Origin of the sequence: Ancylobacter crimeensis (assembly GCF_023016805.1) — a bacterium.
GTDB lineage: Bacteria > Pseudomonadota > Alphaproteobacteria > Rhizobiales > Xanthobacteraceae > Ancylobacter > Ancylobacter crimeensis.
Genome location: NZ_JALKCH010000007.1, coordinates 110,387 through 220,364 on the forward strand (window position 1 = coordinate 110,387; position 109,978 = coordinate 220,364).

The window sequence follows — 109,978 nt, forward strand, 5'->3', positions numbered from 1 at the left end:
CGGTACCAGGGTGAAGGGGCCGGTTTCGGTGTGGAACTCGGTCGAGATGTTGCCGTGCGGACGCTCATGGGCGAGTGTCGCGGTGACGGCGACCTGCGGATAGGCGCGGCTGCGCATCTCGATGCCGGCGATCTGCCGGGCGCGCGACTGCCGCCCGTCGGCCGCCACCAGCAGGGCGGCCTCGAGGCGCGCGCCGTCCTCGGTTTCGACATGCAGACCCTCTGGCGCGACCTCGAAATCCGCCAGCGTGCCGGTGATACGGCTTATGCCGGGCGTCGCCGCGACGGTAGCGTCGAGCGCGGCGTTGAGGTCGGCGTTCTCCACATTCCAGGCGAAGGCCTCCAGACTGGCTTCGGAGGCGCGGAAGGCGACCTCGGGGGCCCGCACCAGCCGGCGCGTGCCGTCGATGATGCGCATGACGCGCAGCGGCGCCGCGCGCGGCCGCAGTCGCTCCCACACGCCGAGCGCTTCCAGCACGCGCACCGAGCCATCCATCAGCGCCGTGGTGCGTGTATCCGCGGGGCGATCCGGGGCGAGCAGCGCCACCTGCGCCCCTGCCGCCGCAAGACCCAGCGCGGCGACGGCTCCGGCGGGACCGGCGCCGGCGACGATCGCACGGGGCCGGACGTGAGAAGGGACGGGGGAGGCGGCTTGCGAAACGGCTTCCATTGGCACGGCACCACCCTTCCTGTCCTTCTTGCGCGCCGGGATTGTGCGGCGGCTCCCGAGTGTGGGATAAGCAGTCTGCGCGCGCGAGGCAAATGACCAGGTCAAGGCGGAGCCGATCGTGCGTGTCGCGCGTTTGACGAGCAGCGTGCGCCCGTGGGGAGAGAAACAGTGCCGGTGTCCTCCAAGCTCAGCGAAGCCGCTCCGCCGGTCCGGCAGACGCTGGCCTTTGCCGTGCACGTCTTCACCGCGACGGGCGCGGTCTTCGGGCTGCTGGCCCTGATGTCCGCCGTGCGTGGCGACTGGGCGACCATGTTCGCCTGGCTCGGCGCCGCCCTGTTCGTGGACGGGATCGACGGCTCCATCGCCCGGCGGGTGAAGGTGGTGGAGGTGCTGCCGCGCTGGTCGGGCGAGATTCTCGACCTCGTGGTCGACTATCTCACCTATGTGCTCGTGCCGGCCTTTGCCGTGGTCAGCGCCGGGCTGATGCCGTTCTGGATGGCGATCATCGGCAGCGCGGCGATCCTGCTCACAAGCGCGCTCTATTTCGCCGACACGAGGATGAAGACCGACGACAAGTATTTCCAGGGCTTTCCGTCGGTCTGGAACCTCGTCGTGTTCTATTTCTTCCTCGTGCCGCTGCCGGGCTGGGCGATCTTCGCCATCATCCTGGCACTGTCGGCCGCGACCTTCCTGCCGATCAAGTTCGTGCACCCCTTCCGGGTGGTGCGCCTGCGCTGGCTGACGCTTTTGCTGATGAGCGTGTGGGGCGTGCTCGCGCTGATCGCGGTGCTGACGGATTTCGAGGCCCCCCGCTGGGCCAGCATCGGCCTGTGCGCCATCGCGCTCTATTTCCTGCTGTTCGGCCTGGTTCCTTCCCGCCGCAAGACGCTCTGACGGCGCTACGCTCTGACGGTGATCGCGCGGCGCGGTTTCGCCGTGCTGCGATGGACCGGCCCGGCACCTTCAGCATCACGGAGCACATCTGCCCGCCATGCTCGATCTCCTGACCTCCACCGAAGCCTGGGCGGCGTTGCTGACGCTGACCGCGATGGAGATCGTGCTCGGCATCGACAACATCGTCTTCATCTCGCTGCTGGTCTCGCGTCTCGATCCCCAACGGGGCGAACAGGCCCGGCGCGTCGGCCTCGCGCTGGCGCTGGTGTTCCGCATCGGCCTGCTCACTTTGCTGAGCTGGGTCATCGGGCTCACCGAGCCGGTATTCAGCCTTGCCGGCCGCGATTTCTCCTGGCGCGACCTCGTCCTCATTGCCGGTGGCCTGTTCCTCATCGCGAAGTCGACGGGCGAGATCCATACCGCCATCGCCATCGGCGAGGAGGGAGAGGAGGAGGAGGAAACGGCGTCGGCCGGCACGTCCTTCTGGTGGATCGTCGCGCAGGTGGTGGGAATCGACCTCGTTTTCTCGGTCGATTCCATCATCACCGCCATCGGCATGGCGCAGGACCTGCCGGTGATGATCGCGGCGGTCGTGGTCGCGGTCGGCATCATGTATCTGGCGTCCGGCGCTGTCGCGCGCTTCATCGCCGCCTATCCGACCACCAAGATGCTGGCGCTCTCCTTCCTGCTGCTGATCGGCATGTCGCTGATCGCGGACGGCTTCGGCGTGCATGTGCCGCGTGCCTATATCTATTCCGCCATGGCCTTTTCGGCCGTGGTCGAGATCTTCAACGTCACCGCGCTGCGCCGGGCCCGGCGCCGGCGCGCCAGCAGGGTCAAGGAGTGAAGCATGGTCGCTGCCATCCGCGTTCATGAGACAGGTGGTCCGGACGTCCTGAAGCTCGAGGAGGTCGAGCTCGGCAAGCCGGGTCCGGGCGAGGTACGGGTGCGCCACACCGCCATCGGCCTCAATTTCATCGACACCTATTTCCGCTCCGGCCTCTACCCCGCGCCGAACGGACTGCCCTTTACCCCCGGCAACGAGGCGGCCGGCGTGATCGAGGAACTGGGGGAGGGCGTCACCGACCTCGCCGTGGGCGATCGCGTCGCCTATGGCTCGTCGCCGCTCGGTTCGTACAGCGCCGCGCGCATCATGCCGGCCGGCCCGCTGGTGAAGCTGCCGGACACGATTTCCGACGAGACCGCCGCGGCGATGATGCTGAAGGGCATGACCGCGCGCTATCTGCTGCGCCAGACCTTCAAGGTGGAGCCCGGCAACACCATTCTCGTGCAGGCGGCGGCCGGCGGCGTCGGGCTGCTTTTGTGTCAGTGGGCGGCGCATATCGGCGCCACCGTCATCGGCACGGTGGGTTCGCAGGAGAAGGCCGAACTCGCCCGCGCCAATGGCGCCCATCACACCATCCTCTACCGCCAGGAGGACTTCGTCGCGAAGGTGAAGGAGATCACGGGGGGCAAGCTGTGCGACGTGGTGTATGACGGCGTCGGCAAGGACACCTATCCCGGCTCGCTGGACTGCCTGCGCCCGCGCGGCCTGTTCGCCAGCTTCGGCAATGCGTCCGGCCCGGTGGAGAATTTCAGCCTTCTGGCGCTGTCGCAGAAGGGCTCGCTCTACGCCACGCGGCCGACGCTGTTCACCCACGTCGCGACCCGGCCCGCGCTGCTCGAAAATGCGGCGGACCTGTTCGACGCGGTGGCGAAGGGCGTGGTGAAGGTCCCGGTCAACCAGACCTATCCGCTGGCGCGCGCCGCCGACGCCCATCGCGATCTCGAAGCGCGCAGGACCACGGGCTCCACCGTTCTCATCCCCTGAGCGCGGGGCCTTCCCCGCGGGTGCTGTCGCCGCCCGCGGGCGTTGTGGCGACGTGTCGCCGCGATGTGCTACCGCCATGGCCTCGCGGCGCTGCTCAATTGGGCACATGATCCCGCGAATCTTGGAGTAAAGTCGCTCCAGTGTGCGGCCCTGCCGCCCTTCGCGTGACATCGATCGGGGGATCGAAAGCTGATGACCGCTAGCGACACCGGGCCGGCGCTGCTGGAAGCGGCGGGGCTGACCAAGCGGTTCGGCGCGCTGGTCGCCAACGACACGGTGAGCCTCGCCATCCGGGCCGGGGAGGCCCACGCGCTGCTGGGCGAGAACGGCGCCGGCAAGTCCACGCTGGTGAAGATGCTGTGTGGCCTTATCCAGCCGGACAGCGGCGAGCTGCGCTATCGCGGCGAGCCGGTCGTGTTCTCCGACCCCGCCACCTCGCGGGCACGGGGCATCGGTGTCGTGTTCCAGCATTTCGCGCTGTTCGACGCGCTGACCGTGGTGGAGAACGTCGCGCTCGGCCTGCCGAAGCCGGAGCCGCTCGGCGTGCTGGCGAAGCGCATCGAGGCCTGCGTCGGGCGCTACGGGCTCAGCGTCGAGCCGTGGCGCCGGGTCGGCGAGCTTTCGGTCGGCGAGCGCCAGCGGGTGGAGATCGTGCGCTGCCTCCTCGGCGATCCGCAGGTGCTCATCCTCGACGAGCCGACCTCGGTGCTGACGCCCGACGAATCCGAAGGCCTGTTCCGTACGGTTGACTTGCTCACCGCGGAGGGACGGGCGGTGCTGTTCATCTCGCACAAGCTGGACGAGGTGCGCCGGCTCTGCCAGCGCGCCACCGTGCTGCGCGGCGGGCGCTTCATCGCCGAGGTCGACCCGCGCCGCGAAACTTCCGCCAGCCTCGCCCGGCTGATGGTGGGCGCCGACGTTCCACGCACCGCGCCGCTCGTCGCCCATGAGCTTGGCGAGCCGCGCCTGCTGGTGAAGGCCCTCACGGTCGCTGGCGATGGCAGCCGCGGCTCGGCGCTGCACGACATCGACCTCGAAATCCGCGCCGGCGAGATTCTCGGCATCGCCGGCGTCGCCGGCAATGGCCAAACCACGCTGTTCGATGCGCTGTCCGGCGAGCGGACCTCCGATCCCGAATCCATCGTCATCGACAAGGTGGCTGCGGGCGGCCTGGGGCCCACCGAGAGGCGGGCGCTCAAGGCCGGCTTCGTGCCGGAGGAGCGGTTGGGACACGCCGCCGCGCCCGATATGCGGCTCTCCGACAATGTGCTGCTCACCACCCATGGCGATGGCGGCATCGTGAAGGGCGGCGTCATCCGCCGGGCGGCGCTGCAGGCCCGCTTCGCCGAGATCGTGAAGCGGTTCGACGTGCGCTTCGGCGGCAGGGACCCCAAGGCACGGCGGCTGTCCGGCGGCAACCTCCAGAAATTCGTCATCGGCCGCGAGGTGTTGCGCGAGCCGGTCCTGCTCGTGGTGGACCAGCCGACCTGGGGCGTCGATGCGGCGGCGGCGACCTTCATCCGCACCACGCTGCGGCAGAAGGCGGCCGAGGGCTGCGCGGTGCTCGTGATCAGCCAGGATCTCGACGAATTGCTGGAATTCGCCGACCGCATCGCGGTGATGTCGGAAGGCAGGCTCACCGCGCCGGTGCCGGTGGCCGAGACCTCGCGCGAGGCGATCGGCCTTGCCATGGGCGGGGCGGCGCAGGAGAGCGTGCATCAGGGGGAGGGTGCCCATGCGGTTCAAGCTTGAGCGGCGCGAGACCGTCTCCGGCCTCGGGCTCGTCGCCGCTCCGGTTATTGCGGTCCTCGCCACGCTGCTGATCGGGACCGCGATGTTCCTCGTGCTCGGGCTCGACCCGCTGGCGGCTTTCCGCATCTATTTCATCGACCCGCTCACAGATCCCTACACGCTGCAGGAACTTGTGGTGAAGGCCTGCCCGCTGCTGCTGATCGGGCTCGGCCTCGTCTTCTGCTACCGCGCCAATCGCTGGAACATCGGCGCGGAGGGGCAGTATGTCGCCGGGGCCGTGCTGGGCTCCATCGTTGCCATCGCCACCAATGGCGGGGAGGGCGGCTGGTGGATCCTGCCCGCCATGCTGGCGATGGGAGCGATCGGCGGGGCGCTGTGGGGGCTGGTGCCGGCCTTCCTGCGGGTACGCTTCGGCGCCAGCGAGATCCTCACCTCGCTGATGCTGGTCTATGTCGCCCAGCTCGGGCTGGACTATCTGGTGCGCGGCCCGTGGCGCGATCCCGCCGGCTTCAACTTCCCCAAGAGCGTCAGCTTCGACCCTGCCGCCACCGTGCCGCTGCTGATGGAGGACGGGCGCATGCATGCCGGCATCCTCATCGCTATCGTCGTGGTGATCGTGGCGGCCTTCGTGCTGGGGCGGACGCTGGTGGGCTTTTCCATCGAGCTCGGCGGCTCGGCGCCGCGCGCGGCCGCCTTTGCCGGTTTCGACGAGCGGCGGGTGACCTATGGCGTGTTCGCGGTCTCGGGCGCACTGGCGGGGCTGGCCGGCATCATCGAGGTGGCGGGGCCGATCGGGAACCTGCAACCCTCCATCTCGCCGGGCTATGGCTTCACCGCCATCATCGCCGCGGTGCTGGGGCGGCTGAACCCGTTCGGCGTGGTGCTGTCGAGCCTCGTGCTGGCGCTCACCTATATCGGCGGCGAGGCGGCCCAGATCAGCCTCAAGATGCCGTTCGACGTGACCCGCGTGTTCCAGGGCACCATGCTCATCGCCATCCTCGCCGCCGACGTTCTGGTGCGCTACCGCGTGCGCCGGGTGGAGGCGCCCGCCCGCGACGCCGCGAAGGTGACCGCCCATGCATGATCTCACTATCCTGTCCGCGGTGCTCGCCAGCGTCGTGGCGGCGGCGACGCCGCTGCTGATCGCGGCCCTGGGCGAACTGGTGGCGGAACGCGCCGGCACCCTCAATCTCGGCGTCGAGGGCATGATGATCATCGGCGCGGCAGTGGGCTATGCCACCGCCTACGGCTCGGGCAGCCTCGTGCTCGGCGCGCTGGCGGGCATCCTCGCGGGCACGGCGCTGTCGTTGGTCTTCGCCGGGCTCGCGGTGTGGCTGGCGGCGAACCAGGTGGCCTCCGGCCTCGCCACCACCATTCTCGGGCTCGGCCTTGCCGGGCTGATCGGCGCGCCCTTCGTCGGCACCAAGCTCACCGCCGTGCCGCAGCTCAACATTCCCGGCCTTACCGACCTGCCGGTGATCGGCGAGGTGCTGTTCGGACAGGACGCCTTCGCCTATCTCTCCATTCTGCTGCTGATCCTCGTGTGGATTGGCCTCGGCCGTACCCGGCTTGGACTTGTGGTGCGCGCGGTGGGCGAGAGCCACAGCGCCGCCCATGCGCTCGGCCATCCGGTGCGCAGGATCCGCACGCTGGCGGTGATGTTCGGCGGCGCCTGCGCGGGGCTCGCCGGGGCCCAGCTCTCGCTCGCCTACACGCCGTTCTGGGCCAGCGACATGACCGCCGGGCGCGGCTGGATCGCGCTGGCGCTGGTGGTGTTCTCGGCCTGGCGCCCGCTTTGGCTGCTGGCCGGGGCCTATCTGTTCGGCGCGGTGTCGATCCTGCAGCTTCACGTGCAGGGCTTCGGCCTCGGCATCCCGTCGCAGCTCCTCTCGGCGCTGCCCTATCTTGCGACGATCAGTGCCCTCGTGGTCATCTCGGCGCTCAAGAAAGGGCACGGCGCGCCGGCTTCGCTCGGCGTGCCCTTCGTGCCGGACCGCTGATCGAGCCTCATACGCCGGAGCCTCCTGCGGCCACGCTCCGGCACCAGACCTTCCGGCCGGCAATGGGAACAATCGGAGACATTGATGCGCAAGATCCTCTCGATGGCGGTCGGGCTGTCGGTCGGCCTCGCCGCCGGGCTCGGCCTGATGGGCGGAGCGCAGGCCGCCGAGAAGCTGAAGGCCGCCTGGGTCTATGTCGGCCCGGTGGGCGATTTCGGCTACAGCTACCAGCACGATCAGGGCCGCAAGGCGGTGGAGAAGGCGTTCGGCGACAAGGTGGAAACCACCTTCGTCGAGAACGTGCAGGAAGGCCCGGACGCCGAGCGCGTGATCGAGCAGCTCGCCCGCGCGGGTAACAAGCTGATCTTCACCACCTCCTTCGGCTTCATGGAGCCGACGCTGAAGGTCGCCAAGCGCAACCCCAGCGTGCTCTTCGAGCACGCCACCGGCTACAAGCGCGCAAAGAACGTGGCGACCTACAACGCCAAGTTCCATGAGGGTCGCTACATCATCGGCCAGATCGCCGCCAAGATGTCGAAGTCCGGCACGGTGGGCTACATCGCCTCCTTCCCGATCCCGGAGGTCATCGCCGGCATCAACTCCTTCATGCTCGGCGCGCAGTCGGTCAATCCGAACATGAAGGTGAAGATCGTCTGGGTGAACTCCTGGTTCGACCCGGCCAAGGAAGCCGACGCCGCCAAGGCGCTGATCGACCAGGGCGCCGACATCATCGCCCAGCACACCGACAGTCCGGCCGCCATGCAGGCCGCCGAGCAGCGCGGCGTGAAGGCGTTCGGCCAGTCGTCCGACATGATCAATTTCGGTCCGCACGCCCAGCTCACCGCCATCGTCGACGACTGGGCGCCTTATTACATCGACCGGGTGAAGCTTACGCTCGACGGCAAGTGGACCTCCACCGACACCTGGGACGGGCTGAAGGAAGGCGTCGTGCACATGGCGCCCTACACCAACATGCCCGACGACGTGAAGACGATGGCCGAAACCACCGAAGCCGCCATCAAGTCCGGCGCGCTGCATCCCTTCAAGGGCCCGATCTACAAGCAGGACGGCACGCTTATGGTGAAGGAGGGCGAGGTGATGTCCGACAAGGATATCCTCTCCCTCAACTGGTATGTGAAGGGCATCGACGACAAGGTGCCCGGCCAGTGAGATGCCCGGCCAGTGGGACGCCCGGCCTGAAGCCGCGCGGCCCCATTGCCGGCCATTAACCCCGCAGGCCTGGCGAATCCCCTTCGCCGGGCCTGCGCTCAGCCTCCCGCATGCGCCTGTCTTCGTCACGGGCCCCGAAACGGTCTGCCCCGGAACCGTGTGAGACGGCCCCACCCGCAGGTTGCTTCCGTCTTTCTGGCGCTTCCGTCTCTGCCTCGCGGCCGCCTTACCGCCGACGGCCCCGGCGAGGCTTGGGGTGCGGCGAGGTCGGCACCTTGCCAAAGCGGTTGCGTCCGTGCAGCTATCCCACCCGTGCCGGTATCCTCGTCCGGCCTGTGGCAGGGAGATGAGATGAGCTGGACCCGGCTGTTCGTTGGCGAGCTGTTCCCGTTTTTCGTGGTTCTGGCGGGCATGGTGCCGCTGTTCTCGGGCGCTCTCATCGGCTGGATCGCGCTGCGGTTTCACGTGGTGCGGATTTTTCCGCGGCAGGACCTGCAGGCCGCGTTTCTGGGCGCGATCACGCTGCCCTTCGCGCTGTTCCTCGCTTTCATGGTCAACGACATCTGGAGCCGCGAGACCCGCTACGCCCAGACCGTGCTTCAGGAGGTGCAGAAGCTCGACGCCATGCTCGACATGACGCGGGTTTGCGCCGAACCGTGCGACCGGGTGGACGAGGCGCTCGGCGCCTATGCGCGGGCTCTGTCGGTCTATGAATGGGACGAGGGCTGGGTTTCGCCGCAGCCGGAGGTCTCAAAGGTTTTCAGCGGACTGGTAAGCGCGATTGCCGCGGTCGGGGCGGACGACAAGGTGCCCACCTATCTGCGCAGCGGGTTGCTGACAGGACAGACCGAGCTGCGCAGGCTGCGCACCGATCGCTATTTCATCCTGCATGCCGATCTTGCGCCGCACCGCTGGATCGTGGTGCTGGTGCTCGGCTTTCTGGCACAGGTCGCGCTGGCGTCGCTTCATGTGGGCAAGAGGGGGCCGCTGCTGCTGGCGATGGCGACCTTCTCCCTCGCCTTCGCAGTGACGTTCGGCTACACGGTCGCCCTCGCATGGCCGACGGTGGACGAGAGCATCATTCCCTCGGAGGAGTTGCGCCGCGTGCTGGAATGAGCGGCGCCCCGTCGTTCAGAAACCGACCGCGGTGCCGTGCAGGTCGTAGGCGTCGGCACGCTCGATCTTGACGGTCGCGATCTCGCCGACCCGCAGCGGGCGGCGCGAGGCGACATGCACCACGCCGTCGATCTCGGGCGCATCCGCCTTGGAGCGGCCGATAGCGACGGTGGGGCCGACGGAATCGATGATCACCTGCTGGCGGGTGCCGACCTTGCGGCGCAGCCGCCGGGCCGAGACCTTCTGCTGGGTGGCCATGAAGCGATCCCAGCGCTCCTGCTTCACCTCGTCCGGCACGGCGAGGCCAAGATCATTGGCCGGGGCGCCGGCGACCGGCTCATATTTGAAGCAGCCGACGCGATCGAGCTCGGCTTCGTCGAGGAAGTCGATCAGCTCCTGGAACTCGGCCTCGGTCTCGCCGGGGAAGCCGACGATGAAGGTGGAGCGCAAGGTGAGGTCCGGACAGGCTTCGCGCCACGCCTTGACGCGGGCCAGCGTCTTCTCCTGCGCGGCGGGGCGCTTCATGCGCTTCAGCACGGTGGGCGAGGCGTGCTGGAACGGGATGTCGAGATAGGGAAGGATCACCCCGTCCGCCATCAGCGCGATCACCTCGTCGACATGGGGGTAGGGGTAGACATAGTGCATGCGCACCCACGCGCCGAGGCTGCCCAGCTCGCGGGCGAGGTCGAGGAAGCGTGCGCGCACCTCGCGGGTCTCGCCGTCGCGGCTCTTCCACGGGCTCGACGCATATTTCAGGTCGACGCCATAGGCCGAGGTGTCCTGCGAGATGACCAGCAGTTCCTTCACCCCGGCAGCGACCAGCCGCTCGGCCTCACGCAGCACATCGGAAGCGGGGCGGCTCACCAGATCGCCGCGCAGCTTCGGGATGATGCAGAAGGTGCAGCGGTTGGAGCAGCCTTCAGAGATCTTGAGATAGGCGTAGTGGCGCGGGGTCAGCTTCACGCCCTGCGGCGGCACCAGGTCGAGGAAGGGGTCGTGCTTCGGCGGCACCGCGCTGTGCACGGCTTCCAGCACGCTCTCATATTGCTGCGGGCCGGTGACCGCGAGCACGCCGGGATGCACGTCGCGGATCTGCTCGGGCTCGGCGCCCATGCAGCCGGTGACGATGACCTTGCCGTTCTCCTTCAGCGCGTCGCCGATGGCGGCGAGGCTTTCCGCCTTGGCGCTGTCGAGAAAGCCGCAGGTGTTGACGATGACGAGATCGGCGCCCTCATGCTGGCGGGACAGCTCGTAGCCTTCCGCGCGCAGCCGCGTGACGATGCGCTCCGAATCGACGAGCGCCTTGGGGCAGCCCAGCGAGACGAAGGAAATGCGCGGCGCGGAGCCCGAGAGCTCGGCGGCAGCCAGATGATCGGCCATGAGGAAACGGACCCGGCATTGTACAGGATCGCGAGGCGTTAATGGACGCCGGGCGCGCCGTCAACTCCGCCCCGCCGCCGCCCTGCCATGCAGAACGATGGGTGCCGCTTTTTCCGCCTGCGTCCCGGAACGGCCACGAGGCCGATCCGGGGATTCTGCGCGGGTAACTCAGGCCGCTTGCCCGGTGCTCTGCAGCTCGAGCACGGATTCGAACAGCTCGACTTCGGGATGACCGAGATAGAGCGGCTTGTTGCCGCCGGCGCTGCGATGGGCGTTGCGGAAGGCGTCCGAGCGGGTCCAGTTCTCGAAATCGTCCTTGCTGCGCCAGATGGTGTGCGAGGCGTAGAGGGTGTGGTCCTCCTTCGCCGGGCCGCGCATCAGGTTGAAGGCGACGAAGCCGGGCACCGTGTTGAGGTGGCTGTCGCGCTCCCGCCAGACGCGCTCGAAATCCTCTTCCGAGCCGGTACGGACCTTGAAACGGTTCATCGCGAGAAACATGCGCATTTCCTCCTCATCGCGGGTTCCGGCCAAGCTACGTAGCGGAAAACCGTCGCCCGGTCGATGTTTCGGGCGGAAAGCGGATGGGGACAGGAGGCGACAGGGCGAAAGGACAGCGGCAGGGTGCGAGACGGCGCCCCCTGCCGCCAGCCTCACGTCAGCTTGCTCACTTCAGCTTGCCGACATCGATGCCGACCGTGATGGCACCGATCGCCTTGCCATGATCGGTGATGGTGATGCTGGCCTGCGCGATCTTCTTGCCGTCGTCGTCTTCCACCTTGTCGACGAAGATGGTGTGCGGGCCGACGCCATAGGACTTCTGCCACTTGGCCTCGTCGGCCTGCCACATGTCCGAGGTCATGTCGGTCTGCCCGACATTGAGGCCCCGGTCATCCATCACGAAAGCCTCGGTCATGACACCGCCGGCAGCTTCCTTCTTCTTGGTGAGGAAGGCGGCGAGCTCGTTCTTGGTGGTGCTGTCGATGAGCTTGGCGTCCTTGGCTTTCCAGTCGGCGTCGAGCTGGTCGATGTCGCTCTGCATCAGCTTGGCGTGCAGCTTGTTGGACGCGAGCACGGCCTTAATGACGACCGGATCGCTCAGCCACGGAACGACTTTCGCCTTCACATACTCGGTGACGGGTTTGACGTGCGCCTCTTCCTGCGCAAGCGCAGGCATGACAAAGGCCGTGCAGGCCGCGAGGGTGAGCGCGGCCAGCCTGATTTTGGCGTTCATGGTTTCCTCCACGGACGATCATGACGTCGTCCTGCGTGTAACTCTGCCAAATTCGTGGCATTGCGCAATGTGAAACTTTGGATGCATTATGGTGCGAAGCAATATGGCTGCTTTCTATTGGTTCGCACACGCGAAATGATTGAGTTGCTTTTTGTCTATTTCTGGAATTTCTCAGGATTTATATGAGAAAATCTAAAATCTCACGCGATATCTCTGCGAGATTGTCCCGCGCATACGTAGAATGCGTACCATTACGCTAAGTAAAAATCCCTGAAATCGGGTACGGCCGGCTGGATGAACATTGTCGGCGTGAATTCCGCATCGCTGGAATACAGAATTTTTCGTATCATCGACCGAATGAAATATTACTGACGGCGTGAGCGGAACCCTTGAAGGCCTCCCGCGTTGAGAAGCGCTTTCACGCGCGTGCGTTCTTCTTCCGCGAAGCGTCGGTCGAAGACGGTGGGTTTCGCCAAAAGGTGATATCCAAACGTCGCATTGCCGTGTAACCCTAAGCTCAGCCCCGGCACGACGCTCCGACCTCGCGTGCACATAAAGGGGAGAAAGAACAGGTCGCACCCTGCAGGGAGAGGTTCACGCCAATGATCACCCAACGCGCTGCTTTCACGCCCGACCCGGTCGTCGTACGCATCGGCCACGAGGATATCGACGTGCGCGGCCTGAGCTGTGCCATCGACCTCATCCGGTCGCTGCGGCACGACCGGCTCGGGAATTTCGCCGAGTTGTTGCTCGCCCAGATGGAGGCCGCCCGCGAGCCCGCCCAGCAGGCGGAGGCCTGGCGCGCTTTCCGTACCTGGTCGACTGCCTGCGGGCTCGATCCCGACACCCGCCACGCGGCTTGACCCGCCACCGTTGGACTGACTACCCACCTCACTGGACTGATCGGCCGCCGCCGTCCCCGCCGGTACGGCGGCGTCATTGCGTCCGCTTCACCTCCGCGCAGCTTGCAACGGGCAATGCTGTAGGCTCTAGGATCGGGTGTGCGCCCGAATCGAAACGCCCTGAACGAGGAGCGGGTCGCGGCCATGCCGGAACCGGAAGGCGCCGGCGCTAGCAGCCGTTCCTGCACGGTGCTCCCGCCTTCGCGCCCCTGTCTTTGAAGCCTCTTTGCCGCGACCTCGACAATGTTCTTCGGCAGGATACGTGGCCTTAGGAGCACGTGGTGCCGGACGCGAGACGCGGGAAGAGCGACCTTGCCTGCAAGGTGCGGCCCGCCGATGAGAGGTGACGTGAACAGGAAACCAGCCCTTCCCAGCCTTTGTGCGCTCATCGCCACCGCTGGCTTTCTCGTTACGAGTCTGCCCGCTGTGGCACAGGACCGCCCGACCGTGTTGCTGCTTGATGGCCTTGGCGTCTATATGGAAAATCCGTATGTCGGCGTGTCCTCGCTCGCCGGTTCGCTACAAAGGCAGGGCTACCGGACGGTGCTCGATTCGCATTTCATGAACCGCTCGGCCGGCGAGGTGCCGGCGGTCATCATCGGTCATTCCATGGGCGGCGCTTCTGCGCTCACCTTCGCGCGCCGCATGGTGAGCGCAGGGCAGCCGGCACCCCTCGTCATCACCATTGATGCCGGTCCGGTGCCGCTCGCTTGCGTGAGCGAGTGCATCAACATCCACGGACCCGGCTTCCCGGACGTCGCCGGCGCGCGGAACATCGATGCCTGGAAATCGGGTGCCAACATGGTCGCCCATGCCATGCTGGCGACGAACCCCGTGGTGCAGCAGATCGTGCTCGATGCCACTGCCCGGTACATTGCCCGTCATGCTACACGACCCGACCGGGCGGCACAGCCTGCAGCACCGCCTTCTATTTCGCGACGTGGCTGATTCGCCACGTGGCGTGGCGCGCAAGGCGCCGTCCGCGGGTATGGCAGGGTCGGAATGGATGTGGCGCCTGAATCCTCCTCGCTGGCAACCTCGGACGACGGAATCGCATCCCCGGCGCGTTGGCGCATGTGGCTGCGTGGTGGAGAGGTCGCGCTCGTCGCCCTTGCGGCCATGGTGGGCGCCGGCGCGGGCGCGCTCGTCGCGCTCATGGCGATCGCGACGCAGAAGCTGCACGAACTGGTGTTCCATATCCCGATCGGTGTCCGGCTCTCGGCTCAGGCGGACATAGACCCGTGGCTCGGCCTGCTCGGCCCGACGGTCGGCGGCCTGCTCTTCGGCCTCGTTTCCTGGTTGGTCTTTCGCAATCGCAGCCAGCCGATTGATCCGATCGAGGCAAACGCCCTTCACGGCGGGCGTATGTCGCTGCGCGACAGTGCCATCGTCGCGGCGCAGACCGTGATGTCGAGCGGCGTGGGTGCGTCGGTTGGGCTCGAAGCCGGCTACAGTCAAGCCGCCGGCGGCCTTGCCTCCTGGCTCGGGGTGCGCTGCCGGCTGCGCCGTGCCGATCTGCGGTTGCTGGTCGGATGCGGAGCGGGCGCAGCGATCGGCGCTGCTTTCGGTGCACCGCTGGCGGGCGCATTCTACGCCTTTGAACTAATCCTCGGCAGTTACGCCATCGGCGCCTTCGCTCCCGTGATGGCGGCGACCTTTACGGCCTCGCTGACACGGTCGCTGCTGATGGGCCCGGTCAGCGGCGAAATCCTGCCGCATGTGGCGGTCGCAGGCGGCGACTTTCCGGCGCTATTGCTTCTCGGCTTGCTGTCAGCTTTTACCGGCATCGCCGTGATGCGGGGCGTGACGCTGGTCGAGAGCCTGTTCCGTCGCTCCGGCCTTTCTCTGGCGGTGCGTCCCGCAATCGGGGGCGCGGTCGTCGGGTTGCTAGGGCTGGTCTCGCCGGCGGTGTTCTCGGCAGGGCACGGCGCCGTCTATCATTTCCTCGTCAGCCCGGTGACGCTGGAGGCGCTGGCGATCCTGCTCCTTGCCAAGGTGCTGGCGTCGTCCGTTTCCATTGGAGCCGGCTTTCGCGGCGGCCTGTTCTTCGCCTCGCTGTTGATCGGCGTATTGTTCGGCCGTCTCTATGGCGCGGTGCTCGCTATTCTCTGGCCCGCCATGCCCATCGACCCGACACTCCTCGCCCTCACCGGCATGGCGGCGCTGGCGGTGTCGATCATCGGCGGGCCGATGACGATGACCCTGATGGCGCTGGAGATGACCGGACAGCTCGACCTGACGCTTGCCGTGCTCGGCGCGGCCGGTGTCGCATCGATGGCGACACGACGCCTCTTCGGCTTCTCCTTCGCGACGTGGCGTTTTCACCTGCGCGGAGAGACGATCCGTTCGGCTCATGACGTCGGATGGATGCGCGAGCTCACGGTCGAGCAACTCATGCGCCGCGAAGTGCCGATGGTGCGGGCCGATCTCAGCGTGGCCGATGTCCGCGCCGCCTATCCGCCGGGCGCGACCGGCAGCCTTGTCGCAACCGACGCGGAGGACCGTTATCGCGGCATGGTCCCGCTCGCCGCCCTCTATGCCTCGGATGCCGACCCGACGGCATCCATCGAACCGCTGCTGTGTGTCACGGATCGGGTCTTGAGGCCCGCCATGAGCATCCGCGATGCGCTGAATGCGTTCGAGGAAAGCGAGACGGAGGCACTGGCCGTCGTCGAAGGCGAGGCGCGCAGGGTCATCGGATTGCTGACCGAAGCTCATGCCATCAAGCGCTACAGCGCCGAGGTGAGCCGGCGGAACCGCGAGCTGACCGGGGAATAGTGCCCCGAGCTGCTGCGTTGCAACAAAGTTTGGTGAGGAGCGGAACCATAGACGCTCGCGCTGGCTTAAGCGTCCGCGGCCGACAGGGGACCGCGGGGACGAAGAGACGCATGCATCGTCGAGATCTGTTGCGCGGCGCCGCCCTGGTGCCGGGATTGCTGATGACCGGGCTGCCGCTTGCCAGCCTGTTTTCCGGCGAGGCCAGGGCGCAGGACAACGGAGGCCAGAGCTTCGACAGCGGGGTCGTGCGCAGCATGGCCCGCGACCTCGCGTCCAAGCCCTACAAGAAGGCCGACCAGACGCTTCCCGCGGAACTGCAGAAGCTCAGCTATGACGATTACCGCAACATCCGCTTCAATACGGACCGCTCGCTCTGGCGCGGGCAAGGGCTGACCTATGAGGTGCAGTTTCTGCACCGTGGCTTCATCTTTGGCGATCGCGTCGACCTGTTCGAGGTCGCGGAGGGCAAAGCACAGAAGATTCCCTACACGCAGGATCTGTTCAGCTTCGACCACGGCGTGCCCAGGCCCGATCCCAAGCTCGATCTGGGCTTCTCCGGTTTTCGCATTCACGGGCCGATCAACCGTCCCGACTATCTCGACGAGATTATCGTCTTCCAGGGCGCCAGCTACTTCCGCGCCGTCGCCAAGGGGCAGGGCTACGGCACCTCCGCGCGCGGTCTTTCGATCAAGACCGGCGCGTCCGACGGCGAGGAATTCCCGGTCTTCCGCGATTTCTGGATCGAGAGGCCGCGGGCAGGGGCGGATTCAGTTGTCGTTCATGCGCTGCTCGACAGCCCGAGCGCCACTGCCGTGCATCGTTTCACGATCCGTCCGGGCGAGACGACGATCACCACGGTCGAGATGACCGTCTTCCCGCGCAATGATGTCGACCAGATCGGCCTCGCCTCGCTGACGAGCATGTTCCTGTTCGGTCCCAATGATCGCGACGACATCGATGATTTCCGCCCCTCGGTCTGCGATGCGCAGGGGCTCGCAATGATCAACGGCAATGGCGAGCGGCTCTGGCGTCCGCTGACCAATCCGCACAGGTTGCAGATCAGCGTGTTCGCGGACACCAATATGCGCGGCTTCGGGCTGATGCAGCGGCAGCGGTCCTTCTTCGACTACCAGGACCTTGAGGCCCGTTACGAGCGCCGTCCGAGCGTATGGGTCGAGCCGATCGGCGACTGGGGCGAGGGAGCCGTGCATCTGGTCGAGATTCCGACCAAGGAGGAGGTGCACGACAACATCGTCGCGTTCTGGCGCCCGAAGGAGGTGCTGAAAAAGGGCGGCGAGTACAATTACACCTACCGCATTCACTGGACATGGGACACGCCGGACCGCGATCCTATCGCGCGGTTTGGCTCAACGCGCGCCGGCGGAACCGATGACCGGCGGCTCTTCGTGCTCGATCTGGTCGGTGAAAAGCTGAAAGGCATCTCGCTGGACGGGGTCGAGGCGCATGTCACGACGAATGCCGGCGCCATTTCCGACATCGTGCTGCAGCCCAATCCCGATATAGAAGGCCTGCGTCTGTCCTTCGCGTTCGATATCAAGGGTGCCGATATCGCTGAACTCCGCGCGCAGGTGGTGCGAGGCGAGGAGCGGCTCAGCGAGACGTGGATCTATCGATGGACAGCGTGAGCGCGATCCGGCGGGTGCCGCCTCATCTCGCGCTTGCCCCGGCGCTCCCACTTGATGCGCCGCTCGACATGCCGGTTCAGAACCTTGCCGTCGCGCCCCATGTCGAGCGCCTGAAGGTGCCCGGCGTGCTGTTCTGGCGGCGTCTCTTCGTCATCGGCGGGGCAGTCGCGCTCACGGTCATTGCCGCCTGGCAAATGTATGAGGTGCTTGAGGTCGGAGGGCTCACGGCGCTGGAGGGCATCGTGCTGGCGCTGTTTGTCGTGCTGTTCGGGTGGATCGGCTTTTCCTTCACCAATGCACTGGCGGGGGTCCTCGCCATCCTGTCGCGACGCCGTGACCTCGGCATCGATGCGGCACTTCCACTGCCGGAAGTCACCGCGCATACGGCGCTGCTGATGCCGACCTACAATGAGCAGCCGGTCCGCATCTTCTCCGGGTTGGAGGCGACGTGGGAATCGCTCTGCGCGACGGGTCGGCAGCAGGCTTTCGACCTGTTCATCCTGAGCGACACCACCGACCCGGATATCTGGGTGGCGGAGGAAGCGGCGTTCCTGGCCCTGCGGGAACGGCTTGAGCCGGGTACCCGGGTGTTCTACCGCCGCCGTGCGAAGAATACCGATCGCAAGGCCGGCAATATCGCCGACTGGGTCACGCGGTTCGGCGGTGCCTATGAGATGATGCTGGTGCTCGACGCCGACAGCCTCATGACCGGCGACTGCATCGTGCGGATCGCGGCAGCGATGGAGGCACATCCGCGCGTCGGCCTGATCCAGACGCTCCCGGTCATCGTGGGCGGCCGCAGCCTGTTCGGGCGGATGCAGCAATTCGCCGGACGGCTTTACGGGCCGCTGATCGCGCAGGGGCTGGGCTGGTGGCATGGGCCGGACAGCAATTACTGGGGCCACAATGCCGTTATCCGCACCCGCGCTTTCGCCGGCTACGCCGGCCTGCCGCATCTGAAAGGGCGAAAGCCGTTCGGCGGGCATATTCTCAGCCATGATTTCGTCGAAGCCGCGCTGATCCGGCGGGGCGGCTGGGCCGTGCATATGGTGCCTTGGCTGCATGGATCCTATGAAGAGGCGCCGCCTTCGCTGACCGACCTCGCCGTGCGCGACCGGCGCTGGTGCCAGGGCAATCTTCAGCACGCCGCGGTGGTGTCGACGCGTGGCCTGCGGAATCTCAGCCGCCTTCACCTGCTGACCGGCATCGGTTCCTACATCACGGCGCCGCTCTGGCTGCTGATGCTGATCGCCGGCTTGCTGACCTCGCTGCAGGCCCGCTTCGTGCCGCCGGATTATTTCACCTCGCAGTTCTCGCTCTTTCCGAATTGGCCGGCGCAGGATCCCGTGCGCGCTGCGTGGGTGTTCGTCGGCACGATGGCGGTTCTGCTGCTGCCGAAGCTGATGGCTTATGTGCTGATGCTGGGAAATGCGGAGGAGCGGCGCGGCTTTGGCGGCGGGTTTCGCGCGTTGCTCGGCGTGTTGGTCGAGACGCTGATCGCCGGCCTCGCTGCCCCGGTGATGATGATGGCCCAGTCGGCGGCCGTTGTGAGCATCCTTGCCGGTCGCGACGGCGGGTGGTCGCCGCAGCGGCGAGGCGATGGCAGCGTGCCGTTCGGGGAGACGGTGCGCCACTTCGCGCCGCACACTTTGTTCGGTATCTTGTTGGGAGGCGCGGCGCTCGCGATTTCGCTGCCGCTGTTTCTCTGGATGACCCCGGTCATTCTCGGGCTCATTCTTGCGGTGCCGCTGGTCCACGGCACCTCGCGGCAGGGGATTGGCAGCTGGTTCGGAAGGCGCGGAATTCTCGCCATCCCGGAGGAGCGTTCGCCGCCTCCCGTGGTGGAGCGGGCGGCAGCGTTCTATGACGAACGTGAAGGCGAGACGCAGGAATATGAGGCGGTAGAGCGCCTTGCCGGCGATTCTCTCCTGCTTGCGGCCCACCGCGATATGCTGGCTTCCGGTGGTGAACGACAAAAGGGCGACTATAGCCCCGAGCGGCTGGTCGCTGCCGCGAAGATTGAGGATGCGGCTGATCTGGCATCCGCGCTGTCCGCCCTCACGCCTCGCGAGAAGGCCGCCGCCCTGGCCGATCGCGCGTCGCTGGAGCGGCTGATCGCATTGGCGGGAGACGGGCGGAAGGCCTAGTGAAGCGGGGCGGGTCTCTTCTGGAGGGGCGTGAAGAGAATTGTCGGCGCCTCATCGACCGTTTCATCGTCGATCCGAGGATGGCCTCGCTCTTCATGACTGACGATCCGCGTCCCGGGCGACGTTGCTCACATCAAGCTCATCAATAGCTAGGTGGTGACCGGCGCGGCCCATCTGGTGCCGCAAGAAGGCCGCGGAACTGCTGGCGAGCCATGTTGCCGACGCCTGAGCGGCACGGCGACTTGTCCACCCGTTCGGCATAGCGAGCGGGGCTGGTATGCGTTGACGGGATATAATTAGTATCCTATCTATTTGCCTATGAACGATACCACCCATCTCCGCACCGAGTTCACCGCCGCGCTCATCCAGGCGAGCCGGCAATGGCGCCGTACGGTCGAACGCGAACTCGAGGAGTTCGGCGTGTCCGAAGCGTGCGCCGCTCCGCTGATCTGGATCGCCAGATTGGGCGGCGGCGTGCGGCAGGTAACGTTGGCATCCTATGTGGGTATCGAGGGCCCCTCCATGGTGAGGCTCCTCGACCAGCTCGGTGCCGCTGGCCTTATCGAGCGCCGCGACGACCCGACCGACCGTCGCGCAAAGACGGTGTGGCTCACCGAGGAGGGCGAGCATCTCGCCGCCCGGATCGAGGTGCTGCTGGTTGGTGTCAGGTCGCGTGTGCTGGCAGATGTCAGCCGGGATGATATTTTGACGGCGATGCGCGTTCTGCGGGCTTTTGAAGACGCTCCCCAACGCTCGCTGCAGGTGGATGAGGCGGCGTCGTGAACGTGTTCGATTCCTTTCCGAGCTGGCGGGACTGGCTCTTTTCGGGGAAGGCCTTCCTTGCCTCGATGCTGGCGCTTTACATCGCGCTGGCGTTCGACCTGCCGCGCCCCTACTGGGCGATGGCGGCGGTCTACATCGTCTCGAACCCTCTTGCCGGCGCCACCAGCTCGAAGGCCCTTTACCGTGCCCTCGGCACTGTGATCGGCGCGACGGCCGCGGTGATCCTCGTCCCGCTGCTCGTCAATGCGCCCGAGCTGCTCACGCTGGTCGTCGGCCTGTGGACCGGTACGCTGCTCTACATCTCCCTCCTGCACCGCACCCCGCGCAGCTATGTGTTCATGCTGGCCGGGTATTCCCTCCCGCTGATCGCGCTACCGGTCATCGGCTCGCCGGAAACCATTTTCGACACCGCCGTGGCGCGTAGCGAGGAGATCATCCTCGGCATCACCTGTGCTGCCGTCGTCGGAACCGTCGTGTTCCCGCAGAGCATCTCCAGCGCGTTGGCCGAGCGGTTGTCCGCCGTGCTGAACGACGCTGCGGCCTGGGCGGACGAGATTCTGCGCGGGGAGGGCGCCTTGCCGGCCACACCTCTGCGCCGCCAAAAGCTGGCATCCGACATTGCGAGCCTCGATCTCATCATCAGCCAGCTCTCCTACGATGCCGGCGCGCGTGATGCCGAACGCCATGCACGGGAGCTGCGCAGCCGGCTGCTGATGCTGCTGCCGCTCTTCTCCTCGCTTGCCGATCGCCTGCATGCGCTCAAGGACATGGATGGGGCGCTTTCTCCCGACCTGCACGGCACGCTGAACGATGTTGCGGACTGGCTGGCGCGGGGTGACAGATCCGATGTCGCGACCGCTTCGGCGCTTGTGGCGCGGGTCGAAGCGCTTCAACCTCACGATAGCAACGACTGGGATTCGATGATCCTGTCCAGCGCCCTTGAGCGGCTGCGCGAGATCGTCGAGCTGTGGCAGGACTGCGTTGAACTGCGCACCGCCGTGGCGGCGGGCCGGGCGGCCGCGAACTGGCGGCCGGCGTTCCGCAAGCGTCGCCTCGTCGCCAGCGCCCAGCACCACGACCATGCGCTGCTGGTGTTCTCGGCGGGCACGGTCGTGCTTGGCATCATCGTCGCGACGGCGTTCTGGATCGTCACCGGGTGGAGCGCGGGTTCCGGTTTCGTCATGATGGCCGCGGTCGGCGGTTCGTTCTTTGCCGGGCTCGACCAGCCGACACCGCGCATCCGCACCATGTTCCTGGTTACGACGGCCTCGGTCATCGTCTCCGGCATCTACCTCTTCGGTATCCTGCCCCGCGTGCATGATTTCGAGATGCTGGTGCTGGTCTTCGCACCCGCGTTCCTGCTGCTCGGCCTCGTGATGCTGAAGCCGCAGCTCAATATGCATGCGCTGCTGATCGCCGTGAACACGGCGTCCTTCGTCGCGCTGGAGAACCGCTATAGCGCGAGCTTCGCCGACTTCGTGAATGGCGGTCTTGCCGCCTCTGCCGGCGTTGGCTTTGCGTTGGCCTGGAGCATGGTTACGCGTCCTTTCGGCGCCGAGCTGGCCGCGCGGCGGCTGCTGCGGGCAGGCTGGGCGGACTTTGCCGAGATCGCCGCCGGCCGGAAGCTGCGTGACCCCGAGAAGCTCGCCGGGCGCGTGTTGGACCGTCTTGGCCAGCTCGTTCCGCGTCTCAGCGCGCTGCCGGATCGCGAGCTGGCGAAGGTCGACGGCTATGCCGAGGTGCGCATCGGCTTCAACATCATCGAGCTGCAGAAGGCGCGCGGGAAGCTGGCGCCGGGGGCGGCGGCGATGCTGGACGACGTGCTGGCCGCGGTCGCGGATTTCTATCGCGAGAGGCTTGCGCAAGGCCTCTCCGTTGAGCCGAAGGAAAGCCTGCGGGCCGAAATCGACCGCGCGCTCGCCCGGATTTCCGCAGAGGGCCCGCACGCACGGATTGCCGCCGATGCCCTTGTCGGGCTGCGGCGCGTGTTCTTCCCTGACAGTCCCGGTCCGTCGGGCACCTATGTGCCGCAGGACACGGGGCCGCTGCTGATGGCGGCGGAGTGAATGAAATGACCGCTGAGATCGATATTTACGGCGTCTATGTGCCGACGCTGCTCGCCCTGATGGTGCTCGCCTTGCCGCTGAGCGTCGTGGTTCGACGATTGCTCGCCTGGTGCGGCGTCTATTCCTTCGTGTGGCATCGCGGACTATTCGATGTCGCGCTCTACGTTATTCTTCTGGGGGTTCTGTCCTCCACATCCCACTGGTGGCTGCCATGACTGTCTCGTTTCGCTCCTTTGTCCGTGTCCTCGTCACGCTGATCGTCGTGGCCGGGGCCGTCGTGGCAGGCGTCGAGCTGTGGCGCCACTATATGGACGATCCGTGGACCCGCGATGCCAAGGTGCGGGCGGATGTCGTCGGCGTGGCACCCGACGTCTCCGGTTTCGTCAGCGAGGTGCTGGTTAAGGACAATCAGACCGTGAAGGCGGGCGACATCCTCTTCCGCATCGACAATGCGCGCTACAAGATCGCGCTCGAACAGGCCGAAGCAACCGTCGACCAGAAGCTGGCGACGCATGAGCAGGCCGTTCGCGACCGTGACCGCTACGATAAGCTCACGAATGTGGTGTCGCAGCAGCAGGCCGAGCAGGCCCGCGCGACCGAAGCGACGGCGGCTGCCGCCTATCGCGAGGCCGTCGCCAGCCGCGATCTTGCCAAGCTCAATCTCGAACGCACCGAGATTAAGGCGCCGGTCAACGGCGTCGTCACCAACCTCAATCTCCAGCCCGGTGACTACATCGCGCAGGGCTCTGCGAAGGTGGCGCTGGTCGATACGGATTCGCTTCGCATTGAAGGCTATTTCGAGGAAACCAAGCTCTCCCGCATCAATGTCGGCGATCCCGTGCGCATCCGGCTGATGGGACAATCCCATGACCTCAAGGGCCGGGTCGTCAGCATCGCCGCCGGCATCGTGGATCGCGAGCGCTCGGACGAGGCGGGACTGCTCGCCAATGTGACGCCCACTTTCAGCTGGGTGCGTCTGGCCCAGCGCGTTCCGGTCCGCATCGTCCTCGACGAGGTGCCGGCCGATGTGAAGCTGGTTGCCGGTCTGACCGCGACGGTGCAGGTGATGAACAGCGACGGTTCCGACAAGGGGGTGCGTTCGTTCCTCAGCTGGCGTTGAGCAGCCGGAGCGTGTGAAGTCCGATCATGCGCTCCTCGTCGGTTGCGATGACGAAGATGGCGGCGCGGCTCTCATCCGTCGAGATGAGGGGCGCGCCGTTTTCATTTGCCGGCGTGTCTATGGCGAGCCCCATCCAGCCGAGTTCGTCGACGACGCGCCGGCGGATCTCGGGATCGTTCTCGCCGATGCCAGCAGTGAAGACGAGGCCATCGAGCCCGCCCACCGAAACGGCCAGGGCCGCGATTGACTGCGCAACCTTGCGACAGAAGAAACGGATGGCGAGCGCCGCACGGGGGTCGGAGCTCTCATGCAGTTCGCGCATGTCGTTGCTGATGCCGGAAAGGCCGAGCAGCCCGCTTTCCTTGTAGAGCAATGAGCCCACATCATGGGCCGACATGCCCCGCTGCTCGATGAGGTGCAGGATCACGCCCGGATCGAGCGCGCCGCAGCGGGTTCCCATGGGCAGGCCATCTAGCGCGGTGAAGCTCATCGTGGTCTCGATGCTCTGGCCGTCCTTCAGCGCGCAACAGGAGGCGCCGGAGCCGAGATGGCAGATGACCAGCCGACCTGCCGCGATGTCCGGCACCAGGCCGGCGAGGGCGCCGCTGACATATTCATAGGACAGGCCGTGGAAACCGTAGCGGCGCACGCCTTCCTCATAGAGCGCCTCCGGCACGGCAAAGCGGTCCGAGATATCCGGGTGGCCGCGATGGAAGGCGGTGTCGAAGCACGCGACCTGGGGCAGATCGGGGCGACGCTCCATGAGGACGCGGATGGGGTCCAGATTGCCGAGCTGGTGCAACGGTGCGAGCGGGATGAAGCTCTCCAGCGTGCGCAGCACTTCGGCATCGACGCGCACCGGATGCGAATAGGCCAGGCCGCCATGCACCACACGGTGTCCGATGCCGATGATCCGCGCGCCGTGCAGGTTATCGCGTAGCCAGTCGGCAGCGAGGTTCTGGGCGTCGGAAGCGGTCCTCACCTCGTCGGCGCCATAGGCGCGATCGACCAACTGCGCGCCTTCGGGGTCCTTTGCGGAGAGATGTGGACGCGATCCGATGCCGCTGAAATGGCCGGAGAGCAGGACCGCGAGATCGGCGCCTTCGACCCGATAGAGCTTGAACTTGATGCTCGAACTGCCGGCATTGATGACGAGAATGCTTTCGCTCATGTCCGTGCTCCGCCCGCTGTCGCTCACGATCCGATCGGCCGTCCGGTGGCCCGGCTGTAGGCATAGAGTGCAGCCACGGCGCAGGAGGCGAGGCGGGTGTGCAGGTTATCCGCCCGGCTGGTGAGGATGATCGGAACCCGCGCGCCGAGCACGATGCCGGCGGCATCGGCATTGGCGAGGAAGGTGAGGTTCTTCGCCAGCATGTTCCCGGCTTCGAGGTCCGGCGCGACGAGGATCTGGGCACGGCCGGCCACCCGGGAGATGATGCCCTTGATGCGAGCGGCTTCCTCGCTGATGGCGTTGTCCATCGCGAGTGGGCCGTCGATGAGCCCGCCCGTTATCTGCCCGCGATCCGCCATCTTGCACAGGGCGGCGGCCTCGATGGTGCTCGGGATCTTCTGGGTGACGGTTTCGACAGCCGAAAGAATCGCGACCCGTGGTGCGCCGAGGCCGAGCCCGACATGAAGGTCGATGGCGTTCTGGATGATGTCCCGCTTGGCATCGAGGTCGGGAAAGATGTTCACCGCCGCGTCGGTGATGAACAGGGTCTCGTGATAGGACGGCACATCCATGATGAAGACATGGCTGAGGCGGCGGCCGGTCCGCAGGCCGGTGTCCTTCGCCAGCACCTGCGTCAGAAGCTCGTCCGTGTGGAGGCTGCCCTTCATCAGCAGCGCCGCCTGCCCCGAGCGTACCACTTCGACGGCCGCCGTCGCCGACGCCACGCTGTGGGGCGTGTCGATCTGCTCGAAGCCGGAGATATTCAGGCTGGCCTCCGCCGCGACCTTCGCGATGCGCTGCAACGGGCCGACCAGGATCGGCGCGATCAGCCCCGCCTCCGCGGCCTCGCAGGTTGCCCGCAGGGAGGTTTCGTCGCAGGGGTGGGCGACGGCCGTGCGTGTGGGGGCTAGGGTCTTTGCCGTCGATATGAGATGTTCATATTTGTCGTGCGGACGCTCGGCGGCTTTGGTCGCGTACATGGCGGCTCCGGCGGGACGAGACGGATGGGGGCCTTTGGGAAAGGGCACCGATTCACCGCACTATCACCCGACCATGGCAATGAAGGCAAAGGGTTGCCCGCCTTCCGGATGACCGCCCCGTCCGGCGGCTGCCGCTCAGCCCATGCAGGCGTTTTCCTGTGCCGCGTAATCCTTCGGCTTGGGCTCGCTGTTGGCGGGGCGCCCGCGGCCGAGCGCGCCATCGGAGCGCGCCCGCAGATACACATAGATCGCGTCGATATAGCACATGACGTTCTTGTCATTGGCGAAGGAGGGCATCACCAGGTCCTGCGAGGTATCGACGTTTTTCTTGCCGTTGGTGACCGTATTGAGAAAGTCGCTATAGCTCAGCGACTTGAGGGAATCGACGAGTGAGGGAGCATAGGTGGAGCCCAGCCCGTCGGGGCCGTGGCACTGCATGCAGTTGGCGGTGTAGCGCAGATAGCCCACTTGCGTGTACCAATCGACCGTACCGTCCTTGCCGATGTTGAAGGTCGGATTGCCGGATGCATCCTGATATTCGCCGTCGGAGGAGCCGGTCGGCTTCGGATCGCCGCTGCCGTCGGCATAGGCACAGGCCGCGCTGGCCAAAACCAGCAGCGCGACGGTCGCGGTGATCATGTCGCTCTGTCGCATGATAGTCTCCCTTGGAAGACCCGCCGACCTGCGTGGCCGGGGGCCGTGCGGACAAGTCTCCCAAGGAGTAACTGGATCCGCCTCCGGGAAGCTTTGCCATGCGACTTTCCGAAAAATCGCCCCGAGCTAACCCTCGCCCGGGGCCTCTTATTCACGCACGCTTCTGGTTGTAGACGTCGAGGCACACGGCGCCGAGCAGCACGAGGCCCTTGATCACCTGCTGGTAGTCGATACCGATGCCGAGGATCGACATGCCGTTGTTCATCACGCCCATGATGAGCGCGCCGATCACCGCTCCGCCGACCTTGCCGACGCCGCCATAGGCCGAGGCGCCGCCGATGAAGCAGGCGGCGATGACATCCAGCTCGAAACCGAGCCCCGCCTTCGGCGTCGCCGTGTTGAGGCGAGCGGCGAAGATGAGGCCGGCCAGCGCCGCCAGAACGCCCATATTGACGAAGGTGAGGAAGGTCAGCCGCTCGGTCTTGATGCCCGAGAGCTTTGCCGCCTTTTCGTTGCCGCCGACCGCATAGATCTGTCGGCCGATCGTGGTGCGTGTGGTGACGAAGGCATAGAGCGCGACCAGCGCGGTCATGATCACCAGTACGTTGGGCAGGCCGCGATGCGAGGCGATGAGATAGGCGAAATAGATGATGACCGCGAAGAACAGCAGGTTCTTGGCAAGGAAGAATCCATAGGGCTCGGTGACGATGCCGTGGCTCTCCTGCCGCGTGCGGCTCCTCACATTCTGCCAGACCAGCAGCACCGCCAGCAGCGCCCCGATGACGAGCGTGGTGGGATAGAGCTGGCCGCTGTCGGAAAAGAACTCCGGAATGAAGCCTGACGACAGCTTCTGGAACGTGACCGGGAAGGGGCCGACCGACTGGCCCTGCAGGATGGCGAGCGCCAATCCCTTGAAGACCAACATGCCGGCCAGTGTCACGATGAAGGAGGGAATGCGGAAATAGGCGACCCAATAGCCTTGCGCCGCCCCGATCAGCCCACCGAGAGCGAGGCAGATGAGCGCCGCGAGCACGTAATTGATCTCGAACTTCACGATCAGCACCGCGGCGACCGCACCGATGAAACCCGCCACCGAGCCGACCGACAGGTCGATATGCCCGGTGACGATGACCAGCAGCATGCCCAGCGCCATGATGACGATGTAGCTGTTCTGCAGCACGAGATTGGTGAGGTTCAGCGGGCGAAGCAGCGTGCCGCTCGTCACCACCTCGAAGAACAGCATGATCGCAAACAGCGAGATCAGCATCCCGTATTCGCGCAGATTGGTCTTGAGGAAGCCGGCATGACGCGGTTCCTCGGGTAGCGCCACGGTTTTCTCGCTCATGGTTTTTTCGCTCATGCTCTTGTCGCTCACGGGCGTACCTCCGCCTTGCGCATGATGGCGCGCATGATCTTTTCCTGGGTCGCCTCGGTGCCGGGGAATTCACCGACAAAGGCGCCCTCGTTCATCACGCAGATGCGGTCGCAGATGCCGATGAGCTCGGGCATCTCCGATGAGATAACCACGACCCCCCGGCCAGACTCTGCCAGTTCGTTGATGATGCAGTAGATTTCGTATTTGGCGCCGACATCGATGCCGCGTGTCGGCTCGTCGAGGATCAGCACCTTGGGATCGGTGAACAGCCATTTCGACAGCACCACCTTCTGCTGGTTGCCGCCGGAGAGCTTGCCGGTTTCCTGGTAGACGCTGTGGCAGCGGATGCGCATCCGATTGCGATAATCCGTAGCTACCTTCAGCTCGGCCATGTCGTCGATCACCCGGCCGGGAGCGACCCGCTCAAGTCCGGCGAGCGTCACATTCTTGCGGATGTCTTCGGCCAGCAGCAGGCCGAGCTGCTTGCGGTCCTCTGTGACATAGGCCAGCCCCGCATCGACCGCGCGGCGCACGGTGGACAATTCCACCTCTTCGCCCTCGATCTCGGCGCGGCCGCTGATCTTTTGACCCCAGGAACGACCGAAGATGCTCATGGCGAATTCGGTGCGTCCCGCGCCCATAAGGCCGGCGATGCCGACGATCTCGCCGGCCTTTACGTTGAAATCGACATTGCGGATGACCTGTCGGTCCGCATGCTGCGGGTGGAAGACCGACCAGTTCGAGACGCGGAAGATGGTCTCGCCGATCTTCGGTTCGCGCTTGGGGTAACGGTGATCGAGGTCGCGATCGACCATGCGGCGGATGATGCGGTCCTCCTCCACCGCACCCTCGCGGCAGTCGAGCGTGTCGACCGTGCGCCCGTCGCGCAGCACGGTGATGCGGTCGGCGACACGGGAGACCTCGTTGAGCTTGTGCGAAATGAGGATGGAGGAGATGCCCTGTGCCTTGAATTCCAGCAGCAGGTCGAGCAGCGCCGCGCTGTCCTTTTCGGACAGGCTGGCGGTCGGCTCATCGAGGATGAGCAGGCGCACCTCCTTGGACAGCGCCTTTGCGATCTCGACAAGCTGCTGCTTGCCGACGCCGAGATCCGTCACCAGCGTGTCGGGCGCCTCGTCGAGCCCGACCTTGGCGAGCAATTCCTTCGTGCGGCGGTGCACGGCGCTCCGGTCGATCACGCCGAAGCGCGCGGGAGGATTGGCAATGAAGATATTCTCGGCGATCGACATCAGGGGGATCAGCGCAAGCTCCTGATGGATGATGATGATGCCGAGCGCCTCGCTGTCGGTGATGTCGCGGAACCGGCGCTCCTCCCCGTCGAACAGGATGGAGCCGCCATAGCTGCCATGGGGATAGACCCCGCTCAGCACCTTCATCAGCGTCGACTTGCCCGCGCCGTTCTCGCCGACGACGGCATGGATTTCGCCCGCCTCGACGGCGAGGGTCACGTCGCTCAGCGCCTTCACCCCGGCGAAATTCTTGCTGATGCAGCGCATGTCCAGAAGCGCGTTCATTCGGTGCTCCGCATGACAATGGCGGTCGAACGGCGAGCCCGTGCCGGCGTATGATACGGCCGGCACGGGTGCTGCCATCGTCAGTTGATCTGGTCTTTCTTGTAATAGCCGCTGCCGACCAGCACCTGCTCCCAGTTGCTCTTGTCGACCACCACCGGCTTCAGCAGATAGGACGGCACGACCTTGACGCCGTTATTGTAGGTCTTGGTGTCGTTCACCTTGACCTCCTTGCCGCTCAGCATGGCGTCGACCATGTCGGCGGTGACCTTGGCGAGCTCGCGGGTGTCCTTGAAGATGGACGAGTACTGTTCGCCCGCGAGGATGGACTTCACCGAGGGCACCTCGGAATCCTGGCCGGTCACGACGGGCATCTTCATGTCGCCCGAGCCGTAGCCCACGCCCTTGAGCGAGGACAGGATGCCGATGGAAAGCCCGTCATAGGGCGAGAGCACGCCGTCGAGCTTCTTGTCGGAGTAGTAGGCGCTCAGGAGGTTGTCCATGCGGGCCTGGGCGGTGGCGCCGTCCCAGCGCAAGGTGGAAACCTTGTCCATCCCCATCTGGCCGCTCGGGATCTTCACCGTGCCGGCGTCGACGAGCGGCTTCAGCACCGACATGGCGCCGTCATAGAAGAAGTAGGCGTTGTTGTCGTCCGGCGAGCCGCCGAACAGCTCGACATTGAAGGGGCCCTTCTTCTCGGGATAGCCGAGGCCCTTCAGCAGCGACTGCGCCTGCAGCACGCCGACCTGGAAGTTGTCGAAGGTCGCATAATAGTCGACATTCGGCGTGTTCCGGATCAGGCGGTCATAAGCGATGACCTTGATCCCTTTGGCGGCGGCCTGCTTCAGCACATCGGACAGCGTGGTGCCGTCGATCGAAGCGATGACCAGCACCTTGGCGCCCTTGGTCACCATGTTCTCGATCTGCGAGAGCTGGTTCGGAATGTCGTCCTCGGCATATTGCAGGTCGGTGCCGTAGCCGCGCTCCTTGAGCACCTTGACCATGTTGTCGCCGTCCGCGATCCAGCGGGCGGAGGACTTGGTCGGCATGGCGATGCCCACCGTGCCCTTGTCGGCGGCACCCGCGGGCGCGGTAAAGGCGAGGGCGCCCAGCAGCAGGGCGGAGAGGGCGGTCGTCAGGCGTTTCATCGTTTTCTCCCTTGGATGAGTCAGTGGCCGCTTTGCGGTCCATCCTGTTGTCGTGGTTCGTCATGTGCGCCCGTCCTCAGGCGCCGCGGGCCTCCTCGGCGGCGAGCGGGAAGGCGGCGTCATAGGCGGCGATCGTCGCCCGGGCTTTCGCGCGCACCTCGGCAGCCGTGGCGCCAGGGCGGTAGAGGCTGGAGCCGAGGCCGAAGGTTCGGATGCCCGCTACGGCATAGGCGGCGAAGTCCTTCTCCCCCACGCCGCCTACCGCGCCGACCACCGTGCCCGCCGGCAACACCACCGAAATCGACTGGATGATGGCGGGACCCAGAAGATTGGCGGGGAAGAATTTCAGGCCGGATGCACCCGCCCGCACGGCGGCGAGCGCCTCCGTAGGGGTGAGAACGCCCGGCATGGTCACCATGCCGTGCCCGCTGGCACGGGCTATGATGTCCGGTGCGACATTGGGGCTCACCATCAGCCGTCCGCCCGCATCGGCGAGCCGGTCGACCTCCTCGATCTCCAGCACGGTGCCGGCGCCGATCAGCACGCCGGCTGGCGCCATGCGCGCAACGGTCTTGATCGAGCGAAATGGGTCAGGCGAGTTCAGCGGAATCTCGATGGCCTCCAAGCCTTCCTCGATCAGCGCTCCGACCACGGCCTCCGCTTCGTCAGGACGCAGGCCGCGCAGGATGGCGACGAGCGAACGCCGGAAGCCGGGCCATGCGACGGCGGGCTGTTTCAGACGGGTGCTCATGTCCGGACTCCCTCGGCTGGGGCGAAGGCGCGCAGGGCGGCGGCGTGAAGGCCGGTGCGTACGCAGCTTTCTGCGTCGAAGCGATGGACATCGCCCGTACCGGCGACGGCGAGCGCGCGTTCATAGAGCGCGGCGGTCGGGCCGCTTGCGACCAGCGCGACACGGTCGAGACGGCCGAAACGGGTCTGAGCGCCGGCGATCTCCAGCCCGATCAGCAGGCCGGACAGGCGGGAGAGCGTGTCGGACGGAGACCGGGCGTGCAGCAGCCAGCCCGCCCGCAATTCGAACAGTGCATTGCTGACCACGGCGGGCGCCGCCAGCGCATCCTCCACGCCGGCGATGAAGGCTGCGCTCTCCGCCGATGTGGTGCCGCCTTCGACGGCGGGGGCCACAACCGAGGTGGAGCGCAGCAGCTGGAACAGTTCCCCTGTCAGAAAGGTAGCGAAGCCGCGCACCGTGTCGTCATCGAGTGCGACCCACTTGGAATGGGTGCCCGGCAGGCAGGCCAACCCGCTGTGTCCTTGCGTCGCGAGGCCGAAAAGCTGGGTTTCCTCGCCACGCATCACATCGGGATGCAGGGTGTCGCTCTGGGCCAAGCCCGGCAGGATCCGAACCGTCCGGCGTGCCGACGGCGCCGGCACGGCCGCATCCATGATGGCGAAAAGCCGCACCGGCAAATGGAGATAGGCAGCCTCCATCCAGCCGCTGCGCGAGCCTACCATGCCGCACATCATCACGGGCACGCCGTCCGGTACGTCGAGCGCGGCAAGGTGGCTTTCCAGAACGACCTCGAAGCCATGCGCACCGGACGTGGCGAGACCCTGCGCACTCCGACGTTCGGCAAGCACATGGCCGGCTGCATCAAGCAGCCACATCCGGAAACTCGAGGTCCCCCAGTCGACGACGATGTGGGTCGCCTTGCCCCTCACGACAGGTCTCCCGACGCCATGCGCGGTTCGGCGCGACCCTGCGTTCCCACATCCAGCAGGAATGTCTGGCCATGACCGGGATCGGCAGCGCGCGCGGCCTCGCCCATGTCCTGCCAGGCGGAAGTCACCAGCAATCGGTCGAAGCGCGGTCCCACGAAGACCGGGCAGCTTGGCTGACGAGCGGGGACGGCGACACGCCGCACCCGCCGGCCCGCCGGCGAATAGGCGTGAACGCACCCGCCGCCCCAGATGGCGCACCAGATAAGCCCTTCGGCATCTGTCACCGCGCCGTCGAGCCCGCCCGGCCCCTCGTGGCGCAGCAGCAGGCGGGGCTCTTCGAGCGGCAGCGCCGTCTCCGGGTCGAGCCCCACCCGGTAGAGCCGGCCCTCCGACGTATCGGCGAAGTAGCCGACGCTGCCGTCGGGCGAAAAACAGATCGCATTCGGTATGGTGAGGCCGGTGAAAAGCAGGCGTGCCTCGCCGCCGCGAAAGGCATAGATGCTTCCAAGACCTCGCTCGGCACGCCGACCCATCGTGCTCGACCAGAGCGTGCCGCTGGGATGGACGCGGGCATCGTTGGAGCGCGTGCGGGCATCCTCGTCTTCAATCGGGGCGAGATGGGTCATCGCGCCGGAGCGTGAATCTCGCAGATGTAGCCCATTCTCGGCGACCAGCACATGGCGTGCGTCGTCGACCACCGCCAGCGCGCTCGCCATCACCGGCAAAGCGTGGACGGTGACCGCCCCGCTGTCGAGCTTTGCCTCGTGCAGGTGCCGGCCGAGAATGTCGAACCACCACGCCGTGTCACTGGCAGCGTCATAGGCGGGCCCCTCGCCGAGGTGACAGCGCGCGGCGTCGAGGACCCGCACCGGCACCTGTTCCGGCCGGCCGGAGGTGAGCGCGGCCCGTGCCTCAGTGGTTGTCACGCGGCATCCCCATGGTCTGCGCGATGCGCTGGTAGCGAACCGCCGGTTCCAGCACGGCGCCCGTCTCCATCTGGCCGACAAGGGCGCGCTGAATCTCCTGCCAGGGGGTCTGGTGCGGCGGGAAGCGATAGCCGCCCTCGGCGGCGAGCGCGTCGCGGCGGCGCGCCAGTTCCTCTTCGGAAATCAGCATGTTGGCGCTGTTGCGCTTGAGGTCGATGCGCACGCGGTCGCCGGTGCGCAGCAAAGCAAGACCGCCACCCGCCGCCGCTTCCGGCGAGGCATTCAGAATGGACGGCGAGCCCGACGTGCCGGACTGCCGGCCATCGCCGATGCAGGGAAGCGTGTGGATTCCGGCCTTGATGAGGTAGTCCGGTGCCCGCATGTTCACCACTTCAGCCGCGCCCGGATAGCCGATCGGCCCGGCGCCGCGCATGAACAGGACGGTCGTTTCGTCGATGGCGAGTTCGGGGTCGTCGATGCGGTGGTGATAGTCTTCCGGTCCGTCGAACACGACCGCCCGGCCCTCGAAGGCGTCGGGATCGTCCGGGTTGGAGAGGTAGCGGGCACGGAATTCCGGGGAAATGACGCTCATCTTCATGATGGCGGAGGAGAACAGGTTGCCGCGCAGTACGCGGAAGCCGGCCTTTTCCTTCAGCGGCTTCTCATAAGGGCGGATGACCGCCTCGTCCTCGATCTTCGCGGATCGGCAATTGTCGCCGATGCTGCGGCCATTGGCGGTCAGCGCATCCTCGACGATAAGTCCTTGTTCCATAAGCTGATTTACGACCGCCGGCACGCCGCCTGCGTGGTAGTAATCCTCGCCGAGATACTCGCCGGCCGGCTGCAGGTTGACGAGGAGAGGCACGTCCTCGCCATAGGTCTGCCAGTCGTCGATGCTAAGCTCGACGCCGATATGACGGGCCAGCGCGTTGAGGTGGATCGGCGCGTTGGTCGAGCCCCCGATAGCCGAATTGACGCGGATGGCATTCAGGAAGGCGTCGCGGGTGAGGATGTCGGACGGCTTTAGATCTTCCGCCACCATCTCCACGATGCGCAGGCCGGTGCGGTAGGCGACCTCCTGCCGGTCGCGATAGGGGGCGGGGATGGCGGCGGAGCCGGGAAGCTGCATGCCGAGCGCCTCGGCGAGCGAGTTCATGGTCGTCGCCGTGCCCATCGTGTTGCAGTAACCCGTTGACGGCGCTGAAGAAGCCACCAGCTTCACGAAGCCGGCATAATCGATCTCGCCGGTCGCCAGCAACTCGCGCGCTTTCCACACAATGGTGCCGGATCCGGTGCGCTCGCCCTTGTACCAGCCGTTCAGCATCGGCCCGACCGACAGGGCGATAGCCGGGATGTTCACGGTCGCCGCGGCCATCAGGCAGGCCGGCGTGGTCTTGTCGCAACCGATGGTTAGTACAACGCCATCAAGGGGATAGCCGTAGAGCACCTCCACCAGGCCAAGATAGGCGAGGTTACGGTCGAGGCCAGCGGTGGGACGCTTGCCGGTTTCCTGAATGGGGTGCACGGGAAATTCGATGGCTATGCCCCCGGCCTCGCGGATGCCCTCGCGGGTGCGCTTGGCGAGTTCGAGGTGATGGCGGTTGCACGGGGAGAGATCGGAGCCGGTCTGGGCGATGCCGATGATCGGCTTACCGCTCTGTAACTCCTCCTGACTCAAGCCGAAATTCAGATAGCGCTCCAGATAGAGCGCCGTCATATCGACATTGGCGGGGTTGTCGAACCAGGCGCGGGAGCGGAGCTTGCGCTCGGGCTGGGGCGAGTTGCCGTGCATGGGAGTGCTCCTCGGTCAGGCGACGGTGAAAGGGGTCGGGCGCGGCATGTTCAGTCCTCGAAATCTTCGACGGTGGTGCGCCGGCCGAGCAGGAAGGCATCCGCCACATGCTGCAGCGGGGTAAGGTCAACATCGCTCTCGCGGGCCGCGATCAGCTCCACGAAGCGCTTGTAGATGTTGGGATATTCGGCCTCTGGCTCGCCGATGAGAGCCTTGCCGTCGAGGCTCAGCGTGGCGCCGCCCTTGCCCAGCACGAGCTGGCCGGCATCGGTCTCCACCCGGATGTCCCAGGTCTGCGGCCCGGTCTGGCGGAAATCGAAGGCGGCGTTCACGGGAAAGCCCGAGCTATCGGAAAAAGCGAGATCTGCGGCGATGGGGGCGTCGCGATTGGCGGGGAAGGCGAGTTCGGCGCGGGTCAGGAAAACCGGCGCGGGGAGGATGTCCGTGAGGATCGACAGGGCATTGATGCCGGGGTCGAAAACCCCGAGCCCGCCCGGCTCCCAGATCCATGCCTGCCCCGGATGCCAGACGCGGACATCCTCCTTCCACTCGATCTCGACGCGGCGCACGCCATGTTCCGCAAGGAAGGCGCGGGCGGGTTTCACGGCTGGAGAGAAACGGGAATGCCACGTTGCAAAAAGCGTTTGGCTTCCGTTCTTCGCAGCCTGGATAAGCGGAAGAAGTTCGCTCACCGTGGCGCCGGGAGGCTTTTCGAGCAGCACCTGCTTGCCGGCCGCCAGCGCCACGGCGGCCTGCTGGCGGCGCACCTGCGGCGGGGTGCACAGCGCCACCGCGTCGATCGCCGGGCCTTCCGCAAGCAGGCTCTCGATGTCGGTGAACCACGGCAGCCCGTCGAGCCCGCCATGTCGGCTCGCTATGGCGACCAGTTCGATGCCATCGGTTTTTGCGATGGCCGGGATATGCTGGTCGCGGGCGATCTTGCCGAGGCCGACAATGGCGAGACGGATGGGGCTCACGGGCGCGTCTCCGGCGTGGGTAGTGAGTGCAGTAAGGTGAGTGATGAGTCCAGCCGCGCCATCACGCGCCTCCCGGCTCGAAACGCCCGTCGACGAGACGGGGCAGGTGCAGCAGATTCCCTTCCGCCACCGCTGCCGGAAGCAGCGCGGCGGGCAAGTCCTGGTAGCAGACGGGGCGCAGGAAGCGGCGGATGGCGAGCGTGCCGACAGAGGTGGTGCGCACGTCGCTGGTCGCCGGATATGGTCCGCCATGCACCATGGCGTGGCAGACCTCCACCCCGGTCGGCCAGCCATTGGCGAGGATGCGACCGGCTTTGTCCTCGAGGATCGGCAGCAGGGTGCGGGCAAGGGCGTGGTCGGCGTCGTCGAGGTGCAGCGTCGCGGTGAGCTGACCCTCGAGGCTCGCCGCCACCGCACGCATCTCCTCTTCGTCGGTGCAGCGGATCACGAGGGAGGAGGCGCCGAACACCTCATGGCCAAGCGCTGGCTCGTCGAGAAAGCGGGCGGCATCCACCACGAACAGCGCCGGGCGGCAGCTATTGGGCCCACCCCCATGACCGCGCGCCAGCGTCTGCGCACCGTTCGCGGCGAGGGCGTCGACCCCTTTTGCATAGGCGTCGGCAATACCCGGCGTCAGCATGGGTGCGGCGGGCGCGGCTTCCAGCGCGGTTCGGGCGCTGGCGATGAAACGGTCCAGCCCTTCGCCGGCAAGGCCCAGCACCAGCCCCGGATTGGTGCAGAACTGTCCGGCGCCCATGGTGAGCGAGCCGACAAAGGCGGCGCCGAGCGCTTCCGCCCGCGCCTCCAGTGCCGCCGGCAGCAGGAACACCGGATTGATGCTGCTCATTTCCGCATAGACCGGGATCGGCACCGGGCGCGCGGCGGCGATGCGGCAGAGCGCGAGCCCGCCGGCCCGCGAACCGGTGAAGCCCACGGCGGCGATGCGCGGATCGGCCACCAGCGCGGAGCCGAGTTCGTGGCGCGTGCCCGTCAGCAGCGAGAACACGCCCTCCGGCAGGCCGCATTGCGCGACCGCGGCCCGGATCGCCCGGCCCACCAGCTCGGAGGTGCCGGGATGGGCAGGATGGCCCTTCACGATCACCGGGCAGCCGGCGGCGAGGGCGGAGGCGGTGTCGCCCCCCGCCACCGAGAAGGCGAGCGGGAAATTCGAGGCACCGAACACCGCGACCGGTCCGACGCCGATCTGGCGCATGCGCAGGTCGGCGCGCGGCAGCGGCGCGCGGTCGGGCAGGGCGCTGTCGAGCCGCGGCTCGTCGGCTCCTCCCATGCGGATCCAGCTCGCGAAGAGGCGGAGCTGCCCGCAGGTACGACCGCGCTCGCCCGTGAGGCGGGCGGCGGGCAGGCCGCTTTCCTGCCCGGCCCGCGCGATCAGTTCCTCGCCGATCGCCTCTATCCCGGCGGCGATGGCCTCCAGAAAAGCGGCCCGCGCCTCCGCCGGCGTGTCGCGGAACACGGGTGCGGCGATGGCGGCCAGCGCCGCTGCCTGCGCCACATGGTCGGGGCCGGCCTCGCTGAAGGCGGGGTCGATCGCCGCGTCGCGAGCGGGATCTATGGCGCGGAAAGTGGCGTCGCTCGTCACCTCCCGCGCGCCGATGAGGATGGCTCCGGTGATGCCTGCCGCGTGGGTCATGGCGCCCTCACTTGCCCCAGCGCAGCACCACCGGGTCGAGCCGGCGGGCGATGTCGATGAGGCCGTCGCGGATGGCCGGGTGCACCGCAGGCTGCGGCGCGCGCATGGTGTCGTGGGCGATGACGCCGCCTTCCTTCATCAGGATCTTGGCGGTCGCGATGCCGGTCTGGCGGTTCTCGTAATTGATGAGCGGCAGCCAGCGCTGCCAGGCCTCCATCGCCGCCTCGCGATTCCCGGCGAGATAGGGGTCGATGATGGTGCGGATGCCGTCCGGGTAGCCGCCACCGGTCATGGAGCCGGTTGCTCCCGCATCGAGGTCCGCCATCAGGGTCACGGCTTCCTCGCCGTCCCACGGGCCCTCGATATCGCCGCCGCCCGCCTCGATCAGCGCGCGCAGCTTGGCGGCGGCCTGCGGCACCTCGATCTTGAAATAGCTGAGGTTGCCGATCTCCCGCGCCATCTTCGCCAGGAAGGGCACGGAGAGCGGAGTGCCGGCGACGGGCGCGTCCTGCACCATGATCGGGATGTCGATGGCGTCGGAGACGGCGCGGTAGAAGTCGTAGATGGCCACCTCCGGCACCCGGAAGGTGGCGCCGTGATAGGGCGGCATCACCATCACCATGGCGGCGCCGAGATCCTGCGCGCGCTTCGAGCGCTCGGCGCAGATATGGGTGGCGAAATGGCTGGTGGTGACGATGACCGGCACCCGGCCCGCGACATGGGCGAGCACGGTCTCCATCACCGCGTCGCGCTCGGCGTCGGACAGCACGAACTGCTCGGAGAAATTGGCGAGGATGCACAGACCCGTCGACCCGGCGTCGATCATGCACTCGATCGCGCGCTTCTGACCGTCGAGATCGAGCCGGCCTTCGGCATCGAACACGGTGGGAGCGACCGGGAAGACACCCTTATAGGGCCGGACGGAAACGGGAGCGGGCATTTCGACAACCTCAGCGGAGCGCGACAGGACGGAGCGGAAGGGCAGGGTGCAGGCACGGCGAAGGAGGGGCGCGAAGGCGGGGCGGGCGTTACTTCACCTCCCCCGCCGCGCCGTGGCGCCGCAGGCCGGTGAAGATGACATTCGCCATCGCCGAGGCTGCCGCCTCGCCGTCGCCATCCTCGATGGCATCGACGATGCGCTCGTGGGCGGCGACGGAAATCTGGAACTCGCGGTCGTCGGCGGGCGCGCTCAGCACGAAGGAGGCGCGCAGCGCCGCCTCCACCACCGCGCCGATGGAGCGCATGAAGGGGTTGCCGGAGGCGATCGCGACATGCAGGTGCAGCGAGAGGTCGGCCTCGGCGAAGCCGTCGGAGCGGGAGCCGTCGGGCTTGCGGCTGTTCTCGCGCGCCATGCGGCCGACGGCGTCACGCATCAGCCGGATATCTTCAACGCTGCGGCGCTCGGCCGCCAGTGCCGCGGCCCGCGGCTCGACCGCGAGGCGGATCTCGGCGAGGTCGCGCAGGAATCGCTTGTTGATGCCGGCGTCGAGATGCCAGGCCAGCACGTCGGGGTCGAACATGTTCCAGGCGGCGCGCTCGCGCACCACGGTGCCGACCCGCGCCTTGGTGGAGAGCAGGCCCTTGGCGACCAGGGTCTTCACGCTCTCGCGCAGCACCGGGCGGGAGACGCCGAACAGCACGGTCAGCTCCGCATCGCCGGGCAGCTTGGCGCCTTCCCCGTAGCGCCCGGCGATGATGTCGACGCCGATGGAACGGGCCACCTCCTCATGGTTCGAATGGGCGCGGCGGGTGGGGATGACGACGATCTGCGAGGTCATGAGGCGGCTCCTGCGGCGTTTGCTGCGGCTGAGCCCGTTGTGGCACGGCGGCGGGGCCGGCGCGCCATGTGGAGCGTGAACTGCTGGAAGCCGATGAAGCCGAACAGCAGCAGACCGGTCGCGATCTTGGCCCACCAGCTCGACAGGGTGCCGTCGAAATTGATGTAGGTCTGGATCAGGCCCTGGATCAGCACGCCGACGAAGGTGCCGAACACGAAGCCGTAGCCGCCCGAGAGCAGGGTGCCGCCGATCACCACGGCGGCGATGGCGTCGAGTTCGACCCCCACCCCGGACAGCGAATAGCCGGACGAGGTGTAGAGCGAGAACACGATGCCCGACAGGCCGGCGAGCACGCTCGACAGGGTGTAGATGAGCACCGTCGTGCGTCCGACCGAAATCCCCATGAGGCCCGCCGACTGCCGGCTGCCGCCGAGCGCATAGACATTCGCGCCGAACCGGGTGAGGTGCAGCAGCACCATGCCGGCCGCCACCACTGCGAGCATCGCCATCGCCGGCACGGTGAGCCGGGCGCCGCCGGACAGGCGGATCGCGTGGTCGGAGAGGTGGCCGTAGAGGTCGGCGGTGATCGGGATGGAATCGGTGGAGAGCAGGAAGGCGGTGCCCCGCGCCAGGAACATGCCGGCCAGCGTCACGATGAAGGGCGGCAGGGCGAAGAACTCGATCGCCGCCCCCATCGCCGCGCCGAACAGCGCGCAGATCACCAGCAGCAGGGCGAAGGCGGCGAAGGGCGGGATGCCCCAGCGCTCGATGGCGAGCGCGAGGAAGATGGTGGAGAAGCCGATCACCGAGCCGACCGACAGGTCGATGCCGCCCGAGATGATGACGAAGGTCATGCCGACGGCGACGATTCCGAGAAAGGCATTGTCGGTGAGCAGGTTCATCACCACCCGGAGCGAGGCGAAGTTCGGGAAGGTGAGGGCGCAGATGAGGAATCCGAGCAGGAACACCACGGTCGTCGCCGCCACCGGCACCAGCCGGGAGACGCTGGAAGATGCGGGGGTCATGAGCGCCTCCGGCTGAAGATGAGACCGAGCGAGGCCAGCCGGGGCGACTGCGCCAGCAGCACCACCAGCACCACCACGGCCTTGACCACGAGGTTCATTTCCGGCGGGAAGCCGGAGAGCAGGATGCCGGTGTTCATCGCCTGGATGATGAGTGCGCCGACCACCGCCAGCACCACCGAGAAGCGCCCGCCGAACAGCGATGTGCCGCCGATCACCACTGCGAGGATGGCGTCGAGCTCCAGCCACAGCCCGGCATTGTTGGCGTCCGCGCCGAGGATATCGGCCGCCGCAACCACGCCGGCGATCGCCGCGCAGAGCCCGCTCCACATATAGACCGCGAGAGTGATGAGCCGGGTGCCGATGCCGGCGAGCGCGCTCGCGCGGGGATTGCCGCCGGTCGCCTCGATCATCAGCCCCAGCGCGGTGCCGCGCACCACGATGAGCGTCAGCGCCAGCATGGCGAGGGCGATGACCACCGGCGTCGGCACGCCGAGCACCGAGCCGCCGCCGAGAAAGGCGAGGCCGGGATCGGTGAAGGTGACGATGCGCCCCTCGGTGATGAGCTGGGCGATGCCGCGCCCCGCCACCATGAGGATCAGCGTCGCGACGATGGGCTGGATGCCGAGCACCGCGACGAGGAAGCCGTTCCACAGCCCGCAGGCGAGCCCCGCCCCCAGCGCCGCCGCCAGCGTGACGACCAGCGAATGGTCGTCCGCCAGGCTGGCGGCGATCGCCCCGCAGATCGCCATGACGGCGCCCACCGACAGGTCGATGCCGCGCATTGCGATGACCAGCACCATGCCGAGCGAGAGGATGGCCACCGGCGCGCCGCGGTTCAGCACGTCGATCAGGCTGCCGAACAGCCGTCCGTCCTGGAGCCGGATGTCGAAGAACTGCGGCGAGACGAAGCCGTTGATGGCGAGGATGGCGGCGAGCGCCAGAATCTGCGCGGTGCCGATGCGGGGCAGCTTCACGGTCATGGGCACCCTCTCACGCCGCGTTCGCCGTCGCTTCGCCGTCCTCGGCGATGGCGGCGAGGATGGCCGGCACGGTGATCGCCGCGCCGGTGAGGCTGGCGACATGGGCGCGGTCGCGCAGCACGATCACCTCGTCGGCATAGGTGACGATCTCCTCCAGCTCCGAGGAGACGACGAGCAGCGCCATGCCTTCCGCGCACAGGGTGCGGATCAGCGCGATGATCTCGGCATGGGCGCCGACATCGATGCCGCGGGTCGGCTCGTCGAGAATGAGCAGGCGCGGCTGCGTGGCGAGCCAGCGGGCGAGCAGCGCCTTCTGCTGGTTGCCGCCGGAGAGCAGGCCGATGGGCCGTTCCGGGTCCGGCGGGCGGATGTCGAGCAGGCGGATGAAGCGCTTCGCGATCTCGTCCTGCTCGGCGCGCGAGAGCGGCTTCAGAACGCCGCGCCGGGCCTGAAGCGCCAGCACGATGTTCTCGCGCACGGTGAGGTCGGCGACGATGCCCTCGGTCTTGCGCTCCTCCGGGCAATAGCCGAAGCCGAGCGTCAGCGCCTCGCGCGGGCCGGTGAGGGCGACCGGCCTGCCGTCGAGCGTCGCGCTGCCGCTGTCGGCGCGCTCGGCGCCGAAGACGAGGCGCGCAGTCTCGGTGCGGCCGGAGCCGAGCAGGCCGGCGAGCCCCACCACAGCGCCACGGCGCAGAGTGAGGTCGAAGGGCGCGACATAGCCGGCCTTGCCGAAACCTTCGAGTCGCACCAGCTCTGGCGCGGCGGAGAGGTCGGCGCGCTCGTGGCGCTCGGCGGTCGCCTCGGCCAGCTCGCGGCCCAGCATGGTGCGCACCAGCGTCATGCGCGGCATCTCGGCGATGGTACCGGTGCCGGCGAGCCGGCCGTTGCGCAGCACCGTGATGCGGTCGCAGATCGCATAGACCTGATCGAGGAAATGGGTGACGAAGATGATGCCGATGCCGCGCGCGGCGAGCTTGCGCATCACCGCGAACAGCACCTCGACCTCATGGGCGTCGAGGCTGGCGGTCGGCTCGTCGAGGATCAGCACGCGCGCCGACTGATCCACCGCGCGGGCGATGGCGACGATGTGCCGAATGGCGACGGAATAGCTCTCCAGCGGCGCGGACACGTCGATGTCGAGATCGAAATCCGCCAGAACGGCGCGGGCCCTGCGGCGCATCTCACGCTCGCGGACGATGCCGAGGAAGGTCGGCTGGCGGCCCAGAAAGAGGTTCTGCGCCACCGTGAGGTTCGGCGCGAGGTTGACCTCCTGGTAGACGGTGGCAAGCCCCGCCGCGGTCGCCTCGCCGGCGGAGCGCGGCATGACCGGAACGCCCTCCAGCCGCATCACGCCGGCATCGCGCTGGACCACGCCCGTCATGGTCTTGATGAGGGTCGACTTGCCGGCGCCGTTCTCGCCGAGCAGCGCATGGATCTCGCCGGCCCGGAGCGTGAGCGACACCGCGTCGAGCGCGGTGAAGGGGCCGAAGGATTTCGAGAAGCCGGTCAGCTCGAGCAGCGGCGCGCCGGAGGCCGGGCGAGCGGAGCCGGCTGCGGCGCTGGGCTGGTCGGCGTGTGGAGCGGCCATGGCAACCTCGGAAACGCGAACGGGCAGGCGGGTTGGCGGGTTCGGGCGGCGGTGGAGAAGCTGTGGGCGGCCCGGTGGAAAAGCCGGCGCCGTCCACAGGGAAGGCGTGGGGAAGATGTGGCTGTCTTCCCTCACGGGCGGAGGCCGATGGAGCGGAAGGCCACTCGCCCCAACCCCCTCCCGCCGGGGAGAGAGAGTGCGTCGCTTTCGCCGCGCCCGTGCTCACCCGCGAGAACCGGTGCCGGCACCCTTTCCCCTTCTTTCCTCTCCCCGGCGGGGAGAGGTGGCCCGCGCAGCGGGTCGGCGAGGGGAAGGACGCTACGGGCGGGGGACGGCCGTCCCCCCAATCCTCTCCCCCTCGGGGAGAGGAAGCGCGTCGCTCTCGCGGCGCTCGGGTCCGCGCGCGGGGACCGGCTTCAGTAGCCGAGGTCCTTCTTCGACTCGTAGATCTTCATCGGGTCGTCCGCCTGGGTGTAGAGCTTCGATTCCGTCTGGATCCACTTGGGCGGGACGGTGCCCTTCGACTTGTAGGCGATGACGGCGTCGAAGGCCGGGCCGGCCATGTTCGGCGTCAGCTCGACGGTGGCGTTGGCCTCGCCGGCTGCCATCGCCTTGAAGATGTCCGGCACCGAGTCGATGGAGACGGTGAGGATGTCCTTGCCCGGCTTCAGCCCGGCTTCCTTCATGGCCTGGATGGCGCCGACCATCATGTCGTCATTGTGCGCGTAGACCGCGCAGATGTTCTTGCCGCCGCCCTCGGCCTTGATGAAGCTTTCCATGACTTCCTTGCCCTTGGCGCGGGTGAAGTCGCCGGTCTGGCTGCGGACGATCTTGATGTTCGAATGGCCGGCGATGCCGTCCTCGAAGCCCTTCTTGCGGTTGGTGGCCACCGAGGCGCCGACGGTGCCCTGAAGCTCGACCACGTTGCAGGCCTTGGCGCCGACCTGGCTCGCCAGCCACTCGCCGGCGACCTTGCCCTCATGCACCGAATCCGAGGTCACGGCGGTGAGGTAGAGGTCCTTGCCCGAGGGGTCTATGTCGCGGTCGAGCAGCACGACCGGGATGTTGGCTTCCTTGGCTTCCTTGAGCACCGCATCCCAGCCGGTGGCGACGACGGGGGCAAGGAAGATGGCGTCCACGCCCTGCGCGATGAAGGAGCGGATCGCCTTGATCTGGTTCTCCTGCTTCTGCTGGGCGTCGGCGATCTTGAAGGTGATGTTCCGCTTCTTTGCCTCGGCCTTGGAAACGGTCGTCTCGGCTGCGCGCCAGCCGGATTCGGAACCGATCTGCGAGAATCCGATGGTCAGGTCGCCGGCGCGGGCGCCGGTGGCGAAGAGCGCGCCGGTGAAGGCGCTGGCGAGCAGAAGTGCCCGGAAAGTCATTGGCGTTTCTCCCGTGAGGATCGCGGCGCGCCATTCTCCAGGGCGCTTGCCGACGCCACGATTTATGTCACGGTCTGGAACGATTGAATAGTCATACTATTTGACTTTTCAGATGAAAAATCACGTGACGCAGCGGCGTGCTGCCTTTCGGCCTGTTCGTCTTTTTTCCATCACTCTGCCGCCGCGCAGCGGGGAAGAACGGGGACTGCGAAGGGCGCGTCGTCCAGCCTGCCGTTCCCGGAAGCGTGGACGATGCCGGCATCAGGACCGGGCTTTGGCTGGGATGACGGCGGGAGGCGCGAGGGACGGGGAGGTCGCCGAATCAGCGGCGGAGCGTGCCTTTCATTCCCCGGCCTGCCGGGCGTCCCATTCCGCGAGGCTCGGGGTCGGCATCTCGAACCGGTCGCGGATGGTGCAGCATGTGCTGCCGCCGAGACGGGCGATGGCATCGAGCGTGGCAGGGTCGATGCGCAGGCGCGCAGGGTCCGCCACCTCGCTGCGGTAATGGGCGTAGAGGATCTCGCCGAGGATGATCTGGCGCGACCGGCCAAGCTCCAGCGTGATGTGGCGGCGGCATTCGAAGGCGGCGGGCGCCTGCGCGATGAAGGGTGAGGCGACCTTCACGCCCGGCAGCGCGGTGAGGCCGGCGGCGGCGAGTTCGTCCACCCCCGGCGGAAACGGCACGGCGCAGACATGCATGGCTTCGGCGATGGCACGCGAGACGATGTTGACGGTGAACACCTCCGTCAGCCGTACATTGCGCGCGGTGTCCTTGAAGCTCATGTCGTCGTGGTTCTCCACCCCCAGCGCGAGGATGGGCGGGTCGGCGGAGAGGCAGTTGAAGAAGCTGAACGGCGCCGCGTTCACCCGGCCTTCCGGGTCCACCGTCGTCACCAGCGCGATGGGGCGCGGCACGATGGAGCCGATCATCAGCTTGTAGCGCTCCCGCTCTGTGAGGGCGGCGAAGTCGAAGGCGACGTGCTCCGGCGAGGCATCGGGCAGGAGTGGCGTGGTCATCGGGTTCCCTTCAGGCGTGAGGCGTAGGGGGCCAGCACGGCGCGGATGTCCGGCTCCGGCGCCTCATCCAGCCGGGCGCGGCGGGCGAGTGCGGCAAGGTGCGCCTCCATCAGCGCCTCCGCACCGGCTGTGTCGCCCGCCGACAGCGCCTCGACGAGGCCGGCATGCTCGCGGCAGCCGCAATCGGCGGAATGCGGGCGGGCATGCGTGGCGAGGCCGAGCGAACAGCGCGAGACGACCTCCGTGACATAGCGTTGAAGCAGCGCATTGCCGGTGAGCTCGGCGAGCAGCAGGTGGAACTCGCCGGCCAGGCGGATCGCGCCGGCGGCGTGATGCTCCTCCGCCTCCCGCTCGGCAGCCAGATGGGCACGCAGACGCGTGAGCCCGGCGGGCTTCATCTGGCCGGCGAGGGTCTGGACCACCACGCGCTCCAGCCCGCGGCGCACCGCGAAAGCCTGTCGCACCTCATCGACGCTGGGACTTGCGACGAAGGCGCCGCGATTGGGCCTCAGCTCGACCAGCCCTTCCACCGCCAGCCGGCCGAGGGCCTCGCGCGCGATGGTGCGGCTGGTGCCGAAAGCCTCGCCGATGGCGTCTTCCGGCAGGCGTGCGCCGGGGGCGAGCTGCTGCTCGAGGATCGCGAGGCGCAGGGCGGCGTGGAGGCCTCCGGTACGGGAAAGACCGGCGGATGACGGGGACAGCGACATGGGCGCCTGCCTCGCTGCATGAAGCGGATGACCGCATGATTGCATGCGATTCATCTCCACTCAAGCGCACCCATTCGGGACGTTCGGTCGATGGATGGCTTTGAATGTGCATACGATCTGTCATGCCGGCTTGCGGCTTGCAGCCGCCGCTCCGCCCGGACCGTAATGTGCGGTCGGGCAGGGCGAAGCCGGCGGGCGCCGAAGCGCTTATTTCGACGGCGGGTCGACCTTCACGCCGTTGGGGCCGATCTGGATCTCGAGCGACTTCTCGTCTTTCTCATGTTCGCGAAAGGCATAGACGCCGGCAATGCCGGCCACGACGACGAGGAAGGCAATGATGGCGTAAAGCACGTTGCGGTCCATGGGGTACTCCACTCCGGTTTCCAAGCCCACCACTAACGGTAACCGGGGATTTTGGTTCCACTGCTGTGATTTGCGGCGCTAAAGGACGGAGATGTCCCTGATTTACAGGCAATCAGACCCTAGCAACATACCGCGCATGACGCTGGGTTCCGTGCCATGATTTTCCCGCTCGACTCTGTCGGGGCAAGGAGAGTGGCATGTCGACCTCGATGTTCGACCGTGCCCGAGCTGCGCGGATGGACGTGATTCAATCCCGCAGGCGGGGCGGTTATCTTCCCAAGGGCCATCCCTATTCGATCCTGCCGACCTGGGTGCCCTATCCCGTCGCGATTTTCTTCATGTGGATCGTCGACGGAACGGCATGAGCGGAGCTTCGGCCGGCATTCTTTCATTCCGGCCCCATGAGCCCTTGAGCGGCCAATCGTATGCGATGATGATCGTGCTGCGGGGGATGCCCGCCGATTTTCATGAGCCGCATTGACACAGGCTTTCCTCTCGCCTTAACTCCCCTCCGCCGGCTGCGCTGGCCGTAAGCGTTCGACGTCAACCAACGCACTCAACGATCCTCGACGGTCGGAGTGCGTTTTTTCATGCCGTCGTTCGGGGAACAGCCGGGAGCAACCCATGGCTTTCCAAACAGTGCGCGATCCGGCGCAGGGGCGTCTCCTGCTCCTCGCCGGCATTCTCTTCCTCTCCTATCTCTGCGTCGCCATTTCGCTGCCGGTGGTGCCGGTCTATGTGAGCGGCGAACTCGGGCTCGGCAATGTCTGGGCGGGCCTCGCCGTGGGCATCGCCTTCCTGTCGACCATCCTCACCCGCGGGTTTGCCGGCAGCCTGTCGGATCGCCATGGCGCCAAGGTCGCGGTAGGACGCGGGCTCGGCTTCTATGTGGTGGGCGCGGCGGCCTCCGCGCTGACGGGGATGATGGCGGGCACGCCGCTCGCCGGCTACGCCGTGCTGATCGCCGGACGGCTGCTCATCGGGCTCGGCGAGAGCCTCGTCGCGGTCGGCATCATCGCCTGGGGCATCGGCCTTGTCGGGCCGGCACGCTCGGGCAAGGTTCTGGCGCTGGTCGGAGCCGCGCTTTACGGCGCGCTGGCCGTGGGCGGGCCGATCGGCCTCGCTCTGTTCGAGCGGCTGGGCTTTGCCGGCGCCATGGCGGTGAGCGCGGCCTTGCCCTGCCTCGGCCTTCTTGCGATCGCGCCCCTCGCCGGCGTGCCGGTGGTCTCGGCGAAGGCGCGCCCGTCCTTCCTCCGCGTGGTCGGGCGCATCGGGCCGCACGGCGCCATCGTGTGCCTGCAGGGCATCGGCTTTGCAGCCATCGGGGCCTTCTTCGCGCTCTATTTCCTCGATCGCGGCTGGGCCCATGCCGGCCTCGGCCTCACCGCCTTCGGCGGCGGCTTCGTTCTGGTGCGCATGCTGTTCGGCCATTTGCCCGACCGCATCGGCGGACTGCCGGTCGCGATCGGCTCGCTGGGCGTGGAGGCGGTGGGGCAGGCGATGATCTTCGCCGCGAACGGGCCGGCGCTGGCGCTGCTCGGAGCGTTTCTCACCGGGCTCGGCTGCTCGATGATCTTCCCGGCCATGGGGCGGGAGGTGGTGCGCCTTGTCGAGCCGCATCTGCGCGGCACGGCGCTCGGCGGGTTTTCGGCGTTCCAGGACCTCGCCTATGGGCTGACCGGCCCCGTTGCCGGGCTGCTGGCGGACCGTGCCGGCTATCGCAGTGTGTTCCTGATCGGCGCCGGTGCGGCACTGGCGGGGCTTGCCGTGGCACTGTGGCTGCGCCGTATGCAGGCCATGGCGGGAGACGCCGCGCAGGGTTCGCCCAGCTGACTGCGAAGTGGGGCGGGGCAGGGCGGGATGGGGCGACGCCCCCGTCGGGTCTCGCCCGGCCCTCAACTCTTCCCGCCGGCCTTGTCGCTGCCGGTGTCCGGTGGACCGGAGCGACGGGAGCGCAGCAGGCGCGGACCATAGAGAATCAGAACGCAAAGAATCCAGACGATGACCAGCCCCACCACCATCTGCACGATGTAGTAGCCGACCCACTCACGCGGCACGAACCAGCCGGCTACGGCGCCGGAGACGAACAGCAGCAGCCGAACGAACACACCCATCGCTTCCGTCCTTTCCTGTGCGGTGTCGCGATCCGGTGACGGAGCGTCCGCGCGACGGAGCATGCCCTTACCGGCGGGCTCGCCGCAACGGGCACGCGTGTCGACGATGTTTCCGTGCCGCTGCGGCTGCCGTTCCGGCACCGTCGGATGGCGGGGCACCGCGCGGCACCGCCTACTTATTCCGGCGATGTCCTTCTCACGATGCTCCGTTGACGGGTCCGCGCCGCGCGCCATGTTTCGTGCAGGGCAGGAGCCCTGAACGCACATCATGATCGAGGAAACGTCATGATCCGGAAGATGATTGTTGCCGCCGCCCTCTTCTCTCTCGTCGGAGCGGGCAGCGCGCTCGCCGCCGAGCAATGCAAGGATGCCAAGGGCAAGTTCATCAAATGCCCCGCGCCCGCCGCCACGATGACCGCGCCTGCGGCCCCCGCCGTGACGAAGGATGCGAACGGCAAGTGCCACGTCGCTTCGGGCCCGAAGAAGGGCCAGTTCGCGGCCTGCCCGTCCTGAAACAGCGCAGGCGGGCCTAGCTCTGAACGGCCAGCCCACTCATGTCCCGCCCTCGCGACAAGGAGCGGGGCGTGAGGGGGTGTCCTCGACGCCTGCCGTCAGGCGGTTCGCCGCCGCCATACGGCCCGGTAGGCGCGGGACAGCAGGACGAGGAACACCGTTCCGACCAGCACCGGCGCAAGCAGGAACGGCCAGGACGCGCCCGCCAGTATGACGACGATCGGATCGGCGCCCGCCGGCGGATGCAGCGTGCGCGTCAGCACCATCGCGCCGATGGCAAGGCCTACCCCCAGCGCAAGGGCGAGCGGCCCCGGCCCGAGCAGCGCCAGCACCGAAAGGCCCACGGCGCTCGAGATGAGATGGCCGCCGATCACGTTGCGCGGCTGCGCCAGCGGGCTGTCCGGCAGCGCGAACACCAGCACGCAGGTGGCGCCGAAGGGCGCGATCAGCAGCAGCCTGTCCAGATAGGCGGTAAGGCCGGCAAGGCAGAAGATGGCGAGGAACCCGCCGAAACCGGCCCGCGCGGCGGCACCGAAAGGCAGCATCGTGAGGCTCTGCATGACAGGCTGCGCGAGGCCTCCACGCTTCGCGGCTTCATCCGCGCTTCGGGCTTGCACGCTTTGGGCTTGCGTGTCGGACATTGGGTGCTCCGCGCTGAACGGGGATGGCTGCGGCAAGCCTGCCGGCCGGGACCGCGAGGAAGCGGCGCACCGCCGGGGATGTCCAATCGATCCCGCGGAAGAATCGATAGGCGAGGTGGATGGCGGGGGTGGCCGGAAGCGGCGAGGATGCCTCGACCGTGCTGCCGGGATGCCCCGCCGGAGTGCGGGCCGCTGACCTCACGCGGCGGTGCATGATCCCGCTTTAGCGCTTGACCCGGCGCGCCCGTAAACCTAGACAGGGCGCCGGTCGCTTGCCGGCCTGGAGACGTGGCCGAGAGGCTGAAGGCACTCGTTTGCTAAATGAGCAGACCCCCAAAAGGGTCTCGAGGGTTCGAATCCCTCCGTCTCCGCCATCCCACCATTGGGGCTGCTCAAAGCCTCTAACATCTTGAAAGGCATAGTCGTTTCCGGGGTTCGAAAACCCGTTTCCGGCGACCATGCCAGCTTGTCGGCGAATGTGAGTTGGAGCACCAGTTTGCGGTATTCCAGCTTACCCATTTCCCAGATTTTTGAAGGGCTTGCGAGGAAGCCCATGGCGAGTTCGAAAAGATCGTCGAAGGTGCCCGCGCGAGGCGTGACCTGTTGGCGCTGTTCGTCCAGCAGCAGCTTCGCGCGCTCCAATTCCGCGATGCGCTTCTCGTAGGCGGCAACGACCGACGACGAGGTGGCGTCAACGATGCGATCCAGCAGCGTCGAAATCTGTTTCTCGATTCTCGCCGCTTCGCGCTCCTGAGTCTGCGCGACGGCGCGCGCGTGTTGATCGCGCTGGTTCCACGCATCGCGGAACATCGCGCGCGCAAGCTCGAACAGGCGCGGGCTTGGCGTCAGGCGTTCGAGGAGTTCCTTGAACGCGCCTTCGAGGCGTTCGCGCCGGATCGACTTACCCCTGCGGGCGCAGCCAGCGGCAAAGCACATGTAGTAAGGATGCTTTTCGCCCGTCTTGCTAGTGGACCAGCAGGAGGTGAGCGGTTTGCCGCAGTCAGCGCAGGCAATCGACCCGCGCAGCGGAAAATCCTCCCTCACGTCAGCGCGGGCGGGCTGCTTCGCGCCCGCCTTGATGCGCTGCTGAATCCGTTCGAAGGTCTGAAGGTCGATCAGCCCTTCGTGTTTGCCCTTGCGCATCGAAACGCCCCAATCCGGCACTTCGATGTAACCGGCGTAGAGTGGCTTGGTCAGAATGTCGGAGACATACTGATTGCGCACTTCGCCCCGCGCGTCCTTCGGGAAGGCCGCGTGGGCTTGAAAGAAGCGCTTCACTTCCGCCTGTAGCTGGAAGCGGCCCGAGGCGTAGCCTTCGAGCCCTTCCTGAATGATCGAGGCCAGTGGTTCGTCGCGGACGAGCACCCGACCTTCGCCGGGTTTGGAAACGAAGCGATAGCCGATGCACGAAATGAAAGGCCAATAGCCGTTAGAGGCGCGAGCGCGCATACGGTTGCGCGTTTGCTCTGCGTTCTTCTGGCGCTGATGCTGCGAGACGCTTGCAAGCAGGTTCTCGACGAGGATCGAATCTGAATCCTCGCCGAACTCGACGGACGGGCTTTCGAGCCGCGCGCCAGCGTCGGCGATGGCGGCTCGTAATTCCAGATGGGCTTTGATGTCGCGCGCCAGACGCGAAATGTCGTCAATTATGACGACGAGGCTTTCCGTCTTTCGCTTGGCACGCAGAAATCCGAGCATCGTGCGGATGCCGGGACGGTCGATCATGCCGCCGGACACGGCCTCATCGGTAAAGACCTGCATGACATCATAACCCTTCATGCGCGCGAACTCGCGGCAGCGGGTTTCCTGCGAGGCGATGCCGTGGCCCTTCTGAAGCTGGGCGACGCTCGACACGCGGCAATAGATGACGGCCTTATCCGATGACCCGGTGCTCATGACTCCCCACTTTCCGCCGCACGCGATGCTGCGTGCGCGGCCTTCCCAATCGATTTTTGGTTGAATTCCTTCGCGCAGGATAGACCGGCGAAGGCGTCTTCAGCCAGCGTGCTTCGCCGCTTACCCACATCGAGCGCCTGCTGCACGGGATGGATATGGAATCCAAGATCGACGAAACCTGTCACGACGCGCCAAACCGCATCGAGCAATTGTCGCTGCTCTTCCTCGGTTAGGTTCTCGCCCTCGACATAGTGGCGATATGCCTCGAAGTCGAAGCGCAGAGCCGGAACCGGGACGGCTTGGTCTGGAATGGGCGGGACAGGCTCTTTCATGTCAGCACCCTTCCTTGTCCGTGTTTCCCATAATACTATTGTACCTAATCGGGGTATGGATTCTCAATGAATGCGCGCCGCGCATACATTCGTATTCTTATGTAATTGAGCAGAGGCGAGATCGTCTCAGGTAAACAGGCGGGTAAATTGGGTATTATCGACGACCCGAAACAGCAGACTGATGCACGCTCGAAGGCCGAGCAGAAGATGCTGTTCCGTGCCGTGCGTCGTTTGATCGGCCAGAGCGTTTGCCTGCCGCTACAACCCGGCGTGCCGTCTCTTGGCGTTTGGCCGCCCGATCCTCGCGCAGGAAGGCGCGGACTTGCGTCCTTACCTTCTCGCCTAGCTGATCCTGCACCTCCAAAACGCCCGGCAGGGCGTCCGGCGACCCCAGCTTCCGGCTTACTTCCTTCGCCTTCACCCCAGCGTGGCGGGCGACGGAATAGACCTCGCCGTTGAGATCAACCGCCACGAAGCCGCGCCGGTCGCCCTTGGCGAGGTAATATCCTTGCTCTTCGAGCGCGTTCCTGAAGCCCGCTAGGCTGTCTGAATGCTGCCACGCTCCCGCGAAAATCTGTTTGATCTCGCGCGGGTCCATGTCCTGCCGCTTGGCCTGTTGCCACTCGGCGAGTGTGTAGTTGAGCGGGTTCTTCCCACCGCCCACCTTGTGGCCGTCCGGCAGCTCCCAGCCGTGTTCGAGGTAAAGCTCCTTCGAGAGCGCGGCGAGTTTGGTTTTGAAGAACGGCAGGTTGACCGCCGTCATCTCGGCGGCGTCGATGCGCGACCACACGACATGCGCGTGCCTGCGCCCGTTCTTCTCATGAATGACGATGGCGCGGGGCTGGTCCTTCAGGCCGAGTTTTTCCTCGGCCCGGTCAGCGGCGGAGATGAACCCGTCGATCCCGACTTCCGCGTCCTTCGGAGGGTTGAGGCTCAGCGAGAAGACCGATTGGACGCACTTCGTGCCTTTGGTGATGGCCTCCACCTCTGCCATCGCGCCGAACAGGTCGCTAGCAGCAAAGCCACGTAGTTCCGTGACCGAGACATGATCGTTGTCACGGTCATTAAGCAGGTGGGAGGCCAGTCGCCGCGCACCCTGACGCTGGGAGCCCTTGAGGATCATTGCGCGGCCCTCGCAAAGGCATCGCACAGCGAGGGCGGGGAATTTTGAACCGCGATGCCGAGCGCCTTCAGGAGGAGCGCCCGCATCTCGTGGATTTCAGCGCAGGCGACCTGCAATTCGTCTTCGAGTTCGGGGGTGACCGGCAGCACCCCCATATTGGCGGCCTTGGCCAACTGATTGAGGTTATTCGCAAGGTGCGAGCGGCCCAGCAAGGCCAGCACCTGCCCGAGCGCCTGATCGTCATGGACGGATGACCTGCGGGCGCGCAGCCGTTCCGGCTGCTCGAATAGGGTGGCCTTGATATAGGCTCCGAGCGGATGCCCCGCCGCCCGTTCGACAAGGGCGGCGCGCTCCGCGAACGTTAAGCGGATCGACAGCGGCGCGGGACGGGGCTGGCGCATAGCCGCCGCCCCTACAATTGAATGTTAGAGCGCTTTAGCTGCCGTTCCCAATCGGTTAGCGTCTCGAAAAGGAGGTTCGAAGTTTCTCCTTCCCTCTCCGCCATTTCCCCTTGATAGTGTTGATCGTTTTACGCCGAGCCTGCACGGTCTCCCGCCATTTCGCTCGGCGATGCCGGGCTCAAAACCATCTTGTATGTTCGCGCGGCGAGGGGTGGCTCCTGCCCGCCGCCCCGGCCGGAATGTCCCGGGTGGCTTGCGGGCTTCGGGCGGGCTAGACCTTCGCGCCGAACCGGAGCCTTATCACCATGACCTCTGACGAATTCCAGGCCGCTCTCGCGAAGCTCGGCACCTCGCCCGCCGCGATTGCCAAGGTGCTGGGCGTGGATATCCGGACGGCGCGCCGCTGGGCGACCGGCGGAAAGGCCATTCCCGATACGGTCGCCAGCCAGATCGCGACGTTGGCGGAGGCGGGGCATATGCCCGTCGAGCCGCCGACAAGGCAGCCCGTGCAGGACACCGATGTCGTCCGCTTCGTCTGGGCGCGGCTGCGGGGCGACGAGCCGGCGTGGACAGTCGCCGAGCACGACCAGATCAACGACATCTATTACCTTCCCGGCCGGCTGGATCGGTACAGTGCGGACGATCTGGAGTTCGGGCCGGTGATCGAGCTGCCCGGGAGCTGATGCCGGGCAGGCCCATGCCTTGGGACGGCGTTTCGCCGGGCTGGCGTGTGGATGTTGTGTCGCCGCGACCGCCGCCGTTCTTGCGTGCTGCCGGAACGGCGCGGCGGAGGAATCGCGAGGCTCCGGCTGTTCAGCAGGCGGAGCTTGTCTCCGCCGTCGATGGAACGACCGCGGGGCGAACGCGACGCATGTTCTCGCATTGACATCCGCCGCGCTTCGCCGCTGCATGCGGGCCGTTCTCTTGCGTTTTCCCGCCTCTGCCACGGAGTCTTTGCCATGACCGCCGCTTCCCTGCCGCTCAAGGATCCCGACCTGCTGCGCCGCCAGTGCTTCATCGATGGGGCATGGGTCGGCGAGGGTGGGTTCGAGGTGCACAATCCGGCGACCGGGGCCGTAGTCGGCATGGTGCCGCGGCTCGGCGCGGACGAGGCTGTGGCAGCGGTCGAGGCGGCGCAACGGGCCTTCAAGCCGTGGGCGGCGAAGACGGCGAAGGAGCGCTCCGCGCTGCTGCGGCGCTGGTTCGACCTGATCATCGCCAATCGCGACGACCTTGCCCTCATCCTCACCTCCGAGCAGGGCAAGCCGCTGGCAGAGGCGCGGGGCGAGATCGACTATGCTGCCGCCTATGTCGAGTTCTATGCCGAGGAGGCCAAGCGCATCGCCGGCGAAACGCTGCCGAGCCATCGTGCCGACGCCCGCATCCTGGTGGTGCGCCAGGCGACCGGCGTGGTCGCGGCGATCACGCCCTGGAATTTCCCGGCTGCGATGATCACCCGCAAGATCGCCCCCGCGCTTGCCGCCGGTTGCACCACGGTGACCAAGCCGGCCGAAGATACCCCGCTCACCGCACTCGCCCTCGCCATTCTGGCGGAGCGGGCCGGGCTGCCGGCGGGCACGGTGAACATCATCACCGGCGAAGCGCGGGCGATCGGCGGCGTGCTCACCAGTCATCCGGCGGTGCGGGTGGTGAGCTTCACCGGCTCCACCGAGATCGGCAAGCTGCTGATGAAGCAGTGCGCCACCACCGTGAAGAAGGTGGCGCTGGAACTGGGCGGCAATGCGCCGTTCATCGTCTTCGACGACGCCGACCTCGATGCGGCGGTCGAGGGGGCGATGCTCTCCAAGTTCCGCAACATGGGTCAGACCTGCGTGTGCGCGAACCGGCTCTACGCGCAGGCGGGCATCTATGACGCCTTCGTCGAGAAGCTCGCCGCCGCGGTCGGCAAGCTGAAGCTCGGGGAGGGCACGCAGGACGGGGTAACGCAGGGGCCCCTGATCAACGAGCAGGCGATCGAGAAGGTGGAGGCCCATCTCGCCGACGCGACCGCGAAGGGGGCGAAGATCGTGCTCGGCGGCAAGCGGTCCTCACTGGGCGGGACGTTCTTCGAGCCGACCGTACTGTCCGACGTCACCGCGCAGATGGTGGTGGCGCGCGAGGAGACGTTCGGGCCGGTTGCCCCTGTGTTCCGCTTCGAGACCGAAGACGAGGTGATCGCGGCCGCCAATGCGACCGAGTTCGGCCTGGCGGCCTATTTCTTCGCGCGCGATATCGGCCGGGTCTTCCGGGTCGGCGAGGCACTCGAATACGGCATCGTCGGAATCAATTCCGGGCTGGTCTCTACGGAACTCGCGCCTTTCGGAGGCGTGAAGGAGAGCGGCTATGGCCGCGAGGGCTCCCATCACGGCATCGACGAGTTTGTCGAGAAGAAATACATGCTGGTCGCGGGTCTGGGCTGAGACCCTATCCTTTGGCTGACGCAAGGGGCGATGCGGCATGACGTACAGGTTGGTCGTCGCCTGACCGCTCGATAGAAGATCAGATAACGCATATCCGAAGGCCCCTGCCGCATGATCGCTGCGTCAGGGGCCTTTCTGTTGGTGAAGTCATCCAATGTAATCCAGTTATACATTTAATATTACGCAAGGTAAATATCGCTAACGCAGCGTAATATATCATTCCGTAGCGGTCGTACGAATACACGCGGTTCTGAGTTGAATGTGCGACAAAACGTGATATTTGTGGATTGTATAAGGTGTACCACCGCGATGACATCGATCTGACTTACCGAACGTCACCTTTCCTGTCGCTGTGCTTCGGCCACGCGCGGGAATCCGGAGGGGACAGGTGAGGCGGGTGCATTGGCGGTAGCACGCCCGCGGCGGCGATAAGCCGTCGGATTCGCCCTAAGCAGCCGGATAAAAAGAGCTGCGGGACCAGCAAGGTGAGGAAACCGATGACCACCATCACTAAAGACACTCCCGAATTGACGGTCCGCAGCTGGGAGCCGTGGGTTCAGCTTGCCTGCGGCATCGTCTGCATGGCGATGATCGCGAACCTGCAATATGGCTGGACGCTGTTCGTCGACCCGATCGACCAGGCTCATGGCTGGGGTCGCGCCGCGATCCAGACCGCCTTCACCGTGTTCGTCGTCACCGAAACCTGGCTGGTTCCGGTCGAAGCCTGGTTCGTCGACAAGTACGGCCCGCGCATCGTTCTGATGTTCGGTGCGGTCATGATCACCTTGTCCTGGGTGCTGAACTCCTATGCCGACAGCCTCACCATGCTGTACCTCGCCGCGGTGTGCGGCGGTATCGGCGCCGGTTCGGTGTACGGCACCTGCGTCGGTAACGCGCTGAAGTGGTTTCCCTATCGCCGCGGCCTCGCTGCCGGCGCCACCGCTGCCGGCTTCGGTGCCGGCGCCGCGCTCACCGTCGTGCCGATCGCCGCGATGATCGCCAGCCACGGCTACCAGACCGCGTTCTTCCGCTTCGGCATCGGCCAGGGCCTGGTCGTGCTGGTGCTCGCGCTGTTCATCTATCCGCCCAAGCTCAAGATCGCCGCGCCGAAGAAGCAGACTGGCCTGCCCCAGACCAAGGTCGACTACCGCCCGGGCGAGACCCTGCGCAAGCCGGTGTTCTGGCTGCTCTATCTCATGTTCGTGCTGGTCGCCTCGGGTGGCCTGATGGCTGCCGCGCAGATCGCCCCGATCGCCAAGGATCTCGGCGTCGCCAACCAGCCCGTCAACATCCTCGGCCTGCAGGCCGTGGCCCTGACACTCGCCATCTCGCTCGACCGTATCTTCGACGGCTTCGGCCGCCCGCTGTTCGGCTTCATCTCCGACCGCATCGGCCGTGAGAACACCATGTTCATCGCCTTCGGCACGGCTGCGGCCATGCTGCTGCTGCTCGTCTATCACGGCAGCAACCCGGTGGTGTTCGTGATCGCGACCGCCTGCTTCTTCGGCGTGTTCGGCGAGATCTACAGCCTGTTCCCGGCCACCGCCGGCGACACCTTCGGCTCGAAGTTCGCCGCCACCAATGCCGGCATGCTCTACACCGCCAAGGGCACCGCGGCGCTGCTGGTTCCCTTCGCCGGCATCGTTGCCGCCTCCTATGGCTGGTACGCGGTGTTCGCCATCGCGGTGGCCTTCAATGCGACCGCGGCGTTCCTCGCCATGTTCGTCCTGAAGCCGGTCCGCAGCGCGCATATCGCCCGTTCGGCCCGCGCGGCCGAGCAGGAGTCGAGCCTCTCCGGCAAGGTGCAGTCCGGCGGCGCGGTCGGCTGATCGCCTGCCTCCAGCATTGAGACGCACGGCCCCGGCAATGCCGGGGCCGTTGCTTTTTGGGGGTGACGGCAACTGGGAAATGACGGCGGACGCTCCACCGGCGGCGCGGTTCAGTCGGCGGTCCGGTTGCGCGGATCGAGCGCCTCTTCGGCGATGGCGGGGATCGCCCGGGCCGGGCCGGCTTCGACTGCCGCCTGAGATGCGGGCAAGCCGATCGGTCTCTCGATCGCCTTCGTCACCGCCAGTGGGCGGGCGGGAAGCGCGCCGGTGTCGCAGTCATCCGTCGCCTGACGGGCTTCATGCTGGCAGATCCGGTTGCGGCCGGCGGCCTTGGCCCGGTAGAGCGCCCGGTCGGCCCGGGCGATGAGCTCGCCGCTGTCGTCGATGCCGTCCAGCGAGGCGCAACCGATGCTTACCGTCACGGCGAGCGACTGCCCATTGACGTTTATCGGTACGTCGGCGATGGCACCGAGCAGCCGCCCGCAGATGTCGGCGGCATCGTCCGGTTCCACGCCGGGCAGCAGCACGGCGAATTCTTCCCCGCCGATCCGCGCGAGAAGATCGTTGCTCCGCAGACTTGTCTCCAGACGGCGCGAGACCTCCCGCAGAACCTCGTCGCCGACCGGATGGCCGTGCGTGTCGTTGATTACCTTGAAGTTGTCGATATCGATGAGCACGAGGCTGAGGCCGCTGCGTCCGCGCCGCGCCACCTCGCTCACCGCCTCCTGTTCGAATCGCCGCCGGTTCCAGAGCCCGGTGAGCGGATCGGACACGGCGAGGTGGCGCAGCTCGCGCTCGGTCTCGCGCTGGCTGGTCACGTCCCATAGCGCCAGGACGCAGTATTGGCCGATCCAGCGATAGCGGAACTGCACGATGCGCTGCGTGCCATCCCGGCAGCGCACGCTCCATTCGCTGAACTGGAGACGTCCCGGTTCGGCGCGGGCGAGCTGGAGCTGCGCCTTCCATTCCGCGCGGGCGGCGGTGCGTTCCGCCTCGTCAGGGAAGCCGCATTCCCACCAGTCGTCGAAATTCAGGATGTGCCGTTCTTCGTAGAGAAAGAGTTCGTCCGAGGCCTTGTTGAAGAACAGGCCCTGCATCTCCGCATCGTAGATCTCGATGCCAACCGGGATCTGGTCCACGATCTTGATGAGGTCGTCGCGCAGCGAGAGCGGCAGCTTTTCTTCCAGCGTGAGCGCATAGGCACCATCGAGAAAGCCGATGCTGCAATGGACGAGGCGATTGGAGACATCCCCGCACAGTTCGATGAAGAAGCCGTGGCGCACCTCGTCGAGCGCCGCGGTTAACTGCGCGCCGAAATCGGCGGAGCTGGCCAGCGGCACGATCTCGGCGACCGGGCGGGGCAGGGCGATTCCCGGCGGAACGGCGAGCAGGATGTGAGCCCGGCGATTCAGTGCCAGCGTCTGGAAGTCGGCGGCGCGGACAATGAGGATCGCCGCATCAATCGCATGAACCCAGTTATGCATACCGCAGATTGTGCGCGGCACCTCGCGGGTTGTCGATCCCGGGCGTGCGGAAAAATCAGGATGTGGGTACCGCTTGGGAAAGCGAGCGATAGAGGTCGGGCCGCCGGTCGGTCATATAGGCGTTGAGCGCCGTATCGAGCCGCGCGCGCTGTACATCGGCGAAGAACAGGCCGTCTTCCTCGCCCGCAAGCAGGATATTCGCGCCATCGGGGTCGGCCACGCAGCTCAGCCCGAGATAGTCCAGCGCACCCTCGCTGCCCACCCGGTTGGCATAGGCGACATAGACCTTGTTCTCGCACGCCCGCGCCGGGACCAGAAGGTGCGAGACATGCGCGTAGGGCTTCATGTTGGCGGTCGGCACCACCACGAGGTCGGCACCCGCCAGAGCGAGGGTGCGCACCGCCTCGGGATATTCCACGTCGTAGCAGATGAGCAGTCCCACGGTGAAGCCGCCGACCCGTGCCACGCGGCCAAGCGTGTCGCCGGCGGCGAACATCGATCGGTCGAGATCGCCGAAGAGATGGGTCTTGCGGTAGTTCAGCAGCGTCTGCCCGTCAGCGCCGATCAGCAGCGCGGCGTTGTAGATTGCGCCGTCCGGATCGCGTTCGGGATAGCCATAGGCGAGCGCGATGCCGTATCGCCGAGCAATCTCCGCCGCGCGTCGGGCACTCGGCCCGTCCAGGGGTTCGGCGGCACGCGCGGCCGCTTCCCGGCCGATCGCGTAGCCGGAGAGGAACATCTCCGGCGCGACGAGAAGGCCGGCACCGCGTGCGGCGGCTTCGGCCGCGGCCGCGGCCAGCCGATCGAGATTGGCCGCGGTGCTGTTGCCGGGATCGCCGGCGGTCTGCAGCAGCGCGAGGCGCAGGGTGTCGTGTTTCGTCATCTTCACGCCGCCTTGCGCGCCTGGAGCGCTGTCACCGACATGCAGAAGATGTCGAACAGCACCTGCGCCGCGGCATGGGCGGTGTTGCTGGTCGGATCGTATTGCGGGGCCACCTCCACCACGTCGCCGCCGACGACGTTCAGCCCGTTGAGGCCGCGCAGGATCTCCAGCACCTCGCGCGAGGTGAGGCCGCCGATTTCCGGCGTTCCGGTGCCGGGGGCAAAGGCCGGGTCAAGGCTGTCGACATCGAAGGACACATAGGTCGGCCCGTCGCCGAGCACCTGCTTCGCCTTTTCGATGATGGCGGAAATGCCGAGGCCGGTGACCTCCTCGGCGTGGATCACGGTCATGCCGGTCTCGTAGGAGAACTCCCACAGGAACTCGGCGCCGCCGCGAATGCCGATCTGGATGGTGCGCTCGGGGTCGAGCACCCCGTCGAGCACCGCCTTGCGGAAGGGGCCGCCATGGTGGAACTTCGAGCCCTCATAGTCGCCGCTGGTGTCGCAATGCGCGTCGATGTGGAGCATGCCGACGGGCCGCTTCTCGCCGACCGCCTTGAGGATGGAGCCGGTGATGGAATGGTCACCGCCCACCGAAAGCGGCAGCACGCCGGCTGCAACGATCTTTTTGTAGAAGGCCTCGATGTCCTCGTGGCAGCTTTCCAGGCTGAAGCGGCTGCGGAAGGGCAGGTCGCCGACATCGGCGACGTTCACTTCGGCCGCCGGCACCATCTTGAGCACATGCTCATAGGGCCCGATCCGCTCGATGGCGCGCACCGCGCGCGGCCCGAGGCGCGAGCCGGCACGGTTGGTGACGCCGAGATCCATCGGCACGCCGATCAGCGCGATGTCGAGGCCGCCGAAATCGGGAAGATCGGGCGCATCGGGACGATAGGGCGCGCCGAGCAGCGTCGCGGCATTGGCCCAGGGCCAGACGCGGCGGGCGCCGTCCTTGAACTGCAGCTCGGCGACCTTCTTGAAGGTCGGATCGAACACCACGCCGCCGGAGATGCCTTCATATTTGGCGCGGATCTTCGCGAGCTTCTTGTCGTCCCACATGGCAAGCCTTCCACTTCACCGAACAGGGTGCGCAGACTAGCCGGACTGGCGCGACGGCGGGAGCGTGAAAGAGGAGCAGCGCGCCACATTTTTGCGCGGGGCACTCGCTCGAAGAGCGTCGGCCATGGATCGGGATCAGCGATTCCGGCCCGCGCCGGCCGAGCGGCCGATCATCCGGCGCAGGCGCTCGCGCATCTGCATGATGGCCTGCCAGAGTCGCGTGCCGGTGACCCAGTCGGTGATCGCCCGCCGCACGCTTTCCATCAGGTTCATGCCCCAGGCGAACCAGGGAAAGCTCATGAGCTGCGGGCGCCCGGCGTGGAGGATGCGCTCAACCACGATGAAACTGAGCAGATAGGCCATCGCGAGTTCCACAATGCCGCCCCAGACGTGCCCCTCCGCCATGTGGATGAGTGCGATGACCTTGGCCGGCTCGACGATGGCGAACGGCACCGCCAGCAGCAGAAGCACCGTGTAGCGCCCGCGCGCGGCGACGAAGGCTTCGAAGCGCTTCACCAGGCCCAGTGAAGCGACATAGGCGAGGATCGGCCGGTAGACCGGCCGGGCCAGATCGTCCAGCAGGATGAACGCGCCGAACAGCAGCTGCAGCGGCAACAGCAGCAGGCGTATCAGGGGGGTGCGCTTGGGAGAGGTCATGCGACAGCGTATCTGGAGCGGAAGTGCTTATGTGAGCGTGCCGGGCCCCCGCGGCAAGGCCTGCAAGGAACGCCCCGTCACGGGATGTGCGTGCGCCGGCCCAGCGCCGCGGCAAGCCAGAAGGCCAGCGTCAGCAGCAGGCTCATGACCGTGAGCATGATCAGCACCGGCTCATAGGAGCCCGACAGCGACCACAGCGTCGCCATGGCGAGAGGGGCGACCGCCCGGCTGACGGCACTGGGAGCGGCGAGGAGGCCGTTCACCGCGCCATAGGCGCGCGGCGTCAGCATTTCGGGAATGGCGAGGCCGCGCACGATGGTCATGATGCCGTTGGTCGCGCCGAACAGGAGGGCAAGCCCGACCAGCAGCCGCACCACATTCGGGCCGAAGGCGAGCATGCCCATGACCACCGGGAAGATCGGCACCATCAGCACACCGATCCTGCGCACCGAGGCGCGCGGTGCCAGTAGCCAGAGCGCGAGGCGCCCCGCAACCTGCGCCGGCCCGATCACCGCCATCACCGCGACGATGCCCGCCGGGCCGAGCCCACGTTCGCTCAGAAGCGGGTAGAGGTGGTAGCTGAAGGCGGTGAACACCGCCGAATAGAGCGTGAACGCGACCGCCAGCGCCCAGAAGGTCGGCTGCCGCAGAACCCATCGTACCGGGCCGGATTCGCCGGGCCGGGCCCGCTCCGGCGGAGGCGGGGCGGGCTGGTCCCGCGTCGGGTCGATCACGCTGCCGTAGAGCCCGGCGCAGAGCAGGATATTCACCGCTGCCAGCACGAGCAGCGTCTCGCGCCAGCCGACATTCACCAGAAGGGCCTGCACCAGCGGAATGAAGACGGTGGAGGAGAAGCCGCCCCATAGCGTCAGCGCGGTGATGCCCGCCCGCGCGTGCAGCGCCCCGGAGCGGCGCGCCACCACGGCAAAGGCGGGATCGTAGAGCGTCGCCGCCTGCAGGAGTCCGATGCCGCCAACGCAGACATAGAATGCGATCACGCCATGGACCTGCGACCATAGCGCCAGAAGCACCCCGGCGAGCAGCGAGCCGGCCGTCATCACCAGCCGGCCGTGGCCGCGGTCGATCGCGGCGCCGACCGGATAGGCGGCGAGCCCGCCCAGCACAAGGCCCAGCGTCGCGGCGCCATAGATGCCGGTCTTCGACCAGCCGAGATCCAGCCGCATCGCCTCGGCGATGAGCGGGAAACTGTAATAGAGCGAACCCCAGGAACAGACCTGTCCCAGCCCCAGCGCGGAGATGAAGGCGCCGCGCGGGCTGGGCGGGGAAAGAGCGAGCGACATGATGCCGGATTCCGGGCAGGGCAGGAACGACCGAAACACGGGGCGCTCGAGGCGCGGCGCGGCCGGTGGGTAGGGGGGTGGCGGCGGCGCTTCCATAACACGCGTTCGGCGGCGCGTATCTCCTCCTGCAACCGACGCGTCACAAAACCGGCATCGCATGCGAAACCGCTTCCGAACGGCCATTGTCGGCCTCAGGCTTGCCGGATTGTGCGGGTTATGAAGGGCGCATGATGTCTCGCCTCGCCCTGTTCTCGACGCTTCTCGTCGGATTAGCCATTGCTGCCGCCACGCTGGTCCCGATCGGGCTGCGCCCGCATCTGGCGGATTCGGCCGATGCCGAGCGGGCGCTGGCCTTTTTCCTGCTCGGCATCTGCGCCGCCGTGTCGGTGCGGACCGCACTGCATTGGGTGCTACTGACCGGCATCGTATATGCCGGCGCGCTGGAATGGTTGCAGGAATTCGTTCCCACCCGCCATGCCGAACTGCACGATGCCGGCCTGAAGGCCGTTGCCTTCGCTGCGGGCGTGGTGCTGGTGTGGATCGGACGCCGGCTGTCGGAGCGCGGCGCAACTCCGGCGCGAAGCCAATAAAGACTTTGGTTCAACGGGTTGAAGAGGCGGGAAGCGCGGAAGACCGTTCAAATTCCGGCGTACATGCTCTAGCTTGGCATCCAATGGCATAAAGCCATGGGGAACTCATCATGAAATTGAAGACTCTCGCCGCAACGGTCGCCGCGCTGCTGCTCGGTATGGGCGTTGCCAATGCCGAGATCAAGAAGGTGCGCATCGGGACCGAGGGCGCCTATCCGCCGTTCAATTCGGTCGATCCCTCCGGCCAGTTGGTCGGGTTCGATGTCGAGATCGGCAAGGCGCTCTGCGAGAAGATGAACGTCGAATGCACCTTCGTGGCGCAGGACTGGGACGGCATCATCCCCGCTCTGCTGTCCAACAAGTTCGACGCGATCATCGCCTCCATGGCGATCACCGAGGAGCGCAAGCAGAAGGTCGCCTTCACGAACCCCTATTACCAGACGCCGGGCAACTTCATCGCCCCGAAGGACACCAAGATCACCGACATCTCGCCCGCCGCCATGACGGGCAAGACCATCGGCGCGCAGTCCTCGACCACCGGCTCGATCTATCTGGAAGAGAAGTACAAGGGCGCGGACATCAAGCTGTATCCGACGCAGGACGAGGCCAATGCGGACCTCGCCGCCGGCCGCCTCGATGCGGTGCTGGCCGACAAGTTCGTGCTGTATGAGTGGATCGAGAAGTCCGCCGATGGCAAGTGCTGCAAGTTCATCGGCTCTGACCTGAAGGACGTGAATCCCGAAGGAACCGGCATTGCCGTGCGCAAGGAAGACAATGAGCTGCGCGAGGCGCTGAACAAGGCGATCAAGGAAATCGTCGCCGACGGCACCTACAAGAAGATCAACGCGAAATATTTCCCCTTCGACATCTACTGATCCGTTCGGGATCAGAGTGGGCGGCGGCCTGCCGACTCCTCGCCCCAAGGCATCGCCGGCCGGGTGTAGAGTGGGAAGAGCCGCCGCCCAGCGTTTGGAGCCGTTTCCCATGTCTTCCGATACGCTCGTGATCGGTGCCGGAATCGTCGGCACGTCGATCGCCCTCAACCTTGCCCTGCGCGGGCAGGAGGTCACGCTCGTGGACCGGCGCGGGCCGGGGGAGGAGACCTCCTACGGCAATGCCGGTCTGGTTGAGGCCGCGTCCCTCTACCCGGTCGCCTTCCCGCGCAAGCTGGGCGCGCTGATGGACGTGGTGCTCGGGCGCAATCCGGGCGCGCACTACCACGCCTCCGCGCTGCCTGGTCTGGCGCGCTGGATGTTCCAGTACTGGCGCGCCTCCTCGCACGAGCACATCCTGCACTATGCCGAAGTGATGCAGAGCCTGCTCTCGCACAGCGTCGACGAGCATCGCAAACTCGCCGAGCTGAGCGATGCCACCCATTATTTCCGCGAGGGCGGCTGGCTGAAGATCTACCGTACCGAGCAGGGGCTTGAGGCCGAGCGCGGCGAATTTCCGCTGGCGCGGCATTACGGGCTGACGGCGGAGGAAAAGACCGTCGACCAGGCGCTGGAGCTGGAGCCCTCGCTGCGGCCCGTGTTCCGCGGCGCGGCGCTCTGGTCCGATCCGCATTCGGTGTCGAGCCCGGGCGGCGTGACGAAGGCCTATGCGGCACAATTCCGCGCCATGGGCGGCCGGCTGGTCGAGGCGAGCGTGCGCTCGCTCGACCGGGTCAACGGGAAGTGGCGGGCGGAGACGACGCGCGGTCCGATCGTCGCCGACAATGCCGTGGTCGCGCTCGGGCCATGGGCGATGGACCTTCTGCGCCCGCTCGGCGTCGAGCTGCCGCTGCAGGTCAAGCGCGGCTACCACATGCATTACGGCGCGCAGGGAAATGCCGGGTTGCGGCGGCCGGTGCTGGACGAGGAAGGCGGCTACGTCATCACGCCGATGGAGGCGGGCATCCGCCTGACGACGGGCGTCGAGTTCGCCCGCCGCGATTCGCGCAAGACGCCGGTGCAGCTCGAGCGCACCGAAGTGCTGGCACGCGGCCTGTTCCCGCTCGGCGCGCGGCTGGAACCGGAACCGTGGATGGGCAACCGCCCCGCCTTCCCGGACATGCTGCCCGTGATCGGTCCCGCGCCCGGCCGCGACGGGCTGTGGCTTGCCATCGGCCACCAGCATCTCGGCTTCACCCTCGGCCCGGTCACGGGGCGGCTGATGGCGGAACTGATGACCGGAAGCGACCCGGTCGCCGATCCCGCGCCGTTTTCGGCACGCCGTTTCGGGTGATCCGCTGCCCTCGTCCCGGACGGGCCGGGCCATGGAGCGCCGGGCCGGGAGGCCGGTTCGGATGGCTCTCGCGGCGGGATCTTCGCGGGAGGCCGGCGCTCCGTGAGGCGCCGGCGATCCTGTTCCCGCGCTTTGCCTGTGCCGGAACGACATGAGTCGAAGGCGGCAGGCGAACCGGATGAAGGACCGCGGCGGTTGAGACGGTGTGCCGGGTGGGCGGCCTTTCGCGCACCCGGCGTCCGCGTCAGCCGCCGGTGAACCCTGCTGCCGACATGATCTGGCCGAGGAAGGACAGTTCGCTGCCGCTGGTCGGAGTGGTGCGCGAGACGAAGTCGAACACCTTGCCGTCCTTCATGCCGTAGTCGGCGATGCGGGTGACGCGCTTGTCCTTGGGGTCGAAATAGATCGCCAGCACGCGCTGGTCGACGATCTCCGGCTTCATGAACATGACCTTACGGGTCTTCTGCGAGATGTAGTAGAACACCTCGCCATCCACCGTGGCCACCGTCGAGGGCGTGCCCAGCACCAGCAGCACCTGCTCCTGGCTGGAGCCGATGGGCAATTGCTCCATCACATTGTCCGCCGCGACATAGCCGCGCTGCTGCTCCGTCACGAAACCGGTCGGCTGGCGGGGCAGGCCGAGGCTGGCGGTCGCGACCGGCATGTTGGAACATGCTGCGACGGCGAAGGTGGCGATCAGTGCGGAAACGGCGCCCGCGATCTTGAGGCGCCTGTCGGACCCGAATTCGGCCCGCCCGACATTGGCCACGCGCTTCGTCTGCATCCATACCTCGTTCAGTTCGCCGGCCACGGGCCGCATGCCGATGCTCTGCCATGACCGCCGCGGCGAGGGAAGCCCGGAAACGCCCCCACGGCGATTCCGGAACAGCCACGCGCACGCCTCGGGGACCGGACGGCGCGGATCGCGGCTGCACGCATCGGGTTGCCGAGAACGGTCCTGGGCATGTGCCTTTGGACCGGGCCGGGCTTGCCTCGCGCGCACGCCCGCGCTAACCCGCGATGGAACCGGTCGGCCCCCAGGGCAAGCATCGGGAGCGGACAGCCGGAACGCGGCACAGCCAAGGGAGGACGGCCATGATTCTGCGTTTCTTCCGCCGCGACGGTACGGGCGAGACCATCGGGCGCCTCTATGGCGCGATCGTGGCACAGGCACGCGATCCGCAATACTATGTCGCCTACAGGGTGCCGGACACGATCGAAGGCCGCTTCGAGATGATCCTGCTCCATCTCTTCGCATTGTTCCACCGCCTGAAGCGCGAGGACGAGGCGCGCCGGGGGCTCGGCCAGCTCGTCTTCGACCGCTTCTGCACCGACATGGACGCCAATCTGCGCGAAATGGGCGTCGGCGATCTTGCCGTGCCGAAGCGTATGAAGAAGATCGCCGAATCCTTCTATGGCCGCGTCAGCGCCTATGATGCGGGCCTCGCCGAAGTGGAGGACGCCGGCCTCGGCGATGCGCTGCTGCGCAATGTCTATGCCGCCGACCCGTCCCATGCGGCGGATGCCCGTGCCCTGGCCTCTCATCTGCGTGCCATGATCGTGGCGTTGAATACCGTATCGTTCGAGCGCCTCGCCGCAGGCGAAATCCCCTATCCGGAGGTACCGGCGCGCGAGCCCGCCGCCGGTATCGAGCAAGGAATCTCGTCATGAGCGACGCGCTCCCCTTCAGCCATCCCGTCAACGTCGCGAGCCTGCCGGACGACGGCACCACGCTCCGCCTTGCCCCTGACGAGGCGACGCGCGCGGCCATCGCGCAGGATTTCGGCATTCCGGGCGTGCCGGCGCTGAGCGCCAAGGTCACGCTGGTGCCCGACCACAAAGGCGGCGTGCGCGTTGGCGGGCATGTCGAGGCGGTGGTGACGCAGATCTGCGTCGCGACGCTGGAACCGTTCGATGCGCCGGTCTCCGAGGAGATCGACATGCATTTCGTGCCCGAGCATCGCATCGAGGAGCCGCGCCCCGGCGCCGAGATCGAGGTCGGCAGCGATGATATTCCCGACGTGCTGGTCGGCGACGTGGTCGATGTTGGCGGCGTGGTATGCGAGTTCCTCGCGCTCGGCCTCGATCCCTATCCGCGCAAGCCGGGGGCCGTGTTCGAGGGGCCGAACGAGGGGCCGGACAGCGAATCGCCGTTTGCCGCACTGAAGAAGCTCGCCACGCCGCCGGACGAGGACTGATGCGGATTGTTGCGTCCAGCCGTTCGCACGCTATTGTCACGCCCCCGCGACTGAGGCATGCCCTTTCGGGTATCCGGGCGGTGCATGCGATGCGCCTCCCGCGCTTCCGGCGCTCCGCCCGCATCCATTGACCAGGACAGAACCCGCTTAAATGTCATCGCTCGTCCGCATCGCGCTCGACGTCATGGGCGGAGATCATGGTCCGCAGGTTGTGCTGCCGGGCGCCGAGATCGCCCTGACCCGCCACCCGGACATCCGCTATCTGCTGTTCGGCAACGAGGCGAAGATCCGCGAGATCCTCGCCGGCCGCCCGCGTCTCGCCGCGGCCAGCGAGATCATCCACACCGATGTCGTGGTCGAGATGGACGACAAGCCGAGCCAGGCTCTGCGCCGCGGCCGCAAGGTCTCCTCGATGTGGCGCGCCATCGACGCGGTGCGGCTGAAGGAAGCCGACTGCGCGGTGTCCGCCGGCAATACCGGCGCGCTGATGGCGATGGCCAAGGTCAATCTCAAGACCATGGCCGGCATTGGCCGTCCCGCCATCGCCTGCCTGTGGCCGACCCGGCGCGGCGATAGCGTCGTGTTGGATGTCGGCGCCTCGATCGGTGCGAGCGCCCAGCATCTCATCGACATGGCGGTGATGGGCGCCGCCATGGCCCGCATCGTCTTCGACATCGAGCGCCCGACCGTCGGCCTGCTCAATGTCGGGGTCGAGGAGATCAAGGGCGTCGAGGAGGTGAAGGAAGCGGGCGCGGCGCTGCGCGAGGCCGACCATCCCGGCATCGACTATCGCGGCTTCGTCGAGGGCGACGACATCGGCAAGGGCGTGGTCGACGTGGTCGTCACCGAAGGCTTCTCCGGCAATATCGCACTGAAGACCGCCGAGGGCACCGCCCGGCAGGTGGCCGACTATCTGCGCGACGCCATCAACCGGAGCTGGATCAACAAGCTCGGCTATCTGCTCGCCCGCGGCGCCTTCCGCGCGCTGCGCGAGAAGCTCGATCCCCGCCGTTCCAATGGCGGGGTTTTCCTCGGCCTCAACGGGGTCGTGATCAAGAGCCATGGTGGAACCGATGCCGAAGGCTTCGCCTCGGCGGTCGACATCGGATACGACATGGTGCGCTACCAGCTCCTCTCCCGCATCGAAGCGAACATCAGCGAGCGGCCCCGCGCCTCCGGCGGCGACGCTCCTGCTGCGGCCGAGAGCGTTTCCTCGGACGATCTGCAGGTTCAATCGTGAGTACATACCGTTCCGTCGTGCGTGGCATCGGCTCCTACCTGCCGGCCCGCACCCTCACCAATGCCGATCTCGCGCAGATGGTGGACACTTCCGACGAATGGATCGTCCAGCGCACCGGCATCCGCGAGCGGCACATCGCCGCCGAGGGCGAGGTGACATCCGATCTCGCGATCCATGCCGCCCGCGCGGCGCTGGCCGACGCCGGTCTCTCGGGCGACGACATCGACCTCATCGTGCTGGCCACCTCCACTCCGGACAACACCTTCCCCGCCACGGCGGTGACGGTGCAGGCCGGGCTCGGCATCACCCACGGCGCGGCCTTCGATCTGCAGGCGGTCTGTTCCGGCTTCGTCTTCGCGCTGGCGACGGCGGACAATTTCCTGAAGTCCGGCGCCTACAGGCGTGCGCTGGTGATCGGGGCGGAAACCTTCTCGCGTATCCTCGACTGGTCGGACCGCACCACCTGCGTGCTGTTCGGCGACGGCGCCGGCGCGCTGGTGCTGGAGGCGGTGCCGACCGACCCCGCCGACACGGGCGCGCGGGGCGTGCTCACCAGCCATCTGCGCTCGGACGGACGGCACAAGCACAAGCTCTATGTCGATGGCGGCGTGTCTTCCACCCGCTCGACCGGCTATCTGCGCATGGAGGGCCGCGAGGTGTTCCGCCATGCGGTCGGCATGATCACGGACGTGATCGAGGACGCCTTCGCCGCCACAGGCGTCGATGCGCAGAGCCTCGACTGGTTCGTGCCGCACCAGGCGAACCGGCGCATCATCGACGCGAGCGCGGCGAAGCTGGGCATCGCGCCGGAGAAGGTGGTGGTGACGGTCGACGTGCACGGCAACACCTCCGCTGCATCGATTCCGCTCGCGCTGGCCACCGCTTATGCGGATGGCCGCATCAAGCAGGGCGACATGGTGCTTCTGGAAGCGATGGGCGGCGGCTTCACGTGGGGTTCGGCGCTGGTGCGCTGGTGACATCGAAAAGGGGGCGTGCGGCAGCCAACCGAAGCGTTGACCGCAGCACGCGCAGCCGCCTACGCTGCACGGGACAATCACGAGATGCGAGCCGGGCCCGGACCGGTATCGACGTCGGGGCGAGGGGGAGAACACCATGAGCGGTCGGACGATCACGCGTGCGGATCTGTGCGAGGCGGTCTATCAGCGGGTTGGCCTGTCGCGAACCGAATCCGCGGCGCTGGTGGAGACCGTTCTCAGCGAGATCGCCGATTGCGTTGCCCGCGGCGAGACGGTGAAACTCTCCTCCTTCGGTTCCTTCGTCGTGCGCCAGAAGGGCGAGCGCATCGGGCGCAACCCGAAGACCGGCGAGGAGGTGCCGATCGCGCCGCGCCGGGTCATGGTGTTCAAGCCGTCCAACATCCTCAAGCAGCAGATCAACGGCCTCTCCGAAGCCGAGGACGAGTAACGCATAAGGCTTTTTCGCGATGATGCGCATGATGCATCGGAGCGTGCTATCCTGACGGCGAATCCGGCCCGTGCGGCGTATCAGCCGGCGGGTCCAGCGTAACCGAGCACCGGAGGGATGCCGTGTGGCATCCGGCCCAGACCCGGTGCCAGCCGCGGGAGTAGCCGGCCGTGGAGAAGGGACCCGACGCCTTTCGCACGATCAGCGAGGTCGCGGACGACCTCGACCTGCCGCAGCATGTGCTCCGCTTCTGGGAGACGCGCTTCCCGCAGATTCGCCCGCTGAAACGCGGCGGCGGCCGGCGCTATTACCGGCCGGACGATATCGAGCTCCTGCGCGGCATCCGCCATCTTCTCTACAGCGAGGGCTATACGATCCGCGGGGTGCAGCGCATTCTGAAGGAGCAGGGGCTGCGCCAGGTGCAGATCATCGGTCAGGGCGGGGAAATCGAGGCCGAGGCGGCAAGCCCTCCGCCGGTTCCCTCGGCCCCGAGCGGCGCGCCTTCCATCCGCGAGGTCATGGCGGGCACCGAGGCGCCGAAAAGCGGCGGGCTGGGCGGCTTGCTGAACCTGTTGCCCTCGCGCCGGGCGCGGCACAGCGAGGCGCACGCCACTGTGCGCGAGGACGAGCCGGACATCGCCGCCTTGCAAATGAGGGAGACGCGGCAGGAGCCGGTGCTTTCGCGCGATGCCGATCGGCCGGCGCCGCCGTCGGTGCTGGTGCGGCAGGAGGCGGAGCCTTCGCCCGGCCACGCCGCTCGACTCGCGCGACATGCTGCCGGTCGGATGACGCCGGAACACGCCGAATGGCCGGTCGAGCCGGCCAGCGGGACACTGGTTGGGCAGGCGCCGCAACCCGTCCCGCAACCCGTCCCGACAGCGGCTTCACCTTCAACCGCGGCGCCGGCCAACGCGCAACCTGCGCCGGCACCCGCTGCGTTGAGGGACGGTGTCGGGACGGGATCCGTCCATGCGTCGGCGGGTGCGGAACGCCCCGGCCTGACCCATGAGGACCTGCGCCGGCTGAAAGCGACGCTCAACGAGCTGCACGAATGCCGGCACATGCTGGAAAACGCGCTGATGCCCCGGAACTGACACCGGGGCGTTGCCACGCTCGAACGTCGTGAGACCCGCGCATCTGCCTGCCCGCGGGCGAGGCGGGCAGGGCGTCTGCGCCGATCCTGCCGTTCAGTCGACCACGGCCAGCTTGACCTTGGCCACGCCTTTGCTGCGGAAGCCGAGAGCGTCGGCTGCGGCGGTCGACACGTCGATCACACGCCCGCGCACGAAGGGGCCGCGATCATTGATGCGGACCACGACAGACTTGCCGTTGCTGGTATTGGTCACCCGCACATGGGTTCCGAAGGGCAGCGAACGGTGGGCCGCGGTCATCGCGGCGGCGCTGTGGCGCTCCCCATTCGCGGTCTTGCCGCGATAGCCGTAATAGGAGGCCATGCCGCTGCCGGTCTTCAGTGCCGGCTCCTGCGCGAAGGCCGGTGCGGTGCACAGGCAGCCCAGGGCAACAAACACGGCACGCTGCGCAAAAACGGTGGGCACGAGACGACGTGCAGCGATCTTCACGGACGGCCCGAGGGCACGACCGTTCGGCGTGGTCACTATCTGCAATGTACGGTTCCCTTGCCGTGATCCAACCCCTGTTTCGCGGCAGTGGAAGAGGACCGGACCTGAGTTCAGGACGGTCATAGGTCAGCGGGCTGGCTGACCAATACCTCTTCATATGATTGACATCCCCGCCGCTGTCCTAGCCCAAGATGAGGCTGGGATCAACTTCAGGAATTTCGTCTTACTTGACAGGCCAAATGAGGAGAGATTGACAACGAATCTGATGCCAAGATCGGGTCGTCTTTCTGCCTTATTTTCTATAGCCTCTTGGACGATGAAATGCCTTCGCGACATTCCATCTTCCGGCCGGCGGATCTGCGCGAAACGGTGGATTACGCGGCGTTTTCGAGGCGCTGCCTCGGGGCGCTCCCCATAGGTGAGGGGTTTCGGGCCGACCAACCCGTCCGGTCACGAATTCGCCGCCGTCTGGCAGGAGGCGCCCGACATTTTCGGCGCCGCCGGAATTGCCCCATGCGCGAGGCCGAGACGTTGCTTTCGGAGAAAGGATCGGATTGCAGGCGCCGCGATCGGCGGAGCGTTCGGCGCGTGGATGGCCATGCGCTGTGCCACCGACCGATCGACGGCTTCCGCACCGCGCTGCTCGCACGGGGCATCTCCTTGGGCCTGGAAACGCAGGCGGCGGGGGTCGGCAGGCCGCGGGATATCACGGCGTCCAGCGGCTCACGACATCGGCGAGGTCCGGGCGGGGCCGGTCCGGTGTCGTCTGGGTCGGGCGACCGATATGGAGGAAGCCGGCCACCTTCTCCTGCGGCCCGACACCGAGCAGCGCCGCCGCCTCCGGGTCGCGGCCCGGCCATTTCAGCAGCCACTGGCTGACGAACCCCAGCGCAGACGCCGCGATCGTGAGCGCCATGCCGACCGCACCGGCGGAGAGCGCCTGGTTCCACTCCGGCACCTTTGCCGTCCGGTCCGGCCGGCTCACCAGCACCACCGTCAGCGGCGCGCGCATCAGGTAGAGCTGCCACATGTCGCTCTTGCCGGCCGCCATCTCCGGGTTCTGCCGCGCATAAAGCGCATCCAGCCGCGCGCCGAGCTCGGCCCGCGCCTCGCCTTCGAGGATGATGAGCCGCCACGGCGCCAGCCGGCCGTGGTCCGGCGTGCGGATGGCGAGGCGCAGCAGCAGATCCAGCTCTTGCGCCGAAGGCCCTGGCCCGCCAAGGCTGCGCAGTGGCGGCGAACGCCGGGTGGCGAGGCGCTCGATCATGACCGGGCAGGGGACGAGGCTCTCCGGTGCCGGTGCCGCCGTCGCTTCCACCGGCTTGCCGGTGCCGTGATGGCGGGTGGTGTGGTCGTTCATGGTCGGGCGGCCGCTGCTGTGTGATTTCGGTCGGCATCCTAGCCCGGCCGGCGGAGCGCGGCCATGGCAGGCGGTCCGCGGATCGCCGGGTCTCTCCAACGTATAACTTTTCTTATTTGGAGAAGTTGGCACTCTGGGCTGGGCCTTCCGTAGGGAATCGTCCGTGTTCCGGGTCAGACCTGCTCGAGCCGATGCTTTCGCAGTCGCCCGCATGATCTTGGTAGCGCCTCCATGCGTATCCTCATCACCAACAACACGCTCGCCTACCATGCCGGTAGCGAACTCTATGTGTTCGATATCGCGACGCACCTGCAGCGGCGTGGCCACAAGGTGGTTGCGTACAGTTCGCTGCTCGGGCCGCTGGCGCAGGAACTGAGGGCGCATGGAGTGCCCGTCATCGGCGATCTCGAGGCTCTCACCGAGTCGCCGGACGTCATCCATGGCCACCATCACCTCGATGTCGCGGCTGCGGCGCTGCGGTTCCCCTCCGCGCCGATCGTTCATGCCTGCCACGGCTGGCTGCCCTGGCAGGAGGCGCCGCTGAGCCTGCCCTCCATCCGGCGCTATGTCGCCGTCAGCACCCTGACGCGGGAATATCTCGTCACCTCCGGGATTGCGCCAGAGCGCGTCGTCATCATTCCCAATGCGGTCGACCTCACCCGCTTCCGTCATCGCCGCCCCGACGGCGCGCTGCTGAAGAGCGCGCTGGCCTATGGGAACACGTGGGCCCCGGACGCCCCGGCACTGAAAGTGCTGCGCACGGCCTGCGAAAGCCGCGGCATCGCCTTCCATGCGATCGGAGCAGGCATGGGCAACAGCACCGATCGCGCGCCGGAGGTGCTGCCCGGCTACGACATCGTCTTCGCCCTGGGCCGTTCCGCGCTGGAAGCGCTGGCCTGCGGCTGCGCGGTGATCGTCGCCGACCCGCGCGGCATGGATGGCGCGGTTACCACCGAAAGCCTGCCGCGCCAGCATGCCGGCAATCTCGGCCTCGCGATCATCGCCGGCAGGCCGGTGACGATGGAGGCGGCGGGGGCGGCGCTGGATTCGCTCGAGGTCGGCGAGGTCGCGCGCACGGCGGCCCTGGTGCGCGCCGAAGCCGGCATGGAGACGCTGGTGGATCGCTGGGAAGAGCAATATCGCCTCGCCGTCGCGGACGGGCCGGCTGCGCTCGACGATATGGTGGCCGGCACGTCCCGCTTTCTCGTGGGGCTGAAGAAGACGGTCGGCCATTTCGAAACGAACTGGCATCAGGTGGTCGCGCAACTGGACGAGACGCGAGACCGCCTGCACCAGCTCGATGCGGCGCTCGGCGAGGCGCGAGCTGAGATTGGCGCGAGGGAAGCGGAAAGCGCCCGCGCCACCGAGGCGCTGGAACAGCAACGGCAGGAAACCCGGGCCGCACGGGAGGCGTTCGCCGCGATGCAGGGCACGCTCGACGCCCGCATCGCGGATCTCACCCGTCGGCTGGATCAGGCGAACGCACGCCGCAACACCTTCTTCCGCCGTCTGCGGCGCCGCCTGATGCGGCCGATCTACGCGCTGCGGGACCGGGTGAGGGCGTAGCAGGCGAGAGGCGGGGCTCTATGTGCGCAGCGCATTCTTGCTGATGCGACCATCCTTCATGACCACGGCGAGGTTCCGCCCGGGATCCTCCAGCAGGCGGATATCCTCGAGCGGATTGCCGTCGACCACCAGCAGGTCGGCAAGGGCGCCCTTTTCGACCACGCCCAGCTTTCCCTGATAGGGCGCCCGGGCGCCGGAGAGCGCGAGCAGTTCCGCATTCTGCGAGGTGGCCATGCGCAACGCTTCCGCGTTCGAATACCAGTTGGCGAGGTGCGTCAGCATGAGGCTCTGGCGGTCTGTCAGCGCGGGCGAGAACAGCACGTCGGAACCCCAGGCGGTGCGGATTCCGTACCGTTTCACGAAGCCGTAAAGCTGCGGGGTGCCGGCGAAAAGCTGCTGCGCGCGTTCCGCGCCCGATCCGGTCTGCGAGCCGGTGTCGGCCATGGTGAGAAACGGCTGGGTGCTCAGCCAGACCTTCTTTTCCGCCATCAGCCGCGCTGTCTCTTCGTCGATCAGGTGGGCGTGCTCGATGCAGGTGACGCCAGCGGCGATCGATCGCCGGACGCTTTGCGCCGTATAGGCATGAACGGTGACATAGGTGTTCCAGTCGCTGGCGATCTCGACCGCGGCGCGCAGGTCTGCCTCGCCGAAGGTCATCACGTCGAGCGGGGCTCGCGGCGAGGAGACCCCGCCGCTGCCCACCAGCTTGATCTGGGAGGCGCCCTGCGCGAGCTGTTCGCGCACCCGCTGCTTCAGATCCCCGATACTGTCGGCGATCGCCGCGGCGCCCATTCGTTCGCTGAGGCTGAGCTGGCCGGCATCGCGCGGAATTTCGAAGGGCATGCGCAGGTCGCCGTGGCCGCTCGTGGTCGTGATCATCGCGCCAGAAGGAAAAATGCGGGGCCCCTCGATGATGCCGATGTCGATGGCCTGTCTGAATGAGAATGTCGGCCCGCCCACGTCGCGCACGGTGGTGAAGCCGCGCAGAAGGGTGCGACCGGCCTCGGCCGTCGAGGTGGCGAAGATGATGCCCGGATCGCCGCTCATCAGCACGTTGAGCGGCACCGCCGCGTAGATGGCGTGCCAGTGGGCGTCGATGAGCCCGGGCATGAGCACCCGCCCGCCGCAGTCGATGACGCTGGCATCCGTCGGCGGATCGCTGTTCGTGGTGTCGACCACGGTGATGCGGTTGCCTTCGACCAGCACCTGGGCGGCGGCGGTCAGCGTGTCCGCCTTTCCATCGAAGACGCGCACCTGGCGGAACAGTGTCTTCGGCACCGCGGACTGCGCTCCCGCCGGGCTCGCGATTATGCCCGCAATCGCCGCGGCACCGGCTCCGGCGAGGAAACGGCGCCGTGAGAAGTCTTCCAGCTTGAAAGCGATGCCTTCGGGGACGGGTATGCAGCAGGCGCATCCCGGCGGGCGGGCAAGATGTTGGTATTTCCGGCCCAGTCGCATCATGGAATCACTCCCGGCTTCGACGTCGGAACCACCGTGCCCGCAAGCTTAGGACGAAGAGGAGCAGGCGGGCACCCCTGACGCGGGACAGGCGCCGGAACTTCGCCGCTCTGACTTCACGGTTGCGCGAAGCCCGGCGTAGGTGCCCCAAAAGCAAAAGCGCGCCGCCAATGTCTGGCGCCGCGCTTGCCAATATCTTGATTTCCTTCAGGAAAATGGTCGGAGCGAGAGGATTTGAACCTCCGACCCCCAGTCCCCCAGACTTAGCTTCGTTGTGTCCTGCTGATTTCTCGTGTTTTATAAAATGTCGGTATTTCAATTGACTATGGAATTTTTCTGATGCGACACGCTATATTCCATAACCAATAAATCCCCCTGATTTCCGCTTTCGGTGGCGACTCGGTGGCGACTCGAAGTTAGGCTATCTGTCGGAGGTTTCGTTTATGCCAACGATCAAGCTAAACCGAAAGAACGTGGCGGGGCTCCTGCCGGCAGCGCGCGTTGTCACCTACTTCGACACCGACGTTCCGGGACTGGGGCTGCGGATCATGCCGACCGGAACACGGAGCTGGGTGCTGGAATATCGTCCGGGGGCAGGTGGCAGGGGTGTCGCCAAGCGGCGCATCAAGATTGGTGGCACCGAAATGTCGCCAGAGGATGCCAAGGCTGCGGCACTGGACATGCTGGCGGCCATCCGGCAGGGGGGCGATCCTGCGGCTGAGAGGCGGGCAGAGCGGGCGGCCGAAACAGTGGGCGAGCTGTGCGATGCTTATCTCGCGAGGCACGTTGAGCCGAAGCGCAAAGGCCGGACGGCGGCCTACTACAAGCAACTGATCGAAAGCCACATAAGGCCGGCACTTGGAGCGAAGCGGGCAGTTACGGTCAGTCGTGAAGACGTTGACCGGTTTCACCGGCGTGTCGCATCGCCTTCGAAAGAGGGGCGGGGAGGGCGAACCGCGGCGAACCGGGCCCTAACATTACTAAGTGGCATTTATAACTGGGCTGGTGAAATGAATTTGGTGCCAGAGGGGTGCAATCCCTGTGGGCGGGTCGAAAAATTCAAGGAGCAGGCCAAGGAACGCTACCTGACAGCAGAAGAACTCACCCGCCTCGGCGCCGCACTCCGCGAGGCCGAGACCATCGGCCTGCCGCACGCCCCGTCAGATTCAAAGCACGCGCCGAAAGTAAAAAACCGGACGACCCTCAGTCCTCACGCGACCGGTGCCATTCGATTGCTTCTCCTTACCGGCTGCCGGCTCCGCGAAATCCTGAATCTCAGATGGGTTGATTTCGACGATGGCCGCGGCGTGCTGTTCCTGCCCGACTCGAAGACAGGAAAGAAGACAGTAGTACTCTCCAGCGCCGCGCAGGATGTTCTGAAAGGGCTGCCTCGCGTCGGGGCTTATGTCATTGCATCGACGGACCCCGATCGCCCTCGCTCCGACCTCAAGAAGCCCTGGGCGGCCATCTCGGCACGGGCCGGGTTGACCGGGGTGAGGCTGCACGATCTCCGTCATACATTTGCGAGCGTCGGCGCCGCGGCGGGGATGTCGCTTCCCGTGATCGGCGGACTTCTGGGCCACGCGGATGCCGCGACCACGCAAAGATACGCCCACCTGCATGTCGATCCCGTCCGCGCCGCTGCCGACGCGATTGCCAGCCGGATCGCGGAGGCCATCGACAAAGTTGGGGAATGATACCCTGCGTTTCGTTGGCGTTTTTCGACTTTCCTCGCTATCTCGTTAGCTGCGCCATGAGCGCGGCGCCACGCGAAGGGTGCTTCAAATGCTTAAGGTCAAGGATGCCGCTGCCCGGCTCGGGCTCTCCGTTTCAACGTTGAATAAACTCCGGATGAATCCGGGCGGGCCGGCCTTCTATAAGTTGGGCAGCGCCGTGTTTTACGATCCCACAGACCTGGATGCCTGGATCGCGTCCCGGCGGCGCACGAGTACCTGGGACGCCGCGAACGACGCCGATCGTGCCGTGCGGAGTGTGGCGTGATGGTGAACTGGAACCGCGAGTACGCCGCGTACCGCTGGTCGGAAATGGCGCCGGCCGAGCAGGCCAGGATATTCCGGGACGGAGCCCTGAAGCATGTTCGCAACCGCCACGCACGTTTGCGGCAGATAGGCCTGCATGTCGGGGACGATGATGAACCGCGACCCTACCACGTCGAAGCAATCGACCGCCTCGTCGATCTGGCGCTGGTTCAACGCCGAGACGATGACGAGGCGTGCGAGGCGGTGCAGCGGATGCTCTGCGCAGTCGATGGTGAGTGCCGGGGCATCATCCCGGACGAATTTCTGTACCTGCGTGCTGGCGGCCCTCGCGTCCGGGCAAGGATGCTGAAGGAAGGGTTCATCGCCGGCCGATCGGTTGGTGCCCTATACGTCAACGCCGTAAGCAAAGTGGTGTTGCGCGAGTATTTTAAGGAGGCCGGACACAGCCTGCTGATGGACGACGATGAACTCGCAACCATGGCGGACCTGCGCAAAGCCGGGCCGACCGTTCGGCTTTACCGCGGATCGGGGCAGCAGGCCGAGGTGAACAGCGCCCGCCGGCGGGGAATGTCGTGGACCCGCAACCGGGCGACGGCAGAGCGGTTCGCCAACGGTAAGGCATGGGGAGGACGGTGGGCCGCGGTCCTTGAATGTGACTACCCGGTCAAACACATTCTGGCCTTGTGGGAGACGTCCGGCTACGAGCCGGAAGTTGTGATCGACCCCACTAGGGCGCGCGACATCGTCGCTGAGCTACGGGCGTACGTTGAGCCGGCGAAGCGCTCGGCCCCATCTGTCGATCAAACAGCTTACGCATAGCCCATCCCGGCAGCGTCGCGGCAGCTATGGTTGGGGCGAAGGAGCAGTATGTTGCCGACGTGGACGCCGCGATGATGAACCTCCGTCGCGTCTGGCAATCCGCCGATGCGGACTGGCAAGCGGAATATCTGACAGCGAACAACGTCGGCGCGTTGGGCGACTTGCTCAACTGAGCCACACCCACAGCCCCCGACCCTTTTTGGTCGGGCATTACCCCGTCGGGGACTTCAACCATGAGAATCATTGCGATCCGCCCGGCACCGCCGGGTGGCAACGTCGTCGCGTTCGTCGACGTGGAGATCGACGAACGACTCCGCCTGTTCAATCTACGTCTCCACCGAAATCAGGGCGGCGAATTCCGGATATTCGCCCATGGGACGGCCGGGCGGCACTCTGTCGGTTTCGCTCCCGATCTTGCCGTCGAAATCACTCGCGCCGCCGTCGCGGCCTACCGGAGCCAGAGCCCCAATGTCCGCAACGCAGCCTGAAACCACCCATCCTAACCCGATCCGCGAGCACGTCGGGATGCTGCACCGTCTCGCACGCGATGTGGACGGTGTGCTCGTCGTTTCCGTATTTAACGCCGCGCTCGATCGCGATGGTGGCGTCATCACCCATCACCCCGTTGGCGACGTCGACGGCATGGTTGCCGCCATCGAGGCACACAGTGGCACCAGGGGAGCGAACGTTTACTGCGGACTGCAGGTTATGCGTCGGTCCCTCGCCCGGGGCCAGCGTGGCGGCGCTGCTGATGTTGTCGCCGTATTGGGACTCGTCGCGGACATGGACGCGGACACGGGTCGGGCGAGCGGGGGCTATCCGCTTCCGCCAAACATCACCCTGGAAACGTCGCCGGGCAATCGCCAACCAATGTGGCTGTTCGACCGCCCCGTCACGCCGGACGTCGCCCGGGCGATAGCTCGCGGCCTCAAGGCGGTCACAGGGTCTGATCACGGCACTGTCGATCTTGCACACGTCTGGCGCGTGCCCGGCACCTTGAACTGGCCGGGCAACGCCAAGATCGCCCGAGGGCGCAACCCGGAACCTGTGGCGGTGACAGCTATCGAGCCATGGGACGGCACGCTCACTGATCCGGCGGCGTTGGCCGTCGCCGTGTCCGCTCATACTCCAAGCCCCGACGCCGCGCCTGTCGCGCTTGGCGATCTGCCCGACGTCGACGGTGTCGAGGTGACGCCGGAGGTGGCCCGCCTGCTGGCTGCAGACGATGTCGGGGACCGCTCCGCCCATGCGGCGCGCGTCGTGGAACGGCTCGCATTCGATGGGCACCCCGCCAACGTCGCCGCTGCGCTGTTCCTGACGGCGGAAGGTGATTGGCTGAACCGATACAGCACCGAGGACCGCGCGCGAGAAGATTTTGCCCGAATGTGGTCTCGGTTCGGGCAGCCCCATATCCAGTCGCGGGAGGCGGGCCAGGCGATGGCGGATAAACTGCGTTCCAAGGCCGCCAATGATAACACCCCACAACCCGACAAGGCGCAGCCGAGTGCGCCCATGCTAATCCCATCAGGCGATTTCGTGCGGGGATTCCAGCCCCCGGACTATCTGCTGGATGGCATCATGCAATCCGGATTTTTGTATAGCCTCACCGGTCAGACGGGCGCCGGGAAGACTGCGGTTGCCCTGCTGCTCTCTGCATGCGTCGCGCAGGGTTCGCCATTCGCTGGCCGCGAGACGAAACAGGGCCGGGTCTTCTATTTCGCCGGGGAGAATCCCGACGACGTCGCCATGCGGTGGATTGGCCTCACGCATGCACTGGGTTTGAACGCTGAAGATATCGACGTTCATTTCGTGAGGGGCGTATTCAGTATCGAGACCTTCCTCGACCACATCGATCGGGAGGCTGCACGCCTTGGCGGCGTCGGGCTCATCGTTGTCGACACAACCGCCGCCTATTTCGCCGGTGACGACGAAAATTCAAACACGCAGATCGGGCGGTACGCCCGTTTGCTGCGTGACCTTGCGCTGCTGCCACCGCGCCCGACAGTGCTGGCGGCATCGCATCCGGTGAAGAACGCCACGCCCGACAGTTTGCTGCCCCGTGGGGGCGGCGCTTTCCTCAATGAGCTCGACGGTAACCTCACCCTTGCCAAGCGAGGCGAAGCATCCTCCCTGCACTGGCTGGGCAAGCATCGCGGTCCGGATTTCTCGCCCATGCTTTTCGACATGCGGCAGGTCACGGCGCCCGGACTGGTGGACAGCAGGGGGCGAGAGATCCCGACCGTCCTGGCCGTGCCCGTCGGCGAGGCCGAGGTAGCGGAACGCGCTGATGCCGGCAACCGGGATGATGACGAAATCCTCTTGGCGATCCGAGCGAATGGTGCCCGGTCCCTGACGGAACTGGCCGCTGATCTCGGCTGGTGCCTGGAAGATGGTAAGCCCGACAAGCAGCGAGCAGCGAATGCTACCGATCGGCTGAAGCGTCAAGATCTGATCCACTACGCTGCACGGGTGTGGAAGCTCACCCGGAAGGGAACAGATGTTGCCGGGCCGATCGCCGAGCGCGTCCACCAACGCAAAACCGGCGATCGCCTCGCCGGAACTATCGTCGCCAACCACAGGAGGAGGCCGTGGCCGGGATCTCGTAGCGGTCCGGACCGTGGCGCGGCGTAGGCCATGCTACGGGATCATAAATAACCATTTGAACACAATGGCTTACAGTCGTAGCATCGAATATTCGTAGATGTAGAAGCCCATATAGCAGCGGAGAGGGGGGATTTTATCCCCTCTCCCGCCAAGGGTGGAATTCGTAGTCGTAGCGTAGTGTCTTTTTACTAGGGGGCGCGCCAACGCTACGGAGTAAAGATTGTATATCTATATCAATGACTTAACCCCGCAGCACAGCTTGTGGCCGTAGCGCTTCCGCATCACGCATCTGCCGGGCCGCCGCGCCGCCCCACGCCGCCACACACCCCCCCCCCTGGGGAAGGTACTGTCCCCGCCTCGACAGGGAGCGGGGAAGCGCCACCGCGGGGCTTCCGTCTATGCAAAGTTGCCTAGGGGGGTTCCGCGCCTGCTACAATAATACCTCTTTCGGGCGGTTTAGGGCGAAAATCGGGGTTTTTGGATAGGTCCGATCTGAGATCGAAAATTCTGGGGTGGCGAGACGGTGGCCCGGATCACGCCGCCCTGCGGCGCCCCGGCTTCCGGGGCCGATAGTAGGCCTGCATAAGGATCGGATCACGCTCGGCGGCGCGGCACAGCATGGCGATGCGCGCGGGGACGGCGGCGCCGGCCCGATACGCTTCCCACCGGCTGACGGCCATCTGGAAGAAATCGGCGGCCTCCCGGTTCGAGAGGTTCATGGACTTCTGCCACGCATCGAGGTCGGCGCTGGTGAACGGGCGCTGCGCCAACGCCAGCGTGTGCAGGTGGACAGCGTCTATCGCGAGGTCATCATCGTCGCCCCATTCGAGCGACGCGCCGTAATCGCCGACGCGGACCTGCGCGAAGGTCGCCGTCCGGGACAGCGGATCGAGCACCGGGGAGCCCGTGGCGACCCAGCCGGCGAGGTCCACCATATCGGCCGCGCCGTCCGCCCACTGGACGCGGAGAGTGGTGGCGCCGGTCACCTCGACACTGGCGATGCGGGGAAGTTCGGTTGCCATGTCTCTGCCCTCCTCAGGCGGGGAAGCGGGGGTTGATTCGGTTCCACTCGGCGATGATCGCCGCCTTGTTCTGCGAGGCCCAGTCCAGAGCCGGGCGACCGGCCTTGGGCAGCGAGCCTTTGAGAACGGTCAGGCTGGTGATCTCGACAAGGGCCTCGAAGTCCGGGGCGACGATGTGGAAGTGCGGGGGCAGATGGTCATTGGCATACACCCGGACGGTGATCTTGCCGATGGTGTGGAGCTTGCCCATGTCCCTCAACGCTGTTGATGATTAAACATACCCCTGAAATAAGGGGATGTCAACAACATGCCCTTGAAATAGGGGGAATTCTGTGGTTCGGCTATCCACCGCCGGCGAAGGCCACCAGAGCACGAGGCGCCAATGCCGCGCTGGTCATGACCGGCACCGGCCTCCCGTGCGGTGGTTATGAGAGGACAGAGGTTATAACCGGAACTGCTCAGCCGCGCGGTAATAGTGGGACCGACTTTTCTCGAGCGGCCCTATCTACCTTCTGAAACTGCCGGGCTGGGGACTGCCTCCCTCCGCCCGGCGTTTTTTTTTAAACCCCCCGACATGCGGGCGGTCATCAATCATCAATCACAGGACCATCATATGCCCGACGACACGCTCGTCCTGCGGGCCGAAATCCCGCGCCCGCAGTGGCTCGACGACCCGGTAATTTCTGTTGCCGACGCCGCCAAGTTGCTCGAACTGCCCGAGAATACCCTATCGCATTGGCTTAAGATGGCCGAAGCGATTGGTGTGCCGATGCACCGCAAGGTGGGCGGATCCCGCCGCATGACCGCTCATGACGTTTTCCGCGCCGCGATCCTGCGGGCACTCTACCGCATCGATTTTCCGGCATCCAACTGGGTGTTCCGGCGTGCGTACGAGATCACCCACGACCGCGGCCGGACCTGCCTGCCGGGCTTCCTGGACGAGGCCGAGTTCATGCATCCCGCGACAGACGGCCAACCGGAGGTGCGGGTCATTGTCGAAATTTCGCTGATTTGGCTGTCGCTTCATCCCCACCTTGAACGGCTCGCCACTTAGGGACGCCATCATGTTTTCAAAACTGTTCTCGCGGGCTGCACCGGCGCCGCTTGATGAATTGCGGGCGGCGCTGGCCGCTCTCGACGAGCCGGCGCTCCACGCCGCTGTCGCCGCTGCGGAGGCAGGATACCGCGCCGCGCTGCTTGATGACGACGAGGCCGATGTCGTACGAGCCGACGAAGCCCGGCGCGCCGCACAACGCGACATGGATCGCGCTCACGTCCGACGGGACGAACTGGTGGCGCGCATCGCCAATGCGGAAGCCGAGGAACGCCGCGCTGCCGCGAAGGAGAAGGTCGCTGCCGCAATCGCCAGGCGCGATGAAGTTGTCAAGCGCTGGCATACCGATGTCGCTAAAGCGCACAAGCTGCTCGCACCGCTGGCTGCTGATGTCGCGACAGTCGAGGCCGAAATCGAAAAGCTGAATTCGGCCCTGTATTCCGGTTCGGACGTAGACCTTCAGGAAGAGCTTGGCGCCGGCCTCAAGGGCGTTCGGGCGACTGTTCTCGGGACCTTCTGGCCTCGCACCGATTACTCACCTGATGCCCTATTCGCGATTCCTCCGAGCAAGACGACCGCGCCGCTCGGCTGGTTGTCTAATGAAACGACGAAAAGCGACCCGAAGGTCGGGGGGTGATGATGCTTAAACGAGTTGTGTCTGGCGGCGAACTGCGGGCCGCATCTTTCGATCCTGCCTCGAACACTATTGAAGTCGTGTTCGCGACGGAGACGCCAGTGCTCCGGGTTGTGCCGGACGGTTCCACATATTGGGAAGTACTGTCCTGCCAGCCCGGCGCGGTCGATCTGACACGCCTGAACGCTGGCGCTCCACTGCTTGATAGCCATGACATGCTTGGTGGCGTTGACGCGGTGATCGGCAGCGTTGTCCCCGGAACGGCGCGGATCGACAGCCGAAAGGGCGTCGCGAAAGTTCTCCTGTCATCCGCGGCGGGCGATGCCGACCGGGTCGCGAAGATCCGCGACGGGGTTCTGCGCAATATTTCGGTTGGATACACACGCCGAGAATACGTGCCAGAGCGGGCCGGTGACGATGGCATTCCCGTTCGGCGGTACACCAAGTGGGCGCCCTACGAGATTTCGGTCGTAGGTGTCCCGGCCGATCCGGCCGCACAGGTCCGGAGCCTTGGCGGCGAGACCATCGCCGCCCGCGTCGTCCGGGAAGCTGGTGAGCGGCGTGCCGGGTTCATCGAAGAGGCCTTGCGTCACCGGCTTGCCGGCGGTGACCTCTCCGACGGTGCCCGAGAGTATCGGGACCTTACGCTGATCAGCATTGCCCGGGACTTCCTCTCCGAGGCCGGCGCGGACGTTCGCGGGAAGGCCCCCAGCGAAATCGCCGCGATGGCGACGACACGGGCGAACACCACGGTTGATTTTCCGACGATCCTTTCAAACGTCGTCAACACGACGCTCCGGGCCGCCTATGAGGCTGCGCCGGCCACATGGCGCCCCTTGGTGAAGGAAGTGTCGGTGTCCGACTTCAGCGAGATTTCGCGGGTGGCGATTGACGCTGCACCGAGGCTGGATCGCGTGGGTGAATACCAAGAATATCGCCGCGCCGACCTAAGCGACGCCTCTACCGAAAGTTATGCGGTCGCGTCCTACGGCAAGATAGTTTCGATCAGCCGGCAGGCTCTTGTGAACGACGATATCTATGCATTTGGCCGGCTAGGGCAGAACTTCGCGGCACAGGCGGCGCAGATCGAATCCGACTTGGTCTGGGCTCAGATCCTGTCGAACCCCACGATGGCTGACGGCGTGCCGCTGTTCCATGCGACGCACAAGAACCTGGCCGCCGGCTCGGACTTCGACCTGCTCGCGCTTAAGATCTTGCAGGCCCGAATGCGTAAGCAGGTGGCGCCGGCTGGGTGGACGTTGAACCTTTCGCCGAAATTCCTCATCGTCCCGGTCGAATTGCAGACCTCAGCCGAGCAGCTTCTCAAGGCCGAGGTGTTCACGGCCATCTTCGATGACGCGCCGCCACCCTCTCTTCAGGCACTCGAAATTATTTCCGAGCCGCGGCTGGATCTTGGATTTACCGATCCGCAAAACGGCAGGGCTGTTGCGGGAGGGTCCGCGTTCTTCATGGCAGCGGCGCCCGGCAGCATCGACACCGTCGAGGTCGCGTATATCGATGGCCGGCGCGAGGTGAACCTCGAAACGCGGGTAGGTTTCGACATCGATGGGATGGAATTCCGTGCCCGTCTCGATGTCGGGGCCAAGGTCATCGATCACCGGGCATTCGTAAAGAATCCCGGCCAGTAATTAGGGGGCGCCTCCGAGAGGGCGCCGCCGGCCCGTCCGACAACGGTAAGAAGTCCTCGCGGCCCCCACACCACAAAATCGCGACAAGGACTTCGCGGCCGGCAGTTTGTACATGGAGATGACTATGGCTCTACCCAACGCGGCCCGTGCCGCGATCGAGAACTGCCGCGTTGTTGCGGCGCTCGTCAATCCATGCCGCGACTTTTCCGAAACGGTGGCGGCGCACCCTGGAAACCGTATCGCTCGCGTCATCGGCGCGGCACTGAAGAGCGTGAAAGCGAACAGCCCAGCAAAGCGGAACGCCAGCGCTGCGGTGTTGATGCCGATAATTCCGGCCGCCGTGAACGCCAGGGCTTTCACCAGCTTGGGGTTGTCGCGCACAAATTTCGAGAGACTGCGCACAATGGGTGTGAGCGACTTGGCAAACTCGCCAACACTCGGACCCAGCACATCGCCAAAGGCGAGACCCAGATCCTCTAGCGCGTTCTTCAGCCCATCGAGCTGGGCCAGCGGCGTCGCCATGCGAGACGCAAAATCTTTCTCGACCTGCCCGCCGGATCGCATGGTCTCCGCGCGGGTCTCCATCCATTCCTTTCGGTACATGATGAGCGCGCGAATGCCGGCCTGCACCTGGGCATCCTCGAACAGATCGCCGAGATGCGACAGATCCCCCTTGAGGGTCTTGTCGGTTATGTTCGCGATAGCCTCTAACGGCGTCTTACCGGCCTTGATCTGCTTTTGCATCTCCTTGCGGAGATTAACGTGCTGCTTTTGGAATGCCTTGATCGTGGCGGGCGCGTAGATCTTCTGCAGGACGTTCGACATGTTCGTCGCGGCCTGCGCATTATCACCGGTGGCCTTCGCCATCACTTGCAGCGCCGAAGACAGATATTGAACCGCCTTCACCCCTGTCATGCCCAGAGCAGCATATTGCGCTCCGATCGCCGGAAAATACCGGGCCATGTCGGCGAACTCAAACTTGCCGGCATTACCGGCCGCCGCCATTGCATCGAGGGCACGTGGAATGTCGGTCGTCGCAACTTTCAAATTGTCCGTCAGCGCCCACGTGGTCTGGGCCATTTCATTGACATCGGCCCGGTAGGCCGTGGCAGCCTTGGCGGATGGCCCGATCAGAGCGGCCGCAACGTCAGCACTGGCGCCAGCGCCGGCCAGCACGTCCATTCCGTTTGCGATCGCCATGTTTGATTGGCCGGTCGCCGCGGCAACATCGCGAATCGATGCGGCATAGGCATCCATCGCCCGCTTCGACATGCCGGTCTTCTGCGCCGTGTCCTCCATTTTAGCGGAGAACTCAAGACTCATCTGGATCGGCCCGGCAAACGCCTTGTAGAGGGCGTACCCAGCCGCGGCGGCGTCCAGCATCCGGCCGCGCATCTTGTCGAGGCGCTCATTGTTGCGCGCCTGCATCGCCTGCAACTTGCCGAGCGAGGCGGAAATGGCCCGAGTCGGCGCGGAGATGCGGTCGATGAGGCTGACGATCAGTTTGGATTCAAGTGTTGCCATCAGCCGCACCATTCCGCAGCCGCCATAGCTTCAAAGCGGCGGCATGATATTTCAAAAATTTGTCCGGCAACCAGCTTTCGACCTCCGAAACGGGTGTCGAAAGCTGGCTGGACACGAATGCGATGGCGTCGATCAGGCCGCCGCCGCGGATTCCCCCATGACTGCGGCTGAAGCCTCCGCAAGCGCGGAGTAATCAATAGTATCGAGGCCGAGAATTACGTTCATCGGCACACCGCAAACGGATGCCAACACGGCCGCCGCCTGCTTCGTCGCTCCGGTCACGAGATCAGCGGCGGCGAGATCCCCCACCGTGCTGCGGCGCAGCGTCAGACTTGCGTAGGTCTTGCCGTCAACAGTTACGGGGTATTTGAGATCAACGGTCGACATTCGCATTCTCCTTCGGTGGCATCCTTCGCCTTGGCACCATGGCACTCACCGCGGCTCGCGGCATCGGCGTCGTGACGGGCGTGCTGGCGCGACTGCTGGGGCTGGGACGTACCGCGAAAACGATCCTGCCGGCGTCGCTGGAAGGGTTCAGCCGCGCCAGTCAGAACGTGGCGAAGAACGCCCGCGAGGCCCGCAAGGCCACGGACAAGATGATCGAGGGCATGTCAAAGGCGAAGGGAGTGAACCCGGCTCCTGCGGGTAGCGCACTTGCCGCCGGTGCGGTTGTTGGTGGTGTGATGGCTGGCGGCGCTGCACTGGCGACGGCGGCGACCAATGTTGTCGAACAGAACAAGGAGATGCTGGCGGGGATTCAAGACAATCCCATCCTTGGGGCGATGGATCCGGCTATGGCGCTGGCTGCTGCGGTCTATGGCCCCAATGGGCGGCAGCCCGACGCTCCCTTCGCCGCGCAGCTTCCTCCCGGCATGAAGCTGCCGGCGGCGCCCCCGCTGCCCATGCCGAGGCCGGAGGAACTGCTGAAGCTGGACGAGATCGAGGCGGCGTCGAAGCTGGCGTTTTCCAAGATTGCTCCTGCGCTGGCGGCCGAGGGACCCAAGGTGGAATCGGAGGCGATGTCGATCTGGGAGCGCATTAAAGGCATATTTGGTGCAGGAATATCCGTGCCGATCCATGCGACCGAAGCCGGCGGCACGCCGGTTGACGGGGCGCGGGCACGTGGCGGCCCGGTTGGGGGCGGTGGTTCCTACATTGTTGGCGAGCGCGGCCCGGAACTGTTCACGCCGTCCCGGTCGGGATACGTGCACAGTGCCGGCAAAACCGCCCAGATGCGCGGAAGCGTCTCGATCGGCGACATCAGCTTCACCATCAACGCGGCGCCGGGACAGTCTCCGGACGACATCGCACGGGCCGTTGAAGCCCGGCTCGATCGCAAGCTGGCACGCCTCCGCAGCGGGGCGTTCAACGACGGGGTATACGGCTAATGGGTGTTCGTGTTTCCAATCTGCGCCCCGTCCACGCACGGGTTGGCACCGTGAAGGTGCTGGCGGAATTCGATGCTGACGTTGGGCCGGTGCGGTTCCGGCGGATGCGGCTGGCGCAAGATATCCATGCCGGCCCGTCCGTGATGATGCCGGCCGCATGTGCCGGCATGGCGGCGGCTATCATCGATAGCGGAATCAAGGATGCGGTGCGGCGTGAGGCGTGGCGAATGTACAGGGAGCAGCGGCCGTGAGTGACTGGGATGAAACGATCGGCCTTTTCAAGGAAATCGCTATCGATGATGTTAGATCCCGTGAAGACGCGTTGATCGCGCACATTCGATCACAAGAAAATCAGGCTCTGTCACTATTGAGCTTATGCTCTACGTTGGCGATTGCGTGCGCGTCTGGCGTCGCCGCAGGCTTAGGCACTACGCCGATCGCTTCTCGGCTGATGTCCTATGGCTTCGGCGCCGCCTTTGTATCGCTTTTGATCGGAGCGGGCATATCGTTATGGACACTTAGAAGTACACCCCTCGCATTAGTCGGGCGCGACCCACAATTCTGGAGATGCGCCCTTTTTCATGACGAGAGGAAAGCCGATGCTATATTGGACGGCTACATGCACGCATCGTCGGAGACAATGAAATTTAACGACCACCTAAGTCTTTCGCTTTCTGGTCATCTGAAGTGGGCTCGACTTTTTCTCATTCTGGCGCCAGTCGCTGCCCTGTGCACGATCATCTTGGCACCACCGTTTTTGAGCGTAGCCGATTCAATCATCGCCCTTGGTACTTCGGCTGCCCCGGTGATGGATGTTGGTTTCCCATCTCATGGCCATATTGTCCCGTGGGACCCATGAGTTATCAAACTCACGCGGCTTTCGAGCGGCCGGCTTAGGCGATTCTGATGATGGTGTGGTCGATGGCGCGCTGTCACCACTACCGGACGGATGGGCTGGCTTACTGTCGTCGGTCATATTGGGGGCCTTGGTCGAGATGGACGGCACCCCAATACTATCACCGCACTGAAGCATGTATAGGCCGTCACCTTCTCACCCGTAGCCGCCCGTTCGATCACGGCCTCTCGGACGGGATCAGGTGTGGATGGGGCGGCTAGGGCATAGAGGGCGGTGGCGGGCAAATCCAAAACACTTTTGACTTTGTCTCCGTATAGATCAGCAACCCTCATCATGTTTCTGGCGGTCTGGTCAGACATCCCAAATTCCGCTTCAATCCACGCCAGGAAGTTGCCGTGACCAATATCCTTCTTCTGCTGAATTAGCTCCCGCCCCACCTCTATGATGCTTTCGGCGGCAAGCTGCATCCTCCCTCGGATGCGCTCGGCAGCGGCCCTATCGGCGGCATTGTGCGCACGGCGAGGCGGAAGCCGCCCTCGAGGCGATGCCCCCTACCGTCCTTGCGCTTGCTTTCAATCGGGTCAAGTTGACCCGATTGAACTACCTCCCTTTCCGCCCTTGGCGGATACTGGGTCAACTTGACCCACTTTATCTAGAACCTCCCCGCCCTCGCCCATCCCAGATCCCTTTGGGTTGTTTTCCGTTTTTGATTTCTGGTCAACTTGACCAGAAATCACCACCTCCCCGTCCACCATGACAGACTGGTCAACTTGACCAGCCTGTGTCATCACCTCCCGCCTTCGGGGCGGCCTTCACCCATCCTGTCTCGCTTACTGAGTTTCTGGTCAGGTTGACCAGAAACTATAGCCTCCCCGTCCTCGTTGACGATGCCTTTCAGGCTCACCCGGCTACAAGCTCCACATGCAGCTTTGTCCCGGTGGCTTCGGCGTAGCGCCGGAGCGTCGAGAGCGAGGGGGAAACGCCGCCGCCCTCAAGGCGGGCAATAGCCGACTGCGTGGTGCCGAGGCGCATGGCAAGCTCCGCCTGTGAGAGCTTCGCTGCCATGCGAGCACGGATCAGCGATTCGTATGCCTCCTTGCGACGGGCTCACTCCTTACCCGCCACCCGCGGATGCACGAACGGCAGGAAGCCCTCATCGTAGTCCTCGTGGGCGAAGTAGTCCAAGGCCCGCAACCCCTCCGGCAGGCCGAAGTCTGGACTGTCGCCATCCGGGCCGGACAGCAGTGTGCCGATGACCTGATAGGCTTGCTGGATCTTGGCTTCCAACTGCTCGATGCGTTCTTCGGGAGTCATGCGGTGGCGCTCTGTTATGAAACCTGACCAGAATCAGGAGTATGCCATGGCAAAGCCACCCGCATCCAAGGCCTCAGATGTTGCGCCACCAGAGAGGCGGGCCGCTCGGGATGTCCTCCCGCAGTCATGCCCCTAGGGGGCAGCGGCGCAAGGACGGCGAAGCCGGTCCACGAGCGGACGCCCTCGACGGATTCGTGTCGTCCAGATGCCGGCAAAGAACGCCAGAGGTTCATCGGGCGCGAGCGCGAACCACGACCATGTGTCTGGTCCGCGGGCGCCGGCTGGGGGCTCGCTGAAGCTGGTAAACGGGACGAGACAGCGGTGCGCAGGGCTCAGCCAGCGGCGCCAGTGCGGGCTTGCCGTGTTGCGGATGTTCGTCACGCCCTTGTCGGTCTTCTTGCCCTGCATCGCGAAGGCCGGTGACGGCATGCCCCATCGCGCCATCGCCAGTTCGCGATGGCCATCCGCCGCCGTGCGCACGATCGGCGCCGGATAATCGGGATAGATGCCCGTCTGCGGCGCCAGGTTGCCGGCACGATTGCGGAGCGACCCGACGAGGTCGGTGATCGCGTCAAGGTTCGAGCGATGGCTGTAGAGATTGCACATGCGCGCCAGACTAGCACGTGCAACGCGTCACCGCGCCTTGCGCAGCCGGACGCCTGGGCCGCCATCGCCGCTGTAGGGGCCGTCGATAAACTCTACACCGGCATCCTCGAACGCCTGCTGGATCGCCCGCAGCGTGCTCACGCGGGGATCTGTAACCCCTCGCTCAATGTTCTTCACGGACATCTCGGACACGCCAGCGGCCCGTGCCACCTCTAGCTGCGTCCATCCTATGAGGGCTCGCGCCGCTCGCATTTGTATCGGTGTGATCATGAACTTGAGATAGACTGTCGCGACCGCGCGATCAATGGAAATGACCGCAAGGGTCATTATTGGTGTTGACGCGTCAGATTATGACCGTTACGGTCACTTTCATGGCGACAGCGGCTGTCATCATGAGGTGCCACGGGCACGCTCATGCTTGTCAGGGGCAGCCCGGTTCCTCATAGCCCCTTGGAGGTATTCAATGACGAACACTCGTTCGGCAGCCGCTACCGGCTTGCCCCCAAATATCAACCGCGCGATCGACGAGGCTATCGCCGTGGCGGAACTGACCGGCCCGCAGACCGGTAGCCGCCGAACCCAGCGCGGGGCGCGCTATGACGCGCCGGCAGATCGGCCGGTGGTGGAATTCACCAATGAGGAAGAGGATAGAGATCTCGATCAGGGAGACCTCGAAAATCAGATTTGCCGGGTGGCATACGCGGCCCGACTGGCGCAGATCGCCCGAGACAATGCCGACGACATGGTCGACGAGAATGCGCTGCATATGGCGATCGACCTCGTCGCGCAGGAGGCCGAGGCGGCGCGCGCGCTGTTCCAGCAGATCCATAGCGCTAGGATGTCCACATGACCCGTCGCACCCAGCACCAACCGACGGAGTTTGCGGCCGCCGATGATTACAGAGCGGTCGCCATGGCGGCGAAGGAGAAGGTGCCTGTCACACCCATCCAGAGGATGGCGGCGATCCGGTGGGTCGCGCAAGCCGCACTCGACGCATACGCGTCCCCAGATGAGGATCTGCATAGCACTGACATTGAGACGGAAGGGTTATGTGCCGTCGTCAACGGCATGGACGACGCCTGCCACAACATGTCGGCCTCCTGCTGGGAGGATGTAATTGAAAAACTCAAGATCTGGCGGTGGATGATGGAAAACCCCAGGATGTTTCAGGAGGATGTCCACGCCCCTCACATAGCGCTACTGCTCGACGATGTTCGACGGTTGGCAGACCTCCCGGAATGAGCGCCCGACGGTGCTTGCCGCAAGCCGAATCTAGTTGGGGCCACCGAACAGGCGCAACCCATTGCCCGCGCGCCCCGGCTGGACGCCCCATCGCCTCAAAAGGGTGGTGGGGCACTTCCCTGCGATACCGGGTGATACCGCTTCCGGTGGCGACTCGGTGGCGACTCGGCACTAGAAAAGCAGAAGGCCGCCCTACGGCGGCCTTGTAACTAATTGATTTCCTTCAGGAAAATGGTCGGAGCGAGAGGATTTGAACCTCCGACCCCCAGTCCCCCAGACTGGTGCGCTAACCGGGCTGCGCTACGCTCCGATGCCCTGAGGCCCGCTTCTCTACCTATTCGGGACCCGCAGTGCAAGCGGTTCGCGGCGCGTCGTCCACCATTAGCCCACAGCTTTCGGCTCACACCTGTCCCGGCCGGACGTCATCCGCTTCCAGCGTGATGGCGTCGGGCTGTTCCTCCTCCACCTTGCATTTCGCCATGGCGGCCGCTTCGATGGCGGGACGGTGCCGCTCGAAGCGGGCGAGGCGGTCCGGAGTGTTCACAGCGGGGCCGCTGCCTTCCAGCCGTTCCAGCGCTTCCCAGCTCACGAAGCAATCGATGATGTCCAGCGGCCCGCGAACGCCGAATCGCACGGCACGGCGCTGCAGCACGTCGTCGGGACCCCGACCGGCAAAATGCTCCTGCATGGTGTCTCTCCCATATCGTCAGCCCGGCACGTCTTGCCGGCGCCCTTCTGAGCCAACAACACGCGAAAAGCCTCGAAGTTCGAGCCCTTGGCCGTGCGCGGCGCAATTTTAACGAGCTAGAAACCATGTGACGGCGAGAGTGGCGGCATGTCGGCATATGATCCCGCGTCGAGCATGGCTGCTGAAACCTCCCGGCACAGTCCGGCCGGTGAGGGCGCGTCTGTCCCGGCGGCCGGTGAGACGGGCCGGCTGCACCGGGCGTCGAATGCCTGCGGGCGCCTGCTCCGCCGGCTCTGGCGCAAGCGCGCCGTCCTTCTCGCCGGTACGCTTGCGGGCTCGCTGATCGGCGCCGGCGTGCTGGGCGTGATCCCGCCGCGCTACACCGCCTCGACCCGCCTGCTGCTGGAAACCGGCTCCACCCGTGCCGATGCCGGGCAACTGCGCGGCCGCCTGCAGGTGATGGGTTCACGCGATCTTGCGCGCCAGGTGGTGCGCGAACTGCGCCTCGGCGAACGACCGGGCTTCGGCGGTTCGGAGGAAGCGGCGCTCGAAATCGTGCTCGGCGGACTCGACATCCACCCGGTTGACGGCTCTTATCTCATCGCCGTCGACTATGCCGCCAGCGGGCCGAGGCTCGCGGCGGAGATCGCCAATGCCTTCGCCGATACCTATCTGCTCCGGCAGCAGGCCTCGCTCGACGCGCTGTCCGATCGCGGCACCGCTGCGCCGGGCGGGCAGGTGCGGCTGGTGGCGCGGGCCGACCCGGCCGTCGCGCCCCGCTATCCGCGTCCGGCGGTTCTCCTGATCGGCTCCGGCCTTTCCGGCCTTGTCGTGAGCCTTGCCGTCGTCCTGCTGCGCGGGCGCCGCCGCGTGGAGCCCTCGCGCGGCGAGCCGGCCTTCGCGCCCGATCCGATGCAGCTGCGCAGCGAGCGTCGCGCGCTGCGGCATTTGCCGTGGATCGGGGCGGGCAGCGAACGCCCCGCCGCCCGGCCGGCCAGCCAAAGCGAGGCCGCGGCGTGGTCCTCCGTCTCCGCGCCCTCCTGCGTCGGCGACCTTGCCCGCATGCTGGAGCGACGCGGCGATGATGCCCGTCTGGTGCTCGTCACCGGCGTTGTCGCCGATGGCGCGACGGGGGCCTGCGCACTGCGCCTCGCCCGCGATCTGGCGGCGGAACGTCGGGTGGCGCTGGTGAGCCTCGACACCGGGGCGCTCGGGCTCGACCAGCTCGTGCCCGACCCGCGCGCGCCGGGTCTGACCGACCTTCTGTTCGGGGTCGCCAGCTTTTCCGAGGTCGTGCAGCGTGAATCCGCCTCGCGCTGCCATGTCATCCCGCTCGGCCGCGGCGTGCGCGAGGCGACGACGCTGGTGGATGCCGACCGCCTGACGCTGATCCTCGGCACGCTGGCGCAGACCTATGACCACGTCGTGGTGGCGGCACCGCCCATCGGCCACGCGGAAGGCGCGGCACGGCTCGCGGCGCTGCGGCCGACCGTGGTTCTGGTGATGGCGGAGGACACGGCCGAATCCGACGCCGAGACGCATGCGGTCGAGGCGTTCGACGCGCTCGCCGCGCGGGGCTTCGGTGCCATCGCGCTGGTCGCCTTCCCGGCCCCGCCCGGCCTTCCGCTCGCGGCGTAGAGCATTTCGGAACGAAGTGGATGCCGGTTCGCGTGAAGAAAACGCGACCGGTCAATAAACTGGAGCCATTCATCGATTCCGTGAAACGATGAATGGCTCTCGGGAGCGGACTGTTCAGAGCGTCTCCGGCCGCCGGTCGAAGCGCACCATCCAGCGAATGACGATGCCGGCCGGCACGATCCAGCCGAGACCGAGCACCAGATAGGCAAGGAACTGCCAGCCCGCGCCCAGCGTGGTGACGCGCCCCTGTGCCAGCCCCATGGTGCCGAGCGCCCAGACGATGACCAGCACCACCAGGATCACCGTGCCGATGAACTTCCGCAAACGCGGCGAGAGGCCGCGCTGTTCCTGGGAAGGCATCTGCGGCGGGAGGCCGCGCGGTGGCGCGCTGTCGGGCGGGGAGGGGCGGTTCGACGGCATGGGCGCATCCCGATCGCGTGACAGACGTTGCGGCTGGCGTTGCGGCACGGGACATTTGGTCCGGTTGCACCGCAGGCGGGGCCTCTATATCGCTCGCGGCGTCCCGACGGAAGCAAGGCGCACGCCGAGGCGGGACGACCCGAGGCAGGCGCGGCGAGCCGGACATCGCCGCACGCTCGGGGAAAGGGCAGGAACAGGCCGCGCGAGCGGCGAGGGAAAACGGGATGCCGAGCGTCGATCTCACCTCCACCGGTCATGCGGGCCTTACGGGCGCCGGCGCGGCGCGCAGTGGGCGGCTGCGTCCGGTGCGGCTGTGGCTCTACGCCGTCGCGGCGCTGATCGTGCTGATGGTGGTGGTTGGCGGCGCCACGCGCCTTACCGAATCCGGCCTCTCCATCACCGAGTGGAAACCCGTCACCGGTATGCTGCCCCCGCTGGGCGAGGCGGCGTGGCAGGCGGAATTCGAGAAATACCAGCAGATCCCGCAATACACCCAGCTCAATCGCGGGATGAGCCTGTCCGAGTTCAAATACATCTTCTGGTGGGAGTGGGCGCACCGCCTGCTCGGCCGGCTGATCGGCTTCGTGTTCCTGCTGCCCTTCCTCGTCTTCCTGTGGCGGGGCCTGATCGACCGGGCGCTCGGCTGGAAGCTTGGGGGGCTGTTCCTGCTGGGCGGCATGCAGGGCGCCATCGGCTGGTGGATGGTGGCGTCCGGCCTGGTGAACCGCACCTCGGTGAGCCAGTACCGGCTCGCCATCCACCTCACCTTCGCCTGCCTGATCCTCGCCGCCACCATCGCGGTCGCGACCTCGCTGCGCGCGCCGCCCGACGGCGAGCCGGCCGCGCCGCGCCGCGCCCGGCTGGTGGCGGGCGGGCTGATCGGGGTGGTGCTGCTGCAGATCTTCCTCGGCGGACTCGTCGCCGGGCTCGATGCCGGGCTCACCTACACCACCTGGCCGCTGATGGACGGGCATCTGGTGCCGCCGCTGGAAAACCTGCTGGTGATGGACCCGGCCTGGCGCAACGCCTTCGAGAACGTGCTCACCGTGCAGTTCGACCACCGCATGACGGCCTATGCGCTATGGATGCTGACCCTGCTGCATGCCCTCGACCTGTGGGGCGTTCCCGGCGCCGGAAAGCGGGCGCTGCATCTCTTCGCGCTCGTAAGCGTGCAGGCGCTGCTCGGCATCCTCACCCTGATCAACCACGTGCCGATCGATATCGCGCTGGCGCACCAGTTCTGCGCGACGCTGGTGCTGATCGCCGTGACCGCCCACGCCGTGCGGCTGCGGCAGGCTTGGCGGGTTGCGGGTTGCGGGTTGGCGGGGCGGATGGCCGGCGATTAGAGCCGTTCATCGTTTCACGGAATCGATGAACGGCTCCAACGTACTGACGGATCGCATTTTTCACGCGAACCGGTTGCCATTACGCTCGAAAATGCTTCAAGGGCGCGGTGCGCAGGCCCTGCGTAGCCGATGCCCTCCTATCCGCGCCGGGCGGCGCGCTGGGCGGGGGCGAGGCACGGATGCCGGGCACGGATGTCGGCCGAAAGCCATGCGGGCCGGCCCGCCCATCTGGATCCGGGCACAGCCTCGCCGGGTGCTCGCATCCGGCCTGATGATCACACGCGGTTTCGTCTCCAGGGGCGCAGGCAAGGTGTCATCCCGGCCGGCGGAAAGCCGATCCCGGATCGCATCCCGCCGGCTACCCCCACCTGTCCCGTCAGACGCTACCGGCTCCGCCTCCGGCCGGGATGACGGTCCGCCAGGATGACAACGCTCGACGATGACGGCGCTCTGCACCCCGGCGGATGTGCCGTCCCGCCTTGTGGTCCGCCCCATCCTCCGGCTGAAAAAGACGGCGACTCACGGCCAGACGACGCCGCATAATGGTACCACGCCGCGCGCTCCTCGCCTGCGCCGGTCGTCTCTCCGAGAGGCACCCTTGCCGCCTGCGGTGGTCGCCGATCGCAGCGGCCCGGCATCCGCCCCCAGCCGTCACTCCGCGGCGGTGCGCGGCTTCAACGGACGGCGTGCGAGGACGTCGGCGAGGAAGCGGCCGGTGTGGCTCCGGGGCTCCTTCGCCACCTGCTCCGGCGTGCCGACCGCGACGATCTCGCCGCCACCGTCTCCGCCCTGCGGCCCGAGGTCGATCACCCAGTCCGCGGTCTTGATGACCTCGAGATTGTGCTCGATCACCACCACCGTGTTGCCCTGCTCGACCAGCTCGTGCAGCACCTCCATGAGCTTGGCGACATCGTGGAAGTGCAGGCCCGTGGTCGGCTCGTCGAGGATGTAGAGCGTGCGACCGGTGGCGCGGCGCGACAGCTCCTTGGAGAGCTTCACCCGCTGCGCCTCACCGCCCGACAGGGTGTTGGCCTGCTGGCCGACCTTGATGTAGCCGAGCCCCACGCGCGACAGCGTCTCCAGCTTCTCGCGCACCGCCGGCACCGCCTTGAAGAACTCCGCCCCCTCGTCGACCGTCATGTCGAGCACGTCGGCGATGGACTTGTTCTTGAAGGCGACCTCCAGGGTCTCGCGGTTGTAGCGCTTGCCCTTGCAGACATCGCAGGTGACGTAGACGTCGGGCAGGAAGTGCATCTCGATCTTGATGACGCCGTCGCCCTGGCACGCCTCGCAGCGCCCGCCCTTCACATTGAAGGAGAACCGGCCCGGCCCGTAGCCGCGCGCCTTGGCCTCCGGCAGGCCGGCGAACCATTCGCGGATCGGGGTGAAGGCGCCCGTATAGGTCGCCGGGTTGGAGCGCGGGGTGCGCCCGATCGGCGACTGGTCGATGTCGATCACCTTGTCGAGCTGCTCCAGCCCCTCCAGCCGGTCGAAGGGGGCGGGCGGGTCGAAGGCGCCGTTCAGCCGGCGTGCCACGGCCTTGTAGAGTGTGTCGAGCAGCAGCGTCGACTTGCCGCCGCCCGAAACGCCGGTGACCGCGGTGAACAGGCCGAGCGGCACTTCGGCGGTGACGTTCTTGAGGTTGTTGCCGCGCGCGCCCACCAGCTTCAGCATGCGCTTGGCGTTCGGCTTGCGGCGCTTGGGCACCGGCACGGCGAGAGCGCCGGTGAGATATCTGCCGGTGAGCGAATGCGGGTCGGCGAGAATCTCGCCCGGCGTACCCTGGGCCACGATCTGCCCGCCATGCACGCCCGCGCCGGGGCCGACATCCACCACATAGTCCGCGGCGAGGATGGCATCCTCGTCATGCTCCACCACGATGACCGTGTTGCCGAGGTCGCGCAGCCGGCGCAGCGTGCCGAGCAGGCGTTCATTGTCGCGCTGGTGCAGGCCGATGGACGGCTCGTCCAGCACATAGAGCACCCCGGTCAACCCCGAGCCGATCTGCGAGGCGAGCCGGATGCGCTGGCTCTCTCCTCCGGACAGCGTGCCGGACGCGCGCGACAAGGTGAGATAGTCCAGCCCGACATCGAGCAGGAAGGCGAGCCGCTCGCGGATCTCCTTCAGGATTCGCAGCGCGATTTCGTTCTGCTTCTCGGTGAAGCTTTCCGGCAGCGCGGCGAACCAGGCGAGCGCGTGGCGCACCGAAAGCTGCGCGGCCTCGCCGATATGGCGCCCGGCGATCTTCACCGCCAGCGCTTCGGGCTTCAGCCGGTAGCCGCCGCACGCTGCGCAGGGCACGGGCGAGAAATATTTGCCGATCTCCTCGCGCGCCCAGTCGCTGTCGGTCTCGCGCCAGCGCCGCTCGAGATTGGTGATGATGCCCTCGAAGGTCTTCGCGGTCTCGTAGGCGCGCATGCCGTCGTCATAGATGAAGCGGATCTTCTCCGCACCCGAACCGTGCAGGATGATCATCTGCGCGCTCGCTGGAAGATCGGCCCAGGGTGTGGTCAGCTTGAAGCCATAATGACGGGCGAGGGCGTCCAGCGTCTGCCCGTAATAGGGCGACGAGGACTTCGCCCACGGCGCCAGCGCGCCCTGCTTCAGCGAGCGCGTGGCGTCCGGCACCACGAGGTTGGGGTCGATCTTGCTTTCATGGCCCAGCCCGTCGCAGACCGGGCAGGCGCCGAACGGGTTGTTGAAGGAGAACAGCCGCGGCTCGATCTCGGAAATGGTGAAGCCGGAGACCGGGCAGGCGAACTTCTCCGAAAAAATCACCCGCTTCGGGGTGCCGTCGGCCTCGGTCTCGTCGGCATATTCCAGAACCGCGATTCCGTCGGCAAGGCCGAGCGCGGTTTCCAGCGAATCCGCCAGCCGCCCGGCCATGTCCGGCCGCACCACGAGACGATCCACCACCACGTCGATGTCGTGCTTCAGCTTCTTGTCGAGCGCCGGGGCTTCCGCGATCTCGTGATAGGCGCCGTCGATCCGGACGCGCTGGAAGCCCTTCTTCTGGAACTCGGCAAGCTCCTTGCGGTATTCGCCCTTGCGCCCGCGCACCACGGGGGCGAGCAGGAACAGGCGCGTCTTCTCGGGCAAGGCGAGCGTGCGGTCGACCATCTGGCTGACCGTCTGGCTCTCGATCGGCAGGCCGGTGGCCGGCGAATAGGGCACGCCGATGCGCGCCCAGAGCAGGCGCATATAGTCGTAGATCTCGGTGACGGTGCCGACCGTGGAGCGCGGGTTCTTGGAGGTGGTCTTCTGTTCGATGGAGATGGCGGGGGAAAGCCCGTCGATCTGGTCGACATCGGGCTTCTGCATCATCTCCAGGAACTGGCGCGCATAGGCGGACAGGCTTTCCACATAGCGGCGCTGGCCCTCGGCATAGATGGTGTCGAAGGCGAGAGAGGACTTGCCGGAGCCGGACGGGCCGGTGAACACGACGAGGCTGTCACGTGGGATCTCCAGATCCACATTCTTCAGATTGTGCTCCCGCGCGCCGCGGATCGAAATCACGCGGGCGTCGCGGCGGGAGCTCTCCACGCGGTCCTTCATCCTCGGGCTTCCGGCATCCTTGGGCTTTACGGGAAACGGGCCTCGCATGAGAGGCCGGCCGCATCGGCCGGTACGCTCAGGGCAGGGCGCCGAACTGTTCGAGACAAGCGGCGATGCCGGCAAGGCTTGCGACCACGCCGGCCATGAGAAGAGCCATCGGCAAGGCAAACCCCGCGACATTGCGGGGCTGCGGAACACCACCACGAGCCCGGCGCCGCCTCGTCAGCGAGGCCGGTTCATCGAACGCTCTCCTCATTCCGCCCTCCAAGATAGTGACGACAGGCCGGTCCGTCACCCCGTCCGGCCGCCGCTTCGCCGAATGTGCGCGAGCCTTGCGGGGACCCTAGGAGCGTGTTAGGAACAAAACAAGAACTTTCTTGCCCCCCATTCTCCGCCTTTGCCCCTCGGCGACGTGCGTGTGGACAAGCATAGCGCGCGGATGTGACCGCGGCAGGCGGGTGGGCTAGGATCGCAGCTTGATCGCGCCCCCGGCGGGCGCAGGGACGGAAGGAAGAGCGGGATGGCGGGCAGCGTCAACAAGGTGATCCTGGTCGGCAATCTCGGCCGCGACCCGGAGGTGCGGACCTTTCAGAATGGCGGGCGCGTGTGCAATCTGCGCCTCGCGACCTCGGAGACGTGGCGCGACAAGGCCTCGGGCGAGCGCAAGGAACGCACCGAGTGGCACAGCGTGGTGATCTTCAACGAGAATCTGCTGCGCGTCGCCGAGCAGTATCTGCGCAAGGGTTCGAAGGTTTATATCGAAGGCCAGCTCGAGACGCGCAAGGCGACCGACCAGAATGGTGGCGAGCGCTATTTCACGGAAGTTGTGCTGCGTCCGTTCCGCGGCGAGTTGACCATTCTCGACAGTCGTAATTCCGGCGAAGGCGGCGGTGACGACTTCTCCTCCTCTGGTTCGGATTTCGGTTCCGGCGGCACGGGCTTCGGCGGTGGTGGTGGCGGCGGCTTCGGTGGCGGGCGCTCCGGCGGAGGCGGGGGAGGCGAGCGCCGTCCGGCGCCGGCCTCCGGCGGCGGCGGGCGCTCGGGCGGCGGTGGCTTCGGGGGCGGCAGTGGCGGTGGTAGCGGCGGAGAGTTCGACGACGACATCCCGTTCTGAGGCGCGTCTCCGGGCTCCGGCATGTTCAGCCGACTAGGAAGGCGGCGCGGATGCCGTCGATGACGAACTGCACCGCCAGCGCCGTCAGCACCACGCCGAGCAGTTTGGTGAGGATGGCGTTGCCGGTGACACCCAGCAGCCGATTGGTCCATCCGGCGGCGAGATAGACCGCAAGGCACATGCCGATCACCGCGCAGGTGATGGCGAGCAGCATGGCGAGGCGGGCGGGGTCGCCCTTCGCCTCGCCGGCGAGCAGCATCACGGCGGTGATCGCGCCGGGCCCTGCCATCAGCGGGATGGCGAGCGGGAACACCGAAAGGTGCCGCAACCGGTGCTCGCGGGCGGAACTTTCCACCCCGTCGGTCTCGCGCTCGGTGCGCCGGCCGAACACCATCTCGAAGGAAATGGCGAAGAGCAGCAACCCGCCGGCGATGCGGAAGGCGGGAAGAGTAATGCCCAGCGCTCCCAGCAGAGGCGCGCCGACCGCCCCGAACAGCACCAGAATGCCGAGCGCGATCAGCGAGGCCCGGATCGCGACGCTCCGCCGCTCCTCGCGCGAAAGCCCGGCGGTGACGCCGAGAAACAGCGGAGCAAGCCCGATCGGATCGAGGATCACCAACATGGTGATCGCGGCCGAGAGAAAGTAGTCGAGCATGCTCTGCCTCATGATACGCCCGCCCGCGCGGCGTCGCGGTTCGATCCTAGAGCCATTCATCGTTTCACGGAATCGATGAATGGCTCTAACGTATTGACTGGTCGCATTTTCTTCACGCGAACCGGTATTCGCTTCGCTCGAAAATGCTCTGGACGCTTTTGCCGCGAAGGCCTACGAGGCTACCGCAGGCCGGCGTATGGCCGCTGCCTCGGGGGCGGCACGCCCTGACGGGGCTTGCCATCGCCGGATTGCCATGCCGTTCCGAGCGGTCGGGCAGCGCGCGTGCGCCGGTCCCGCAGCGTGCCGGACCGCGCCATCAGGGCCTGCGGCTCGATCCCAGTGCGCGAAACCGGGCGTGTCGTTCAGACGGTCCGGCCAGCCCATGCCCGAGGCTGGCGGCTCCGCTCGTTTCCGGCCGCCCGCCGGCGACGCTTCCCGGGGTTTCGCACGCAGCTTCGTCGCTGCGTCCTTCGCGCCTCGTGCGACCTTTCGCGTCGACTGACACGCGGTATCTGAATGCTACTTTCGCCACGCTTCGGCCATGTTTCCGGCATCGCCTCAATCGTGCCGTGTAAGACATTGATATATCATGCCTTTTAAACACGCCCGTGGCGGCCGCGCGCTGGCCTTGGAACGCGGAATCGGCTAAAGGAAGCGCTCGCTTCCTCTGAACGAAAAGACTGATCCTTGTCCGATTCCGATAAGAAGCCCGGGGACAGCTCTCCCTCCGACATCCGGCCCGTCAACATCACCGACGAGCTGTCGCGCAGCTATCTCGATTACGCGATGAGCGTCATCGTCTCGCGCGCCCTGCCGGATGCGCGGGACGGGCTGAAGCCTGTGCACCGGCGCATCCTGTTCTCGATGAGCGAGAACAACTACACGCCGGACCGCGCCTACAACAAATCGGCCCGCGTCACCGGCGACACGATGGGCAAGTACCATCCGCACGGCAATCAGGCGATCTATGACGCGCTGGTGCGTCTGGCGCAGGACTTTTCGATGCGCCTGCCGCTGATCGACGGGCAGGGAAATTTCGGCTCCATCGACGGCGATCCGCCCGCGGCCGAGCGCTACACCGAGGTGCGCCTCGCCCGCCCGGCCATGCCGCTGCTGGACGACCTCGACAAGGACACCGTCGATTTCCAGGAGAACTATGACGGGCGCGAGCAGGAGCCGACCGTGCTCCCCGCCCGCTTCCCGAACCTCCTGGTCAACGGCGCCGGCGGTATCGCGGTCGGCATGGCCACCAACATCCCGCCGCACAATCTCGCCGAGGTGATCGACGCCGCCATCGCGCTGATCGACGAGCCGGACATGGAGATTGAGCGGCTGCTCGACCTCGTTCCCGGCCCGGATTTCCCCACCGGGGCGCTCATACTCGGCCGCGCCGGCATCCGCCAAGCCTATCTTACCGGCCGCGGTTCCATCGTGATGCGCGCGCGCGCCACCATCGAGGAGATCCGCAAGGACCGCGACGCCATCATCGTCACCGAGATTCCCTATCAGGTGAACAAGGCGACGATGATCGAGCGCATGGCCGAGCTGGTGCGCGAGAAGCGCATCGAGGGCATCGCCGAGATCCGCGACGAGTCCTCGCGCGAGGGCCTGCGCGTGGTCATCGAGGTGAAGCGCGACGCCCAGGCCGACGTCGTGCTGAACAATCTCTACCGCCAGACCTCGCTGCAGACCTCCTTCGGCGCCAACATGGTGGCGCTGAACGGCGGACGCCCGGCGGTGATGACGCTGCACGACCTGCTCAGCGCCTTCATCGCCTTCCGCGAAGAGGTGATCACCCGGCGCACCAAGTTCCTGCTGCGCAAGGCACGCGACCGGGCGCATGTGTTGGTCGGCCTCGCCATCGCGGTCGCCAATATCGACGAGGTGATCCGCACCATCCGCGCCGCGCCCGACCCGCAGACCGCGCGCGACGAGCTGATGACCCGCCGCTGGCCGGCGCTCGACGTCGCCCCGCTGATCGCGCTGATCGACGATCCGCGCCACCGGCTGGAGGAAGACGGCACCTATCGGCTCTCCGCCGAGCAGGCCCGCGCCATTCTCGATCTGCGCCTGCAGCGCCTCACCGCGCTCGGCCGCGACGAGATCGCCGACGAGCTCGACACCATCGCCGCCGAGATCAAGGAATATCTCGACATCCTGGCCAGCCGCGCCCGCGTGCGGCAGATCGCGAAGGACGAGATGCTCGCGGTCAAGGAGCAGTTCGGCACCCCGCGCCGCACCGAGATCGCGGAAGCCGAGGGCGATTTCGACGACGAAGACCTGATCGCCCGCGAGGACATGGTCGTCACCGTGTCCCATGCCGGCTATGTGAAGCGGGTGCCGCTCTCCACCTACCGGGCGCAGCGGCGCGGCGGCAAGGGCCGCTCCGCGATGCAGACCCGCGACGAGGATTTCGTCACCCGCCTGTTCGTTGCCTCCACCCACACCCCGGTGCTGTTCTTCTCCTCCAAGGGGCAGGTCTACAAGCTGAAGGTGTGGCGCCTGCCCATCGCCGCGCCGCAGGCGCGCGGCAAGGCGCTGGTCAACATCCTGCCGCTGGATTCCGACGAGCGCATCACCTCCATCATGGCGCTGCCGGAGGATGAGGCGAACTGGGCGCGCATGCAGATCATGTTCGCCACCACCAGCGGTTCGGTACGGCGCAATGAGTTGTCGGACTTCACCAATGTGAACCGCAACGGCAAGATCGCGATGAAGCTGGAGGAGGGCGAATCCATCGCCGGCGTGCAGCTTTCGACCGAGGACGACGACGTGCTGCTGACCACGGCGCGCGGCCAGTGCATCCGGTTCCCCACCACCGAAGTGCGTGTCTTCAAGGGGCGCGATTCAATGGGCGTGCGCGGCATCCAGCTCGAGGACGGCGACCGCCTCATCTCCATGGCGATCATCCGCCATGTCGAGGCGACCGCCGAGCAGCGCGCCGAATATATCAAGCAGGCCAATGCGGTACGCCGCAGCCAGACGGGCGGGGAAGGCGGCGTCGAGGAGATCGAGGCCGAGATCGAGGATGCCGAGGCCGCGCCGGGCGACGGTTCGGGCGACAGCGGCGAGATCGACTATGCCGCGATGAGCGCCGCCGAGCAGTTCATCCTTACTCTCTCGGAAAACGGCTACGGCAAGCGCACCTCGTCCTACGAGTACCGCACCACCCGGCGCGGCGGCAAAGGCATCGTCGCCATGGCGGTGAACGGGCGCAACGGCCCGCTGGTCGCCTCCTTCCCGGTGGAGGACAGCGACCAGATCATGTTGGTGACCGATGGCGGGCAGCTCATCCGCTGCCCGGTGGACGGCATCCGCATCGTCGGGCGCGGCAGTCAGGGCGTGATCGTGTTCGACACCGCCGCCGACGAAAAGGTGGTCTCCGTCGAGCGCGTGACCGAAGAGGAGGGCGAGGAGACGCTTGGCGAAGGCTGAGCGTCTGCCGCTCCCGGTGCGGCCTCGCGCCGGGCATCAAGCAAGAAACGGTCCTGCATCATGCGTCGCATCTGCGTCTTTCTCGGCTCCAATCCCGGCCGGCGGCCCGATTACGTCGAGGCCGCCCGCGCGCTCGGCACGGCGATCGCGCAGGAGGGGCTGGGCCTCGTCTATGGCGGCTCCTCGGTCGGGCTGATGGGCGCGCTCGCCGATGCGGCGCTGGCGGCGGGCGGCGAGGTGATCGGCATCATTCCGCAGCGCCTCGTCGACAAGGAGGTCGCCCACAACGGCATCGCCGATTTGCGCGTCGTCGCCTCGATGCATGAGCGCAAGGCGGCGATGGCCGAGCTGGCGGATGCCTTCGTGGCCCTGCCGGGCGGCGCGGGCACGCTGGAAGAACTGTTCGAGGTGTGGACCTGGGCCCAGCTCGGCAGCCACAGCAAGCCCTGCGCGGTGCTGAATGTCGCCGGCTATTATGACGGGCTGCTGACCTTTCTCGACCATGCCGAGACCGAAGGCTTCATGCGTCCCCAGCACCGCAACATGCTGCTGGTGGCGGACACGCCGGCCGCACTGTTCCGCCAGCTTCGCGACTATGACGCACCGAACGTGACCAAGTGGATCGGCCGCGCGGAGCGCTGAAGCGCCTTCACGCGGGCTGCGAACATCTCCGGCCAAACTCATTGAACGAAACGCTGTTCTGATCGCGAAAGGTGGCATCTCTCACGCCCGCATCTGGCGCCCGGCTGGATGCGGCCCTATATCGTGGCGGCCGGGGCGAGTGTCCGAAACGGAGCGAGCCATATGACTGAGACCATCCCTGCCGAAACCAATCTTCCGACCGCGGGCGCGCTGCGCTGCCGGGTGCCGACCACCCATGCCAGCCGCTATCTCCAGCAGCTCTGCAAGCACTGGAGCCACAAACTCGACGTGACCTTCACCCCCGAGGCCGGACGCGTCGTGCTTCCGGACGATGCGGTGCTCACCCTCGCGGCGGATGGCGAGGGGCTGGAAATCGGGCTTGCGGCACCCGATCAGGCGGTGCTGGAGCGCATGACGGGCGTGGTGGAGCGCCATCTCGACCGCTTCGCCTTCCGCGAGGCGCCGCTGCCCTTCGCCTGGCAGCCCGCGGCTGAACCTGCGCCCTGAACCTGCGCGCCGCTTGCGCCTGCGGCCCAGCCCGGCTAACCATCCGGGAGGTCGCTTCGTCAAAGCGGTCCGCACGGTTCCACGCCCGAGAGGCAGCCGCTTGAGCGCACGCATCGCCTTCTATCCCGGCTCCTTCGACCCGCCGACCAACGGCCATGTCGAGGTGGCGCGCGCCGCGGCCCGGCTGGCCGACCGGCTGGTGGTGGCGGTCGGCGTCCATCCCGGCAAGACCCCGCTGTTCTCCGCGCCCGAGCGGCTGGAGCTGCTGCGCGCGGTCTTCGCGCCCATCGCCGCGGGCGAAGGGGCAGAACTCGACTGCGTGACCTTCGACGATCTGGTGGTGGATGCGGCGCGGCGCCATGGCGCGCAGCTCATCATCCGCGGCCTGCGCGACGGCACCGATCTCGACTATGAAATGCAGATGGCGGGTATGAACGCCACGCTCGCCCCCGACGTGCAGACCGTCTTTCTGCCCGCATCCCCGATCGCCCGCCCCATCACCGCCACGCTCGTGCGGCAGATCGCGGCGATGGGCGGGGATGTTTCCGCCTTCGTGCCGGCCGCGGTCAAGGCGCGGCTCACCGAACGGCTCGCGCGACGCTAGAATCCGCGGCCGGTCCGTCCAACGGAGTGATCCATGTTCCGACGCCTGATCCCCGTCCTCGCCGTCGCCGCGCTTCTGGTGGCGGGCGCGGCGTTCTTCCTGCCGCTCGGCAAGGCCGATGCGCAGAGCGCCAAGACCGACGCCGAAAACACCATCCTGATGGAAACGACCAAGGGCCCGGTCGTCATCCGGCTGCGCCCGGACCTCGCGCCGAAGCATGCCGAGCGCATCAGGCAGCTTACCCGCGACGGCTTCTACAACAACGTGCCGTTCCATCGCGTCATCGAGGGCTTCATGGCCCAGACCGGCGACGGCCAGTACGGCAACGGCACCGGCGGCTCGCAATATCCGGACTTGAAAGCAGAGTTCTCCGCCACGCCCTTCAAGCGCGGCACGGTGGGCATGGCTCGCGCGTCTTCACCGGACAGCGCCAATTCGCAGTTCTTCATCGTGTTCGACGACGCCTCCTTCCTGAACGGCCAGTACACCGTGATCGGCGAGGTCGTCTCGGGCATGGAGAATGTGGACAAGCTGAAGCGCGGCGAGCCGGTCCGCAGCCCGGACAAGATCATCTCCATGAAGGTCGCTGCCGACAAGTGAGCGACCTCTCTCGAACCGCGCCCGCGCGGCGCGTTCCCAGACAGTGCTGAAAGGTGAAAAACCATGAGTGACGCCGAAAACACCCTGCTGCTCGAGACCACCCAGGGCCCGGTCAAGATCCGCATGCGCCCGGACCTCGCGCCCGGCCATGTCGCCCGCATCACCGAGCTGGTGAAGAGCGGCTTTTATGACGGCATCGTCTTCCACCGCGTCATCGACGGCTTCATGGCGCAGACCGGCGATCCCACCGGCACCGGCCGCGGCGGCTCGGGCAAGAACCTGAAGGCGGAGTTCAACAAGGGCCGCCACACCCGCGGCGCCGTCTCCATGGCCCGCGCCCAGCACCCGGATTCGGCCGACAGCCAGTTCTTCATCGTGTTCGGCGACGCCTCCTTCCTAGACGGCCAGTACACCGTGTGGGGCGAGGTCACCGAGGGCATGGAGAACGTGGACAAGATCAAGCGCGGCGAGCCGGTGGTGAACCCGGACAAGATCGTCTCCGCCAAAATGGCGGCGTGAGCGTCTTGCGCCGAACGGACCGGGCGCTGCGCCCGGTCCCCGCGACGACCCGTCCCGGAGCGGCCCGCGCCGTCTCCGGGATCGTTCTGTCTGGAGCGTTTTCCCCGCATGTTGCGCGTTCGGAAACCGCGCCCGCTATCTGAATCCCGAGCGCTTTCCGATCCGATGGATGTCACCGGATCGGAAAGCGCTCCAATGCCTGAATTGAAGCCCCATGCGTGTCGACCTCTTCGATTTCGAGCTCCCTCCCGAGCGCATCGCCCTGCGTCCCGTCGCGCCGCGCGACGCCGCGCGGATGCTGGTGGTGCGCCCGCTCGGCACGCCGGAGCTGACAGACGCCCATGTCCGCGACCTGCCGGACCTTCTCGATCCCCGCGACGTGCTGGTGGTGAACGATACCCGCGTGGTGCCCGCGCGTCTCGACGGTGTGCGCCGGCGCGACACCTCGCAGGGCGAAGGCGTGCGGGTGGAAGCGATGCTGCACAAGCGCATCGCCGCTGATCGCTGGCTGGCACTGGCCCGCCCGGGCAAGCGGCTCGCGGTTGGCGACCGCATCGCCTTTGGCGGCGAGGGCAATGCCTGTCTGCTCGGGCGGCTGGATGCGCGGATCGAGAGCAAAGGCGAGGGGGGTGAGGTGGAGTTGCGCTTCGACCTGTCGGGTCCCGCGCTGGACGAGGCGATCGCCACTGTCGGCCACATTCCGCTGCCGCCCTATATCGCCGCGAAGCGCCCCGACGACGCGCAGGACCGCGCCGACTACCAGACCATGTTCGCCCGCGAGGAAGGCTCCGTCGCCGCCCCCACCGCCGGCCTGCATTTCACCCCTCAACTGGTCGAGCGGCTCGCCGCCCGCGGCATCGCGACCCATCGGGTCACGCTGCATGTGGGCGCGGGCACCTTCCTGCCGGTGAAGGCGCAGGACACCACCGACCACAGGATGCACGCCGAATGGGGCGAGGTGTCGGACGAGACCGCCGCCGCGCTGAACGCCGCGCGCGCCGCGGGCGGGCGCATCGTGACCGTGGGTACCACCGCGACGC

The 109,978-nt window shown here is 66.4% G+C and carries 107 protein-coding genes, 2 tRNA genes and 2 pseudogenes (2 of these 111 cut by a window edge); 57 read left to right on the forward strand and 54 right to left on the reverse strand.

The window, feature by feature from the left end; translation table 11 throughout:
* Window positions 1-669, reverse strand: partial view of a UbiH/UbiF family hydroxylase gene (locus MWN34_RS12170; protein ID WP_247029566.1) — the 5' portion only. The gene continues 567 nt to the left of window position 1, outside the view; only the first 669 of its 1,236 coding nucleotides appear in the window; its start codon is at window positions 667-669; the stop codon falls past the left edge of the window.
* A gap of 168 nt (window positions 670-837) precedes the next feature.
* Between MWN34_RS12170 and MWN34_RS12175 the strand changes: the two genes are divergently transcribed.
* The 8 genes from MWN34_RS12175 (at window position 838) to MWN34_RS12210 (ending at window position 9,432) form a co-directional block, all read left to right on the forward strand.
* Window positions 838-1,563 (forward strand): CDP-alcohol phosphatidyltransferase family protein, encoded by a 726-nt coding sequence (locus MWN34_RS12175; RefSeq protein ID WP_247029567.1) that lies wholly within the window; start codon window positions 838-840, stop codon window positions 1,561-1,563.
* A 97-nt stretch (window positions 1,564-1,660) separates the two neighbouring features.
* Window positions 1,661-2,410, forward strand: a complete 750-nt coding sequence (locus tag MWN34_RS12180; protein ID WP_247029568.1) for a TerC family protein — start codon at window positions 1,661-1,663, stop codon at window positions 2,408-2,410.
* A 3-nt stretch (window positions 2,411-2,413) separates the two neighbouring features.
* The gene (locus MWN34_RS12185) at window positions 2,414-3,394 is read left to right on the forward strand and encodes a quinone oxidoreductase family protein (RefSeq protein WP_247029569.1); all 981 of its coding nucleotides are present in this window, start codon (window positions 2,414-2,416) and stop codon (window positions 3,392-3,394) included.
* Window positions 3,395-3,586: 192 nt separating this feature from the next.
* Entirely contained in the window at window positions 3,587-5,146 is a 1,560-nt protein-coding gene (locus MWN34_RS12190; protein WP_247029570.1) for an ABC transporter ATP-binding protein, read from the forward strand.
* Window positions 5,130-6,230 carry an ABC transporter permease gene (locus tag MWN34_RS12195; protein ID WP_247029571.1) on the forward strand — a complete coding sequence of 367 codons (1,101 nt, stop codon included), beginning with the start codon at window positions 5,130-5,132 and terminating at the stop codon, window positions 6,228-6,230. The genes MWN34_RS12190 and MWN34_RS12195 overlap by 17 nt, the downstream gene beginning before the upstream one ends.
* Complete coding sequence (locus MWN34_RS12200; RefSeq protein WP_247029572.1) at window positions 6,223-7,146, forward strand: ABC transporter permease; 924 nt, start codon at window positions 6,223-6,225, stop codon at window positions 7,144-7,146. The genes MWN34_RS12195 and MWN34_RS12200 overlap by 8 nt, the downstream gene beginning before the upstream one ends.
* Before the next feature lie 84 nt (window positions 7,147-7,230).
* Window positions 7,231-8,316, forward strand: coding sequence for a BMP family ABC transporter substrate-binding protein (locus MWN34_RS12205; RefSeq protein WP_425532102.1), 1,086 nt, complete (start codon window positions 7,231-7,233; stop codon window positions 8,314-8,316).
* A 351-nt stretch (window positions 8,317-8,667) separates the two neighbouring features.
* Entirely contained in the window at window positions 8,668-9,432 is a 765-nt protein-coding gene (locus MWN34_RS12210) for a bestrophin-like domain (RefSeq protein WP_247029573.1), read from the forward strand.
* Window positions 9,433-9,447: 15 nt separating this feature from the next.
* Here MWN34_RS12210 and rimO read toward each other — a convergent pair whose 3' ends face one another.
* The 3 genes from rimO to MWN34_RS12225 all read right to left on the reverse strand — a co-directional run bounded on the left by rimO (window position 9,448) and on the right by MWN34_RS12225 (window position 12,043).
* A complete protein-coding gene (gene rimO, locus MWN34_RS12215) occupies window positions 9,448-10,812 on the reverse strand; it encodes a 30S ribosomal protein S12 methylthiotransferase RimO (RefSeq protein ID WP_247029574.1) in 1,365 nt (454 codons plus the stop codon).
* Between the two features lie 168 nt (window positions 10,813-10,980).
* Window positions 10,981-11,310, reverse strand: coding sequence for a heme-degrading protein HmuQ (hmuQ, locus tag MWN34_RS12220; protein ID WP_247029575.1), 330 nt, complete (start codon window positions 11,308-11,310; stop codon window positions 10,981-10,983).
* Window positions 11,311-11,476: 166 nt separating this feature from the next.
* Window positions 11,477-12,043 carry a hypothetical protein gene (locus MWN34_RS12225; RefSeq protein ID WP_247029576.1) on the reverse strand — a complete coding sequence of 189 codons (567 nt, stop codon included), beginning with the start codon at window positions 12,041-12,043 and terminating at the stop codon, window positions 11,477-11,479.
* 602 nt (window positions 12,044-12,645) lie between these two features.
* Between MWN34_RS12225 and MWN34_RS12230 the strand changes: the two genes are divergently transcribed.
* The 9 genes from MWN34_RS12230 (at window position 12,646) to MWN34_RS12270 (ending at window position 23,485) form a co-directional block, all read left to right on the forward strand.
* Window positions 12,646-12,906 carry a hypothetical protein gene (locus MWN34_RS12230; RefSeq protein WP_247029577.1) on the forward strand — a complete coding sequence of 87 codons (261 nt, stop codon included), beginning with the start codon at window positions 12,646-12,648 and terminating at the stop codon, window positions 12,904-12,906.
* 375 nt (window positions 12,907-13,281) lie between these two features.
* Complete coding sequence (locus tag MWN34_RS12235; RefSeq protein ID WP_247029578.1) at window positions 13,282-13,893, forward strand: alpha/beta hydrolase family protein; 612 nt, start codon at window positions 13,282-13,284, stop codon at window positions 13,891-13,893.
* A gap of 54 nt (window positions 13,894-13,947) precedes the next feature.
* Window positions 13,948-15,723 (forward strand): chloride channel protein, encoded by a 1,776-nt coding sequence (locus MWN34_RS12240; RefSeq protein ID WP_247029579.1) that lies wholly within the window; start codon window positions 13,948-13,950, stop codon window positions 15,721-15,723.
* Between the two features lie 110 nt (window positions 15,724-15,833).
* Complete coding sequence (locus tag MWN34_RS12245; protein WP_247029580.1) at window positions 15,834-17,369, forward strand: OpgD/OpgG family glucan biosynthesis protein; 1,536 nt, start codon at window positions 15,834-15,836, stop codon at window positions 17,367-17,369.
* The gene (gene mdoH / locus MWN34_RS12250; protein ID WP_247029581.1) at window positions 17,357-19,516 is read left to right on the forward strand and encodes a glucans biosynthesis glucosyltransferase MdoH; all 2,160 of its coding nucleotides are present in this window, start codon (window positions 17,357-17,359) and stop codon (window positions 19,514-19,516) included. Before MWN34_RS12245 ends, mdoH begins: the two co-directional genes overlap by 13 nt.
* Before the next feature lie 318 nt (window positions 19,517-19,834).
* On the forward strand, window positions 19,835-20,299 hold the full coding sequence (locus MWN34_RS12255) for a MarR family winged helix-turn-helix transcriptional regulator (protein WP_247029582.1): 465 nt from the start codon (window positions 19,835-19,837) through the stop codon (window positions 20,297-20,299).
* Window positions 20,296-22,365 carry an FUSC family protein gene (locus MWN34_RS12260; RefSeq protein WP_343311932.1) on the forward strand — a complete coding sequence of 690 codons (2,070 nt, stop codon included), beginning with the start codon at window positions 20,296-20,298 and terminating at the stop codon, window positions 22,363-22,365. The genes MWN34_RS12255 and MWN34_RS12260 overlap by 4 nt, the downstream gene beginning before the upstream one ends.
* A 5-nt stretch (window positions 22,366-22,370) precedes the next feature.
* On the forward strand, window positions 22,371-22,580 hold the full coding sequence (locus MWN34_RS12265; RefSeq protein ID WP_247029583.1) for a DUF1656 domain-containing protein: 210 nt from the start codon (window positions 22,371-22,373) through the stop codon (window positions 22,578-22,580).
* The gene (locus MWN34_RS12270) at window positions 22,577-23,485 is read left to right on the forward strand and encodes an efflux RND transporter periplasmic adaptor subunit (RefSeq protein WP_247029584.1); all 909 of its coding nucleotides are present in this window, start codon (window positions 22,577-22,579) and stop codon (window positions 23,483-23,485) included. The genes MWN34_RS12265 and MWN34_RS12270 overlap by 4 nt, the downstream gene beginning before the upstream one ends.
* Here MWN34_RS12270 and MWN34_RS12275 read toward each other — a convergent pair.
* The 21 genes from MWN34_RS12275 to MWN34_RS12375 form a co-directional block, all read right to left on the reverse strand.
* Window positions 23,472-24,656 (reverse strand): acetate/propionate family kinase, encoded by a 1,185-nt coding sequence (locus MWN34_RS12275; RefSeq protein ID WP_247029585.1) that lies wholly within the window; start codon window positions 24,654-24,656, stop codon window positions 23,472-23,474. The genes MWN34_RS12270 and MWN34_RS12275 overlap by 14 nt on opposite strands.
* Window positions 24,657-24,679: 23 nt before the next feature.
* On the reverse strand, window positions 24,680-25,636 hold the full coding sequence (locus MWN34_RS12280; protein WP_247029586.1) for a phosphate acetyltransferase: 957 nt from the start codon (window positions 25,634-25,636) through the stop codon (window positions 24,680-24,682).
* A gap of 135 nt (window positions 25,637-25,771) precedes the next feature.
* Window positions 25,772-26,290 (reverse strand): c-type cytochrome, methanol metabolism-related, encoded by a 519-nt coding sequence (locus MWN34_RS12285; protein WP_425532103.1) that lies wholly within the window; start codon window positions 26,288-26,290, stop codon window positions 25,772-25,774.
* 151 nt (window positions 26,291-26,441) lie between these two features.
* Window positions 26,442-27,635 carry a multiple monosaccharide ABC transporter permease gene (mmsB, locus tag MWN34_RS12290; RefSeq protein WP_247029587.1) on the reverse strand — a complete coding sequence of 398 codons (1,194 nt, stop codon included), beginning with the start codon at window positions 27,633-27,635 and terminating at the stop codon, window positions 26,442-26,444.
* A 26-nt stretch (window positions 27,636-27,661) separates the two neighbouring features.
* Window positions 27,662-29,197: a multiple monosaccharide ABC transporter ATP-binding protein gene (gene mmsA, locus MWN34_RS12295; protein WP_247029588.1), complete on the reverse strand. Its 1,536-nt coding sequence runs from the start codon at window positions 29,195-29,197 to the stop codon at window positions 27,662-27,664.
* A gap of 80 nt (window positions 29,198-29,277) precedes the next feature.
* Complete coding sequence (gene chvE / locus MWN34_RS12300) at window positions 29,278-30,342, reverse strand: multiple monosaccharide ABC transporter substrate-binding protein (RefSeq protein WP_247029589.1); 1,065 nt, start codon at window positions 30,340-30,342, stop codon at window positions 29,278-29,280.
* A gap of 76 nt (window positions 30,343-30,418) precedes the next feature.
* Complete coding sequence (locus tag MWN34_RS12305; protein ID WP_247029590.1) at window positions 30,419-31,093, reverse strand: 2-dehydro-3-deoxy-6-phosphogalactonate aldolase; 675 nt, start codon at window positions 31,091-31,093, stop codon at window positions 30,419-30,421.
* Window positions 31,090-31,968 carry a 2-dehydro-3-deoxygalactonokinase gene (locus MWN34_RS12310; RefSeq protein WP_247029732.1) on the reverse strand — a complete coding sequence of 293 codons (879 nt, stop codon included), beginning with the start codon at window positions 31,966-31,968 and terminating at the stop codon, window positions 31,090-31,092. The genes MWN34_RS12305 and MWN34_RS12310 overlap by 4 nt, the downstream gene beginning before the upstream one ends.
* A gap of 50 nt (window positions 31,969-32,018) precedes the next feature.
* Window positions 32,019-32,948, reverse strand: a complete 930-nt coding sequence (locus MWN34_RS12315; RefSeq protein ID WP_247029591.1) for an SMP-30/gluconolactonase/LRE family protein — start codon at window positions 32,946-32,948, stop codon at window positions 32,019-32,021.
* Window positions 32,935-34,740 carry an IlvD/Edd family dehydratase gene (locus MWN34_RS12320; RefSeq protein WP_247029592.1) on the reverse strand — a complete coding sequence of 602 codons (1,806 nt, stop codon included), beginning with the start codon at window positions 34,738-34,740 and terminating at the stop codon, window positions 32,935-32,937. The genes MWN34_RS12315 and MWN34_RS12320 overlap by 14 nt, the downstream gene beginning before the upstream one ends.
* Before the next feature lie 50 nt (window positions 34,741-34,790).
* Window positions 34,791-35,717: a Gfo/Idh/MocA family protein gene (locus tag MWN34_RS12325; protein WP_247029593.1), complete on the reverse strand. Its 927-nt coding sequence runs from the start codon at window positions 35,715-35,717 to the stop codon at window positions 34,791-34,793.
* 61 nt (window positions 35,718-35,778) lie between these two features.
* Window positions 35,779-37,368: an aldehyde dehydrogenase (NADP(+)) gene (locus MWN34_RS12330; RefSeq protein ID WP_247029594.1), complete on the reverse strand. Its 1,590-nt coding sequence runs from the start codon at window positions 37,366-37,368 to the stop codon at window positions 35,779-35,781.
* 7 nt (window positions 37,369-37,375) lie between these two features.
* A complete protein-coding gene (locus MWN34_RS12335; RefSeq protein WP_247029595.1) occupies window positions 37,376-38,308 on the reverse strand; it encodes a dihydrodipicolinate synthase family protein in 933 nt (310 codons plus the stop codon).
* Between the two features lie 88 nt (window positions 38,309-38,396).
* On the reverse strand, window positions 38,397-39,146 hold the full coding sequence (locus tag MWN34_RS12340) for a FadR/GntR family transcriptional regulator (protein WP_247029596.1): 750 nt from the start codon (window positions 39,144-39,146) through the stop codon (window positions 38,397-38,399).
* Window positions 39,143-40,171, reverse strand: coding sequence for a galactofuranose ABC transporter, permease protein YjfF (gene yjfF / locus MWN34_RS12345; RefSeq protein WP_247029597.1), 1,029 nt, complete (start codon window positions 40,169-40,171; stop codon window positions 39,143-39,145). Before yjfF ends, MWN34_RS12340 begins: the two co-directional genes overlap by 4 nt.
* Window positions 40,168-41,151, reverse strand: coding sequence for an ABC transporter permease (locus MWN34_RS12350; protein WP_247029598.1), 984 nt, complete (start codon window positions 41,149-41,151; stop codon window positions 40,168-40,170). The genes yjfF and MWN34_RS12350 overlap by 4 nt, the downstream gene beginning before the upstream one ends.
* A 10-nt stretch (window positions 41,152-41,161) precedes the next feature.
* Window positions 41,162-42,739 (reverse strand): sugar ABC transporter ATP-binding protein, encoded by a 1,578-nt coding sequence (locus MWN34_RS12355; protein WP_247029599.1) that lies wholly within the window; start codon window positions 42,737-42,739, stop codon window positions 41,162-41,164.
* 416 nt (window positions 42,740-43,155) lie between these two features.
* Window positions 43,156-44,121 carry a galactofuranose ABC transporter, galactofuranose-binding protein YtfQ gene (gene ytfQ / locus MWN34_RS12360; protein WP_247029600.1) on the reverse strand — a complete coding sequence of 322 codons (966 nt, stop codon included), beginning with the start codon at window positions 44,119-44,121 and terminating at the stop codon, window positions 43,156-43,158.
* Window positions 44,122-44,463: 342 nt separating this feature from the next.
* Complete coding sequence (locus MWN34_RS12365; protein ID WP_247029601.1) at window positions 44,464-45,138, reverse strand: flavin reductase family protein; 675 nt, start codon at window positions 45,136-45,138, stop codon at window positions 44,464-44,466.
* A complete protein-coding gene (locus tag MWN34_RS12370) occupies window positions 45,135-45,845 on the reverse strand; it encodes a GntR family transcriptional regulator (protein ID WP_247029602.1) in 711 nt (236 codons plus the stop codon). Before MWN34_RS12370 ends, MWN34_RS12365 begins: the two co-directional genes overlap by 4 nt.
* A 207-nt stretch (window positions 45,846-46,052) precedes the next feature.
* On the reverse strand, window positions 46,053-46,208 hold the full coding sequence (locus MWN34_RS12375; protein ID WP_247029603.1) for a hypothetical protein: 156 nt from the start codon (window positions 46,206-46,208) through the stop codon (window positions 46,053-46,055).
* Window positions 46,209-46,405: 197 nt separating this feature from the next.
* On the opposite strand from MWN34_RS12375, the gene MWN34_RS12380 reads away from it, so the two are divergent.
* Together MWN34_RS12380 and MWN34_RS12385 are read left to right on the forward strand one after the other, a co-directional pair.
* Window positions 46,406-46,573, forward strand: coding sequence for a hypothetical protein (locus MWN34_RS12380; protein ID WP_247029604.1), 168 nt, complete (start codon window positions 46,406-46,408; stop codon window positions 46,571-46,573).
* A 259-nt stretch (window positions 46,574-46,832) separates the two neighbouring features.
* Window positions 46,833-48,041 carry an MFS transporter gene (locus tag MWN34_RS12385; RefSeq protein ID WP_247029605.1) on the forward strand — a complete coding sequence of 403 codons (1,209 nt, stop codon included), beginning with the start codon at window positions 46,833-46,835 and terminating at the stop codon, window positions 48,039-48,041.
* Window positions 48,042-48,103: 62 nt separating this feature from the next.
* On the opposite strand, the gene MWN34_RS12390 is transcribed toward MWN34_RS12385, so the two are convergent.
* Window positions 48,104-48,322: a hypothetical protein gene (locus MWN34_RS12390; protein WP_247029606.1), complete on the reverse strand. Its 219-nt coding sequence runs from the start codon at window positions 48,320-48,322 to the stop codon at window positions 48,104-48,106.
* Between the two features lie 285 nt (window positions 48,323-48,607).
* On the opposite strand from MWN34_RS12390, the gene MWN34_RS12395 reads away from it, so the two are divergent.
* Window positions 48,608-48,835, forward strand: coding sequence for a hypothetical protein (locus MWN34_RS12395; protein WP_247029607.1), 228 nt, complete (start codon window positions 48,608-48,610; stop codon window positions 48,833-48,835).
* Window positions 48,836-48,933: 98 nt separating this feature from the next.
* Here MWN34_RS12395 and MWN34_RS12400 read toward each other — a convergent pair whose 3' ends face one another.
* The gene (locus tag MWN34_RS12400; RefSeq protein WP_247029608.1) at window positions 48,934-49,395 is read right to left on the reverse strand and encodes an HPP family protein; all 462 of its coding nucleotides are present in this window, start codon (window positions 49,393-49,395) and stop codon (window positions 48,934-48,936) included.
* A 363-nt stretch (window positions 49,396-49,758) separates the two neighbouring features.
* Here MWN34_RS12400 and MWN34_RS12405 point away from each other — a divergent pair.
* Window positions 49,759-49,850, forward strand: a tRNA-Ser gene (locus tag MWN34_RS12405).
* 541 nt (window positions 49,851-50,391) lie between these two features.
* Here MWN34_RS12405 and MWN34_RS12410 read toward each other — a convergent pair.
* From MWN34_RS12410 to MWN34_RS12425, 4 genes and pseudogenes are all read right to left on the reverse strand, one after another.
* Window positions 50,392-51,372 (reverse strand): annotated as a pseudogene (locus MWN34_RS12410) (recombinase family protein); the annotation flags it as partial.
* Entirely contained in the window at window positions 51,369-51,704 is a 336-nt protein-coding gene (locus MWN34_RS12415) for a hypothetical protein (RefSeq protein WP_247029609.1), read from the reverse strand. The pseudogene MWN34_RS12410 and the gene MWN34_RS12415, both read right to left, overlap by 4 nt.
* A 154-nt stretch (window positions 51,705-51,858) precedes the next feature.
* The gene (locus MWN34_RS12420; RefSeq protein WP_247029610.1) at window positions 51,859-52,827 is read right to left on the reverse strand and encodes a relaxase/mobilization nuclease domain-containing protein; all 969 of its coding nucleotides are present in this window, start codon (window positions 52,825-52,827) and stop codon (window positions 51,859-51,861) included.
* On the reverse strand, window positions 52,824-53,228 hold the full coding sequence (locus MWN34_RS12425; protein ID WP_247029611.1) for a hypothetical protein: 405 nt from the start codon (window positions 53,226-53,228) through the stop codon (window positions 52,824-52,826). Before MWN34_RS12425 ends, MWN34_RS12420 begins: the two co-directional genes overlap by 4 nt.
* A 305-nt stretch (window positions 53,229-53,533) precedes the next feature.
* Between MWN34_RS12425 and MWN34_RS12430 the strand changes: the two genes are divergently transcribed.
* From MWN34_RS12430 to oxlT, 3 genes are all read left to right on the forward strand, one after another.
* A complete protein-coding gene (locus MWN34_RS12430; protein WP_247029612.1) occupies window positions 53,534-53,911 on the forward strand; it encodes a helix-turn-helix domain-containing protein in 378 nt (125 codons plus the stop codon).
* Window positions 53,912-54,187: 276 nt separating this feature from the next.
* Window positions 54,188-55,648 (forward strand): NAD-dependent succinate-semialdehyde dehydrogenase, encoded by a 1,461-nt coding sequence (locus MWN34_RS12435; protein ID WP_247029613.1) that lies wholly within the window; start codon window positions 54,188-54,190, stop codon window positions 55,646-55,648.
* 497 nt (window positions 55,649-56,145) lie between these two features.
* Window positions 56,146-57,477, forward strand: coding sequence for an oxalate/formate MFS antiporter (gene oxlT / locus MWN34_RS12440; RefSeq protein WP_247029614.1), 1,332 nt, complete (start codon window positions 56,146-56,148; stop codon window positions 57,475-57,477).
* Between the two features lie 110 nt (window positions 57,478-57,587).
* On the opposite strand, the gene MWN34_RS12445 is transcribed toward oxlT, so the two are convergent.
* The 5 genes from MWN34_RS12445 to MWN34_RS12465 form a co-directional block, all read right to left on the reverse strand.
* A complete protein-coding gene (locus MWN34_RS12445; protein WP_247029615.1) occupies window positions 57,588-58,961 on the reverse strand; it encodes a sensor domain-containing diguanylate cyclase in 1,374 nt (457 codons plus the stop codon).
* Between the two features lie 55 nt (window positions 58,962-59,016).
* On the reverse strand, window positions 59,017-59,844 hold the full coding sequence (locus tag MWN34_RS12450; RefSeq protein ID WP_247029616.1) for a carbon-nitrogen hydrolase family protein: 828 nt from the start codon (window positions 59,842-59,844) through the stop codon (window positions 59,017-59,019).
* A gap of 2 nt (window positions 59,845-59,846) precedes the next feature.
* Complete coding sequence (speB, locus tag MWN34_RS12455) at window positions 59,847-60,902, reverse strand: agmatinase (protein ID WP_247029617.1); 1,056 nt, start codon at window positions 60,900-60,902, stop codon at window positions 59,847-59,849.
* 135 nt (window positions 60,903-61,037) lie between these two features.
* Window positions 61,038-61,559, reverse strand: a complete 522-nt coding sequence (locus MWN34_RS12460) for a hypothetical protein (protein ID WP_247029618.1) — start codon at window positions 61,557-61,559, stop codon at window positions 61,038-61,040.
* A gap of 77 nt (window positions 61,560-61,636) precedes the next feature.
* On the reverse strand, window positions 61,637-62,860 hold the full coding sequence (locus MWN34_RS12465) for an MFS transporter (protein WP_247029619.1): 1,224 nt from the start codon (window positions 62,858-62,860) through the stop codon (window positions 61,637-61,639).
* A 227-nt stretch (window positions 62,861-63,087) separates the two neighbouring features.
* Here MWN34_RS12465 and MWN34_RS12470 point away from each other — a divergent pair, with 227 nt between their 5' ends.
* The 3 genes from MWN34_RS12470 to MWN34_RS12480 all read left to right on the forward strand — a co-directional run bounded on the left by MWN34_RS12470 (window position 63,088) and on the right by MWN34_RS12480 (window position 65,676).
* Window positions 63,088-63,450 (forward strand): VanZ family protein, encoded by a 363-nt coding sequence (locus MWN34_RS12470; protein ID WP_247029620.1) that lies wholly within the window; start codon window positions 63,088-63,090, stop codon window positions 63,448-63,450.
* Window positions 63,451-63,560: 110 nt separating this feature from the next.
* Window positions 63,561-64,325, forward strand: a complete 765-nt coding sequence (locus tag MWN34_RS12475) for an ABC transporter substrate-binding protein (protein WP_247029621.1) — start codon at window positions 63,561-63,563, stop codon at window positions 64,323-64,325.
* A gap of 109 nt (window positions 64,326-64,434) precedes the next feature.
* Complete coding sequence (locus MWN34_RS12480) at window positions 64,435-65,676, forward strand: NAD(P)/FAD-dependent oxidoreductase (RefSeq protein WP_247029622.1); 1,242 nt, start codon at window positions 64,435-64,437, stop codon at window positions 65,674-65,676.
* 244 nt (window positions 65,677-65,920) lie between these two features.
* Here MWN34_RS12480 and MWN34_RS12485 read toward each other — a convergent pair whose 3' ends face one another.
* Window positions 65,921-66,460 carry an outer membrane protein assembly factor BamE gene (locus tag MWN34_RS12485; protein WP_425532104.1) on the reverse strand — a complete coding sequence of 180 codons (540 nt, stop codon included), beginning with the start codon at window positions 66,458-66,460 and terminating at the stop codon, window positions 65,921-65,923.
* A gap of 311 nt (window positions 66,461-66,771) precedes the next feature.
* Here MWN34_RS12485 and MWN34_RS12490 point away from each other — a divergent pair, with 311 nt between their 5' ends.
* From MWN34_RS12490 to MWN34_RS12515, 6 genes and pseudogenes are all read left to right on the forward strand, one after another.
* Window positions 66,772-67,347: a ubiquinol-cytochrome C chaperone family protein gene (locus tag MWN34_RS12490; protein WP_247029623.1), complete on the forward strand. Its 576-nt coding sequence runs from the start codon at window positions 66,772-66,774 to the stop codon at window positions 67,345-67,347.
* Complete coding sequence (locus tag MWN34_RS12495; RefSeq protein ID WP_247029624.1) at window positions 67,344-67,874, forward strand: YceD family protein; 531 nt, start codon at window positions 67,344-67,346, stop codon at window positions 67,872-67,874. The genes MWN34_RS12490 and MWN34_RS12495 overlap by 4 nt, the downstream gene beginning before the upstream one ends.
* A gap of 151 nt (window positions 67,875-68,025) precedes the next feature.
* Window positions 68,026-69,114, forward strand: coding sequence for a phosphate acyltransferase PlsX (plsX, locus tag MWN34_RS12500; RefSeq protein WP_247029625.1), 1,089 nt, complete (start codon window positions 68,026-68,028; stop codon window positions 69,112-69,114).
* On the forward strand, window positions 69,111-70,091 hold the full coding sequence (locus MWN34_RS12505; protein WP_247029626.1) for a beta-ketoacyl-ACP synthase III: 981 nt from the start codon (window positions 69,111-69,113) through the stop codon (window positions 70,089-70,091). The genes plsX and MWN34_RS12505 overlap by 4 nt, the downstream gene beginning before the upstream one ends.
* A 136-nt stretch (window positions 70,092-70,227) precedes the next feature.
* Window positions 70,228-70,539, forward strand: coding sequence for an integration host factor subunit alpha (locus tag MWN34_RS12510; protein ID WP_247029627.1), 312 nt, complete (start codon window positions 70,228-70,230; stop codon window positions 70,537-70,539).
* Between the two features lie 170 nt (window positions 70,540-70,709).
* Window positions 70,710-70,964, forward strand: a pseudogene (locus MWN34_RS12515) (MerR family transcriptional regulator); the annotation flags it as partial.
* A gap of 762 nt (window positions 70,965-71,726) precedes the next feature.
* On the opposite strand, the gene MWN34_RS12520 reads toward MWN34_RS12515, so the two are convergent.
* Window positions 71,727-72,056, reverse strand: a complete 330-nt coding sequence (locus MWN34_RS12520) for a septal ring lytic transglycosylase RlpA family protein (RefSeq protein ID WP_247029734.1) — start codon at window positions 72,054-72,056, stop codon at window positions 71,727-71,729.
* 769 nt (window positions 72,057-72,825) lie between these two features.
* Entirely contained in the window at window positions 72,826-73,479 is a 654-nt protein-coding gene (locus tag MWN34_RS12525) for a nitroreductase family protein (protein WP_247029628.1), read from the reverse strand.
* A gap of 231 nt (window positions 73,480-73,710) precedes the next feature.
* On the opposite strand from MWN34_RS12525, the gene MWN34_RS12530 reads away from it, so the two are divergent.
* On the forward strand, window positions 73,711-75,045 hold the full coding sequence (locus MWN34_RS12530) for a glycosyltransferase (protein WP_247029629.1): 1,335 nt from the start codon (window positions 73,711-73,713) through the stop codon (window positions 75,043-75,045).
* An 18-nt stretch (window positions 75,046-75,063) separates the two neighbouring features.
* Here the strand turns inward: MWN34_RS12530 and MWN34_RS12535 are convergent, their stop codons facing one another.
* The gene (locus tag MWN34_RS12535; RefSeq protein WP_247029630.1) at window positions 75,064-76,506 is read right to left on the reverse strand and encodes a metal-dependent hydrolase family protein; all 1,443 of its coding nucleotides are present in this window, start codon (window positions 76,504-76,506) and stop codon (window positions 75,064-75,066) included.
* A 440-nt stretch (window positions 76,507-76,946) separates the two neighbouring features.
* Between MWN34_RS12535 and MWN34_RS12540 the strand changes: the two genes are divergently transcribed.
* From MWN34_RS12540 to MWN34_RS12560, 5 genes are all read left to right on the forward strand, one after another.
* Window positions 76,947-78,200 carry a site-specific integrase gene (locus MWN34_RS12540; RefSeq protein WP_247029631.1) on the forward strand — a complete coding sequence of 418 codons (1,254 nt, stop codon included), beginning with the start codon at window positions 76,947-76,949 and terminating at the stop codon, window positions 78,198-78,200.
* Window positions 78,201-78,288: 88 nt separating this feature from the next.
* Window positions 78,289-78,504: a helix-turn-helix transcriptional regulator gene (locus MWN34_RS12545; protein WP_247029632.1), complete on the forward strand. Its 216-nt coding sequence runs from the start codon at window positions 78,289-78,291 to the stop codon at window positions 78,502-78,504.
* Entirely contained in the window at window positions 78,504-79,322 is an 819-nt protein-coding gene (locus MWN34_RS12550; protein ID WP_247029633.1) for a hypothetical protein, read from the forward strand. The genes MWN34_RS12545 and MWN34_RS12550 overlap by 1 nt, the downstream gene beginning before the upstream one ends.
* Window positions 79,323-79,555: 233 nt before the next feature.
* Window positions 79,556-79,810, forward strand: a complete 255-nt coding sequence (locus tag MWN34_RS12555; protein ID WP_247029634.1) for a hypothetical protein — start codon at window positions 79,556-79,558, stop codon at window positions 79,808-79,810.
* Window positions 79,791-81,953 carry an AAA family ATPase gene (locus tag MWN34_RS12560; RefSeq protein WP_247029635.1) on the forward strand — a complete coding sequence of 721 codons (2,163 nt, stop codon included), beginning with the start codon at window positions 79,791-79,793 and terminating at the stop codon, window positions 81,951-81,953. The genes MWN34_RS12555 and MWN34_RS12560 overlap by 20 nt, the downstream gene beginning before the upstream one ends.
* Window positions 81,954-82,459: 506 nt before the next feature.
* Here the strand turns inward: MWN34_RS12560 and MWN34_RS12565 are convergent.
* Window positions 82,460-82,948 carry a DUF2442 domain-containing protein gene (locus MWN34_RS12565; protein ID WP_247029636.1) on the reverse strand — a complete coding sequence of 163 codons (489 nt, stop codon included), beginning with the start codon at window positions 82,946-82,948 and terminating at the stop codon, window positions 82,460-82,462.
* A gap of 13 nt (window positions 82,949-82,961) precedes the next feature.
* Window positions 82,962-83,198 carry a DUF4160 domain-containing protein gene (locus tag MWN34_RS12570; RefSeq protein WP_247029637.1) on the reverse strand — a complete coding sequence of 79 codons (237 nt, stop codon included), beginning with the start codon at window positions 83,196-83,198 and terminating at the stop codon, window positions 82,962-82,964.
* Window positions 83,199-83,561: 363 nt separating this feature from the next.
* Between MWN34_RS12570 and MWN34_RS12575 the strand changes: the two genes are divergently transcribed.
* Genes MWN34_RS12575 through MWN34_RS12585 form a run of 3 tightly spaced genes read left to right on the forward strand, consistent with a single transcriptional unit; the run spans window position 83,562 to window position 86,285 of the window.
* Complete coding sequence (locus MWN34_RS12575; RefSeq protein WP_247029638.1) at window positions 83,562-84,002, forward strand: hypothetical protein; 441 nt, start codon at window positions 83,562-83,564, stop codon at window positions 84,000-84,002.
* A 10-nt stretch (window positions 84,003-84,012) separates the two neighbouring features.
* Window positions 84,013-84,639 carry a hypothetical protein gene (locus MWN34_RS12580; RefSeq protein WP_247029639.1) on the forward strand — a complete coding sequence of 209 codons (627 nt, stop codon included), beginning with the start codon at window positions 84,013-84,015 and terminating at the stop codon, window positions 84,637-84,639.
* Complete coding sequence (locus MWN34_RS12585; protein ID WP_247029640.1) at window positions 84,639-86,285, forward strand: phage major capsid protein; 1,647 nt, start codon at window positions 84,639-84,641, stop codon at window positions 86,283-86,285. Before MWN34_RS12580 ends, MWN34_RS12585 begins: the two co-directional genes overlap by 1 nt.
* On the opposite strand, the gene MWN34_RS12590 is transcribed toward MWN34_RS12585, so the two are convergent.
* Entirely contained in the window at window positions 86,286-87,821 is a 1,536-nt protein-coding gene (locus MWN34_RS12590; protein WP_247029641.1) for a phage tail tape measure protein, read from the reverse strand.
* 120 nt (window positions 87,822-87,941) lie between these two features.
* Window positions 87,942-88,196, reverse strand: a complete 255-nt coding sequence (locus MWN34_RS12595; RefSeq protein WP_247029642.1) for a phage tail assembly protein — start codon at window positions 88,194-88,196, stop codon at window positions 87,942-87,944.
* Between the two features lie 38 nt (window positions 88,197-88,234).
* On the opposite strand from MWN34_RS12595, the gene MWN34_RS12600 reads away from it, so the two are divergent.
* Genes MWN34_RS12600 through MWN34_RS12610 form a run of 3 tightly spaced genes read left to right on the forward strand, consistent with a single transcriptional unit; the run spans window position 88,235 to window position 90,056 of the window.
* A complete protein-coding gene (locus tag MWN34_RS12600) occupies window positions 88,235-89,197 on the forward strand; it encodes a hypothetical protein (RefSeq protein ID WP_247029643.1) in 963 nt (320 codons plus the stop codon).
* Between the two features lie 50 nt (window positions 89,198-89,247).
* Window positions 89,248-89,448 carry a hypothetical protein gene (locus tag MWN34_RS12605; protein ID WP_247029644.1) on the forward strand — a complete coding sequence of 67 codons (201 nt, stop codon included), beginning with the start codon at window positions 89,248-89,250 and terminating at the stop codon, window positions 89,446-89,448.
* On the forward strand, window positions 89,445-90,056 hold the full coding sequence (locus MWN34_RS12610; protein WP_247029645.1) for a hypothetical protein: 612 nt from the start codon (window positions 89,445-89,447) through the stop codon (window positions 90,054-90,056). Before MWN34_RS12605 ends, MWN34_RS12610 begins: the two co-directional genes overlap by 4 nt.
* Before the next feature lie 113 nt (window positions 90,057-90,169).
* Here MWN34_RS12610 and MWN34_RS12615 read toward each other — a convergent pair whose 3' ends face one another.
* The 5 genes from MWN34_RS12615 to MWN34_RS12635 form a co-directional block, all read right to left on the reverse strand.
* A complete protein-coding gene (locus MWN34_RS12615) occupies window positions 90,170-90,520 on the reverse strand; it encodes a DUF3102 domain-containing protein (protein ID WP_247029646.1) in 351 nt (116 codons plus the stop codon).
* Window positions 90,521-90,953: 433 nt separating this feature from the next.
* Window positions 90,954-91,118 (reverse strand): helix-turn-helix domain-containing protein, encoded by a 165-nt coding sequence (locus MWN34_RS12620; RefSeq protein ID WP_247029647.1) that lies wholly within the window; start codon window positions 91,116-91,118, stop codon window positions 90,954-90,956.
* 42 nt (window positions 91,119-91,160) lie between these two features.
* On the reverse strand, window positions 91,161-91,367 hold the full coding sequence (locus MWN34_RS12625; RefSeq protein ID WP_247029648.1) for a hypothetical protein: 207 nt from the start codon (window positions 91,365-91,367) through the stop codon (window positions 91,161-91,163).
* Window positions 91,368-91,499: 132 nt separating this feature from the next.
* Complete coding sequence (locus MWN34_RS12630; RefSeq protein WP_425532105.1) at window positions 91,500-91,973, reverse strand: SOS response-associated peptidase family protein; 474 nt, start codon at window positions 91,971-91,973, stop codon at window positions 91,500-91,502.
* Between the two features lie 27 nt (window positions 91,974-92,000).
* Window positions 92,001-92,300: a helix-turn-helix transcriptional regulator gene (locus tag MWN34_RS12635; RefSeq protein ID WP_281502992.1), complete on the reverse strand. Its 300-nt coding sequence runs from the start codon at window positions 92,298-92,300 to the stop codon at window positions 92,001-92,003.
* 136 nt (window positions 92,301-92,436) lie between these two features.
* Between MWN34_RS12635 and MWN34_RS12640 the strand changes: the two genes are divergently transcribed.
* Both MWN34_RS12640 and MWN34_RS12645 read left to right on the forward strand, forming a co-directional pair.
* Window positions 92,437-92,823, forward strand: a complete 387-nt coding sequence (locus MWN34_RS12640; protein WP_247029649.1) for a hypothetical protein — start codon at window positions 92,437-92,439, stop codon at window positions 92,821-92,823.
* Complete coding sequence (locus tag MWN34_RS12645; protein ID WP_247029650.1) at window positions 92,820-93,215, forward strand: hypothetical protein; 396 nt, start codon at window positions 92,820-92,822, stop codon at window positions 93,213-93,215. The genes MWN34_RS12640 and MWN34_RS12645 overlap by 4 nt, the downstream gene beginning before the upstream one ends.
* 232 nt (window positions 93,216-93,447) lie before the next feature.
* Here MWN34_RS12645 and MWN34_RS12650 read toward each other — a convergent pair.
* Window positions 93,448-93,525: transfer RNA gene (locus MWN34_RS12650), tRNA-Pro, on the reverse strand.
* Window positions 93,526-93,615: 90 nt separating this feature from the next.
* A complete protein-coding gene (locus MWN34_RS12655) occupies window positions 93,616-93,903 on the reverse strand; it encodes a DUF1488 family protein (protein WP_247029651.1) in 288 nt (95 codons plus the stop codon).
* Window positions 93,904-94,077: 174 nt separating this feature from the next.
* Here MWN34_RS12655 and MWN34_RS12660 point away from each other — a divergent pair, with 174 nt between their 5' ends.
* On the forward strand, window positions 94,078-95,541 hold the full coding sequence (locus tag MWN34_RS12660) for a Wzz/FepE/Etk N-terminal domain-containing protein (protein ID WP_247029652.1): 1,464 nt from the start codon (window positions 94,078-94,080) through the stop codon (window positions 95,539-95,541).
* Window positions 95,542-95,655: 114 nt separating this feature from the next.
* Here MWN34_RS12660 and MWN34_RS12665 read toward each other — a convergent pair whose 3' ends face one another.
* Window positions 95,656-95,961: a DUF2842 domain-containing protein gene (locus tag MWN34_RS12665; protein ID WP_247029653.1), complete on the reverse strand. Its 306-nt coding sequence runs from the start codon at window positions 95,959-95,961 to the stop codon at window positions 95,656-95,658.
* Window positions 95,962-96,185: 224 nt separating this feature from the next.
* On the opposite strand from MWN34_RS12665, the gene MWN34_RS12670 reads away from it, so the two are divergent.
* Window positions 96,186-97,307, forward strand: coding sequence for a COX15/CtaA family protein (locus MWN34_RS12670; RefSeq protein WP_247029654.1), 1,122 nt, complete (start codon window positions 96,186-96,188; stop codon window positions 97,305-97,307).
* Between the two features lie 651 nt (window positions 97,308-97,958).
* On the opposite strand, the gene uvrA is transcribed toward MWN34_RS12670, so the two are convergent.
* Entirely contained in the window at window positions 97,959-100,862 is a 2,904-nt protein-coding gene (uvrA, locus tag MWN34_RS12675) for an excinuclease ABC subunit UvrA (RefSeq protein ID WP_247029655.1), read from the reverse strand.
* A gap of 520 nt (window positions 100,863-101,382) precedes the next feature.
* Between uvrA and ssb the strand changes: the two genes are divergently transcribed.
* Window positions 101,383-101,976 (forward strand): single-stranded DNA-binding protein, encoded by a 594-nt coding sequence (ssb, locus tag MWN34_RS12680; RefSeq protein ID WP_247029656.1) that lies wholly within the window; start codon window positions 101,383-101,385, stop codon window positions 101,974-101,976.
* Window positions 101,977-102,001: 25 nt separating this feature from the next.
* Here ssb and MWN34_RS12685 read toward each other — a convergent pair whose 3' ends face one another.
* Window positions 102,002-102,631 (reverse strand): MarC family protein, encoded by a 630-nt coding sequence (locus MWN34_RS12685; RefSeq protein WP_247029657.1) that lies wholly within the window; start codon window positions 102,629-102,631, stop codon window positions 102,002-102,004.
* 687 nt (window positions 102,632-103,318) lie between these two features.
* Between MWN34_RS12685 and gyrA the strand changes: the two genes are divergently transcribed.
* From gyrA to queA, 7 genes are all read left to right on the forward strand, one after another.
* The gene (gene gyrA / locus MWN34_RS12690) at window positions 103,319-106,066 is read left to right on the forward strand and encodes a DNA gyrase subunit A (RefSeq protein ID WP_247029658.1); all 2,748 of its coding nucleotides are present in this window, start codon (window positions 103,319-103,321) and stop codon (window positions 106,064-106,066) included.
* Between the two features lie 60 nt (window positions 106,067-106,126).
* Complete coding sequence (locus MWN34_RS12695; protein ID WP_247029659.1) at window positions 106,127-106,708, forward strand: LOG family protein; 582 nt, start codon at window positions 106,127-106,129, stop codon at window positions 106,706-106,708.
* 162 nt (window positions 106,709-106,870) lie between these two features.
* The gene (locus tag MWN34_RS12700; RefSeq protein WP_247029660.1) at window positions 106,871-107,215 is read left to right on the forward strand and encodes a DUF2218 domain-containing protein; all 345 of its coding nucleotides are present in this window, start codon (window positions 106,871-106,873) and stop codon (window positions 107,213-107,215) included.
* Between the two features lie 100 nt (window positions 107,216-107,315).
* Entirely contained in the window at window positions 107,316-107,819 is a 504-nt protein-coding gene (gene coaD / locus MWN34_RS12705; protein ID WP_247029661.1) for a pantetheine-phosphate adenylyltransferase, read from the forward strand.
* Window positions 107,820-107,852: 33 nt separating this feature from the next.
* The gene (locus MWN34_RS12710; protein WP_425532106.1) at window positions 107,853-108,419 is read left to right on the forward strand and encodes a peptidylprolyl isomerase; all 567 of its coding nucleotides are present in this window, start codon (window positions 107,853-107,855) and stop codon (window positions 108,417-108,419) included.
* A gap of 63 nt (window positions 108,420-108,482) precedes the next feature.
* A complete protein-coding gene (locus MWN34_RS12715) occupies window positions 108,483-108,938 on the forward strand; it encodes a peptidylprolyl isomerase (protein ID WP_247029662.1) in 456 nt (151 codons plus the stop codon).
* Window positions 108,939-109,152: 214 nt separating this feature from the next.
* Window positions 109,153-109,978, forward strand: the 5' portion of a protein-coding gene (gene queA / locus MWN34_RS12720) for a tRNA preQ1(34) S-adenosylmethionine ribosyltransferase-isomerase QueA (RefSeq protein WP_247029663.1). It continues 257 nt past the right edge of the window; 826 of the gene's 1,083 nt are visible here — the first part of the coding sequence; its start codon is at window positions 109,153-109,155; its stop codon lies off the right edge, out of view.

Coding starts and splice junctions, on each gene's coding strand:
- mmsA (WP_247029588.1), bottom strand. CDS start 29,197: ATGAACGCGCTTCTGGACATGCGCTGCATCAGCAAGAATTTCGCCGGG.
- MWN34_RS12530 (WP_247029629.1), top strand. CDS start 73,711: ATGCGTATCCTCATCACCAACAACACGCTCGCCTACCATGCCGGTAGC.
- MWN34_RS12190 (WP_247029570.1), top strand. CDS start 3,587: ATGACCGCTAGCGACACCGGGCCGGCGCTGCTGGAAGCGGCGGGGCTG.
- MWN34_RS12480 (WP_247029622.1), top strand. CDS start 64,435: ATGTCTTCCGATACGCTCGTGATCGGTGCCGGAATCGTCGGCACGTCG.
- MWN34_RS12270 (WP_247029584.1), top strand. CDS start 22,577: ATGACTGTCTCGTTTCGCTCCTTTGTCCGTGTCCTCGTCACGCTGATC.
- MWN34_RS12225 (WP_247029576.1), bottom strand. CDS start 12,043: ATGAACGCCAAAATCAGGCTGGCCGCGCTCACCCTCGCGGCCTGCACG.
- speB (WP_247029617.1), bottom strand. CDS start 60,902: ATGTGGGACGACAAGAAGCTCGCGAAGATCCGCGCCAAATATGAAGGC.
- MWN34_RS12330 (WP_247029594.1), bottom strand. CDS start 37,368: ATGACCCACGCGGCAGGCATCACCGGAGCCATCCTCATCGGCGCGCGG.
- MWN34_RS12430 (WP_247029612.1), top strand. CDS start 53,534: ATGACCTCTGACGAATTCCAGGCCGCTCTCGCGAAGCTCGGCACCTCG.
- MWN34_RS12625 (WP_247029648.1), bottom strand. CDS start 91,367: ATGACTCCCGAAGAACGCATCGAGCAGTTGGAAGCCAAGATCCAGCAA.
- MWN34_RS12385 (WP_247029605.1), top strand. CDS start 46,833: ATGGCTTTCCAAACAGTGCGCGATCCGGCGCAGGGGCGTCTCCTGCTC.
- plsX (WP_247029625.1), top strand. CDS start 68,026: ATGTCATCGCTCGTCCGCATCGCGCTCGACGTCATGGGCGGAGATCAT.
- MWN34_RS12285 (WP_425532103.1), bottom strand. CDS start 26,290: ATGCGACAGAGCGACATGATCACCGCGACCGTCGCGCTGCTGGTTTTG.
- oxlT (WP_247029614.1), top strand. CDS start 56,146: ATGACCACCATCACTAAAGACACTCCCGAATTGACGGTCCGCAGCTGG.
- MWN34_RS12640 (WP_247029649.1), top strand. CDS start 92,437: ATGACGAACACTCGTTCGGCAGCCGCTACCGGCTTGCCCCCAAATATC.
- MWN34_RS12535 (WP_247029630.1), bottom strand. CDS start 76,506: ATGATGCGACTGGGCCGGAAATACCAACATCTTGCCCGCCCGCCGGGA.
- MWN34_RS12630 (WP_425532105.1), bottom strand. CDS start 91,973: ATGTGCAATCTCTACAGCCATCGCTCGAACCTTGACGCGATCACCGAC.
- MWN34_RS12185 (WP_247029569.1), top strand. CDS start 2,414: ATGGTCGCTGCCATCCGCGTTCATGAGACAGGTGGTCCGGACGTCCTG.
- yjfF (WP_247029597.1), bottom strand. CDS start 40,171: ATGACCCCCGCATCTTCCAGCGTCTCCCGGCTGGTGCCGGTGGCGGCG.
- mmsB (WP_247029587.1), bottom strand. CDS start 27,635: ATGAGCGAGAAAACCGTGGCGCTACCCGAGGAACCGCGTCATGCCGGC.
- MWN34_RS12555 (WP_247029634.1), top strand. CDS start 79,556: ATGAGAATCATTGCGATCCGCCCGGCACCGCCGGGTGGCAACGTCGTC.
- MWN34_RS12205 (WP_425532102.1), top strand. CDS start 7,231: ATGCGCAAGATCCTCTCGATGGCGGTCGGGCTGTCGGTCGGCCTCGCC.
- MWN34_RS12665 (WP_247029653.1), bottom strand. CDS start 95,961: ATGCCGTCGAACCGCCCCTCCCCGCCCGACAGCGCGCCACCGCGCGGC.
- MWN34_RS12350 (WP_247029598.1), bottom strand. CDS start 41,151: ATGACCGTGAAGCTGCCCCGCATCGGCACCGCGCAGATTCTGGCGCTC.
- MWN34_RS12715 (WP_247029662.1), top strand. CDS start 108,483: ATGAGTGACGCCGAAAACACCCTGCTGCTCGAGACCACCCAGGGCCCG.
- MWN34_RS12395 (WP_247029607.1), top strand. CDS start 48,608: ATGATCCGGAAGATGATTGTTGCCGCCGCCCTCTTCTCTCTCGTCGGA.
- MWN34_RS12585 (WP_247029640.1), top strand. CDS start 84,639: ATGATGCTTAAACGAGTTGTGTCTGGCGGCGAACTGCGGGCCGCATCT.
- MWN34_RS12695 (WP_247029659.1), top strand. CDS start 106,127: ATGCGTCGCATCTGCGTCTTTCTCGGCTCCAATCCCGGCCGGCGGCCC.
- MWN34_RS12195 (WP_247029571.1), top strand. CDS start 5,130: ATGCGGTTCAAGCTTGAGCGGCGCGAGACCGTCTCCGGCCTCGGGCTC.
- MWN34_RS12645 (WP_247029650.1), top strand. CDS start 92,820: ATGACCCGTCGCACCCAGCACCAACCGACGGAGTTTGCGGCCGCCGAT.
- MWN34_RS12565 (WP_247029636.1), bottom strand. CDS start 82,948: ATGGCAACCGAACTTCCCCGCATCGCCAGTGTCGAGGTGACCGGCGCC.
- MWN34_RS12595 (WP_247029642.1), bottom strand. CDS start 88,196: ATGTCGACCGTTGATCTCAAATACCCCGTAACTGTTGACGGCAAGACC.
- MWN34_RS12390 (WP_247029606.1), bottom strand. CDS start 48,322: ATGGGTGTGTTCGTTCGGCTGCTGCTGTTCGTCTCCGGCGCCGTAGCC.
- MWN34_RS12495 (WP_247029624.1), top strand. CDS start 67,344: ATGAGCGACGCGCTCCCCTTCAGCCATCCCGTCAACGTCGCGAGCCTG.
- MWN34_RS12490 (WP_247029623.1), top strand. CDS start 66,772: ATGATTCTGCGTTTCTTCCGCCGCGACGGTACGGGCGAGACCATCGGG.
- MWN34_RS12570 (WP_247029637.1), bottom strand. CDS start 83,198: ATGGGCAAGCTCCACACCATCGGCAAGATCACCGTCCGGGTGTATGCC.
- MWN34_RS12305 (WP_247029590.1), bottom strand. CDS start 31,093: ATGAGCACCCGTCTGAAACAGCCCGCCGTCGCATGGCCCGGCTTCCGG.
- MWN34_RS12590 (WP_247029641.1), bottom strand. CDS start 87,821: ATGGTGCGGCTGATGGCAACACTTGAATCCAAACTGATCGTCAGCCTC.
- MWN34_RS12465 (WP_247029619.1), bottom strand. CDS start 62,860: ATGTCGCTCGCTCTTTCCCCGCCCAGCCCGCGCGGCGCCTTCATCTCC.
- MWN34_RS12210 (WP_247029573.1), top strand. CDS start 8,668: ATGAGCTGGACCCGGCTGTTCGTTGGCGAGCTGTTCCCGTTTTTCGTG.
- MWN34_RS12255 (WP_247029582.1), top strand. CDS start 19,835: ATGAACGATACCACCCATCTCCGCACCGAGTTCACCGCCGCGCTCATC.
- MWN34_RS12240 (WP_247029579.1), top strand. CDS start 13,948: ATGGATGTGGCGCCTGAATCCTCCTCGCTGGCAACCTCGGACGACGGA.
- uvrA (WP_247029655.1), bottom strand. CDS start 100,862: ATGAAGGACCGCGTGGAGAGCTCCCGCCGCGACGCCCGCGTGATTTCG.
- MWN34_RS12370 (WP_247029602.1), bottom strand. CDS start 45,845: ATGTCGCTGTCCCCGTCATCCGCCGGTCTTTCCCGTACCGGAGGCCTC.
- MWN34_RS12620 (WP_247029647.1), bottom strand. CDS start 91,118: ATGGCAGCGAAGCTCTCACAGGCGGAGCTTGCCATGCGCCTCGGCACC.
- MWN34_RS12550 (WP_247029633.1), top strand. CDS start 78,504: ATGGTGAACTGGAACCGCGAGTACGCCGCGTACCGCTGGTCGGAAATG.
- MWN34_RS12265 (WP_247029583.1), top strand. CDS start 22,371: ATGACCGCTGAGATCGATATTTACGGCGTCTATGTGCCGACGCTGCTC.
- MWN34_RS12575 (WP_247029638.1), top strand. CDS start 83,562: ATGCCCGACGACACGCTCGTCCTGCGGGCCGAAATCCCGCGCCCGCAG.
- MWN34_RS12275 (WP_247029585.1), bottom strand. CDS start 24,656: ATGAGCGAAAGCATTCTCGTCATCAATGCCGGCAGTTCGAGCATCAAG.
- MWN34_RS12420 (WP_247029610.1), bottom strand. CDS start 52,827: ATGATCCTCAAGGGCTCCCAGCGTCAGGGTGCGCGGCGACTGGCCTCC.
- MWN34_RS12545 (WP_247029632.1), top strand. CDS start 78,289: ATGCTTAAGGTCAAGGATGCCGCTGCCCGGCTCGGGCTCTCCGTTTCA.
- MWN34_RS12560 (WP_247029635.1), top strand. CDS start 79,791: ATGTCCGCAACGCAGCCTGAAACCACCCATCCTAACCCGATCCGCGAG.
- MWN34_RS12600 (WP_247029643.1), top strand. CDS start 88,235: ATGGCACTCACCGCGGCTCGCGGCATCGGCGTCGTGACGGGCGTGCTG.
- mdoH (WP_247029581.1), top strand. CDS start 17,357: ATGGACAGCGTGAGCGCGATCCGGCGGGTGCCGCCTCATCTCGCGCTT.
- MWN34_RS12400 (WP_247029608.1), bottom strand. CDS start 49,395: ATGCAGAGCCTCACGATGCTGCCTTTCGGTGCCGCCGCGCGGGCCGGT.
- MWN34_RS12655 (WP_247029651.1), bottom strand. CDS start 93,903: ATGCAGGAGCATTTTGCCGGTCGGGGTCCCGACGACGTGCTGCAGCGC.
- MWN34_RS12450 (WP_247029616.1), bottom strand. CDS start 59,844: ATGACGAAACACGACACCCTGCGCCTCGCGCTGCTGCAGACCGCCGGC.
- MWN34_RS12470 (WP_247029620.1), top strand. CDS start 63,088: ATGATGTCTCGCCTCGCCCTGTTCTCGACGCTTCTCGTCGGATTAGCC.
- MWN34_RS12245 (WP_247029580.1), top strand. CDS start 15,834: ATGCATCGTCGAGATCTGTTGCGCGGCGCCGCCCTGGTGCCGGGATTG.
- MWN34_RS12365 (WP_247029601.1), bottom strand. CDS start 45,138: ATGACCACGCCACTCCTGCCCGATGCCTCGCCGGAGCACGTCGCCTTC.
- ssb (WP_247029656.1), top strand. CDS start 101,383: ATGGCGGGCAGCGTCAACAAGGTGATCCTGGTCGGCAATCTCGGCCGC.
- MWN34_RS12425 (WP_247029611.1), bottom strand. CDS start 53,228: ATGCGCCAGCCCCGTCCCGCGCCGCTGTCGATCCGCTTAACGTTCGCG.
- MWN34_RS12415 (WP_247029609.1), bottom strand. CDS start 51,704: ATGAAAGAGCCTGTCCCGCCCATTCCAGACCAAGCCGTCCCGGTTCCG.
- MWN34_RS12685 (WP_247029657.1), bottom strand. CDS start 102,631: ATGCTCGACTACTTTCTCTCGGCCGCGATCACCATGTTGGTGATCCTC.
- MWN34_RS12540 (WP_247029631.1), top strand. CDS start 76,947: ATGCCAACGATCAAGCTAAACCGAAAGAACGTGGCGGGGCTCCTGCCG.
- MWN34_RS12700 (WP_247029660.1), top strand. CDS start 106,871: ATGACTGAGACCATCCCTGCCGAAACCAATCTTCCGACCGCGGGCGCG.
- MWN34_RS12475 (WP_247029621.1), top strand. CDS start 63,561: ATGAAATTGAAGACTCTCGCCGCAACGGTCGCCGCGCTGCTGCTCGGT.
- MWN34_RS12310 (WP_247029732.1), bottom strand. CDS start 31,968: ATGTGGCTGCTTGATGCAGCCGGCCATGTGCTTGCCGAACGTCGGAGT.
- MWN34_RS12485 (WP_425532104.1), bottom strand. CDS start 66,460: ATGCAGACGAAGCGCGTGGCCAATGTCGGGCGGGCCGAATTCGGGTCC.
- MWN34_RS12525 (WP_247029628.1), bottom strand. CDS start 73,479: ATGAACGACCACACCACCCGCCATCACGGCACCGGCAAGCCGGTGGAA.
- MWN34_RS12710 (WP_425532106.1), top strand. CDS start 107,853: ATGTTCCGACGCCTGATCCCCGTCCTCGCCGTCGCCGCGCTTCTGGTG.
- MWN34_RS12355 (WP_247029599.1), bottom strand. CDS start 42,739: ATGGCCGCTCCACACGCCGACCAGCCCAGCGCCGCAGCCGGCTCCGCT.
- MWN34_RS12340 (WP_247029596.1), bottom strand. CDS start 39,146: ATGACCTCGCAGATCGTCGTCATCCCCACCCGCCGCGCCCATTCGAAC.
- ytfQ (WP_247029600.1), bottom strand. CDS start 44,121: ATGACTTTCCGGGCACTTCTGCTCGCCAGCGCCTTCACCGGCGCGCTC.
- rimO (WP_247029574.1), bottom strand. CDS start 10,812: ATGGCCGATCATCTGGCTGCCGCCGAGCTCTCGGGCTCCGCGCCGCGC.
- MWN34_RS12230 (WP_247029577.1), top strand. CDS start 12,646: ATGATCACCCAACGCGCTGCTTTCACGCCCGACCCGGTCGTCGTACGC.
- MWN34_RS12615 (WP_247029646.1), bottom strand. CDS start 90,520: ATGCAGCTTGCCGCCGAAAGCATCATAGAGGTGGGGCGGGAGCTAATT.
- MWN34_RS12635 (WP_281502992.1), bottom strand. CDS start 92,300: ATGACCCTTGCGGTCATTTCCATTGATCGCGCGGTCGCGACAGTCTAT.
- MWN34_RS12180 (WP_247029568.1), top strand. CDS start 1,661: ATGCTCGATCTCCTGACCTCCACCGAAGCCTGGGCGGCGTTGCTGACG.
- MWN34_RS12200 (WP_247029572.1), top strand. CDS start 6,223: ATGCATGATCTCACTATCCTGTCCGCGGTGCTCGCCAGCGTCGTGGCG.
- MWN34_RS12335 (WP_247029595.1), bottom strand. CDS start 38,308: ATGCCCGCTCCCGTTTCCGTCCGGCCCTATAAGGGTGTCTTCCCGGTC.
- MWN34_RS12445 (WP_247029615.1), bottom strand. CDS start 58,961: ATGCATAACTGGGTTCATGCGATTGATGCGGCGATCCTCATTGTCCGC.
- chvE (WP_247029589.1), bottom strand. CDS start 30,342: ATGAAACGCCTGACGACCGCCCTCTCCGCCCTGCTGCTGGGCGCCCTC.
- MWN34_RS12280 (WP_247029586.1), bottom strand. CDS start 25,636: ATGTACGCGACCAAAGCCGCCGAGCGTCCGCACGACAAATATGAACAT.
- hmuQ (WP_247029575.1), bottom strand. CDS start 11,310: ATGTTTCTCGCGATGAACCGTTTCAAGGTCCGTACCGGCTCGGAAGAG.
- MWN34_RS12510 (WP_247029627.1), top strand. CDS start 70,228: ATGAGCGGTCGGACGATCACGCGTGCGGATCTGTGCGAGGCGGTCTAT.
- MWN34_RS12375 (WP_247029603.1), bottom strand. CDS start 46,208: ATGGACCGCAACGTGCTTTACGCCATCATTGCCTTCCTCGTCGTCGTG.
- MWN34_RS12580 (WP_247029639.1), top strand. CDS start 84,013: ATGTTTTCAAAACTGTTCTCGCGGGCTGCACCGGCGCCGCTTGATGAA.
- MWN34_RS12435 (WP_247029613.1), top strand. CDS start 54,188: ATGACCGCCGCTTCCCTGCCGCTCAAGGATCCCGACCTGCTGCGCCGC.
- MWN34_RS12670 (WP_247029654.1), top strand. CDS start 96,186: ATGCCGAGCGTCGATCTCACCTCCACCGGTCATGCGGGCCTTACGGGC.
- MWN34_RS12660 (WP_247029652.1), top strand. CDS start 94,078: ATGGCTGCTGAAACCTCCCGGCACAGTCCGGCCGGTGAGGGCGCGTCT.
- MWN34_RS12460 (WP_247029618.1), bottom strand. CDS start 61,559: ATGACCTCTCCCAAGCGCACCCCCCTGATACGCCTGCTGCTGTTGCCG.
- MWN34_RS12320 (WP_247029592.1), bottom strand. CDS start 34,740: ATGCACGGCAACTCGCCCCAGCCCGAGCGCAAGCTCCGCTCCCGCGCC.
- MWN34_RS12380 (WP_247029604.1), top strand. CDS start 46,406: ATGTCGACCTCGATGTTCGACCGTGCCCGAGCTGCGCGGATGGACGTG.
- MWN34_RS12235 (WP_247029578.1), top strand. CDS start 13,282: ATGAGAGGTGACGTGAACAGGAAACCAGCCCTTCCCAGCCTTTGTGCG.